Source organism: Demequina sp. (assembly GCA_024707205.1).
In the GTDB taxonomy this organism is placed as follows: domain Bacteria; phylum Actinomycetota; class Actinomycetes; order Actinomycetales; family Demequinaceae; genus Demequina.
Map to the genome: position 1 here is coordinate 1 of JANQAD010000001.1, position 114,011 is coordinate 114,011.

The following is a 114,011-nucleotide window of genomic DNA, read 5'->3' on the forward strand; positions in this document are numbered from 1 at the left end:
GAGTTATGGACAGCTCGAAAGCTGCCAAGTGCTCCTTAGAAAGGAGGTGATCCAGCCGCACCTTCCGGTACGGCTACCTTGTTACGACTTAGTCCCAATCGCCAATCCCACCTTAGACGGCTCCTTCCCAAAAGGGTTAGGCCACCGGCTTCGGGTGTTACCGACTTTCGTGACTTGACGGGCGGTGTGTACAAGGCCCGGGAACGTATTCACCGCAGCGTTGCTGATCTGCGATTACTAGCGACTCCGACTTCATGAGGTCGAGTTGCAGACCTCAATCCGAACTGAGACCGGCTTTTGGGATTCGCTCCACCTTACGGTATTGCAGCCCTTTGTACCGGCCATTGTAGCATGCGTGAAGCCCAAGACATAAGGGGCATGATGATTTGACGTCATCCCCACCTTCCTCCGAGTTGACCCCGGCAGTCTCCTATGAGTCCCCACCATTACGTGCTGGCAACATAGAACGAGGGTTGCGCTCGTTGCGGGACTTAACCCAACATCTCACGACACGAGCTGACGACAACCATGCACCACCTGTATACGGCGCCGAAGCACTCCCTATCTCTAGGGATAGACCGTATATGTCAAGCCTTGGTAAGGTTCTTCGCGTTGCATCGAATTAATCCGCATGCTCCGCCGCTTGTGCGGGCCCCCGTCAATTCCTTTGAGTTTTAGCCTTGCGGCCGTACTCCCCAGGCGGGGCACTTAATGCGTTAGCTGCGACGCGGAACTCATGGAAAGAGCCCCACATCTAGTGCCCACCGTTTACGGCGTGGACTACCAGGGTATCTAATCCTGTTCGCTCCCCACGCTTTCGCTCCTCAGCGTCAGTTGTGGCCCAGAGACCTGCCTTCGCCATTGGTGTTCCTCCTGATATCTGCGCATTCCACCGCTACACCAGGAATTCCAGTCTCCCCTACCACACTCTAGTCTGCCCGTACCCACTGCAGGCCCGAGGTTGAGCCTCGGGTTTTCACAGCAGACGCGACAGACCGCCTACGAGCTCTTTACGCCCAATAATTCCGGACAACGCTTGCGCCCTACGTATTACCGCGGCTGCTGGCACGTAGTTAGCCGGCGCTTCTTCTGTAGGTACCGTCACTTTCGCTTCTTCCCTACTGAAAGGGGTTTACAACCCGAAGGCCTTCATCCCCCACGCGGCGTCGCTGCATCAGGCTTGCGCCCATTGTGCAATATTCCCCACTGCTGCCTCCCGTAGGAGTCTGGACCGTGTCTCAGTTCCAGTGTGGCCGGTCGCCCTCTCAGGCCGGCTACCCGTCGTCGCCTTGGTGGGCCGTTACCTCACCAACTAGCTGATAGGCCGCGAGTCCATCCCAGACCGATAAATCTTTCCAGACGCATCCCATGCAGGAGCGTCTCGTATCCGGTATTAGCACCGGTTTCCCGATGTTATTCCAGAGTCTGGGGCAGGTTACTCACGTGTTACTCACCCGTTCGCCACTGATCGAGGGGAGCAAGCTCCCCTGTCACCGTTCGACTTGCATGTGTTAAGCACGCCGCCAGCGTTCGTCCTGAGCCAGGATCAAACTCTCCGTTAATGTTTGATAGCAATCCGACCGAAGTCGGTTCACATACATACGAAGTGGTTCCGAGGAACCGGTTTAATCTCTAGCAAATGAACAAATGTCACTGACATTTATTTCTTTACCAAAGGAATCTCGCATCGATCGAGCCGAAGCTCTCTCGATGCCAGAGGTTTGGCATCGACATGTGGCACACTGTTGAGTTCTCAAGGTTCGGACGCGCACCTAACTCAACCCTCGCGGGCCTCGTTTGGGGCAACCCTTCTAACTTACTCCCCTTGACCCTTCCTGTCAACTCGCCTTGTCGGCGTGTCTCCAGTCCGGAGGGGCCTCCAATCGTACCTCTGATTGGGCGCGCATGCGACCGCTCGTTGATCCGATGGAGGTGCTGTCTCAGGTGACTCCCGCGGCCTTGTTCAGTCCTGCGGTAAGTGCTTCCTTCGTCGGCAGCAAGAGAAAACATTACGGGCTGTGCGTGCGCCAGTCAAATCGCCTGAATCTCGGGCGTGTCGTGCACATCATGCCTGGTAAGTTGCAGTTTACGGTCGTGGCGCGGCTAGCTCGCGCGCACGAGTCCCACAGACTTTTTCCGCGTCGCAGCACAATCCACCCGCCGTCAAGCGCGTGGCTCGCACCGAGGACCAGCTCCTCGTCGTCGACCCTCACGTTATTGACGTAGGCGCCGCCCTCCGCGATGGCCCTGCGCGCCGCCGCGCGGGACTCGACGAGCCCTGTTTCGACCAGCGCGTCGACCACCGTTGCGCCAGCGCCAAGCGAGGCACTCGGCACCTCTTGAGCGACCCCTTCAAGCGTCACCGAATCGAGCCCACCCAGCTCCCCCCTGCCGAAGATCGCCTGGCTGGCCTCCACAACGGCGGTGGCAGCGTCGGGCCCGTGGACGAGGGAGGTGACCTCCCATGCCAAAGTGCGCTGCGCCTCCCGCTTGAACGGCTCATCGGCGACGGCGCGCTCAAGGCGCTCTATCTCCTCGTGAGAAAGGAATGTGAATACCTTGAGGTAGCCGATGACATCGGCGTCTGCCTGGTTGAGCCAGAACTGGTAGAACGCGTACGGCGACGTGAGTGCGGCGTCGAGCCACACGGTCCCCGATTCCGTCTTGCCGAACTTGGTGCCGTCCGCCTTGGTGATCAGGGGCGTCGCGAGCGCATGCACCGAGGTGCCGGTCGCCTTGCGCACCAGCTCCGTGCCGGCCGTGAGGTTCCCCCACTGGTCGGAGCCGCCCGTCTGCAGCGTGCAGCCATAGCGCCGGAAGAGCTCGAGGTAGTCCATGCCCTGGAGCACCTGGTAGCTGAACTCGGTGTACGAGATCCCCTCTTCGGAGTTGAGGCGGCGAGCGACCGTGTCCTTGGCGATCATCGTGCCGAGCCGGAAGTGCTTTCCGACGTCGCGCAGCAGCTGGATCGCGGTCATGTCCTTGGTCCAGTCGAAGTTGTTGACCATGCGCGCCGCGTTGTCGCCCTCGAACGACATGAACGGCTCGATCTGCGCCCGGATCCGCTCCACCCAGTCATGGACGAGCTCCACGGGGTTGAGGACGCGGTCGCCCGCCTCCTTGGGATCGCCGATGAGCCCGGTTGCGCCGCCGACGAGCAGTAGCGGGAAGTGGCCCGCGTCCTGCAGCCGACGCACGGTGAGGATCTGCACGAGGTTGCCGATGTGCAGGCTCGGCGCGGTGGGATCGAAGCCGCAGTACAGCGTCACCGGCCCCTGGCTGAGGGCCTCGCGGAGCGCGTCGTCGCCGGTCGTCTGCGAAATGAGGCCGCGCCAGGCGAGCTCGTCAAGAATGTGCTCGGTCATGATGCGCCTAGTCTGCCAGCGCGAGGTCCAATCCCATGCACACTCGCCCCTCCGCGAGGTAGTCGCTCGCGGGCTTGAAGCCGATTCCGCGATACAGCGAGATCGCCTCCCTGCGGTTGGGCAGGACCGCAAGGACGATCCGCCGCACCCCGTGCTCACGCGCCCAGATCGTCACCGCGGCGATCAGCGCGCGGGCCACGCCCTGCTCGCGCTCCGCAGGCAGCACGAACATGCGCTCGAGCCGCACTACGCCGTCGGCATGCGGCACCGCGAGCGTTTGGCCGACGACGTCCGTGCTGCGCAGGGCGAGGAACGCCTCCCCAGCCGCCGGCCGCGCGTCATTCGGGTAGTTCGCGAGGTGCTCGACGTACTCCACGGGAAGCTGCGCGGCACGTCCTCCCCAGCCCAAGCGTCGGGCAGGCGAAGGTACCCCTCGAGCAGTGCCCTGCCCGCCTCGAGCAGCTGCGGGTGCTCGCTGAGGCGGACGATCGCCGCGTGCGGCTCAGCGATGGCCATGGGGCGCCTTCATGTGCCCGACGCTAACAAAGGTCACCGTCATTTGTCCGGTATTCGCGCGGTCCCGTCAAGAACCACGTCGGCTGCGGCGGGCAGTCCCGCGGCGGCCAGGTGGCCGGTTTCGATCGCCTGCCAGCGTTGCCATTCGCCGAGCATGCCCTCGCCGTCGCGCGCTATCCCGCGGCGAAGGCGCTCGTCGGCCGGCGCGTCGACGAACACGGTGAGCACGGCGAGCTCACGGGCGCGCGGCATGCCGACGCCGACGCCCTCGATGATCAGGAACGCGCGCTGAGGCACGCGAATCTCGTGGGTTCGGCGGCCCTCCACCCAGTCCCACATGCGGAACGTGCCCTCCCCACCGGCGACCAGCGGCTCCAGGATCTGATCGAGCAGCACCTCGGCGAGCGTCGCGAGCCCGTCCCAGCCCTCGTAGAGGTCGTCTCCGTGAAGTATCTGGACCTCAGCGCCCTCGGCGAGCGGAGCGTCGGGCCGGAAGGTGCCGGCGCCCGCCGACGCCTCTCCCCGAGCGCGACCGCAAGACGGTTCGCGAGGGTGGACTTGCCGGAGCCGGCCGGGCCGTCGATGAGGACGAGGCGCGTCCGACCGCAACCCGGGGCTGCATCCCGCACGCGTTGCGCAATATCGCGGATGCTGGGATTGCCCACGGCGCAAGACTACGGTGAGGCTATGCATCCTTCGAGCGCGCGCATCATGGACCTGTTGGCTGGCTTTGGCCTCGGCACCGAGGTGCGAACGCTCGCCGATTCCACCCGCACCGCGGCGGAGGCGGCGGCCGCCCTGGGCTGCGACGTGGGCGCCATTGCGTCCTCGCTCGTGTTCCTCGCCGACGGCTCCCCCGTCTTGGTGCTGACGTCGGGTTCGCATCGGGTTGACACGGAGTTGCTTGCGGCCCAGATCGGCGCCTCCGAGATCACGCGCGCCTCCGCCGACACAGTGCGCGAGGCCACGGGTCAGCCGATCGGTGGGGTGGCGCCGCTCGGCCACCCGGCACCCGTGCCCACCTATATAGACGTTGAACTCAAGAAGCACGGTGACCTGTGGGCTGCCGCCGGCACACCGCATTCGGTGTTCGACATCTCGTACGACGACCTGAAGCGGGTGACCGGCGCCACCGAGGTGGTTGTGGAGGCGCCGGCCACCTGACGCGATGGGAGGTCAGGCCGACTTCTTGTCGTGGATGACCTCGATCTTGCCGCCCGAGCTGTTGATCAACGACTTGAGTGTCGTCAGTTTCACCTTGTAGCGCTTCGTCTTCTGGTCCCCGCACTGCGCCTCGCTCACGTACACATAACCGCCGATGATGTCGTCGATGTAGGCGACGTGTCCCGCAGACGTGTACGTTCCCGAGGCATCCGGGGCGGCTTCTTCGCACCCGAGTCGAACTGCAGCACGGCACCCTTCGCAGGGGTCTTGTCAACCGTGATCAGGCTGCTCTTGCACTTGCGAGCCCGCTCGTCCCACGAGGCGGCGTTCTTGCCGGTGGCGCACTTCTCCACAAAGTCGTAGCGCCCTGACTTCTGCAGACGGTACGCAACGTAGCGCGTGCAGTTGATGCTCGTGCCACTGCACGTCGGTTGCCCCCACGCCTTGGACTTGGTGGTGAAGCCCGAGTACGACACACACGCGACGCCCTTCTTCCAGCACGTCCACGACGCCGTCGAGATGCCTCCGATAGAGGCGGTCTTCACGGCCGCCTGAACATGGACGACCTCGGCGGCTGGCGCCTTGCTGAGCTGCACCGGCTGAGAGGCCGACGCCGGCCCCACGGCAAGGCCCGCGGCGAGGAGGCCCGCGGCCCCAATGGCGAAAACCTTGGCGATGCGGTGATTGCGCGCACGCGAGCGCGCTGACTTCCAGTTGCTGACATAGGTGAACACGAAGGTCCCCCCTTTCCCCTTGAGTACACCGCCCAGTCGAGACGGTGTTCCCGATGCTGGCAGGAGATCCGCAGCCCCGCAACAACCGGGTGCAGCGTGTGGAGAAATCGTCACGATCTCGCGGAGGCTGACCCCTTGGGGGCGGGTGTGGAGCCAGCCCGTCAGGAGCGCAGCGCGGCGATCTCCGCTCGCGCCGCCGCGAGTTGCTCCGCAACTCGTTCGGGCGCGGTCCCGCCCGCTCCGTTGCGAGCCGCCAACGACCCCGGAACCGTGAGGACCTCGAGCACTCCCGGGTTCAGGTGCTCGGAAATCCCGCTGAGCTCCGCCGGCGTCAGCTCGTGGAGCTGCTTGCCCGCGCCTTCGCAGAAGCGAACACACGCTCCGGCAACCTCGTGAGCGTCGCGGAAGGGAACCCCTTGCCGCACGAGCCACTCGGCGACGTCGGTCGCGAGCGAGAATCCGGCGGGCGCGAGTTCCGCGAGCCTGGCCGTGTTGAAGCGGAGCGTCGCGATCATGCCGGTGAGGGCGGGGAGCAGCACCTCGAGGGTGTCGATGGCATCGAGCGCGGGCTCGTGGGCCTCCTGGATGTCCCTGTTGTACCCAAGCGGGAGGCCCTTGAGCGTCGCGAGCAGCCCGGTGAGGTCGCCGATGAGGCGGCCGGCCTTGCCGCGAGCGAGCTCGGCGATGTCGGGGTTCTTCTTCTGCGGCATGATCGACGATCCGGTGGAGAACGCATCGTCGAGCGCGACGAACCCGAACTCCACGGTCGCCCACATGACGATCTCCTCGGAGATGCGAGAGAGGTCAACACCGATCATGGCCGCGACCCACACGAATTCCGCGATGACATCGCGCGATGCCGTGGCATCGATCGAGTTCTGGGTGGGCCCGCTGAACCCGAGCTCTGCCGCGACCGCGGCTGGATCCAGACCCAGCGTCGACCCGGCGACCGCCCCCGCCCCATACGGAGAGAGTGACGCGCGGGCGTCCCAGTCGCGGAGACGCTGAGCGTCGCGCAGCAGCGGCCACACGTGCGCGAGCAGCGCGTGGCCGAGCGTCACCGGCTGCGCGTGCTGGGAATGCGTGCGGCCGGGCATGGGGGCGTCGAGGTGCGCCTCCGCCTGCACGGCGATCGCCTCGGAGAGATCGAGCAGCAGCCCGGAGATCTCCGCGGCGTGGCGCCGCAGGTACCGACGCTGCAGGGTCGCGATTTGGTCGTTGCGCGAGCGGCCCGCACGCAGGCGACCCCCCAGCTCCGGTCCCACCCGCTCGATGAGCAGCCTCTCGAGCGCGCCGTGAACGTCCTCGTCGGAATCGGCGGGGGTCGCCGCGCCCGCCGCCACCTCAGCGCGCAGGGACTCTAGCCCGGCCACCATGCGAGTCGCCTCGTCGTTCGTCAACAGCCCAGCCACAGCCAGAGCGTGCGCGTGCGCGATCGAGCCAGCCAGGTCGTCGTCCGCATACCGCCAGTCAAACTGAGTGGACTTGCTCAACGCGGCGAGCGCGGCGTCGGGCCCCGAGGCGAACCTGCCGCCCCACAGCGCTCCCTCTACCGTGGTGCCCTCGTTGGTCTCACTCATGACTAGAGGCCCGTCCCGGAAGACGCAGCCCGCGCGGCCGCCTGCTTGGCCGCGAGCCCGTAGATCTCGATGAACCCGCGCGCCGCCGACTGGTCGAACGTGTCGCCCTCGTCGTAGGTGGCGAGGCTGAAGTCGTACAGCCCAACCGAAGACCGGCGGCCCGTGACCGTCGCCTTCCCGCCGTGGAGCTCCATGCGGATCTCGCCCGTGACGTACTCCTGCGTGTCGTCGATGAACGCATCGAGGGACTTCTTCAGCGGCGACGACCACATGCCGTCGTAGACCAGCTCGGTCCACTCGTCCGCGATGCGCTTCTTGAACCGCGCCTGCTCGCGCTCGATCGTGACGTTCTCCATCTCCCGGTGCGCCTCGATGAGTGCGATGGCCCCGGGTGCCTCGTAGATCTCGCGGCTCTTGATGCCCACGAGGCGGTCCTCGACGATGTCGATCCGGCCAACGCCCTGGGCGCCCGCGCGGCGGTTCATCTCCACGATGGCCTCGAGCGGCGAGACGGGCTGCCCGTCGATCGCGACCGGGATTCCCCGCGAGAACTCGATCAGCACCTCGTCCGGAACCGGCGGGAACGCGGGGTCGTCGGTGTAGTCGTAGACGTCCTTGGTCGGCGCGTTCCAGATGTCCTCGAGGAAGCCCGTCTCCACGGCGCGGCCCCACACGTTCTGGTCAATCGAGAACGGGTTCTTCTTGGTGGTCGCGATGGGCAGCGAGTGGCGCTCCGCGTACTCGATCGCGCGGTCGCGGGTGAGCGCGAGGTCGCGCACGGGGGCGATGCACTTGAGCTCGGGCGCGAGCGAGACGATGCCAACCTCAAACCGCACCTGGTCGTTGCCCTTGCCCGTGCAGCCGTGAGCCACCGTTGTGGCGCCGAACTGCTTTGCAGCCGCGACCAGGTGCTTCACGATCACCGGCCGCGACAGGGCAGATACCAGGGGGTACTTGTCGTGATAGAGCGCATTGGCCTTGAGCGCGGGCATGCAGTACTCGTTCGCGAACTCGTCGCGCGCGTCGGCGACGTAGGCCTCCACGGCGCCGCAGTCGAGCGCGCGCTGGCGAATGACGTCAAGGTCCTCGCCCCCCTGACCCACGTCCACGGCGACGGCAATCACCTCGGCTCCCGTGGCGTCGGCGATCCAGCCGATCGCCACCGACGTGTCGAGGCCGCCAGAGTAGGCGAGGACAATCCGTTCAGTCATAACGTGTTTACCTTTCAGTGGCCCGACGCTCGGGCTAGAAATCTCTGGGCGAGGCTCTCCCCGCCATCCGGTAGGCGGGAGATCACGATGATGGTGTCGTCGCCGGCGACGGTGCCGAGGATCTCCTCGTCGTCGTGCGAGTCGATCGCCATGGCGAGGAACTGCGCGGCGCCCTCGGGCGTGCGCAGAACGGCGAGGTTGGCGCTGCCAGCCGCCGAGTGCAGCAGTTCCGCGCACAGCCGGTTGAGGCGCGTGGCGCCGTCCTCAAGCGACTCCATGGTGGCCTGCGTCGCGTAGGTGAGGCGGCCGTCGGCCCCACGAACCTTGACCGCGCCCACCTCGACGAGGTCCCGGGAGAGGGTGGCCTGGGTGACGTGGATTCCCTCGCCGTCGAGGACGCCGGCGAGCTGCGTCTGCGACTCCACGCCGCCCGCCTCGATGAGGTGGCGGACGCGGGCCTGGCGCGCGGCCTTGGTGTGCGGGATGACGTTCATTGCTGCACCAACCAGGTCAACAGCGCCTTCTGCGCGTGCAGGCGGTATTCGGCCTCGAGCCACACGACGGACTGGGGGCCGTCAAGCACCTCTGCGGTGATCTCCTTGCCGCGATACGCGGGGAGGCAGTGCAGCACGTTCGCTCCGGGCGCCGCGAGCTCGAGGGTGCGCGCGTTGACCTGGTACGCGTCGAAGGCGCCCGCGCGGTCGGTGGCGGAGGACTCATCACCCATGGACACCCACGTGTCGGTAGCGATGACGTCCGCGCCGCGCACGGCGTCGTCCACGTCCATCGTGACCGTGACAGAGCCGCCGTTCTCGGCCGCGATGCGCTTGGCGTCGAGGACGACCGCCTCGCTCGGCAGGTAGTCCGACGGCGCGCCCACCCTCACGTGCATTCCCGCCAAGGCGCCGCCAAGGAGGTAGCTGTGGGCCATGTTGTTGGCGCCGTCGCCGACGTACGTGAGCGTGAGGCCGGCGAGCGCGTCGACGCCGCCGCGGGCGTCGGCCACCGCGGCGAGGTCCGCGAGGATCTGGCACGGGTGGAACGAGTCGGTGAGGGCATTGACCACGGGGACGCCGGCGTGCTCGGCCATCTCGTCGATGCGGTCCTGCCCGAACGTGCGCCACACGATCGCGCTCACCTGGCGACCAAGCACCTTAGCGGTGTCCGCGATGGACTCGCCGCGGCCCATCTGGGAGGTCGCGGTGTCGAGCACGAGCGGGTAGCCGCCCAGCTCGGCGACGCCGACGCTGAAACTCACCCTCGTGCGCGTTGACGGCTTGTCGAAGAGGATCGCCACGCCCTTGGGACCGGCGAACGGCTGGTGCAGCTGGCGGTTGGCTCGGAACGCGAGGGCGAGTTCCAAGACCTCGCGCTGCTCGGCCGCCGTGAGGTCGTCGTCGCGGAGGAAATGTCGGGTCATGGCGTGACCTCCGTGGTGTACGCCGCGATGATCGCCGGCGCGGCCTGCGTGAACCACGCGATGAAGGTGTCGATCTCCTTTGCGGAGATCGTGAGCGCGGGGACCAACCGGAGCGAGTCCGCGGTGGGCGCGTTCACGATGAAGCCGGCCTCGAGCGCCGCGGCGGCAACCTCAGCGGCCACCGGCGCGGACAGCGCCGCGCCGAGCATGAGGCCCTCGCCCCGCACCTCGGTGACGAAGGGCAGCTCCGCCAGCGCGGACCGGGTGTGCTCCCCCACGTTCTTGACGTTCGTGAGCACGTCCTCCTCCTCGAGGATGCGCAGCGTGGCGAGCGCGGCGGCCGTGGCGAGCGCGTTGCCTCCGAAGGTGCTGCCGTGCTCGCCCTTGACGAGCAGGGTTCCGGCCCACGGCCCAAACGCGACGACAGCCCCGATCGGCACTCCCCCGCCGAGCCCTTTCGCGAGGGCCATGACGTCGGGAACCACGCCGTGCAGCTGGTGGGCGAACCACGCGCCCGTGCGCGCCACGCCGGTCTGCACCTCGTCGAACGCGAGCAGCGCGCCGTGCTCGGTGCAGAGGTCGCGGGCCAACTGGAGGTATTCGGTGCTCAGGGGGTGCACGCCGCTCTCACCCTGGATGGGCTCGAGGACGATGGCGGCGAGGTCATCGCCCGCGGTTGCGCGCAGCGCCTCGAGGTCCCCGCGCGGCACGAACTGCACGCCTGCGGGCAGCGGCTCGAATGGCGCCCGGATGGACTCCTTGCCGGTGAGCGCGAGCGCGCCCATCGACCGCCCGTGGAACGAGCCTTCGAGCGCGACGATCCTGGTACGGCCCGTCTTCCGGGCCATCTTGAAGACCGCCTCCATGGCTTCCGTACCGCTGTTGGTGAGGAATACGCGAGAGCCAGCCGGAGCGTCGGACAGCTGCAAGAGCCGCTCCGCAAGGGCGATCTGCGGCTCGGTGGCGAAGAAGTTGGAGGCCTGCGCGAGAGTCGCCGCCTGGGACGCAATCGCCTGCACCCAGCCCGGGTGGGCGTGGCCGAGCGCCGTCACCGCGATCCCGCCCAGCAGGTCGAGGTAGCGATTGCCGTCGGCGTCCCACACGTAGGAGCCCTCGCCGCGGGCCAGCACCCGCTGCGGCGTGCCGAAGGTCGCCATGATGGCGTTCTCGTAGCGGGACAGGCCCGCTTGGTCCAACTCGAGACCCGTGCCGCCGCTCATGTCCACAGCTCCCTGTCCGGCATCACCATGGTGCCGATACCGGCCGTGGTGAAGATCTCGGACAGCATCGAGTGCGCCTGGCGGCCGTCGATGACGTGCGCCTGCGGCACTCCCCCGCGGACCGCGCGCAGGCATGCCTCCATCTTGGGCTTCATGCCGCTCTCGAGCGTTGGCAGCAGCTCTTCCAGGGACGATGCGGTGATCTGTCGGACGAGCGAGTCGCGGTCCGGCCAGTTGCGGTACAGGCCCTCGACGTCGGTGAGGACGATGAGCTTTCGCGCGCGCAGGGCCACGGCGAGGGCGGCGGCCGCGGTGTCGGCGTTGACGTTGAGCACCGTGGTGGGGTCGTCGATGTCCGGGGCCACGGTGCTCACCACGGGAATGCGACCCGCCTCGATGATGTCGAGCACGGCCGCCGGGTTCACCTTGATGACGTCGCCGACGAGGCCAACGTCCACGGCCTCGCCGTCAACGGTCGCGTGCTGGCGCTTGGCCTGAAGCAGCCCGGCATCCTCTCCGCTGAGCCCCACCGCGTGGGGCCCGTGGTCGTTGATGAGGCCCACGAGCTCGCGCGAGACCTGACCGGTGAGCACCATGCGCACCACGTCCATCGCCTCCGGCGTGGTGACGCGCAGGCCGCCGCGGAACTCGGACTCGATCCCCAGCCGGGTCAGCATGTCCGAGATCTGCGGGCCGCCGCCGTGCACCACTACGGGGTGCAGGCCCAGCAGCCGCAGGTGAACGATGTCCTGCGCGAACGCGCGCTTGAGCGTGTCGTCGATCATGGCGTTGCCGCCGTACTTGATGACCACCACGGCGCCCTTGAAGCGCTCTATCCACGGCATCGCGTCGATGAGTACGCCCACCTTCTGTTGGGGCGTGAGGTCGGGGATGTCGATGTCGCTCATGTGGAGTACGCGCTGTTCTCGTGGACGTAGTCGTGGGTCAGGTCGTTGGTCCAGATGGTCGCGGTCGCGTCCCCGGCGTGGAGGTTGATCTCCACCTGCACCTCGCGGTCCGCGAGCGAGACTCCCTCACGCGAGTCGCCGACGCCGGCCGCCCTGCATACCTGCACGCCGTTGATGGCGACATCGAGCTCGGCCGCGTCGAAGGGCGCGATGTCCTCGGGCACCGTGCCCGCGGCCGAGATGATTCGGCCCCAGTTCGGGTCTCCGCCGAACACCGCGGCCTTGAAGAGGTTGGAGCGCGCGACCGCGCGCCCCACGGCCTCCGCCGCCTCCTCGGAGCTCGCCTCGACCACGGTGATGGCGATGTCGTGCGTCGCCCCTTCGGCGTCCGCGACAAGTCCGCGCGCGATCTGCACGCAGACCTCCGTGAGCGCCCCCTCGAACTCGTCAATGCCAGGCATGATGCCCGACGCTCCGCTCACCATGAGCAGGACCGTGTCGTTTGTTGACATGCAGCCGTCGGAGTCGACGCGGTTGAGGGTGGTGCGCACGGCCTCCTTGAGCGCGGCGTTCGCCCTGTATGGATCCACCACGGCGTCCGTGGTGATCACGCACAGCATCGTCGCGAGCCCGGGCGCGAGCATGCCCGCGCCCTTCGCCATACCGCCGACCACCCAGCCCTCGCCGTGCGCGACGGCCTGCTTGGTCACGGTGTCGGTGGTGAGAATTGCGTGAGCCGCGTCGTCGCCGCCGTCCGCGCTCAAACTGGCGGCAGCGTCGGACACGCCAGGGAGCAGCGTGTCCATGGGCAGCCGCACGCCGATGAGTCCCGTGGAGCACACGGCGACGTCGCCGCTCGAGACGTCCCTGCCGTCGGCCTGCAGCGCGCTCGCCACATGCTCGGCCGTGCGATGGGTGTCAGCGAAACCCTCGGCGCCGGTGGCCGCGTTCGCGCCACCGGAGTTGAGGATGACCGCGTCGACTCGCGCGTCCGCCAACACCTGCCGCGACCAGGCGACCGGCGCGGCGAACACGCGATTGGACGTGAAGACGCCCGCCGCGACGTGCATGGGGCCCTCGTTCACCACGAGCGCCACGTCTGGGCGACCGGAGGGCTTGAGGCCGGCCGTGACTCCCGCGGCCACAAATCCGGCGGCGGCGGTGACGCTCACGGCGCGATCCCAATCACGTTCAGGCCCAGCGTCTCCGGCAGGCCCAGGGCCAGGTTCATCGACTGGAGCGCGGCCCCGGCAGTCCCCTTGACGAGGTTGTCGATCGCGCACACGACAACGACGCGACCTGCCTTGCCGTCCACGGCAACCTGCATGATCGCCGTATTCGCGCCCACGGTCGCGGCCGTTGACGGCCACTGACCCTCGGGAAGCAGGTGCACGAACGGCTCGTCCGCGTACGTCTCCTCCCACGCGGCCCTGACCGCTTCCACGTTCACGCCGGCCGCGATGGGGGCCGTCACGGTGGCGAGGATGCCGCGGGCCATCGGCACGAGCACCGGAGTGAAGCTCAGTCGAATGCCACTCGCGCCAGCGGACTCGAGGTTCTGGATGATCTCCGGGATGTGGCGGTGCGAGCCGCCAACGGCGTAGGGAACGGCGGCGCCGAGCGCCTCGCTCGCCAGATACGTGGTCTCGAGCTTCTTTCCCGCACCGGAGTAGCCCACGGCGAGGACCGCGACGACGTCGCCGGGGTCAACGACGCCCGACGCCACGCCCGGCTGCAGCGCGAGCGTCACCGCGGTGACGTTGCAGCCGGGCACGGCGATGCGCTTGGTGCCCGCCAGGTTCGCGCGCTGGCGATCGTTGGGGGTGATGAGTTCAGGGAGGCCGTAGGGCCACGAGCCGGCGTGCTCGCCGCCGTAGTACGCCGCCCATGCCGTGGGATCGGTGAGCCGGTGGTCGGCGCCGCAGTCGATGACGAGCGTCTCCGCAGGCAGCTTGGAGGCGATCTCCGCGGACTTGCCGTGCGGGAGCGCCAGGACCACGACGTCGTGTCCGTTGAGGATCTCTGGGGTCGTGTCCTGAAGGAAGCGATCGGCGAGGGGCAGCAGATGCGGCTGGTGCACCCCCAGCTTGTCCCCCACGGACGAATTGGCCGTCAGGGCGCCGATCTCGACGTCGGGATGCTGACTGAAGACACGCAGGACCTCGCCGCCCACATAGCCGGAGGCACCGGCGACAGCAACGGAGATGGCCATATGCATAACCATACATCCACTTGCATAGTCGGGCAACGACACGCGCCGTTCATGTCCACGAGGCACAATGACGCCCATGCAGAACTTCCGCCTGCGGGTGATGCGAGAGACCGACCTTCCGCAGGTGCGCGAACTCAACAACGCGGCTTCGCCTGCCATCAATCCGCTCACCGACGAAGAGCTCGCGAGCCTGTTCTCGATGTGCGACGTTCGCCTTGTCTCCACCGACCGCAACCACAACCTGCTCGCGTTCCTGCTGAGCATGGGCACGGGCCAGCCGTACGCCTCCGAGAACTACCGGTGGTTTGAGGAGCGGGGCGTGAGGCATCAGTACATCGACAGGGTCGTGGTCTCTCCCCTGGCAAAGGGCACGGGAATCGGGCGCGCGCTGTACGAGTCGGTGTTCGAGCGCGCGCGGGAGCGGGGCGCGAGCGAGGTCACGGCGGAGGTCAATGTCCGTCCCCTGAACCCCGGATCCATCGCCTTCCACGAGAGGTTGGGCTTCCGGCAGCTCGCCGAGCAGGAGACTCGCGGCGGCACCGTGAGGGTGTCGCTCTTGGCGAGGCCGGCCTACTAGCCGACCGCGAGAATCACGCAGCCGGCGAGCGCGACGCCGATCCCTGCCAGGTGCTTTGCGGTCAGCCGCTCGTGCAGGAACACCCGGGCAAGGATCGCCGTGGTCACGGGATAGAGGCACAGCACCACGCCCACGATCGCGAGCGGCGCCTCCCGAAGCGCCATCAGCAAAGTGATGTTCGCGACCGCGAGGAAGACACCTGCGGCGAGACCGATCTGGACCGCGCGTCGGGGCGCGGGAGACGTGCCCGTGGTGATGGACAGGGCGTCGCCGAGCCTGCGGACGGCCCTGACGCGCGCGACCGCCCACACCAGCAGCCCCAGCAGCGCGAGGCCGATTGCGACCTCGAATGCGGGCGTGATGAACCCGGAATCGTCCGGCGCGGTATCGAGCGCCCCCACCGAGAATCCGAAGAGCGCGCCCGAGGCAGTGGCGAGCACGAGAGGACCGAGTGCGGCCTTCGCCCCCGCGCCGTCCTCCGCCGTCGCCGACTCGGCCCAGCCGATGATCGCCGCCCCGATGAGCGCGATCGCGATTCCGGACCACGCGAGCACACTCAATGCCTCGTGGTACCAGAAGACGCCAACCACCACGGGGACGATCGCCTCGACTGCCCCCACGATCACCGTCACGACTCCCATGGGGGCCGACGCCAGGGCCGCGTACAGCGTCAGGAAGCCACACAGCCCCAGAACGCCGGCCGCCGCGCCGGCGACGAGCGCCGTTTGCGACCACGTGCCGGGGAAGATCACGATCGCCAGCGCCGAGGCGGCCGTGGCCGCGACGAAAGACCACAGCGTTGCGGAGAGCGCGGTGGCGCGGCGGGAGCTGACGCCACCCGCGAAGTCAGACGCACCCCAAAAGATGCTCGAGACGAACGCGAGCGCCACGCCAAGCATGCGGCCAGCCTATCGACCGCGCTCCGCCCAACAACCGCGCTAGATCACTACGTCTGAACCACTCTCAGCATGTCTTGAGGGTCAAAGTGCGCCGAAACCGCCTCTGGGTGGTTCAGACGGACGTGCGGCGGGGCCACCCAGGTGGCCCACGCCGCACGGTTGCGAGGAAGCGACTACGCCGAGGCGTGAACCTCGTCGGGCGAGGCGGGCTCGCCAGCCGCAACAGCGTCGGGCCGTCCCTGCTCCTCAAGGTGACGCGGCTTCACAAAGAACACCGCGACCATGGCGCCGACGAAGAGCGCGATCCCGGGGATGATCAGCGTCTGCGACATGGCGGTGGCGAACGCATCCTTGAGAGGATCGGGCAGGACGAGGCTCGCGGACTCGCCGCCCATGCCACCGCTGGTGAAGCCGTTCGCGAGGAGGCGGTTCACGATCACCGTGGCAATGGCAGCGGAGCCGAGCACGCCGCCAACCTGGCGGGTGGTGTTGTAGATGCCCGCTCCGGCGCCCGCGGCACTCATCGGAAGGTTGCGCGTGGCCGTAGAGCCGAGCGGCGCCCAGATGAAGGCCGAGCCGAGTCCCAGAAGGAACGGCGGAATGAGCAGCCAGCCGATGGCGATCGTGGGCGAGAGCATCTGCGACCACAGCACGATCGCGAGGAACGAGACCAGCAGCCCGGGCACGATGATCGCGCGCGGGTGCAGCTTGTCCGCGAGCACGCCCGCCAGTCGCGAGAACAGCAGCGTGGCCACGGCGGTGGGGATCGTCATCAACGCCGTCTGCGTGGGGGTGAGCCCGCGAACGCCCTGGAAGAAGTACACGAGCGGGATGAACATCGCGGTGAACGCGAACCCAACCGTGGTGATGGCGCCGTTCGCGACCGAGAAGTTGCGGTCCCTGAACAGCTCGAGCGGGACGAGCGGCTCCTTCTTGTTGGCGCGCTGCCACAGCAGGAAGACGACGAGCACCACCACGCCGCCTGCGATGCAGGCCCAGATGCCGGCGTCCCAGTCGTTGGCGTGGCCCTCCTGCAGGCCGAAAACCAGCAGGAACATGCCGAGCGCGGAGAGCGCGACGCCGAGCCAGTCGAACGAGTGCTGGTGAGTCTCGAGGTGCGGCACCAGGATCTGCGCGGCGATGAACGCCACGACGCCGATGGGCACATTGACGAAGAAGATCCACTCCCAGCCGGGGCCGTCGACGAGCACGCCGCCGAGCAGCGGGCCCACGAGGATCGCGACGCCGGACACCGCGCCCCACAGTGCCATGGCGGTGCCGCGACGAGCGGCGGGGAACGTGCGGGTGATGACGGCCATCGTCTGCGGCGTCATGAGCGCGGCTCCGAGGCCCTGGACGGCGCGGAACGCGATCAGGTTGCCGATGCCGGAACCGGGCAGTGCGTCCGCGAGGCCGCACATGAGCGATGACAGCGTGAAGATCACGAGGCCGATCTGGTAGATGAGCTTGGGCCCAAAGCGGTCACCGAGACGACCCGTGATGAGCAGCGGCACCGCATACGCGAGCAGGTACGCGGAGGTAACCCAGATGACCTGGTCGATGGTCGCGCCGAGCCCTTCCTGGATGGACGGGTTGGCGATCGACACGATCGTGGTGTCGATCAGGATCATGAAGAATCCGATGACGAGCGCCCATAGCGCCGGCCACGGGTTGCGTTCCTGGTTCATAGAGTTTCCTTGTGCTTGTGCGGGTCCGGGGCGTCCCAGGACAGTGAGCCGGACTCGATGTCTTCGATAACGGCGTTGAGCCACGCGACGTCGGCGCGGGCACGATTGAGGGCGAACTCGCCCCCGAGGATGAATCGGCGGGGCAGTTCGCGCTCTGCGACCCGCTCCAGGAGTTGTTCGCCTCGAGCGCGATCCGAGTCGACGACCGCGAGGCGTTCGCGGAGCGCGGCGAGAACCTCATCCTTAGGAAGGTTGTGGGCCTCGCCCATGGCGACGGTGAACTCGGGGAACTCCTCGGCGGGCTCGGTGAGCATCGCCATCACCGTGTGCCGCAGGGCCGTGCGGCCAGCATCCGTCGCGGCGTAGGTGGTGCGCTCTGGGCGATTGCCCTCGCGCTCGGTCCCCGTTGCCACGATGAAGCCCGCGCTCTCGAGCCAATTGATGCCGTGATAGAGGGTCCCAGGCCGCAGCTTCACGGTCTTGTCCTGATTGCGTGCGATCAGGAGCTGGTACATCTCGTAGGGGTGCATGGGTCGCTCAATGAGCATCGCCAGCGCGACTACGCCCAGCGGACGCAACTTTGTCTCGTGAAGTCCCATGACACCCTCCCCAGGTTGTACCGCGTCGATTATTCCAATCGGAATAATCGATGTCAACTATAGAGTTGGGACAGCGCCAAGAGGCCCAACGTTTGCTGGTTTGCGGCTATGCCGCGCGAGAGCGAAGAAGCTCGCGAATGGCGTGTGCGAGATCCCGCTCATCGCACGCGAACCGCCGCGCCGTCAGCCGCAGCAGCTCCGACGTCTCCTCCGGCGCGAGTTTCGGCTCGTCGAGCGTGCGCCGCACAAAGCCATTGAGAGCCGGGTCGGCGCGCAGGCGCACCTGCGAGAGGAACGCAATCCACTCCCACGTCACTCGCCCAAGACCGCGCACGCCGAGTACGGCGCCCTCAATGGCGTCGGGCCTCTCGACGGCAGCGACGCGAAGGTCCTCGCCGGAGCGAACGCCCTCCTCGACCAGGGCGGAGGCGGCGCCGTGGACTACCGCCGCCCGCAGCACGGGCACACCCAAGACGTTCGAGTCGCCGTAAACCGGGCCGAGCATCTGCACCACGCCATCGACGCCCATCGCCGCGAGGTCGCCCAGGTCGTCGAGAAGGGAGTGCGATCGCGAGCGCATGACGAAGTCCACCACTGCGTCGGTGTTGGCCTGCGGCGTCTGCGCGCGGAACACGCCGGCCGTGACCGCGAGCTCCACCTGATGGGGAAAGCCAAAGGGCGCGGCATCCCGCCAGCCGGTGGGAAGGACCTCGCTCAACTTGGCATGGAGCAAGCCTGTGCGAGCGTCGGTCACAGCCTCAACTTACCTGCGCGGACGGGCCCCGCCTACCATGAACGGCATGCGCATCCTCCTCGTTGGCGGAACGGGACTGATTTCGTCCGAAGTGTCCCGATTGGCGCTCGCACAGGGCCACGACGTGACCCTCGTCAACCGCGGACGGTCCCTGCTGCCGAGCGCGCCGGGGGCCCACCTCATCCACGCCGACGCCACCGATGCGGAGGCCCTGCGCTCGGCTCTGCGCGGGCCAAGGCTGCGCGGCGAGCGCTTCGACGCGGTGGTTCAGTTCATCGCCTTCGGCCCCGAGCAGGTGCTCGCCGACCTCGAGACGTTCCGCAGGCTCACCGACCGCTACGTCCTCATCGCGACGGCCGCCGCGTACCGCAAGTTCGATTACCTGCGCCCGCTCACCGAGGACGTCCCCCTCGAGAACCCCTACTGGGAGTACGCGCGCAAGAAGATCGAGTGCGAGGAGGCGCTGCGCGCCTCGAGCGACATTCCGTGGACGATCGTTCGCCCCGCGCACACCTACGGCCCATCAAAGATCCCCGGCTTCACCGGCGTGTCCCGCCACCCATGGACGCTCGTGGATCGCATGCGCCGCGGCGCGGACATCATCCTGCCTGGCGACGGCACGAGCCTGTGGACCATCACGCACGCCCGCGACGTGGCGGCAGGGATTCTTGGCCTCCTTGCGGTGCCCGACGCTGTTGGCGAGGCCGTGCACATCACCAGTTCGGAGGCGCTCACCTGGCGCGGCATCCACGAGGCCATCGGGCACGCGGCGGGTGTCTCGCGTGAGGCGCTCGCGGAGCAGTTCGTGTGCGTGCCCTCGGATGCGCTGGTTGCGGCCGCGCCCTCGCAGGCGGGCTCGATCTACGGAGACAAGATGCATCCCGCGGTCTACGACACGAGCAAGGTGCGCGGTCTCGTGCCCGGGTGGGAGGCGCGCGTGACGTTCGCGGACGGCGTTGCCGAAGCGGTGGAGTTCTTCGAGGCGCACGAGGAGCTTCGCACCATCGACGAGGACTCCAACGCCATGTTCGACGAACTTGGCGAACGATATCGCTCCGCATTGCGCGCCTGACCCCGATACCGTTGGCGCATGAGAGCCGCACTCGCCGCCGCCCTTGCCGTCGCTGCCCTCGCTGGCTGCACGTCGACGCCAGCCGAAACCAGCCCGTCGGCAAGCCCATCCCCCAGCGTCACGCACTCGGCAACGCCCTCCCCCAGCGCCACTCCGTCGGAGACGGCGGCCGCGGCTGCGGAGTGCCCCACGTGGACCGACGACCCCGATGACACGGTTTCCGCGATCGGCCCCATCAGCTTCGCGGGCGTGTGCATCGGCCAGTCCTTCGACGAGGCCATCGCCACGGGAGCTCCGGTCACCGCTCCCGAGCAATGCCCCTGGTACGGCCAGCTCGTGGCCCAGGACGACCCTGGCTTCTATGTCACCGCGCTGAGCGACCCCTCGGATCCTGGGGCGCGGATCAACTTCTTCATCCTGTACTGGTTCGCGGACCCGGCGGACGCGGCGAGCTTCGAGATGCCGAGCACGGCCGAGGGCATCACGATCGGCTCGACGACTGACGAGGTGATGGCGGCGTATCCCACAGCGAGCGAGGTGACGTTCGACGACATAGCGCGCGGCTCCCGCACTCAGCTGGTGGTTCCCACGAGCGCCACCACCACCTATAACTTCGACGTCGTGGATGGCGTCGTGACCGAGATCTCGTGGGGCGAGGGCCTCAGCGAGGGCGGGCCCAACGGAGACCTGTGCGCGCTGTGACCGCGTAGGCTTGGGCCGACCACAGCCTCGGAGGGAATCATGAAGACCGCCAAAATCGCAGTGACCGCACTCGGCGCCATCCTGCTGCTCGCCGGGTGCTCCGGCTCGTCTGGCGACGAGTCAAGCGACGCCCCCAAGCCGTCGACGACGCCAACGGCGATCGCCGAGGGTGACGGCAGCTCTCCCGTGCCCAGCGTCGGAAATCTCGACGACCCGCTGTGCGCCGCCGCTCTGGACAACATCACTGACGCGACCAACCTCGAGTCGCAGACGAGCGACCTGTCCGAGATGATCCAGGACCCCACGTTCCTCACGGGCGATGCCGCCAAGCTCAACCAGTGGGGCGATGACATGCTCGAGCTCACCTCCAGCACGAAGGACTTCTACGTCCTCGCCATCAAGGAGACGCAGGGCGAGGACGTCAACGCTGACTTCGTGGCTTTGAGCGACTTCGTGGAGAAGTACTCGATCGCGATGGCGAAGGCCGCCTCCGCGGCCGGCTCGCCCGCGGAGTTCCTCACCACCATCCAGACGCTCTACAGCGCCGACGACGTGAAGGCGGCGAGCGAGGCCGCCCCGCAGGCGGCGCAGAACGCGGCGGAATACCTCTCCACCCGCTGCGGCATCGAGAGCTGAGTTTGGCCGACGTCGGCGACCTCTCCCCAAGCACGCAGGACTACCTCAAGGCCCTGTGGAGCCTGGGCGAGTGGGACCCCGACGCCGTGACCGTGACCGCGCTGGCCGAGCGCCTCGGCGTGCGCACGTCCACAGCCTCGGACGGCCTCAGGAAGCTCGCCGCGCAGGGCTTCCTCGAGCATGCGCCGTACGGTGCGATCGTCCTCACGGAGTCCGGGACGGCCCACGCGCTCGCGATGGTTCGGCGCCACCGACTCCTCGAGACGTACCTGGCCAGCGAGCTCGGCTACTCGTGGGACGAGGTTCACGACGAGGCCGAGTCTCTCGAGCACGCGGTGAGCGACCTGTTCCTCGAGCGCATCGACCGCCAACTTGGCCACCCGACTCGCGACCCCCACGGCGATCCCATACCGCCCGCTGCAGGTGTTCACTCGACGCCGGACGCCGTGCCCCTGTCCTCGCTGCCCGTTGGCGCGAGTGCCACGGTCGCACGCATCTCCGATTCGTCTCCCGATCGACTTCGCGCGTTCGCGGCGGCCGGCATCCTGCCCGACGCTGTGGTGACGGTCCTCGCGAATGGCGAGGTGGCCGTCGGGCCTGGTATTTACGCACTTTCCGAGGGCGATGGCGACGCCCTGTGGGTCATCCCGCGAGGGTGATCACGATGAGCGCGGCGTTGAGCGCGATGATCAGCGCCGCGATCGCTATAGCGGTGACCGTTGTGCCCCGCCGATTGACGTAGGTGCCCAGCAGCGAGCGCAGCGAGGTGAGCCGCACCAGCGGGATGAGCGCGAACGGGATACCCAGGCTCAGCACCACTTGAGACAGCACGAGCGCCCACGTGGGGTCCGCGCCGGCTCCCAGGATGAGCAGTGCGGGGATGAGCGTCACCGCCCGCCTCACGAGGAGCGGGATGCGCTTCAGGAGCAGGCCATCCATGATGACGGCGCCGGCGTGCGCGCCGACCGAGGTCGCCGCGAGTCCAGAGGCGAGTAGCCCGATGGCGAACACGGTGGCGATCACCGGTCCGAGGTTCGCCGAGATCGCGGCGTGGGCGCCCTCGATGGTCTCCGTGCCGCTCACTCCCTTGAGGCTCGCGGCGGCGAGCAGCAGCATCGCGATGTTGACGCCGCCGGCGGCGAGCATGGACCACGTGACGTCGAGGCGAGTCGCGCGCAGCAGTCGCGGGGTCGCCTCGGAGCCTGGGGTGGCGCGGTGGCGGTCGCGCGCGAGCGCGGAGTGCAGGTAGATCGCATGCGGCATGACGGTGGCGCCGAGCATGCTCGCGGCGAGCAGCACGGTCTCCGGCCCGGCGAAGCGCGGCACTAGGCCCGACGCCGCCTGAGCCCAGTCGACGGGGGCGACGAAAACCCCCGCGGTGAAGCCAATCGCGATGATCGCGAGCAGGCCGATGATCACGAATTCGAACGTGCGCTGGCCGCGCCGCGAGTGGATCGCGAGCAGACCCATCGAGACCGCGCCCACGATGAGCCCGCCCAGAGGCAGGGGCACGCCGAAGAGCAGGTTGAGGGCAAGCGCGCCGCCGATGACCTCCGCGATGTCGGTGGCGGCCGCGATGACCTCGGCCTGCGCCCAGAACGCGAGGCGGGATCGGCGGCCGAGGCGCTCGCCGATGAGCTGCGGGAGCGTCTTTCCCGTGACCAGGCCCAGCTTCGCCGAGAGGTACTGGATGACCACCGCCATCGCGTTTGCTGCGACGAGCACCCACAGCAGCAGGTAGCCGTAGGACGCGCCGGCGGTGAGGTTTGCGGCGACATTGCCGGGATCGACGTACGCGACTGCCGCCACGAACGCGGGACCGAACAGCCTCCACAGGCCGCGCTCCGGGCGCCCACGCGTGTCTGCGAGCTGCGCGGCGTCCTCTCCGGAAACGGCAATGTTCGGCATGCCGAACAATTTACTACCGCAGAGCGAACGCCCTGGTCACCCGGCGGTTACTTGAGGAGCGCGTCGCGCACGATGCCGAGCAGTTCCTCCCACGCCTTGACGAACTTGTCGACACCCTCCTCCTCGAGGACTCGCGTGACATCGTCGAAGTCGATGCCCGTCGCGTCGAGGCGCGCGAACACCGCGCGGGACTCGTCGTAGGTGCTGCGGACGGTGTCCCACGTGGTGGGGTCGCTCGGCACCTCGCCGTGATCTGCGAAGGCGTCGATCGTGGCCTGCGGCATGGTGTTCACGGTGCCGGCCGTGACGAGCTCGTCCACATACATGGTGTCAGGGAACGACGGGTCCTTGGTCGACGTAGACGCCCACAGCGGACGTTGCGGGCGCGCACCCTTGCGCGCAAGAGACAGCCAGCGCTCCCCCGCGCTGACCTCCTCGAAGTGCTCGAACGCGAGGCGCGCGTTCGCGATCGCGGCCGTCCCCTTCAGCGCGCTGCCCGGCGAGACGGCCTCGAGTCGCTTGTCGACCTCGGAGTCCACGCGGCTCACGAAGAAGGACGCGACCGACGCCATGGCGCTGAGGTCGTGACCGTTCGCGTCCGCCTGCTCCATCCCCGCGAGGAACGCGTCGAGCACGGCCGCGTACCTCTCAAGCGAGAAGATGAGCGTGACGTTGACAGAGATGCCCTCGGCGAGCACGGCCGTGATAGCCGGGAGTCCCTCGACGGTCGCGGGAATCTTGATGAAGACGTTCGGGCGGTCGACCGTGTCCCACAGCTCCTTCGCCTGCGCCACGGTGCCCGCCGTGTCGTGCGCAAGCCGAGGGTCCACTTCGATCGAGACGCGGCCGTCCTGGCCGTCCGTGGCGTCCGCGACTCCGCGCAGCACGTCGGCAGCGGCGCGCACGTCGTCCGTGGTGAGCACGCGCAGGGCGTGCTCCGCGTCGAGGCCCTGCGCGCCGAGCTGCGAAAGCTGAGCGTCGTACTGCGTTGCGCCCTTCACTGCAGCGGCGAAGATGCTCGGGTTGGTCGTGACGCCAACGATGTGTCGCTCGGCGACATCGCGCGCGAGCGAGCCCGTCTCGAGGCGCTCGCGGCTCAGGTCGTCGAGCCAAATGGATACTCCTGCGGCGCTCAGCGCGCCAAGACGATCGGTGGACACTCGGCTCCTCCACGGGGTTGTTTGCTCTTCTCCCACCCTACGTCCGGCGTGGTCGGCGTAGGGTGTAAACGGTCACTAATCAGGGAGGTTGAGTGTCCCCTCAGAAGTCAGACGCGCTGGTGTTCTTCGGTGCGAGCGGCGACCTCGCAAAGAAGCAGATCTTCCCCGCGCTGTACGGGATGGTGGCGAACGACGAGCTCAATGTCCCTGTCATCGGTGTCGCGTTCTCGCAGTGGACCCTGGCGGACCTCAAGAAGCGGGCCACCGAGTCGGTGAAGGCCGCAAGGCCCGACGCTGACAAGGCCGTGCTTGATCGCCTCCTTGGCCTGTTGCAGTACGTGGACGGCGACTATGCGAACGACGCCACCTTCTCCCAGCTCAAGGAGGCGCTCGGCGAGGCCCAGCACCCCACCCATTACCTGGCCATCCCGCCGTCGATGTTCGAGACCGTGATCAAGGGGCTCAAAGCCGTCAAGCTCACTCGCGGCGCGCGAGTGGTCGTGGAGAAGCCCTTCGGCCGCGACCTTGAGTCCGCGCAGGCGCTCAACGCGGTGATCTCCAGGGCGTTCCCCGAGGAGTCGGTGTTCCGCATCGACCACTACCTGGGGAAGGAGGAGATCATGAACCTGCTGTACTTCCGGTTCGCGAACGCCTTCCTCGAGCCCGTGTGGAACCGCAACTACATCGAGTCCGTCCAGATCACGGCCGCCGAGGACTTTGGCGTGCAGGGGCGCGGCGCGTTCTACGAGTCCGCCGGGGCCCTGAGGGACGTCATCGAGAATCACCTCTTCCAGATCCTGGCTCTGCTCGCGATGGAGGCGCCCGCGTATCGCGGGTATGCGGCGGTGCAGCAGGCGAAGACCGCCGTGTTCAAGGCGATGCGGCCGTTGGCACAGGACGACCTCGTGCGCGGCCAGTTCGAGGGCTACCGCGACGAGCCTGGGGTGGATGCGAAGTCTGACGTCGAGACGTTCGCCGCGGTGCGCGTGTTCATCGACTCGTGGCGTTGGGCCGACGTGCCGTTCTACCTGCGCGCTGGCAAGGAGCTGCCGGTCACGGCGCACGAGATCTTCGTGAGCTTCAAGCGGCCGCCCCAGGCCCTGTTCGAGGACGCCGTGTCCCGCCATCACCACCCCAATTACCTGCGCATTCGCCTGCAGCCTGACTCGGAGATCGCGTTGGGTGCGCGGGTCAAGACGCCCGGCGAGGAGTTCGTGGGCGCCAAGAGAGAGCTCGTTGTCGACACCGAGCATCCCGACGAGCGGCCGCCCTACGAGCGGCTCCTCACCGATGCCCTCGCGGGCGATAGGGCGCTGTACTCGACGGAGGAGGCGGTCGAGGCGGCGTGGGCCGTCGTGGAGCCCGTCCTCACCGAACACCACCGCGCGATCCCCTACACCCCCGGAACCTGGGGCCCAGAGGAATCCAACGACCTGCTCACCGGCGACGACACGTGGCGCATCCCCACGCTCAAGGAGAAGTAATGCAACTCGGAATGATCGGCCTTGGTCGCATGGGCGCCGGGCTCACCCGGCGTCTCATGCGCGATGGACACGAGGTGGCCGTCAACGACGTGTCGCCCGACGCTATCGCGGCCCTGGCGGCGGAGGGCGCCATCGCGGTGCCCGAGCTCAAGGACTTCCTCACCTCGCTCGAGGCGCCCCGCGCGGTGTGGGTCATGGTGCCCGCGGGCGAGATCACGCAGAAGGTCATCGCATCGCTCGCCGAGGTGCTCGAGCCGGGCGACACGATCATCGACGGGGGCAACTCGTACTACCGCGACGACATCGCGCACGCGGCGATGCTCGCCGAGAAGCAGCTGCACCTCGTTGACTGCGGCACCTCTGGCGGCGTGTGGGGCCTCACGCGCGGCTTCTGCCTCATGATCGGAGGCGAGACCGAGGTGGTCGAGAGGCTGGCACCCATCTGGGTCACGATCGCGCCTGGAATCGACGGCGCACCCCGCACCCCTGGCCGCGAGGGCGACGCGACTCCCGCGGAGCAGGGCTGGTTGCACTGCGGCCCCACCGGCGCGGGCCACTTCGTGAAGATGGTCCACAACGGCATCGAGTACGGCCTCATGGCGGCCTACGCGGAGGGCCTCAACGTCCTCAAGAACGCTGGCGTTGGCCGCGTAACGGCCACCGCCGACGCCGAGACCGCTCCCCTGGCTCACCCGGAGTTCTATCAGTACGACATCGACATCGCCGCCGTCTCCGAGGTGTGGCGCCGAGGATCGGTGATTCAGTCGTGGCTGCTCGACCTCACCGCGGAGGCGCTCCACGCGGACCCGGAGCTTGAGGAGTTCTCCGGGCACGTGTCCGACTCCGGCGAGGGCCGCTGGACCTCCATAGCTGCGATCGACGAGGGCGTGCCGACGCCCGTGCTCACCACCGCGCTCTACTCGCGGTTCGCATCGCGGGACCTGGACATCTTCGCCGAGAAGACGCTGTCCGCAATGCGCAAGGGCTTCGGCGGCCACCAGGAGAAGCCAACTGGCGAGTGAACCGCCTGGCTAGACGTAGCGTCGGGCAACAATCCCGTGTCTCACGGGCGGCGGCGCCGAACGTGGTGGATGTACATGCGGCGCTTCGACGCGCCGCCAGGACTCGATGACGCTCAAGTGGACGGGGTGGTGGCCGTGAAGGCGGCCCTGCGCAGCGCGCACGTGGTCGGCGTTCTCCACCGCGTGGACGATGAGAAGGCCATCGGTGTCATAGACGGTCATGACGTGCTCCGATTGTGGGTTTTTGGGGACTCCGAAAGCGTCTCACTGGGGTCTGACATGGCCCGCCGGCGAGACGGCCGGGACACGGCACGAGCCGTGCCACCCGCTGAAGGGGTGACACGGCTCGCCGCGATCTCAACGGAACGCAGGTGCGACGCGCGCGCCCGAAGGTAGGCGCGGCGCACCGCCGAGTAGTACGCGTTGCTGGCACGGCCTCGCAGCGAACGCGCGGGCCTGGAAGACGCTCGGGTGGCGTCGCGTACCAGGCGCGCGTGCTCCACGTGGTGCAGCGACAGCAGCGACACGGGGTCGTTGGTATACATGGTCCTCTCACCTCCCCTCGCTGTTCGAGGGGATGCGTGCACGCCCTTCAGGGCGCGGATTGACGTGTGAGTGCCGTGGCGCGTGGCGCGCCAAAGGCGAGGGCCGCATGAGCGGCCGGAGTGCGGGCGTTAGGCCCCAGCTACTCCGGCGGTAGCGAGGGGCGAAACGACAGCGACAGTGGCGATGAAATCGTCATTCAACATGTCCGTTTTGCTCCTTTCGCGTAATTCTTGGCCGTGTGGCCAAGGACGAACCTAGCAGTGCCCCACTCGCGGGCCAAGGAACTTTGCCCAATCGTTACCCTGCCCACAGCCACCACAGCGCGACGAGCCCAAGCAGCGCCGCCAGGCCACTCGCCGTGGCGAGCCGCGGTACGGGACTGTTCACGGCGTCGGGCCCGCTGCCGCCGAACTCGCGGGCCGTGTGAATGCTCAGCGCAACGGCCACCATGATGACGAGCAGCGCCACGGCGACGGCCACCCAGCCGAGCACCTCGGAGAAGAGGCGAGCGCCAACCACGGCGACCACCACCCAGTGAAGAGCCGTGCGGCGCCACGCGAGAACGGTGAGTTCGCGGGCGGACGCTTCGGGGTTCACGTGCCGACCAGCAGCCCAACGCCAACGACGACGATCGCGGCGATCACGCCGCCAACGAGGACGGCCCGCAGCGCCGGCGGTGGAACCTGCTCGCCCGCGCGCGTCGCCGCGTCCGTTGCCCGCCAGCCCACCCACGCCTGAATCGCCGCGGCGATCCCGAGCACAATGAAGATGGTCGCAGCGATGCGCCGCCACACGTCGGGAATGGGCACGTCGAATGCCTCGAGCGCCACGCCGGTGGCGACCAGCGCGAGCGACGTGCGGATCCAGGCCAGCAGGGTGCGCTCGTTGGCGAGGATCACCTGGGCGGTGGGCGTGAAGTCATCTGCCACAGGGCCGACGCTACCGCCAGTGAGCGGTCAGCTCCCCTTGGTCTCGCCCTTGTCCGACCATTCTTTGGGGCTCATGTGGCACCTCCGGAGGCTTTTCGATAACGTTATCGGGCACGACCCGACTCGCTCTGACGGCAACCGGTCGATGCGCGCAGTTGTTCCCCACCCCCGGCAGGAGACGACGATGTCACCCGATCAGCTCACCTTCGACAACCCCGTGGAGCGCCACGCGCACCTCGTGCCCCACGCGCAGTGGCAGCCCTTCCCCGGCCTCGACGCGGGGCTCTCGCCCCGGGCGGACCACGGGGAGACCACGTACCGCGGCACCGGGCGGCTCGTGGGGCGCAAGGCGCTGATTACGGGGGCGGACTCCGGCATCGGCGCGGCGGTGGCGATCGCCTTCGCGCGCGAGGGCGCCGACGTCGCCATGACGTACCTGCCGGCGGAGGCGGAGGATGCGGATGCCGTCGCGGAGGTGGTCAGGGCGGAGGGCCGCACGGCCGTGCAGATTCCCGGCGACATCACGGACCGGGAGTTCTGCAGGCGGCTCGTCGCGGAGGCGGTTGAGGGGCTCGGCGGCCTCGACATCCTGGTGAATAACGCTGCTTACCAGGTGTATCACCAGACCTTTGACGAGCTGGACGAAGAGAACCTCGACCAGACCATCCGCACCAATCTGTACGCGTTGTTCTGGATCACGCGTGACGCGCTCCCCCACCTCGGCCCGGGCTCGACGATCATCAACTCGACGTCCGTCCAGGGTTACAACCCGTCGCCGATGATCATCAACTACGCGACCACCAAGTTCGGGATCAACGGCTTCACCAAGGCGCTCGCCCAGGACCTGGCGCCGCGCGGGATTCGCGTCAACGCGGTTGCTCCGGGACCCGTGTGGACCCCGCTCCAGGTGACGGACGGCCAGCCGCCGGAGAAGCTCGAGGGGTTCGGGTCCTCGTCGTGGCTCGGCCGCACCTCTCAACCCGTGGAGCAGGCGCCCGCCTACGTGTTCCTCGCCTCCCCGGAGTCGAGCTTCGTCGTTGGCGAGGTCATCAACGTCAACGGTGGCGCGAACGTGCCGTAAGCCCGGTGCCGTAGGCCCGACGCCGTGGCCGGCTAGAGCTCCAGGCGCATCTGGTCGGCATCCAGCCGGCGCAGCTGGTCTTCGATCGCCGCGGCGCTGAAGGTGCCCAGGTCGCGGATGTCCAGCAGCGCCTCCCTGCTCACCTTCACCAGCGTGAGCCCGGCGACGACCCGGTCTGTGCGCGCGGACTCGAGGTCCGCGCGGAGGTCGGCCGTGGCCTCGCGCAGCACCTCGGCGAGCTGGAGCCGCTCCGCGTCGATCTCCTCTTGGGTTGGCCCCGGAGCGGGCGCAACCCAGCGCATCACGGGGCCCACGGTGCCGCCCTGCAGGAGCAGGGACGCCACGGCGACCAGGAACGCGATAAGCACCAGCAGCGCACGCAACGGCGCCGTATGCGGGAGCGTCTGGGCGGCGGCAATCGTCACCACGCCGCGCATGCCGGCCCAAACGATGATCGTCCCCTCCCGCCAACCGAGCGGCTGCTCGATCATGTGTGAGAGATCCGCGTCTAGGCGAGTGAGCCGCTGCCGCATCTGCTCCCGCGACGGGTTGCGCATGCCGAACCCCCAGGATCGGCGTGGCTGCGGAATCGCCGCGGTTGCGGGGCGGTCTCCACGCGTTCGCGGAATTTCTCGAGTTTGGGCTGGATCCTCTGGGCCTTGAGCGCGCGACGATGGATCTGCCACACCATCGGCGCCACGAAGGCCACGCGGACAATGAGGCCCGCGGCGATCGCAAGCGCGGCGATCCACAGCGCCCTAGAGACGCCCTCGTGCTTATCGCGCACCTCCGTGATGACGCCCACGAGTTCGAGCCCCATGATGAGAAACACCGATCCCTCGAGCACGAGTTCGATCGCCTTCCACGTGGTGCGGTCGGAGATCCGCTGCTGCGGGGCGAGGGCCCGAGCGGCGCCCTGCCCCGTCACGAGGCCGGCCACAACGGCGGCCACCAGCCCAGACGAATGCACCAGCTCCGCCGGGATCGACGCGACGAACGGCACCGTGAAGGAGACGACCGTGGTGACAACCGGGTCCGAGATCTTCGCGCGAACGCGGAGGTTGAGCCACCCGACGCCCCAGCCGATCGCGACCGCGATGCCCATCGAGTAGACGAGGTCAACGGTCACGCCCCACACCGTGACCGCCGCGGCCGCAGCTGCGATCGCGGCCCGCAATAGCACCAGCGCCACCGCGTCATTGAGCATCGACTCGCCCTCGAGGAGGGTCACCACACGGGGATTGATGCCGAGCCTGCGGATGGTTCCCGTTGCGACCGCGTCAGTTGGACTCACGATCGCCCCGAGCGCGAACGCCCACGGCAGCGCCAGCCCTGGTATCACCCAGTGGAAGAGGTATCCCAACGCCACGGTGGAGATGATCACGAGAGCGATCGAGAGCCCGGTGATGGACCGGACTTCGCGGCGGAAGTCCGTCGCGGGGATCGACACCGCCGCCGCATAGAGCAGCGGCGGCAGGATTCCGGCGAGGATCACCTCGGGTTCCACGGCGACGGCGTGCATCCCGGGAATGAGGCTCGCGAGAACTCCAAGGAGCACCAGCAGCAGCGGCGCTGCGATCCCAAGGCGCGGCCCCGCGAGCGTGGCGAACGCGATCGCGATAAGGCCAACCACCGCCACTGCCAACAGCCCCACGCCCCCTCCTTCGTTGCGGCCATGTTATCGGTGCTCCTAGAACAGCGTTACGCCCTCAAGCAGGCCCGACGCTATGGCAGGGCGAGCGCGCCACTCGCCATTCGCGTCTCTTGCATTCGCACGTTCGACCGCTGGCGAGCCGGTGCCCTCCATGACCTCGGTGCGCGCCAGTCCGTGCGCGGCGATGAGCGGCTTGATGCGCTCGGCGAGCGCGCGCCTGTACGACTTGGGCGCGTAGGCGCCGTCTCGATAGAGCGCGCGGTACTTGGGCACGAGCTGGGGCCGGTAGCGGTGCAGCCACTGCGCGAACCACTCCTTCACGCCGGGGCGCAGGTGGAGCGCGGAGTACGTCACCGACGTGGCTCCGGCCGCACGGATCCGCGCGAGCGCCGCATCAAGCTGCTCTACGGAGTCGGTGAGGAATGGCAGCACGGGCATCATGAACACGGCCACCTCAAACCCCGCCTCTGCCGCGGCGGACACGGTCGCGAGCCGTGCCGTCGCCGTGGGCGTGCCCGGCTCCACCGCGTCCTGCAGCTCGTCATCGAACACGGCAATCGACATGGCGAGCGACACGGGGACACTCGAGGCAGCGTCGGTCAGGAGCGGGAGGTCGCGGCGAAGCAGCGTGCCCTTGGTGAGGATAGAGAAGGGCGTTCCCGAATCCGCGAGCGCGGAGATGATGCCCGGCATGAGGCGATAGCGACCCTCCGCGCGCTGATAGGGATCGGTGTTGGTGCCGAGGGCCACGGGCTCCCCCGCCCATGTTGGGCGAGCAAGCTCGCGCCGCAGCTGCTCCGCGACGTTGATCTTGACGATCACCTGGGTGTCGAAGTCGCGGCCGGAATCAAGGTCGAGGTATTGATGGGACGGTCGGGCGAAGCAGTACACGCACGCGTGCGAGCAGCCGCGATACGGGTTCACGGTCCACGTGAAGGGCATCGGCCCGCCGGCAGGAACCTTGTTGAGGGCGCTCTTGGACATCACCTCGTGGAAGGTGATCCCGGCGAACTCGGGAGTGGTGACGGACCGCACCAGTCCATGGAGCTTCGCGAGCCCGGGTAGCGCGGCAGCGTCCGTCGCCTCGAGCTCCTGCGCCTCCCACCTCACCTCTCGATTCGAACACACGTTCGAACGCGTGGCAAGTCCAACACGCGAGAGCGGACCTACGTGGCGCCAGCCACCCCGTCGGGCAGGCAAACTCTGCACCAAGGGTCCACAATGTTTCAGTAACAACCAGGAGGGGAACCATGCTCGAAGACGTCATACTCGCGCCGGAGGTGCGCGCCGCACTCGAGGCCGCGCCGTCCGTGGTCATCCCGGATTCGCGGGACGCGCTCTACGCGCTCGCTCTCGGGCCCGACGGCGGGCCCAGTTTCGAGGTGACGTACGACGTCGCAGGGCGTCAGGTTGCCGAGGCCACCGTGACGCGCTGCCGGAACGGGCTAGCGGTCAACTACCTCGAGGACTACATGCGGCGGCGCGACCCTCGGTGCATGGTGATCGCCGACGAGCGGCCAACGGACAAGACGCGGTGGGCGGACAGGTTCGGGGGCGAGTTCGCGCCCGTGCGTCAGGAAACTCTCGACTGGCTCGCCACGCAACCGCTCGTGGTGGTGCCATTCAAGGCGGGCGGTCCCGTGTACGGGTCCCCGAGTATCGCCATCGTGCCTGCTAACGCGGCCTTCTTCGCGCTCGCGCTCGTTGATCTCCAGGGCTGGGTGACGTTCGACGAGCTGGGAGCCTTCACCCCCCGGGCGATCCTGTACGCCGCTCCCCCGTTCCGGCACACCCACTTCGACGGCAAGCAGGTGGTGGTCCACGACCGCTCCGACACGCTCCACGAGGTGTTCGCGTACAACCTCTACCCGGGACCATCGGCGAAGAAGGGCGTCTTCTCCGTGCTGCTCGACATCGGCGAGCAGGAGGGGTGGATCACGGCGCACGCGTCGTCGGTTCGCGTGACCACCCCCTACGACAACGACACAGTGATCATGCACGAGGGCGCCTCCGGCGGCGGCAAGTCCGAGATGTGCCAGGACATGAAGCGCGAGGACGACGGCCGCATCCTGCTTGGCACCAACGTCATCACCGACGAGCCGTACTTCATCACGCTCTCCGAGGCCAGCGAGCTCTCCCCCGTCACCGACGACATGACGCTGTGCCACCCCTCCATCCAGACCGGCGACGGCCGCATGGTGGTCGCCGACGCCGAGGCCGGCTGGTTCGTGCGCGTGGACAACCTCAAGGAGTACGGGGAGAACGTCGACCTCGAGCGCGCGATCATCCACCCCTCGCGCAAGCTCGTGTTCTTCTCCATCGAGGGGGTGCCGGACGCGACAGCGCTCCCCTGGGAGCACACGCTCGACTCCACCGGGCGGGCCTGCCCCAACCCGCGGGTCGTCATCCCCCGCACGGAACTACCCGGGGTCCTCGCCGCACCGGAGCCCGTTGACGTCCGCACGTTCGGCGTCCGCATGCCCGCTTGTACCAGGGACAACCCCACCTACGGGATCATGGGGCTCGCGCACTTTGTGCCGCCGTCGATCGCGTGGCTGTGGCGGCTCATCGCGCCCCGCGGAGACAAGAACCCGTCGATCGGCGAGTCGGCAGACGCCGTGGCGCGGCTCGAGCACGGGGGGATGGTTGCCGAGGGCGTCGGCTCCTACTGGCCGTTCTCGACCGGCACCAAGGTGGCCGCCGCGAACCTCCTGCTGGACCAGATCCTCAGCTTCCCGCACACGCGGTTCGTGCTGACGCCCAACCAGCACATCGGCGCGTACAACGTGGGCTTCTCCGCCGAGTGGATCACGCGCGAATGGCTCGCCCGTAAGGGCGGAGGCCGCATGCGCGCCGATCAGCTGGAGCCCGCGCGCTGCGCCCTGTTCGGCTACTCGCCGCGCGAGATCACCCTCGATGGCCAGCCGGTGCGCCGCACGCTCCTGCGGCCGGAGATGCAGTCCTGGGTTGGGGAGGAGGCCTACGACGCCGGGTGCGCGATCCTCAGCGGGTTCTTCCGCAGCGAGCTGACCCAGTTCCTCACGCCGGACCTAACGCCGCTCGGCCGGGAGATCATCGAGGCGTGCCTCGCGGATGCCTCCGTCGCTGAGTTTGAGGCGCTCACGCCGATGTATCTGTGACGACGAACGCGTCGTACGCCGCCGCCTCGGCGGCCGTTGGCCGCTCGTAGAGGTGCGAAGAGCCCTCCACCACGTCACGGGCGAGCTCCTCGGCGCCGAGCCCGCCGCGTGCGCGCACGCGCGCCGCGCAGACTGCCACCGGCGCGTCAACGAAGTGCAGTTCAGTCCGCGCGTCCGACGCTGAGGCAAGTTCGCGCAGCCTGTCCCGTTCCTCTCGGGTCCAAGACCCGAACTCGGCGATGACGTCGTGGCCCTCTGAGAGGAGCGTGCCGATGCGCGCCTCGACCTGGGGCTGCAGCGCGAACCGGGCCTCGTAGTCCACGAGGCTCAAGCCCCGCGCCACCACCTCGTCGTCCATCGCGACGTGGAGCGCGCCGGTGCTCGCGGCCAGAGCAGCGGCGTGGGTGGACTTCCCGGAGCCGGGAAGCCCCGTCAGCACAAATAGCGTCACGGCACCGACGCTAACCCAAAGGTCCCCACTTGGGTGAGTCAGCGTCGGGCATGCTGGGTGCCATGACATGGCAAGAACGCAAGCGCGAGCGACCGACAAAGGATCACCGCAGCAACCTCGAGCGCATGCGCGCGGACGAGTGGTTCAACGTGCTCGACGGATTCGAGCTCCTGAGCCTGCAAGACGAGACGCTTGGACCGCTGCGGGAGATCAACGAGCGGTACTGGGACGACCCCGCTGCAGCCGTGCGCGCGGTGGCCGAACTCATCGGCGGGAGCGGGGAGTTCTTCTTCCGTCCGCCGCTCATGTTCGAGTACCGCGAGCGCATTCACATCGGCGACCACACGTTCATCAACGCGGACTTCGAGGCGATCGGGTCGGGGCGGGTGTGGATCGGCGACAACGTGTTGATCGGACCGCACGCGAGGCTCTTCACTCCAAACCACCCGCTGGACCCCGCTGTTCGAGCGGAGGGCTGGGAGTTGGGCCTGCCGATCCGGATTGAGGATCGCGCGTGGCTCGGCGGATCGGTGGTCGTGTGCCCGGGCGTGACGATTGGCGAGGGTGCGATCGTAGGCGCCGGGTCGGTGGTCACCAAGGACGTTCCCGCGGGCGCGATTGTGGGCGGCAACCCGGCGAAGGTGATCGGGAGCGCCCTCGACGCCAGTCGCTAGTGGCGCTCCACCTTGAAGCCGTGGCCGCGGATCCAGCCCTCGAGATGAGCGAGCTGGAGCGGGGGCACGGCCTCGGCGTCCGCGAGGCGGATGCGCGCCTCGCCCTGTTGGGCGAACAGGCCCTGGGTGGAGCCGACGCCCTCGGCCGTGATGACGATGGGGGCGCCCTGCTCGAACCACGTGGACTTGCCGTGTCCGCCGCCCGTGCCGTGGCGCACGCCCAGCCTGTCGCCGCCCACCTCGAGGTAGGTGACGGCCTCCCACCACTGGTTGATCGTCACCACGAACACGCCGAGGCACGCTAGGGCGGTCGCCGCCGGGACCACGAGGTGGCCAACGGAGCCGTTGGTATCGCCCTTCGCCTGCTGCACCGCGTTGATGAACACCGCCACGGCGATGCCGGCAATGATCACCAGGATGATGGCGCGGTTGCGCAGTCTGGGGCGGCGCCCGCCGTGAAGAACAAAGACTTCGTCCGACGCTGGGGCTGGGTTGGTCACCCCTCCACGTTAGCGCGCGGGACGCCCCTGTCCGTTACGGCGACGGCGGCCTCCGGGCTGCTGGCCGGAGTTGCGCTGCTGCGGGTTGCGAGCGTTGGGGTTTCGCGGCGCGTTCCGGTGCTGCGTGGGGCGCGACTCCGCCTTGGGGGTGGGCTTCACGTAGGGCGCTACGTCGCCGACGAGGTCCTTGACCGGGGCCGATACCGAGGAGACCGACTGCGGCCGCACCTGGATATTGGCCTTGCGCAGCAGCTGGTCGGTGTCGCGGCGCTGCTCGGGGAGCACCACCGTCACGACGTCGCCGGAGGAACCCGCGCGCGCCGTGCGGCCGGAGCGGTGCAGGTACGCCTTGTGCTCCATGGGCGGGTCAACGTGGACCACGAGCTCGATGCCGTCGACGTGCACGCCACGGGCAGCAACATCGGTGGCGACCAGGACCTTGGCGCCACCTTGCGCGAACGTGGCGAGGTTGCGGTCACGCGCCGCCTGGGACAGGTTTCCGTGCAGGTCCACCGCGGGGATGCCGTCGCTCGTGAGCTGCAGCGCGAGCTTCTTGGCCTGGTGCTTGGTGCGGGTGAACAGCACCCGGCGACCGGTACCAGAGGCCAAGGCGCGGACGAGGTCCTTCTTGGCCCCAGCGTCGGGCACGTGGAAGACGTGGTGCGTCATGGCGTCTACGTGGCTGTCCGCGCTGTCCACCTCGTGCTTGACGGGGTCGGTCAGGAAGCGATCAACGAGCTTGCCAACGCCGTTGTCGAGCGTGGCGCTGAACAGGAGGCGCTGACCCTGCTTGGGGGTGGCGGCCATGATGCGGGTGACGCCCGGGAGGAAGCCGAGGTCGGCCATGTGGTCGGCCTCGTCGAGCACGGTGATCTGGACGGCGTCCAGGTGGACCACGCCCTGACGCATGAGGTCCTCGAGGCGGCCGGGGCACGCGACGACGATGTCGACGCCGCGGCGCATGGCCTGCTCCTGGCGCTGCTGGCTCACGCCGCCGTAGATGGTGGTGGTCGTGAGGCCGTAGGCCTTGGCGAGCGGCGCGATGACGGCGTCGATCTGGGTGGCGAGCTCTCGCGTGGGGGCCAGGACGAGGGCGCGGGGGCGACCCGGCTTTGCCCTGCCTTGCTTGTTTCCGAGCCTTGCGGCGATCGGCAGGGCGAAGGCGAGCGTCTTGCCGGAACCGGTCTTGCCGCGGCCAAGCACGTCGCGGCCGGCGAGCGTGTCGGGGAGCGTCTGCTCCTGAATGGGGAAGGCGGCGCGCTTGCCCTCGGCGTCGAGGACGTCCGTGAGAGCCGTGGGCACGCCGATTTCGGCGAAGGTAGTCATGGTGAGGTGAGCCTTTCGAGGCATCGTTGCGCGTAGGAGCGCTGGTGGCGAATCGCGAAGGTGTCCGCGTCCGTTCGCCGAAGAGAAGAATCTGCGAGCCTGCGCCCTGCCCGGTGCTGAGTTGCGGTGGGGAGCGCCGGCGAGAAAGAAGCAATCTGCGACGTATCCAGGGCCTTTACCGGGCCCTTGATGCTTCAAGTTTAGCAGACGGCGGTTTCTAGGCCCGACGGTGGGGTTGGGTAGAGCCGGTGGCCCTAGAAGTCACCGCGCGCCACTTGCAGGCAAGTGAGCCCAAGTGACCGCCACATCTCGACCACCTGATCGCGGTCATCGAGGACGCACAACACGTCGTAGTTGGGCTTGATGTCTCTGTCATAGATCTCGCGCTTGATCGTCGCGTCCTTGCGGCCATCGCGGTCGGCGCGCATGAACGGCCCGTCGTATTCGACGCCCAGATGGCGATCGAGCCACCGCTCGGTGTCTTCGCGTGCGAGTTCGCTGCGGCCAGAGACAATCACCAAGGTGTTGCCTTGCGCGGCGAGGGCGCGGGCCACGGCAATCACCGGCTGGTTTGGTTTGTCCTTGAGTACGCCGAGGTGTGAGTACGGGCTGCGGTCGTGGACGAGAGCGAGGGTGCCGTCAACGTCGACGATGACCGCGGAGGGTTTCTTCGTCATGGCCGGTACACCTCGCGTCGGTGGGCGACGCGGATCACTGACACCACCAGCACCTCGTCGAAGATGTCGTAGATCACGCGGTAGTCCCCGACTCGGATGCGCCAGGCGGTGGCCCGGTTCACGAGCTTGGTGCTGGTCGCCGGTCGTGGCTCCTGTGACAGCGACCTGATCGCCACGATCACGCGCTTGCGAACGGCGGCCGGAAGCTTCCTAAGCTCACGCGAGGCTGCGCGAGTGAACTGGACGTCGTACACGCGTTACAAGAGTTCGCGCTCAAGCTCGGCGAGCGACACTCGTGTGCCGTCGTCGGCGGCTTTGGCGGCGTCGTAATCGGCGACGTCCCGCGCCATCTCAAAGGCATCAAGCAACTCAAAGTCCTCGACGCTCACGAGTACCGCGGCGACCTTCCCATGCCGGGTGACGCCGATGCGCTCGCGGCCAAACGCCACGCGGTTGATCACCTTGGAGAGTTCTTCGCGGAGCACCCGTGCGGCGACCTGTGAGTCGAGGGAGTCCATACCCTCAGCGTACCTTGCGTACTTTGCGTACACAATTGACCTCCTCGCCTAGGTCATCTACGCGTCCGCTGGATTCACCAGTAGTGGACGTTGCGGGCGGCACGGACCGCCCGAATTCGGACGTCGACTTCTGGGTCCGCTCCACGAAGCCGATAGGGCTGTTCGCGCTCGCGGAGTAGCGACTACGGGAACTCGGAGCGTTCGGGGAAGATGTCGAGCGCGCCGCCCTCGCGGCACTCGCCCGATATGTAGTCCTCCCTAAGGGTGGGATAGATCTGGATGAAGTAGGCGCGCTGCAGGGCCCGCGCCTGCTTCTCGGTGGCGCCGAGTTCCTCCGCTACCAGGTAGTTGAGCTGGACCGCTCGGCACTCGGCCTCCGCCTCTGACCAATAGCCCTCTGTGTGCTCGGTCTCGTGGGCAATGAGGTGAACGGCGGCAATCTGCGCCAATGATGGATGATCCTTGTTGCTCGATGCGTATGAGGCGAGCGCCCTGCACGAGTGATTCGCGATAGCGGCGACGTCGGAGTTGTCTTGCTTCACGTAGCCGTCGTATTCGCCGAGGCTGAGAAATGATTCCGAGACACGGCGACAATCGGCGCGGGCGTTGGGGTTGTCGGTGACGGCGTGCATCGCTTGTGTGGCGAGTACCTGCTGGCGGTCGTGGCCCACCTCGAAGTAGAGGGCAACGAGCGTGGACGCGATCAGAATGGCCGCCCACCAAACCCGGCCTCTGCTGCCTTCCCAACCCCAACGTCGGGCCGCGCGAATGGTGGCGCGGACAGCGAGCACAAGCAGGGCTACGCAGACAAACGTCAAGAGCCCGATGTCCACGTACCGCTCCCTTCTTGGCGCATTGTCAATCGGCAGACGCGTCACGTTTCACGAGGCCAGCCGCCCGTGGCGCGGGCCGACGTCACCATCGACACGTCCGATAGCCAGCCATCGTCGGCCGCTACGGTGGAGTCTGCAGCACCGGACTTCGCAGGGAGGTGAACCAAGATGAGAGACCCAGTGGACAACCAGCCCCCTGAATCGGCGCCTTCCTTGGAGACGCTCGCACTGCTCGTGTTCCTCGAGAGTCTCCGCCTTGCAGACGATGACCTAGCAGACCCAAAGGTCTCGTCGGCCGCTTGGCGTTGACGTCGAAGGAGGCATGGCGAGCGGAAGCGCCGGCGACCGCTCCCTGGTCACTGCGACGCGATCGGAGAAGGTTCCGCTGTGTTCTACATGCTCCCGCTTAGCCCACTGAAGACTGCTGAGCCGATGAGCATGGACACCAACGCGAACGCCAACGCCGCTGCGACGCCGAGCCCGATCCAGATGAGAAACGCGTAGATCATTCCCTTGGTCACGGCTCTCCTGATACGCACCTCATCCGCGTCGGTCAGCATGTTGATTCCTCTCGTCTGGTCCGTCCACTGCCGCCCATCCCAGTACCTGGTGGCACCGACCACACTGGGGTCGGGTAGCCATCCCGGTGCTGGTAAACGGGCGGGCGGACGGCGCGCGCTGTGCTCGCTCACGCGATCCTCCATGGTGATTGTTCGATCCCCTGCGGTCGAACTGCCCCGACGCTAACGGCACAGGCAGTATTCCCTTCGCCTTTGAGCGCAATTTCGTAGGCGGAAGTGGCGAAGTTCACTCGCCCGGCGTGAGCCGATACACCAGCCCCGCCGCGTCGTCCGTGAGGTACAGCGAGCCGTCTGGACCAGGGACCGGGTCAACGGCGCGGCCCCAACGCTCGCCAGCGTCGGACAGGAAGCCCATGACCAAGGGGACGGGCACGCCCAAGGTCTGTGTGGCGTCGTCCCAAGGCAGGAAGGCGACGTTGGGCTCGCGCGGAGGTTCGCGGTTCCACGAGCCGTGCGAGCCGACGAGGGCGCCGCTGCCGAGGGTGGCTTCGAGTGGGGTGCCGGCGGTGAAGCTCAGGCCGAGCGGGGCGCTGTGCGCGGGCAGGCCGACCATGGTGGGCGGGAGGCTCGCGCAGTCGAGCTGGTCGCCGGTGGGGTTGAGGACGGGGTCGTTGACGAAGGGAACGTTGGTGTTGGTAGGCGTCTCGCGGGTGTCGGGGACGCAGAACGGCCAGCCAAGGTCGATGCCTGGCGTGATGCGGGTGACCTGATCGACGGGGTTCTCGTTGATGTAGTCGGGGACGTTGAGGCCGAGCTGGCCGGTGCTGTCGTCGAAGGGGTAGGGCTGGTTGTCCATCTGATTGACGCCGGCGAAGAGGGTTTTATCAGGGGCGATGGCGAGTGCGAAGCCGTTCCTCACTCCTGTGGCAACGACCTTGTTGGCCTCTCCGTTGAGGCCGACCTGCCAGATCGTGGCGCGTGCCGGGGTCTGTTCGCGGCTCTGGGGGTCGCGATTGTCGGCCGAGCCGAGGCTGTAGTACACGACGTCGCCGCTGATCGCGATGCCCTTGGAGCCGTGGCCGGAAGTGGGCAGGTTGTCGACGAGGGTGGTTGGGTTGGTCACGGTGCCGTCCAGGTAGTCGTAGGTGACGATCTTGTCGCCCTCGCCCACGACGAGGATCTTGCCGTTGAGCGCGAAGCCGAGGCCTTGAGGGTTGTTGAGGCCGTCGAGGACTACTTCTGTCTTTGGTGCCTTGCCGTCTTCGGTTGGGGTGAGGCGGGTGACCGTGCCGTCGCCTCCGCTGCTCACGAGGAGGCTGCCGCTGGGGTCCCACGCGGCGAGGCGCGCGCCGGGGACGTTGGCCCAGACCTCGGCCTGCCAGCCTGGCGGGAGCTTGAGGGACTGGCCTTCCGCTGATCCGGGGTTGGTGCCTTCGGCGACTGTTAGTTGAACCGCGACTAGTTGCCCGACGGTGGGGTTGGGTTGGGTTGGTGACGTTGAGGGGGTGGTGACGGGCGCCTGCGTGGTGTTTGTTGTGAAGCCGGGATCGGGCGTGCAGCCTGCGAGGGCGAGAAGCGCCAGCGCCCCAATCGTGACCAACCCGTACCGCATCTCTCGAGCCTACGACAGGGCGGCGGGCAACTCAGGGGTGCGGCGAGTTCGTTAGCGCCAAGCCACGTCCTTCACTTCAGGACCTGCAAGGTCACCACTGTACGTGCACCGACGCTCGGAGTTCGGCCCGCGGAAGACGCTCACGCCTGCGGCTCGCGCGCGACGGCGGGACTTCTTGAAGATCGCGCGGCTTCGGCGCGGATGCGCTCACGGGAGGGCTCGGTAGATCTCGCGTCTATGCCCCGCAGCAACAACGAGCACGATCAGGCGCCCCTCGTCCACGGTGTAGACGACGCGGTAGTCCCCCACGCGCACGCGTAGATATCCGTGGCGGCCAGTGATCGCTCGGGCGCCCGAGGGTCGCGGATGGCTGCGCAGGAGACCGATCGCCTTCAGCACGCGGGTCTGGGCCACGCGGTCGAGTTTCTTGATGTCACGTGCGGCGCGTTCGGAGATCTCGACCGCGTACTGATCAGTCAAGCTCGATGCCCAGCTCGCGCGCGAGGTCTTCGAGTGCGACAGTGGGCGCGCCCGCGAGCGTGGCCTTCCTCGCCTCGTCTGCGGCGCGAGCGTCTTCAGCATCCTCAAGCGCCTGCAGCGCGCGTCGACTGAGGTCAGCATCCATGATGGTCACGGTCTCGCGTCCGTGATCGGTGACGGTGACCGGCTCACGGCGCGCGGCCTCGACGGTCTCCGCCCACTTCTGGCGGGCGTGCGTTGAACTGATCTGGTTCATGTCAATATTGTACGTTTTTGACATCCTGACGACAACGTACACTCTCAACAGATCTACGAGTTCGCGAAACCTACTGTCGCCACCCACTCTTCACCGAACCGCTGCGCCACCATGCGACAGCGCCGCGGTCCTACGAGGTCCGAAGGTGCTCTGGGCGACCGACTACTGCTTCTCCATCTTGACCGTCATCGTGGTCCCCAGGGCTGACAATTTGTAGCTCAGCACCCCGTCCTCAAAGGTGAAGTCCTTGGTGTCATCAGTCGAAGCAAGCAGCGCAGTGTCGGTCGCTTCCTTGTCGCGCTCAGAGGTCACGACAAAGGAGTCCGCCGCGTCTGTCGGAGCAACGAAAGTGCCAACCCAGTAGATCGAGGTCGTATCCCCATCGTCGGAGACCCAGTCGATCGAGATGGTGTCGTCCGTGATGGTCGCCTGCTGGTAGTCCGTCTCGCTATTGGAGTTCGTCTGCTTCCAGGTGCCTGTGAGGTCGGGGGCGGCCTGCTCCGTCTCTGCAGGGGAGGTCTGCTCCTGCTGCGCCGGGGCTGTGGCCGTGGGCTGCGCGGATTCGCCGGAGGCTTGGGTCGGGTCATCCGAACTGCTGCAGCCGGCAAGAGCGAGCGTGGCGATGATCGCCAGGGGTGCGATGAGCTTCTTCATCGTTCTATGGTCCCTCACTTCCCGCGGATCCTGCAGGACCTCCGGCCTGACAATTCGTAGCGAGTGGCACGAATCACACGACTTCAGTGCCCACACGTAGCCACGATGACCTGGCAGGAACCTAGCTCGTCGCAGCCTCGTGCAGACGCGCGACGGCTGTGGCGAAGTAGGCGATGTCTTGGTCCGCGTGTTCTTGTTGGTGCGCCGCGCGTTCCTTTCGATACGTCCCCAAACGACGTTCCTTGTCCTTTGGCACAACCTCGCGGAACATGGCGTGGGCAACAATTCGCGTGGTGCCGGGCAACTCACCTGTGGACGTCATCCAGTACTCACGGGCGCTGTAGCCCGCGGTCTCGGTGAGCGTCGCCCACGTTGAGGGCGGTTCCGCCTTGAGCACGCGCGTCTTGTACAGATGGTGCAACCCCGTATGGGGATGCTTCACCTCTACGAAGAAGGCGTGCTGCGCCGTCCCTACCTCGCCGCTAGCCGTCACCGCAATCAACACACCAGGTCGCGTCTGCGGCATGTTGGCCGGATCCGCGATGCATTGCCACACGAAGTCAATCGGCGCTGGCACCAGTGCCTCCGCGTCGACGGAGTAGTCAATCCATTCCACGGTCCGCACTCTAGCGGCACCCGGACAGGTGGTTTCGAACGCCAGACTCAGCTCGTCCACAACCTGCTTGACGCCTCAGCTTGAGCAATGACAGTCCGCACCGCCTCGTCCGCCTTGTCGGGTGGGTACCCGTACTTCTTGAGCGTCCGCTTCACTAGAACCCGCATCCGCGCCCGAACGTCCTCGCGCATGGTCCAGTCGATCGTCACCGAGCCCCGCACGGACTCCACCAGCTCGCGCGCGATCACAGCCAACTGCACGTCCCCCATGACCTCGCGCACGCCCGCGTGGTCGTCAAGCGCCTCGTAGAAGGCGTATTCGTCCTCGTTGAGTCCCAGTTCTTCGCCCCGCGCATCGGCCTCGCGCACCTCGCGCGCGATACCGATCAGTTCAGCGATCACAGCCGCCGCCTCAATGGACCGGTTGCGGTACTTGATGAGGGACAACTCGAGCATCTCGGAGAAGCGCCGCCCGGACACGACAGACCGCGCACCATGCCGCCGGATCTCACCATGCAGCAGCTTCTCCAACATCTCCACGGCCAAGTTCCGCTGCGGCATGCCGCGAATCTCGTCGAGGAACCGCACGTCGAGCACCGAGATCTCTGGCCGCTCCAGCCCCGCGGCGGCGAAGATGTCCACCACTCCTCCAGGCACCACCGCGCGCGAGACGATCTGCCGGATCGCCGCATCGGCATCAAACGGCCGCACATCGGGATCGAGCGTGCGCTGGGTCAACTTCGAAGACAGCAGTTCGAAGTAGCCCACCTCGTCGCGCACAGACAGCGCGAACTCGGAAGGAATCGCCAACGAGAACGCTTTCTTGAGGTCGGAGACGGCGGCCGTGAACCGCGCCTTCCCGTCTCGCAGCGCCAACACGTGCTCAAGCCCCTCGGTGACTGCGATCAACTTGTCGCCTTGGCCCCCGGCAAGCCGCGCGCGGTAGTCGTAGGCGGGCACCACAGCATCGGGCCTCGCTTCGCCGGCAAACATGGCGGCGACCACCTCGTACTTCTCCTGCAGAACCGCAATGGCCGACGCTTGGTCCAGTGTCGGCCGCCCCTTGCCTCCGCTCTCGGTGTAGGTGGCGAGGGCCTTCTTGAGTTCGGCGGCAAGGCCGATGTAGTCGACGACCAGGCCGCCCTGCTTGTCGCGGAACACCCGGTTCACGCGCGCTATGGCCTGCATGAGGCCGTGGCCGCGCATGGGCTTGTCCACGTACATCGTGTGGAGCGAGGGTGCATCGAAGCCGGTGAGCCACATGTCGCGCACGATCACGAGCCGGAACGGATCGGCTGGATCGCGGAAGCGCACGGCGAGTTCCTCGCGCTGCTGCTTGGTGCGAATGTGCTTCTGCCAGGCAGGACCGTCCGCAGCGGAGCCGGTCATGACCACGTTGACGAACCCGTCGGCCCACTCGGGCCGCAACGCAACGATCCGGTCGTAGAGCTCCACCGCGATGCGGCGGGACATCACCACGATCATCCCCTTGCCGGCTACGCCGCCCTCGCCGGTGCGGTTCTCGAAGTGCTCCACGATGTCCCGAGCCACCAGATCCAGACGCTTGCCGGAACCCACGATGGCCTCGAGCGCCGCCCACTTGCTCTTGAGCTTCTCGCGTCCGGACTCCTCCTCGGACTCGGTCGCCTCCTCGAAGTCGGGGTCGATGGTGGGACGCTCGGACTCGTCCAGGTTCAGCTCTGCCAGCCGCGATTCGTAGTAGATCGGCACGGTGGCGCCGTCCTCGACGGCGCGCTCGATGTCGTAGACGCTGATGTACTCGCCGAACACGGCCCGCGTGTTCGCGTCCGTGCTCTCAATGGGCGTCCCGGTGAACCCGATGAACGACGCGTTGGGCAACGCGTCCCGCATGTGGCGCGCAAAGCCGTCGATGAAGTCGTACTGGCTACGGTGCGCCTCGTCCGCTATGACCACGATGTTGGAGCGGTCGCTCAGCGCGGGGTAGGTGTCGCCCTTCTCCTCAGGGAAGAACTTCTGGATGGTCGTGAAGACCACCCCTCCGGACTCGCGAGTCAGCAGCTCCCGCAGCTCAGCACGCGTCCCCGCCTGCACCGGGTCCTGGCGCAACAGGTCACGGCACCGCGCGAAGGTGCCGAAGAGCTGCTGGTCCAAGTCGTTGCGGTCGGTGATGACCACGATGGTGGGGTTGCGCATCGCGGGCTCGCGGATCACGGCACCCGCGTAGAACGCCATCGTGAGGGACTTGCCGGAGCCTTGCGTGTGCCACACCACGCCAATCCGACGCTGTTCAGAGTTGAGTGCGGCGGCACCGCCGGGCGCCTCCACGACCTCGAGGAACTCGGCGACCACAGCGATGTCGCCTTCCCCCACGTTCTCGATGACGATCGGCTCAAAGTCCGGGTTCGCCGGCGTGAGCGTCACGCGCGAATGCCGCCACCCGCCGTTCTCGTCCAGCACTTTCTCGGAGGAGTAGCGCTTCACCGTGTACCGAGAGCCCGTCTCGGGGTCCACGGAGTCACGCAACTCCACCACCACGTCGCGACCCTCGCGCGTGCCGTCGTCGCCGGCGCGCGGAACAGACACAGCGAACCATCGGGGATGCGTGGCTCCATCGACTTCCCAGTGACCCGCGCCAGGAACATGCCGGGCTCCACCGAACGGCCCAAGTCAACGGTCGCCCACTCTACGTCGTCTGCGATGAGCGTCTGGCCATCGCCGAACGCACCAGCGGCGAATTCGAGCGGGATCACCGGCACGGGCACCGGCTCGGCACCGGACTCACCAGCGCCAGTCGCGGCCACGGTAGACGCGAGCGCCTCCTGCACCGCGTAGTACTGGTGATACCCGGCAAGCTTCTTGACGGGCGCTCCCCCACCGTCGTCCTCGAACACCGTGAACGTGCGGAGCAGCTCCAGCAGCGCGGCGGGTGTCAGCACACCCTCGATCAGCTCCTTGAGCCCGTTCACCGAGCCACCCGGAGTCCGCCACGTCTTGAACCACTCCGTGCCAGCGGTGAGGCTGCCGATCTTGGCGACCACGCCGTCGGACAGAACGACGGCCGCGTTGGCGGTGAAGAGGGACGGGATCTCCTCCTTGTAGGTGCCGATCTGGTTATGGGCGTGGTGCTCCCACTCGTCGCCGAGGCCGGGCGCCTTGAACTCGATGACGGCGAGTGGCAGCCCGTTGACGAACAGGATGACGTCGGGCCGGCGGTTGTGGGAGTCCTCGATGATGGTGAATTGGTTGACCGCGAGCAGGTGGTTGTTGGCGGGGTTCTCGAAGTCGATGAGCGCAGCCTTGGCGCCGCGGATGGCGCCGCTCGCGTCGCGGTACTCCACGTCCACGCCGTCCACGAGCAGGCGATGCATGGTGCGGTTGCGGGTGGTGAGGTCGGGGCCGGGGACGCGCAGCACCTTGGTGAGGGCCACCTCGAGGGCCGACGCTGGCAACTGGGGATTGAGGCGCTCCAGTGCCTCGCGAAGGCGCTTGGTGAGGATGGTTTCGCCGAGACTTGAGCGTTCGGGATGGGGGCCGTCGGGCTCGATGTCGGGGCCGAAGGCGGTGTCCCAGCCAGCTTCGCCTAGCCAGTCCAGGGCGGCGTACTCAACGGTGTCTTCGTTGAAACCTGACACTACTCCCCCCACTCGCTTACAGGTATCGACAAGAATTCGTCCACTGGGATTCCGCCGCCGCCGACGAGGAGCGGCCTAGCGGGTCCATGGACGTCAAGAAACTCCTGAATACCAGGGAGGCTACCCGCTCGCGTGCCACTCTTGACTTCGATCGCGGTGACTTTTCCGCGAACGGTCAGCACATAGTCCACCTCGTGGTTGCGCTCTCGCCAGTACTCGACGCGGCACTGCCCAGCGGCGGCCGCGTTGACGAGGTGCGCGCCGACCGCGGACTCGACGTATCTTCCCCAGCGTCCATCACCGGGCCTCAAGTCTTCCCACTCCCCGGGCGGTCTCATTGCCGTCATGAGCGCGGTGTTGAACACCTGAAGCTTGGGTATGGAACCGCGCGAACGCACGACGGAACCGGAGTGTTTTTGCAAGCCCGTGGCCATACCCGCACCCTCGAGCAGCCGCAGATAGTGGGCAAGGGTCGTCGTGTTGCCCGCGTCGACTAGCTGGCCCAGCATCTTGGAGAAGCTCAACAGTTCGCCTGAGTACTCGCACGCAAGATTGAAGACACTGCGAAGGAGAGCAGGTTTGTCGACTCGGTTGTTGAGGAGCACATCCCGCGAGATCGTTGTCTCAATAAGAGAGTCGAGCACATACCGCTGCCATCGCGGCGGATTATCTGCGAGGGTGGCGGCGCCGGGGTAGCCACCGAAGCAGATGTAGTGGTCGAGGTCGAACCCAAAGGCGGCATGCATCTCGGGGTAGGACCAATGTGGAACATGAATCTGCTCGAAGCGCCCTGCCAGAGACTCAGTGAGCCCGTTGGTCACGAGGAGCGGAGCGGAACCCAGCACTACAACCTTGACGTCGGTGCCCGTGCGAGTGTCCTCGTCCCACAGCTTCTTCACCGCCTCGGACCAGTTGTGGACTTTTTTGCACCTCGTCGATCACGAGCACCGCACCGCCAACGCGCGCAGCTACGCGCGCGGCCTCCCACTGCTGCTCTAGCCACGTTGGCGTTGCCAGCGAGGTTCCATCGGCACTCGCGAATTGGACCGGCACAGTGAGCCGCCCAGTCGCCTGAGTTACGAGCGTTGTCTTGCCAACTTGCCGTGGGCCAGTCACCGCCTGGATAAACCTGCGAGGCTCGCGCAGGCGTTCTTCGAGCTGAGCGGCGTAGGTACGCTCAAAGCCTCTTGACGAATTACTCAACACACTGAGTATTTTTGCTCAATGTCGCGAGAAGTGCAACGCGAAAGCACGATGATTGCCAAACAAGGACGCGGCCGACCGGCAACTTCCATCGCGATCACCGGCGTTGCAGCTCGGGCCATAAGCTCGGTAGTTTGCCGCAAGCGCACCGACTTGCGCGACAACACCGTTGTGTCGTCAGCGAACGGCACCCGCAGCCCCAGGTGTGCAGAAGGACGCCGATGCCCCAACCAACCATGGCTGAGCTTCGGTTCACAAGCGCCTTCGGTCCAGTCCCGCCTCATGCTCCCTCTGGGCAAGTTCCTCGCCTCAAACTAGGTCTTTGCAACAGCGGGCGAAGATCGACTACCCGGAGCTGGTGCCCGAAACTACTTGCCCAAACGTCGAAGGGTCGCATGCGCCGCCTCGCGCACTTCGTCAGAGGGATCGTTCGCGGCCATCTCTCGGAGGGTCTCCTCTGACGTCGCGGTCGAGCTCGCTCGACCGAGGCGAATCTGGTGGTACTGACGCTCCCACTGATTCACCTTTGATGCATCGACGGCGTTGAATGCACGCGGGTCAACGTGAACTCCGGCTGCTCTACCAGCGTCCATGCGGCGTCCACGTAGTTCTGCGAGGAACGCCTCAGGCGAGCTGGTTTCGGGGTTTTTCGCGTATTCGTCGCGGAGATCTTCGATCCTCTTCGGCAGACTGAAATAGAGAACAAGACAGCCAACCGACGCGATTGGAGGACCCCAGACGACATAGGGGATGTACCAGGACTTGTCTAGCCAGATGTCGCCAGTCCATAGGGGAGGCAGAACGAGCAAGCACCAAGATCCGGCAAGGAGCCCACCGATGGCCGCGATCGTCCCCGACTTCGGCCCTGAAGTGCGGTATCCCATGGTATAAATGCGCCGACCATACTTCGAGATGTGCAGCCTCAACTCGTCAACGGGATGAGTTTCCTTCTCACCTTCAACAACATCCGACGTCGGAGCGCTCGGCTCTAGCGCCCAAGAATTCCGACTTCGTTTGCAGCGTCGACCAGGGGCTGGACGACCGTCTCGCCGAGAGCGCCAGTCAACTCTTCGATGAACTCCCGCATCTCGTACATCGAGAGATGATCCAGGGAACGTGAGTTGCGCAATCGCTCAGAGAAGAAAGCGACTAGGGTCGCGCCGTGCTCAGCGAGTACCGCAGCGTCCACGTCTGGAGCGTGAAAGCGCGCCGCGAGGCCGATGCCTCGGTTTCCGAACAAAGCAGCGGCAGCTGGGATCTGAGATCCCATCCATGGCACCACGTCTGCCCAGTGCGCGAGTTCTGTCCCCTCAGCCTCGCGAGGGCGTCCGTCGAGCCTCGCCCCGAGGTGCCGCCTTAGCCAGTGGCTCCAAAGCTGTTCGCCGTCGACCGACTCGTCTGAAACGAAACGAACCACCGCTTCCGCGAACGCGATCGCGTGGGCGCCGCCTCCGCTGGTGACCGTCGCCGTCAGTAACGAGTTGCGATCCTTTTCCGCGATTCCCGCGTACGACACCACAGCTACGACAAGTCCGAGAAACTGCGCTCGTAGGTCATCCTCTCGCAGGTCGCCAAGCCGATTGAACTCGCGCAAGACACACTCCAAGAACCCTGCGGCAAGAAGCCGATCGTCATAGCGCGGATGGTACAAGTACGAGGTCCACGCAAGCCGAGCTGAAGCGTCGTCACTAAACAGCGGAAGGATCCGCGCCCGCGCGAATACCTCGTCCGCCGCGAACAAGAAGAACAGATGCGCCGCCGCTGCAGGTTCAACAGCATCAAGTACGGAGCGCGACCCTGCAAACAGCGCTTCGAGCGCATCGCGCTCTTCGGAATTCAACCCGCTCCAGTCGCCACGATGCTTGCGCCAGCGCCGATCAATCTCTGAAATCCAGTACTGCGCCAGGTCGCCAGGCCATGAGTTGAGCCAAAGCGGTGCGGTTGATACTGGATCGTCAACGTACTGCGAGTCAAATGCCGGGCCCTGTTCTCTCCAAAGCTGGCGCGCGGTGTCGCGCATGGCCGCGAGCGCGACAGTTTCGTCCGAGTCCACTCGCCGTTTCACCTGCGCCAGGAGAAACCTGCTTACCGACCTCGCGCTCTCGGGGAACCGAGTCTGGCTCGCGACCCGCTCAACGAGACTGCGGCCGAGACCGGCGACGTCGGCTACCGCCCAACCATCAATCGTGGCTCGGAACACGTGCTCGCTGCGGCCAGAGAGGCTCGGAGCGGACTCAACCAGATCCCACAAGACCTCTCCCGAGCCCGGATCCCGAGACACGAAGTCCGTGACTAGACGCAGTGCATCATGCCAGGTCGGTTCCCCGAAGTTGCGCTCGGAGTATTCGCGGCCTATCAATTCCGTCAGCGCACCGTAGGGGTCGTCGCGGAACAGTCGCGCGAAAGTCTCGAGTTCCATCGGCGGCACTCCACCCCAAGTCCCTCCAGACTTCCAACGGTCGAGATCGGGGTGATCTCGTGCTTCAAAGTGGGGGTATGCCTCTTGGATCTCTGCGAGGGCCTTGACCGCTTCGGGCCACTCGGGACGTGCGGTCACCAGCCAAACGAGCAAGTTGTACTTTGAGTACGCGATATGTCGCTCTCTGTCGGCGATGTCGTCCGGCAGTTCTGGACCCCTCAGCGCGGTCTCGACTAGCCGCCGTCGCACCTCAGCCGAAGCGGCGCCGACCGATTGCGCCAGCACCCCATACGCCTCATGCTTCAGATCAGTTTCATAGAGAGTTTCCCTGGCCAACAGCCACTCGACCTTCGCGTCACCGTCGCGCTTGTCATCGCACGCGACCAAGTGCACAGCCAGGCGACGGAACAACGGCTTGTCGAACGACCACCATCGTTCGGGGAGTCCAGCGTTACTTGAGAGAGCCTTCTCGCCGTAGTCGCGCAGCGCGTCGACTATGGCGTCTATCGGGTCTCTGAAATCGTCTTGCGCATGAGGCTCAATCGCCGACCTTCCAAAGCTCAGCGCGTCCCAGTGCCGATCTCCGTGATAAGCGGTTTGGAGGTCATACGCAGCGTCGAGCGCGTCCTCAAGCGCTGCGCCCAGTGTTGGCTCGCCGTTGGGGCGCTCCTCCAGAATCTTTGCCAGATTTGCAGTGAGTTCGTGCTCGTCGCTGCCCCAGACGACTTCGGCATTTGGAGGGTCGAACGGACTTGGCTCGCCCGTAAGAGTCCAGCGACGCTTCAGCGCCAGAGACGGACGCATTGCGGCGCGAAGCAATGGAAGCTCCTCTGCATCTGCCGATGGCTCATAGGGGAGCAAGCTTTCCAAGTCGCCGAGCGCAGAGTGCCCGTAAATCGAACTGGCAAGTAGCGCCTTCCATCGGCCCGCGGCCGTCGGATCATCCTTGGCTAGGTTTCGCACCGCCCAGGATGCGCTTCGAACTAGTGCACGGTTCCATACCTGGCCAAGCCGCTGCACCGTCTGCAACGCAGCACCATTGAGTTCGGGCGACCTCACGAACTCGTCGCAGAACCAATCTCCTAGAAGCAGGCCAGCCTCTGACGCTGCGCCTCCCGAAAAGTTGGATCGAAAGTCGGGGAAATCGTCGAGCCACTGTAACCAGGCGATCTTCGAAGCCGGTTCCTGGTCGCTCACAGCTTTGACAAAGTCTCGAACGCCGTCGATAACCCTCAGCCGTCCAAGGAGGTAATCGCGCTCAACGGGTTGGATTGTCGTACCCGATCCAACTATCTCGCGCGCGCGGGCCTCGTGCTCCGTCTGACCCATCGTGGCACGAAGACTCCAGGCGTCGAGCGCCGCGTTCAGGTCGCGATGATCGCGTCCTCTTGCGCTGTATCCGATTGGAGTAATACCCAGGTACTGCCACTTCGGATCGGCAGGCTCGCTCGTGAACGCGAATCGACGCGGCCGACCGTTCGCGTCGTGGGATGGGAGCCCCAATGCGAGGTACCGCATCACGGGATCGTCGTGACCGTATCCGATGAAGAGGACGGTATACCTGTCGAACATGGGCAAGAGGAACCGCGGCGCCCATGCTTGGGTCAAGTACGCCCTGCCAAAGTCGCGATCTGTAAGCACCATCTCGTCTGGCGGACGTGTGATCGACCCGTGCAAGTGTACGAGTCCGCTGAAGTTATGCCCGAGCGGCACGGCGGGCGCGCACCAGGTTTCCAGTTCCCCAAGGCCGTCGTCGCGCGCTGCAGTTGCAAGGTGGTCGTCATAGTTGGTCGTCACGATGCGCGGGGCGCCACTCGAGCGCGCTAGAGCAACGACGACCTGGTGCATTGTGTTGAAACGTGACTTAGGGTTCGAGATGATCGCGTGTGCGTGCCTGTGCGCGTCAAAACCACCTGGCAAGGATTCAAGCGAACCAACGAAGTAGTCGAGCCCACCACGGCGAGAGAATTTGTGAGCCGCAAGCTTTGCGAGCTGGCGTGCCAAGCCGTCATACAGCGGCAGACTCGACGGTCTCGCGCGCGACGCCCCCGCCCCAACGAAGAAAACTAACTCCCCCTCGCGTGAGCTTCCACGACTTCGTCGGGAAGGTCGACGCCGCCGGTAATCCACATGGATCACTGCCTCCTCCGCGCCAATCTCAATCGAGCCACGCGCCGGGTCCCGCTCGGTTGCTGCGCCACGCGAACAGCCAGTGCTACCACCCGACGGGCCTAGCTAATGAGTTCTTCGAGGAGCGTATCGCGGGCACCGCGGAGTACGGCGCTTTCGCGGGTCGCCGCCGACACAAGGTTAAGCAGCGGCGATACGGCGCGAGCGAACTCGCGGCGCAAGTGTTCCGGGGGGACAACCACCGGCAAGTCAGAGACAGCTTGCGGGCGCACGGCGGGATAGGCACCCCCGTCCGCGAGCGCCTCGAGCTGGTCAATCTGCCGCGGCGCGGTCGCCGCCAGGTACACGAAATCGCGGTCGCTGTCCGACTTCGGAGTTAGCACGGCGAAACCTGTCGAGCCGATGAGTCCATCTTCTTCGATTCGCGCGTACGAGCCATTGCCCGGCCGCACGGTCCCAATCACAGTGTCGCCCCTGCGCAAATCGCGTCGCGCACGGCTCGGTATCGCCTCACCGCCAAGTCGTTGCACCTCGAGGATCGAGCCCCACTTGGCGCCCCCCAGATCCAGGTAGCGTACGGTCGCCGGAAGCTGACTAGCGCCGAGCGTGTGAGCGTTGCACCACACAACGTCACCGACTTTGCCCGCGGCCCAGCCCGCCGGGGTTTCACCGTGTTCGGAGTCATCGAATCGGTCTGGGAAGAGGTCTGCTACGAGCAGTGGGAGGCCAGTGTCGCGACCCTCGGCCTTGGCCCGGACTGGGTCGAAGTCGACGAACCAGGACTTGAAGAGAGCTCGAGCCATCTCCTCGAGCGTGGCGCTCGTGCGGCGATTGAGTTCGATCTTGTCGTCGAGGGTCCCGAGGATGTGGGCGATGCGGCGCTGCTCGTCGACTCCCGGCACATCGACAATTGCCTCGTGAAGGTGGTTGCGGTTCACGCCAGGCACAGCCGCTTTGTCCGAGTACTTCAGGAAGTCGAGCGTTCGCAAGAAGTAACTCACGAACCGCGGGTCGTTACCCTTGAAGTCCGACACATACAACGCAGTGTTTAGGGGCCAGAAGTCCCCCTCGACGTAAAAGACCTCGCCGATCGTCCCATACCGTCCTGTGACGACGCCTGGACCACAGACCTTGGCCTCCACGTGGAAGTCCGTAACGCCTCCAGAAGAAACCACGGGGATGTTGCCCGGGCTGCGCCGTTGCTTCGGTAGGTCGTACCCACGCTTGAGTTCGACGAAGTCGCCGAGACGCATGCGCGTGAGGTCAGCCGCCATGGCCGAGCTCCGCGAGGTTCTTGTTGATCTCGGCGTCGAGGCGGGCGGCTTCGGCCCGCTGCTCTCGCAGTTGCGCGACGAGGCGCCTCATCTTCTCGTCGAACGGTTCGTCGTCCTCGTCGGCCGCGGCGGCACCGACGTAGCGGCCGGGCGTGAGGACGTGCCCGTGCTTGCGCACCTCGTCAAGGCTCGCAGCCTTCGTGAAGCCGGGAACGTCCTCGAACTCCCCCGCCCCCACTTCGCCGCGCCACGCGTGGTAGGTGTCAGCGATCTTGGCGATGTCAGCGTCGGACAGGTTCTTGAGTGTGCGCGACTCCATGTGACCGAGGTTGCGGGCGTCGATGAAGAGAATCTCGTCACGCCGGTCGCGCAGGTCGTTCTTGCCTGAACGGTCGCGAGCGAGGAACCAAAGGCAAACGGGGATCTGAGTCGAGTAGAACAACTGACCTGGTAGTGCCACCATGCAGTCGACCAAGCCAGCCTCGACGAGGTTCTTGCGAATCTCGCCCTCGCCCGACTGGTTGGAAGACATGCTGCCGTTGGCGAGGACAAAGCCAGCCACACCGTCGGGCGATAGCTTGCTCACCATGTGCTGAACCCAGCCGAAGTTCGCATTGCCCTTTGGCGGGGTGCCGTACTGCCAGCGCTTGTCGTCGGCAAGGCGCTCGCCGCCCCAGTCCGAGATGTTGAAGGGCGGGTTGGCGAGGATGAAGTCAGCCTTGAGGTCGGGGTGCTTGTCGTTGTGGAACGTGTCGCCCCAGGCGATCTGGCCGTCGATGCCGCGGATCGCGAGGTTCATCTTGGCGAGGCGCCACGTGGTGTGGTTGGACTCTTGTCCGTAGACGGAGATGTCCGCCGGCGAGTGGCCGCCGTTGCCGTTGCCGTTCGCGTGCGCCTTGATGAAGTCGACCGACTGGACGAACATGCCCGAGCTACCACAGCAGGGGTCATAGACGCGGCCCTTGTAAGGCTCGATCATCTCTACGAGGAGGCGGACGATGCTGCGGGGCGTGTAGAACTCGCCGCCCTTCTTGCCTTCTGCGGAGGCGAACTGGCTGAGGAAGTATTCGTAGACCCTTCCGAGCACATCTCGACTCTGGGCTTCCTTGTCGCCGATCGTGATGTTGCTCAGGAGGTCGATGAGGTCGCCGAGGCGCCGCTTGTCTAGTCGCTCGCGGGCGTAGTTCTTGCTGAGAACGTCCTTGAGCGAGGTGTTCGTGCGCTCGATGGCGTCCATCGCACTGTCGATGAGCTGGCCGATGTTTGGCTGCCGGGCGTTGTCTCGTAGGTGGTCCCAGCGGGCTTCTGGGGGGACGAAGAAGACGCCGTCCTTGGTGTACTCGTCCTTGTCTTCTGGATCTGCGCCTGTCTCTGCTTCCTCGGCCATGAGCTTGGCGTGCTGGTCCTCGAACGCGTCAGAGATGTACTTGAGGAAGATCAGGCCCAGGACTACGTGCTTGTACTCGGCGGCGTCCATGTTGTTGCGGAGGGCGTCGGCGGCCTTCCAGAGAGTGGACTCGAGGGGCTGGTCCTTGGCGGGTGGCTTGTTGGCCGCTGCGGTGCGGGGCATGGAGACATTGTGGTGCACGGTCCGCGGGCGATACGAACCTGAACGCCTGACGGGTCTCACGCGATGCCCTTTGCCATCAAGAACGACGGCGCTTGAGCGGTAGAGTCCGGAGAGAGCGGAGCGCAATACCCGGGAAAGGAGAGGTCTGATGGGACTTTGGGGCGCGTTCAAAGACTTCGCCGGCGAGAACCTGACACAGCAGTTGCGTCAGGGGCTGAATCCGGTGCTCCTCGAGTTCGTCGACGCAGCGCTCTTGCTGATAGACGAAGGAGAGTTGGACGCCGACAACGTGGAAGTCCTGTGCGACTTGAGCGGGTACAACTACGACCTGCTGATTGACGTCACGCGTATGCCGCCGGGGGCGATTTCGTTCGACACTCAGGTCGAACAGAGCCTGCGCCGCTACGCGAAGTCCGCCGCTGCGATCGCACTAACAGGCAGCGGAAGAACAACGCGTAAGCGCGAAAAGAGCGGTGCAGGCGCCACTTCGCATGGTCCGGATTTCAAGACCTGGGGCGACTTTGACGGTCTCGTTCGTGACTGGGCCGAGCAGGCTTCTACCGGCTCCGCATTTGTCCTGGAATTCGGGAAGCGGGGTGCCTACGTGCAATGCCGAAGAGAGGAGGGCCGCTTCCTCGTGGAAGCCTCGAACGATAAGTCGCACGGGGGATCCGCAACGTTGACAGTGCAGGAGTACAAGGGACTGCTCGCGCTGGGCTGGCGGCAGCCTCTAGCGGATGCTGACTACCCGAACCTCTGGTACTCGATCGACTTCGGCCGCCTCGGACCCGCAGAACGGAATTTCGACGAGCTGCGAATCGTGTTGAAGAAGACACTCATGGACGGTTTCGGGGTCCTAGACGCACGCAAGATCCGATCCAAGTAGCCGACCCGCGCGCCAAGTCGTGGCGAACGCGCGCGCCCTATGGCATCCACTCTTGGAAGTCGAGGGTCAGAGTTGGCGCGACCGAAAGTGGCGCGATCGACTGCTCAAATCGCGTACCGGAGCCCCACCAATCGTTGATGAACATGCGCACGCGTCCACCGTAGGTGAAGTGGTAGCCATCCGGGACACGCTCCTCAGAATTCTCTTCCGCGAAGACCACGCAAGCAAGAAGGCCCCAGACGAGCCGGTTGCTCAGCATCAAGGTGCCCTCAGCGACACGGAACGTCGTGCCCTCTGGGTTGGAACGAACGTCTTCGTTGAGGCCGAAACCCTCGTCAAACTCATCGCCATGCGCGACATTGCACCTGTAGAACTTGTAGACGGTGTATGCGAGGTCGCGGTTCCGGACCTTAGGGTCCAAGAGCGCGATGGGGAATTGCTGGACAAGTATGTCGACGCCAGGCAGCGCCATCGGCCCCAGAATCCCGGCGCTGTCACGTAGGAAGCAGCAATATCGCTCAGTTACTCCGAGGTCGGGATACCGCTTGGCTGCGGTACCGTCGACAGCGATGCACGCATTAGCAGCGCGTGCTCATCTTCTCCGCGATCGAACGCGTCGACGGCAAGCCGAACATAGTCGCCGACCCTCACAACGAGGAGCCGTCTGGTTGACGCCGGGCGCTCAGCGGAGCACCGCCCCAAATTCCTGCGCGGCCGCAGCGATGAGCGCCGTCCTCACCGCGAGCACGTCCTCGGCGGAAAGCGTTCGATCAGCTGCACGCATCACCACGTTCACAGCCACAGACTTGCGGCCCTCGCCCACCTGCGGCCCTTCGTAGACGTCGAACACGCGGACGTCCTCGACGAACTCGTGACCCGCGCGCAGCGCGGCGACCAGGTCACCAGCCGCCACGGACGAAGACACCACAAACGCGAAGTCCTCCTTCGCGAGCGGGTGACCGGCCACGGGCGTGGCCGCAGCAATCACACCAGCAGTCAGCGCCACCAAAGGGTTCAGCACCAGTTCGAACGCCACCGTCCGCGCCGGCAGACCCAGCGTCTCCAGCACCTTGGGGTGCAATTCCCCCGCCACGCCAATGAGGTCCTCGCCCACGTACAGCGACGCGCAGCGGCCAGGGTGGAACGGCGCCACGCGATCGGCGACCACGGAAAGCGAAACCCCCACAACGGAGGCCACACGCTCAACCGCGGCCACAGCGTCGGCCCATCCCCAGGGCACGGCGGGACCGGACCAATCAGCCGCCTCGCGCGCACCCGTCATGATGCCGGCGACGCGGCGCGGTTGCTCGCCGAGGGCATCGTCGAGCCGCTCCACCTCGTCGGGCGTGATCGCGACCCCATCAACGTGCGCCGGGATCTCGCCCATGCGGGAGGCGCGATAGACGCGTCCCACCTCGTAGATGGCCACATCCTGCGCACCACGCGAGAGGTTCACACGCACGGCATCAACCAAAGTCGCCATCAGAGACGTCCGCAGCAGCGGCAGGTCCGCAGACAGCGGATTGGCGAGCCGCACCACATCGCGTCGGATGTCGCCCTCGGGAATCTGCAGCTCGTCCAAGCGGGCAGCGGACATGAACGGGTACGTGAGCACCTCGGTCAGGCCCCATTCCGCGAGCGTGCGCGCCACCGTGGACCGCACGTGCTGGTCGTGCGTGTAGCCGCGCCCAGGCGGCGCCACCGGCAGCACCGACGGCACGTTCGCGTACCCGTGCAGCCGCCCCACCTCCTCCACCAGGTTGATGGGCGCCACCAGGTCCGGCCGCCACGTGGGCGGCGTCACGAGCAGGCTCTCGGTGCCGTTTCCAACACCACTGTCCCGATCCACGCTGCAGCCGACCTTTACCAGGGACGCAACCACCTCGTCGGGCGAATACTCCACGCCCACGATCTCGCCGGGGAAGCTCACGTCCATGGGGATCGCGGCCGGCGGCACGGTGTTGTCGATGTCCGTGTAGACGTCCTCGATCGTGCCGCCGCCGAACTCCTGCATCAGCGTGAGCGCGCGCTCGATCGCGATGGGCGCGAGGGCCGTGTCCACGCCCCGCTCATACCGCCGCGACGCCTCCGACCCCAGCTTGTGCCGCCGCGCCGTCCGCGCAATCGTCACCGGGTCCCAGTGCGCCGCCTCAAGCAGAATGTCGGTTGTCGTCTCCGAAACCTCGGTCTCGAGGCCGCCCATCACGCCGCCAAGCCCCACGGCCCGCGCGCCGCGCCCGCCCTCGGAGTCGCAGACCAGGATGTCCTCGAGGTCCAGGTATCGCTCCGCGCCATCGAGGGTCGTCAGCTTCTCCCCGCCCGACGCTCTACGCACCACCAGCGGCGCCGTCACCTTGGCAAGGTCGTAGGCGTGCAGGGGGTGGCCCAGCTCGAGCATCACGTAGTTGGTGACGTCGACTGCGAGGGAGACCGAGCGCATGCCGGACTGCTCGAGGCGGCGCTTGATCTCCTGCGGGGACGGTGCCGTGGGGTCGAAGCCGCGCAGGATGCGCGCCGCGAAGCGGTCGCAGCCCACGTTGCCGCGGATGGGGGCTTGGTCTTCCAGCGCGATCTCGAAGCCGCCTGTGGGAGTGCCGGTGAGCTCGATGGCCGCAGGGTCCCTGAACTCCTGGCCCGTGGCGTGGGAGTACTCACGGGCGACCCCGCGGATGGAGAAGGAGTAGCCGCGGTCGGGGGTGACGTTGATCTCGATCGTGGACTCGTCGAGGCCGAGGAGCTTGATCGCGTCTTGGCCTTCGGTGAGATCCGCAGCGTCGAAACCGAGCTCTGTGAGCACGATGATGCCCGCGTGATCCTCGCCCAAGCCGAGCTCTCGCGCAGAGCAGATCATGCCGTCGGACCAGTGGCCATAAGTCTTGCGCCCACTGATGGGGAACGGACCTGGCAGCGTCGCGCCTGGCAGAACCACCACTACCCAATCGCCCGCAACGAAGTTGTGGGCACCACAGACGATGCCGCGGCTCGTGGGGTACTCAACCTTGTCGTCGGGCGCGTGGCCGGGCCCTGCGGGATCGTTGAACTCGCCGACGTCAACGCGGCAGTAGTTGATGGTCTTGCCGTTTGACTGCGGCTCGGAGACGACGGACAGGACGCGGCCAACGACGAGTGGGCCAACGACGCCGCCGCCCTCGATGCCTTCCTCCTCGAGGCCGACGGAGGCGAGCGCCGTGGCGACGTCCTCGGGGGTCGAGCCGGGGACGAGGTCCACGGACTCGGCGAGCCATTTCAGCGGAATCTTGGGCATGTCAGACCTCCAGGCCAAACTGCTGGGAGAAGCGGACGTCGCCCTCGACCATGTCCCGCATGTCACGCACGCCGTGGCGGAACATGAGGGTGCGTTCGATGCCCATTCCGAACGCAAAGGCGGTGTACACCTCAGGATCGATTCCAGCTGCTTTCAATACGTTGGGGTGCGTCATGCCGCAGCCGCCCCACTCAATCCACCCGGTTCCCCGGCAGGTGCGGCAGTCGGGATCGCTTCCGCCGCAGACGAAGCAGCGCAGGTCCATCTCTGCGCTCGGCTCGGTGAAGGGGAAGAAGCTGGGGCGGAGGCGCGTCACGGCGTCGGGGCCGAACAGGCTGCGCGCGAAGGCGTCCAAGGTGCCCTTGAGGTGCGCCATCGTGAGGCCCTTGTCCACGGCCAGGCCCTCGATCTGGTGGAAGACGGGCGTGTGGGTGGCGTCGAGCTCATCGGTGCGGAAGGTCTTGCCCGGGCAGATGACGTAGATGCCGCGGCCCTCGTTGACCAGTGCCTCGCGGCGGGCCAGGGCGGCGCGCACCTGCACGGGGCTGGTGTGCGTGCGCAGCACCACGCCGGACTTGGGCGGGTCGATGAAGAACGTGTCCTGCATCTCGCGCGCGGGGTGGTCGGGGTCAAAGTTGAGGGCGTCGAAGTTGAACCACTCGGCCTCCATCTCGGGGCCGTCGGCGACCTCCCAGCCCATGGCCACGAAGGTGTCGCACATGCGCTCTTGGAGCGCCTCGAGGGGTGCCGGGCGCCGAGCTTGGCACGGCGCGTCACGGGAAGGGTGACGTCAACCGCCTCCTCGACGAGCACGCGCTCGTCGCGCTCGGCCTCGAGTTCGGCCTGACGGGCTGCCAACGCACGCCCGATCTCGGCGCGGGCGGCGCCCATGGTTTTGCCAGCGTCGGCCTTCTGTGCAGCGTCAAGCGAGCCGATCACGCGGTTTGCGAGCGTCAACGGCGCCTTGTCGCCCGTGTGGGCAAGGCGCGCATCCTTGAGCTGGTCAAGGGTGACGGCCGCGGCGAAGGCGGCCACAGCGTCGGACACCGCGGCGGCGATAGCGGCGCTGTCCAGGGGATTTAGGTCAGTCATGTGGGGGGCTCTCCGGCTGGGAATCGGTTGGATTCTATCGGCCGCCCGGGGGCCTTTTGGGGCCCGACGCTGGCGCGGCTCGTCCTGTCAGGCCAGCAGGTGCTCTGCTGGCCTAGATAAAGGGCGAAAGTGCCTTGCGCGTCACGGGGTAAGCCTAACCCCAGATGCCGATGTGGCCGGTCAGGAGCGTGAGGATGATCGCGCCGGCCGCGAAGTTGACGATGGGGACGGCGATGCGCATTGGGCGTGGAACCTGCAGGTTCTTGACCAGCGGAAGCCCCAAGAAGAACAGCAATAGGCCGAGTACCAGGCCGAACGGCACCCAGATCACCAGCAGAATCGGTGCGAACATGGTGATGCGCTCGAGCTTGCCGACGCCTTCGCCCATGTCGAAGAGGGTCTCATCCTCAAGTTTGAGGACTTGAAAACCTGGAATCAAGCCCTTGGCCTTAAGCCGTGCGGTGTTGCCGTTCCGCAGCGGGATCGCCCAACCGCCCCTGCCGCGCTTGATGACCTCGCCGCCCAGCCGGACTTTGTACAGAACGCCGTGCGGGTTCTCGAGCTCCACGGTCTGGCGGGCGCCGGGGATGTCCAGGGGCACTAGGTCCATGAGTGGCGAGGGTACCAGGGGCGCCTCGCCCCTCCGGACCCGATGGCTCAACCCGCGTCCCCCGCCCGGCTCACCGTGAGCGTTATCCACAGATTTGTCCTGGTATGTGGCCTCTGTCGGAGGCCGATGATTGGCTTGTCTCATGCGGATTTCGCTTGAGGTGCTTCGTTCTCAGGTCGCCGGTCTTGCCGGGCTTGAGGGCGTGGAACCGCGCGCGTTGACGGGTGACGAGGCGGTCGAGTGGATTCGCGCGAGCGGCGAGGCAATGCAGTCCCTGCAGGCGATCATGGCGGCGCTCAGCGCGCGCGTCACGGAACTGTCGTCCGGCGAGGACCGGACCAAGCGGTACGCGCGCGCCAAAGGGTTCTCCGACGTCGGCTCACTGGTGTCCGAGGTGGCGCAGGTCTCACGCGGTGCAGCCGGGCAACTCGTGACCCTCGGCGGCGCCATGTCCGACGCTGACGCCGGGTCCAGCGCTCCCCTCGTCGTGGGCGCGGCGCCGGTTGAGGATGGGCCCTTGCCGCTCTATGCGCACCTGTCTCAGCAGGTAGGAGCTCGCAACTTCTCCGCGGAGAAGGCCTCTCTTATCCGCGCGACGCTGGTGAAGATGGCGGGGGCCACCCCGGAGCTGGAGAGGTCCCTAGTGGATCGTGCAAAGACGCGCACCGTCCAACGGGTCAAGGCGATGTGCCGCGAGGAGTTTGAGCGGGTTGACCACGACGGCTACCTCCGGCACTTGCGGTCGCTGCGAGACAAGGCATACGTGAAGTTCTGGCAGACCGACGAGGGCATGATCGGCATCCACGGAGAGCTCGACCCCATACGCGGGATCGCCCTTCGCCAGTGGGTGGAAGACAAGACCCGCGACGCCATGCGCACCGAGCGCAGGATCCGCCCGTCCGAGCGGCGCGAACCCGGCGAACTTGCGGCCGACGCGCTCGCGGACCTCGCGGTACACCGGATGGGCTGCCAAGAGGGCCCCAAGTCGGCGCAAACCACGGTGGTTGTACACGCGGCAGCGGAGGATGTGACCAAGGGCAAAGGGCCGATGTTCTGCCACGGCTACGCCGGACCGCTGTGCCTGGAGATGCTGTCCCAGATCGCTTTCGGACTGGAAGTGGCGCCCGCCGTCACCGGCAAGGGCGGCTTGGCGCTGTTCCTGGGGAACTCGACCCGGTTCTTCACCCCTGCTCAGAAGCTTGCGATCGCGCTACGAGACCAGGGCTGTGCGCGCTGCGGCGCGCCCGTCGCACACTGCGACGTGCACCACATCAAGTTCTGGTCCCATGAAGGACCCACAGACATCGATAACGGCGTTCTGCTGTGCTCCGGCTGCCACCACCGCCTGCACGACTTCGGGTGGGAAATCGAAATCATCGCGGGAGAAGTGTGGTTCATCCCGCCCGTCTCCGTCGATCCACTGCGACAACGAATACCAGCCTGCGCCACCCGCTCCCCCGCACCCGTGGGATGAGCGGGGCGGAGCCTGCGCGGAGTTCGGCTTGTCAGGAGCCTGCGCGAAGCGTCGCTAGGCGGAGCGTGCGAGGTCTCAGGAACGGTGCGCCCACGCCGAGGCGTACAGGCACACCGCGGCGGCGGTGGCGAGGTTGAGACTCTCGGCCTTGCCCGAGATCGGGATGCGCACCGTGTGGTCCGCGGACTCGAGGTCCTCGGAGCTCAAACCGTGGGCCTCGTTCCCGAACACCCAGGCTATGGAGCCCGCGAGCACGGCGTGGTCGGGCCGGAGCTCGATCTCGCCCGTGCCGTCGGTGCCGAGCACAGTGAGTCCGGCCGCGCGCAGCGCGGCGACCGTCTCGGCGAGCGAGCCCCCGCGCACCACGGGAAGATGAAAGAGCGACCCGGCCGTGGCTCGGACCACCTTGGGGTTGAACACGTCGACGCTCTCGCCTGCCAGGACCACGGCCGCGGCCCCCGCAGCATCCGCAGCACGGATGACGGTGCCGGCGTTCCCGGGGTCACGCACGTCGGCGAGCACGGCAACGAGGCGGGGCGAGCCGGCCAAGGCCTCATCGAGTGACACCCCCGCCGTCTCCACCACAGCGAGAATGCCCTGGCAGTCTGCGCTCATCGCCCGCAGCACCTCATCGGTGCCGAAGTGCACGTACAGCCCCGCATCCGAGGCGGCGGTGACGATGGAGCGATACCGGGCGGCAGCGTCGGGCGTCACATAGAGGTCACGCACGCGCGGGGCGGCGAACAACACAGCCTCGCGGACCCCCTGCGGCCCCTCGACCAGGAACAGACCGGCCCGGGAACGCGCAGAACGCCCCGCAAGGGCGGCGACCCTCTTGACCCGCTCGGCCCGCGGATTCGCGAGCTGAGCCGAGTCCAGGTCGTCCCCTGCGGGGCGTTCTGGCATGTGCGATTACGCCGCGGCGGGCGCGTTGACGTCGGCCGGAAGGGCCTTCTTCGCCACCTCGACGAGCGAGGCAAAGGCGGCCTCGTCGTTCACGGCAAGCTCGGCGAGCATGCGGCGGTCCACCTCAACACCAGCGGCCTTGAGGCCCTGGATGAGACGGTTGTAGGTGAGGCCGTTCGCGCGGGACGCAGCGTTGATGCGCTGAATCCAGAGCTTGCGGAAGTCACCCTTGCGCTTACGACGGTCGCCGTACGCGTACACCATGGAGTGAGTGACCTGCTCCTTGGCCTTGCGGTAAAGGCGCGAACGCTGACCGCGGTAGCCGTGAGCCCGCTCAAGGGTGCTCCGGCGCTTCTTCTGGGCGTTGACCGCCCGCTTAACGCGTGCCATTACATATCTCCCTTACTTGCCCAGCAGCTTCTTGATCTTCTTGGAGTCAGCATCCGAGAGGATGTTGTCGACGGCCACGCGACGCTTGCGCGCGTTCGTCTTCTCCTGGAACTTGTGCACGTTCATCGCGGACGCGTGCTTCACCTTGCCCGTGCCAGTCAGCTTGAAGCGCTTCTTGGCACCGGAGTGCGTCTTGTTCTTGGGGCTCATTGGCTCCACCTTTCGCTTAGTCCCACCGGGGTGGGCACACTTTCTAGTTGGCCGACGTTGCGGCCGGCTTGGGCTTGGGCGCCGCCTTGGGCTTGGGGGCGGGCTTTGGCTTCTCAGCCACTGCCTCCTCAACCTCCTCGACCACGGCCTCAGCCGGAGCCTCGACGACTTCCTCAACCGCAGCGTCGGGCTCCACAACCGCCTCAGCGGCCTTGGGCACCCGACGTGCCTCGCGCTCGGCGTCCGCGGCGGCCTTCTGGGCCTCGCGAGCCTTGCGCTGCTCCTCCTTGGCTTCCGCCTTCTTCTTCAGCGGGCCAAGCACGAGCGACATGTTGCGACCCTCCTGGTTCGGCGCGTTCTCCACCACGGCGTATTCCGCGACCTCGTCCGCAAGCTTCATGAGGAGCCGGCGACCCATCTCGGGCCGGGACTGCTCACGTCCGCGGAACATGATCGTGACCTTGACCTTGTCGCCGCCCTTGAGGAAGCGGACAACGTGACCCTTCTTGGTCTCGTAGTCGTGCTCATCGATCTTGAGACGGAACCGCATCTCCTTGATCTCGGTGTTCGCCTGGTTGCGACGCGCCTCACGCGCCTTGACTGCGGCTTCGTACTTGAACTTGCCGTAGTCCATGAGCTTGGCTACCGGCGGACGCGCGTCGGGCGCGACCTCGACGAGGTCGAGATCCGATTCCTGCGCGAGCCGGAGAGCGTCCTCAATGCGGACGATGCCAACCTGCTCCCCTGCGGGGCCGACGAGTCGGACCTCGGGGACCCGGATGCGCTCGTTGATGCGAGGCTCGTTGATGGTTGCTCCTTCTGCTCGGGTACTCACCGCAGGGCAAAAAAAGAGCCCCTGCACGCGCAGAGGCCACCATCGAATTCAACGCCGGGCGCCTAAATTCAAGCGCGCCAGCGCCGAAACCGAGACCCTGGCCCATGTGCTGGCCCGAGGGTGGGAGGTGAACTCCACTTGCGCGTCGCGAAAGCCGCGACCGGTCGATGAACCAGAATAGCACCATGAGCCCAGAAACTGAAGGCGTGGACTCCCTCACACGCGACCTCGCCGACGTATCCGCCGTGGAACTTATCACCACCGTAAGCGTTCATCTACTGAGCGCGGCCGCGTTGCGGTGTGGGCTCGCCGAGGACGGCGAGGAGTTTAAAGACCTCGACGAGGCACGCGCGATCATCAACGCCCTTGCAGGGCTCGTGACCGCGGCGGCGCCCGATCTTGGCGACATGCACGCGCGCTCGCTGCGCGACGGCCTGCGGAGCGTGCAGTTGGCATTCAGGGAGGCGTCGGTTGTCCCCGACGCCCCGGGCGACGGTCCGGGTGAGAAGTACACGGGAGCGGTGAGTTAGGTATGGCACGTAGGGGGAAGTCTCAGGCTGGCACGCCTTTGCCTGCCGGCTCGCTTTCCCCTGCCGACGGGCCGGAGCCCCAGACCATCACCATCCCGGTGCTGCTGCCACTCAACCAGCACGCGCGCATGTGGATGGCCCTTTCTGGCGTGCTCGCGATCATGCTCATCGCCGCGATCGTCATCGCTGGCTACCTGTGGAACGTCAACGGCAAGTGGCAGGCCCAGGTCGAGAGTCTCACCGCAACGGGGTACTCGCTCGGCGATCGGATCGCCCAGCATCAGCAGGAGATCAAGCAACTTGAGTCCGCGAACGACCTCCTGAGCGACCAGCTCGGCTCGGCGAAGGACAAGGTGTTGGCGCTGTCCAACGAGAAGGCGCAGTGGAGCGACCAGACGGCGTTCGCTCAGCAGCAAGTGGACCTGCTGAGCGATCAGGTCACGGCCGCGCAGAGCGTCATCAGCCAGCTCGGCCGCTGCGTCGAGGGCGAGCAGCAGCTGGTGGTCTACATCGGCGCCGTCGATCAGTACACGCCGCAGCAGATCGAGCAGTATCGGGCCAGCGTGGACAGCCTCTGCCAGGCCGCCACCGTCGCGACGACGAACTTCCAGAAGTCCCCTCACCGAATGACACGCGCACGCGCCATCGGCCTCGCCTGCATCGCTTCCGTCGCGCTCGCCGGCTGCGGGATCCTGCCCGCCGCACCCAGCGCCGAGCCAACCGACTGGGTGCCGTCGATCTCCGCCTCGCCCGGCGCCATGACGGGCGCCCTGTCCCCCGACGGCTTCACCGCGGCGCAGCGCATGGCCGTGCGCGTGCGCAACATCGGCTGCGGCTTCCTGGCGACGGGATCCGGCTTCGCGCTCGACGAGCACACCCTGGTGACCAATCGCCACGTGGTGGAGAACGCCAAGACCATCGAAGTCTCTACGTACGACGGCCGCGTGGTGCAGGCCACGGCGGCGTCCACGACCACCGTCGCCGACATCGCGATCGTCACCACCAAGGAGTCGCTTGGGAAGACGTACGCCGACCGTGCGATCGCCGATCCCGTTGAGGGCGATGTCGTCACCGTCGTGGGCTACCCGAACGGCGGACAGCTCACGACCACGTCCGGGGTGGTGCTTGGCATGACGTCGGACCCCCTGGAGGTCGCCGCCGGCCAGGTGCTCGCATCCACTGCGCAGATCGAGCCGGGCTCGTCCGGCTCCGCCGTGTTCAACGCGTCGGGCCAGGTGGTGGGCGTTATCTACGCAAAGAACAAGTCCGAGCAGAGCTTCATCGTGCCGATCTCCACCCTCAACGCCCTGCTCAAGGAGCCATCGCTGCTTGTGCCGGATACGGAGGGCTGCACCACGTGACCCAGGACCTGCCGCCTCTTACCCCGGAGCCGCAGCCGGTGGAACCCAAGCCAGCCACCCCGTCGGGCAGAAAGGGCCTGGTAATCGCCCTAATCGTGGCACTGGTTGCCGTGGTGGGGCTCGGCGCTCTCAGCGCGTATCTGTGGTCCGTGCACTCGCAGTACGTGGCGCAGAACGAGCAGTTGCGGGACACGGCTCAGGAGTTAGGCGGCGACGTCGCTGACGCGCGAGCGCAGGCCGAGCAGCTGCAGGCAGACGTGGATGAGACGCTCGCGCAGCTGCAGGAGGCCAAGGACACGATCAACGGCCTCGCGAACTCCGAGGCGCAGGCGGGCGACGACCGCCAGGCACTCATCGACGTGGTGGACAGCCTTCAGGAGTGCGCGGACCTGCGTCAGGACCTCATCGACCATCTGCACGAGTCCTATAAGTGGACCGCCTCGAGCCTCGCGGAGCGCGAGGACTCGATCACCTCGTACTGCAAGAAGGTGACCAAGGCGTACAACGAGATCATCGATGACTAGGCGCGCGCTCGGCGCCCTCGCGATCACACTCGCACTCGCCGGCTGCTCCGCACTGCCGCAGGGCCCGGAGCCCCTGCCATCGACGTTCATCCCCCAGGTGACCGCGAGCGCGAGCGCCAGCCCGGGCCTCGTTGGCGGCTTCACCGCGCTAGAGCGGGATGCCCTGCGCGTCCGCGTGCGCACATGCGACGCCTACGCCACCGGATCCGCGTTCGCGATCGACGACACGCACGCCATCACCAACCGTCACGTCGCCGAGGGCGGCACGGACATCACCGTCACGGGCTACGACGGCGCGAGCTACCGCGTCACCTCATCGGTGCTCTCGCGAGACTCGGACTTGGCGCTGCTCACCATCAAGGGCACGTTCCCCAATCTGGTGAGCCTGGCCGACGCTGAGCCCACCGCGGGCGACCAGCTCGCCATCGCGGGTTATCCCCGGGGCGAGGCGCTCGCCGTGCGCACGGGCCCGTACCTGGGCGACGTTCCCGACACCGTGGGAACGGCACCTGATCCGGTCTACGAGATCGGCGCAGAGACTCACCCCGGAAGCTCGGGGTCTCAGGTGGTCAACGACGCGGGCGACGTGGTTGGGGTGGTCTACGCGTCGGACGACATCCACACGACCTTCGCCGTGAGCCTGCCGACCCTCAAGCGCTTCCTCGACAACCTCGACGACGCCAAGCGCAACTCGGCCAAGTGCGAGTCGCAGGGCTGATCGCCCCGCTAGTACTGGTTGGCCTCTGACAGGCGCAGTTCCACGCTGTCGAGGCGCTGCGCCACAATCTCGTTGTAGGCGAGCTCGCGCTGCACGCGGCCCACGATCGCGTCGAGTTCCGTCTTGCTCAGCCCCGGCACGAGCCGCAGCACGATCGCCACTTCCGCTCCTCTACCAGGGGTGACATCCACGTGTTTGAGGAGATGGTCCAGGGTCACGGCTTGCTCCACGGCGTCGCGAACCTCATCGTCCACGCGGCCCTCGACCACCGCCGGCCGCCAATGAGCTCCCTGGCCGAGCGCCCACACCGCCGGCCGCGGGATCAGCACCGTCTCCATGCCCGGGTTGATGACCATCGAGCTCCACTCCTCGCTCACGGCCGCGAGTGCGGCGCGCGGCCCTTCCGCGGGAATGGGGCGAGCCTCTGGATTCCAGAGCTTCATGGCGTCAACGTCGGTGAATACGGGGAGAGCCGCGCGGCCGTCGGGCATCTGCACGGCGACCACCCCCGTGGAGGCGACAGCGTCCTGCTCAAGCCCGTGCGCGCCCACGTGACGCTCCTCGCCGTGCGCGAAGACAGGGATGAGCACGCGCGCGTACGCGAGCGCGTCCACGACGTCGGTGAGGGGGCCCTTGCCGCGCGAATAGCGGATGAGCGCCTGGGCGAGCTTGGCGTCGGCGGAGCCGTCGTCGTCCGCGAAGATCGACTCCGGGATCTCCTTCAGCTCGTCGTCACCCATGGGCTCAAGACTACGGCGGGCCGCCCACAGGGGCGCCCAAAGTGTGGCGAACTCCCTATGCGGGAAGGCTAGCCAGCGATATGGAGCGCCTGGGGCAGCGTGAAGTTCCCGTTGTAGAGGGCCTTGCCCACGATGGCGCCCTCGATTCCGTTCGCGGTGAGCGTGCGGAGGGCGGCGATGTCGTCGAGCGAACTGATTCCGCCCGACGCCACAACGGGGGCGTCTGTTGCGCCGGCGACGTCTGTGAGGAGTTGGAGATTGGGACCGGAGAGCATGCCGTCCTTGTTGACGTCCGTGACCACGTAGCGAGCGCAGCCCTCGCGGTCGAGGCGTGCGAGCACCTCCCACAGGTCGCCGCCCTCCTTGGTCCAGCCGCGTGCCGCCAGCGTGGTGCCGCGCACGTCGAGTCCCACAGCGACGCGGTCGCCGTACTGGGCGATTGCGCGCGCCGTCCAGGCGGGGTTCTCCAGGGCGGCCGTGCCGAGGTTCACGCGCGTGCAGCCGGTGGCCATTGCGCGTGTCAGCGATTCGTCGTCGCGGATGCCGCCGCTGAGCTCTACCTTGACGCGGTCCTTGACCTGGTCAATGACGTCATTGAGCAGGTCCGCGTTGGACCCGCGGCCGAACGCGGCGTCGAGGTCCACGAGGTGGATCCACTCCGCTCCCCCGCTGACCCAGTCGAGGGCAGCGCTCAGGGGGTCGCCGTAGCTCGTCTCTGAGCCGGCCTCGCCCTGGGTGAGGCGGACGGCCTGGCCGTCGGCAACGTCGACGGCGGGCAGGAGTTCGAGGCGGGGGTCTCATTCACGGGGACAACCCTAGAGGCTCGCGACCCAGTTCTTGAGCAGCTGCAGCCCGGCCTCTCCCGACTTCTCCGGGTGGAACTGCGTGGCGCTCAAGGGGCCGTTCTCCACGGCGGCGACGAAGGCGTCGGACCTGTCGGCGGTTCCGGCGCGCGACCACGTGACGAGCGGCGCGGCGAAGCGGCCCGTGTCCTCGGTGGTGCCGAGCGGGAACTCGCGCGCGCCGTAGGAGTGGACAAAGTAGAAGCGCTCGTCCTCCACACCCTTGAAGAGCGTGGTGCCTGGTGCGGCCTCGACCGGCGCCCAGCCCATGTTCGGGACAACGGGCGCCTGGAGCAGCTCTACGGTGCCGGGCCACTGGTGGAGTCCCTCGGATTCGATGCCGTGCTCCACGCCGCGCTCGAACATCACCTGCATGCCTACGCAGATGCCGAGCACGGGGCGGCCTCCCGCGAGGCGTCGGCCCACAATCTGGTCACCACGTGCGGCCTTGAGGCCCTCCATGACGGCCGCGAAGGCCCCAACACCAGGCACGACGAGGCCGTCGGCGTTCTCCGCCGTGGCGCGGTCGCTCGTCAGGGTCACGTTCGCGCCCACGTGCTCCAGGGCGCGAGTCGCGGAGCGGACGTTGCCGAAGCCGTAGTCGAAGACGCAGACGGTGGGGGTGGTCACTTCTCCTCCTTGAGCTGCTGCTTCGCCTGCTTGGCGAACTTGCGGAGCTCGCGGAAGGCCGCGACGCGGCTCATGCGCGCGTCGAACACCTTCTCCGGGTGCACCGCAGCGAGGTCGTCCATGGTCTGCGCGCCGCTCATCAGGGACACGACCGCGCCAGGAGCGGCATCGAGCGCGAAACCAGGCGCGAGCTTCTCGCGCGCCTCCCCGTTCTCCCACCGCGTCACCGTGATCTGTCCGCTTCGGCGTTCCATCGCGAGGATGGGCTGGCCGGCGGTGAATCCGGAGATCACCTGGCCAGCCTTTTCCGTGGCGCCATCGCTCGTGTCATCGAGCACCGCAAAGGCGCCGGCAGCCGTCTCGAGCACGCGGCCCTTGAGCCCGTTCACCGCGCAGACCGACGCCAACACGGCGCCGTTGGGAATGGGGGTGAAGAGGGCGACCGTGTCGGACTCGGCCGGATCAAAGCCCACTACTGTGCCCTACCCACTACAGCGCGCCCTTGGTGGACGGGACGCCCGTGACCCGAGCGTCGGGCTCTACGGCGAAGCGAAGCGCCCGAGCGAGAGCCTTGAACTGCGCCTCCACGATGTGGTGAGGATCGCGTCCAGCCAGCACCCGCATGTGGACGCAGATCCCCGCGTGGTGCGCGATCGACTCGAGCGCGTGGCCCGTGAGCGAGCCCGCGAAGTTGCCGCCGATGAGGTGCGTGGCCTGGCCAACCGGCTCGCCGGTGTGCACAAAGTAGGGACGCCCGGACACGTCGACGACGCACTGCGCGAGCGCCTCGTCGAGGGGTACCAAGGCGTCCCCAAAGCGGGAAATACCAGCCTTGTCGCCGAGCGCCTCGCGGATCGCCTCGCCGATGCAGATCGCGACGTCCTCCACCGTGTGGTGCGAATCGATCTCCACGTCACCGGAAGCCTGCACCGTGAGGTTCATGAGCGAGTGCTTGCCGAGCGCCGTGAGCATGTGGTCGTAGAACGGCACGCCAGTGTCGATCGACGTCTCGCCCGAGCCGTCCAGATCCAGCTCCACGAGCACCCGCGACTCGCTCGTCTCCCGCTCCACGCGGCCAGTGCGGCTCATTGAGTGACCTCCGTGCTCGTGACTTCCAACAGTGCGCTGCGGAACAGCGCCATCTCCTGCGGCGTGCCGATCGACACCCGCAACCATCCTTCCGGACCCGTGACGCGAATCAGGACGCCGCGCGCGAGGAGCGCCTCAAAGACCGCGGTTCGGTTGTCGAACGGCCCAAAGAGCGCGAAGTTCGCGTCGGTGTCGGCGACCGTGTACCCCTGCTCGCGCAGCCAGCCGACGGTGTCGTCCCGTTCCGCTCGGATCTCGGCTACCTGCGCCTGCAGTTCGGCGTGGTGGGCAAGGGCGGCGCGGGCCGTCGCCTGCGTCACGGCGCTCAGGTGGTATGGGAGGCGCACCACGCGGAGCGCGTCGACGATCGCGGTACTCGCCGCGAGATAGCCCAAACGGCCGCCTGCCAGGGCGAACGCCTTGGACATGGTGCGGCTGACGGCGAGGTTGGGGAGTTCTTCGAGCAGGGCGACAGCGCTCGGCACTCCCCTGCGTCGGAACTCGGCGTATGCCTCGTCGATGACGAGCACCGAGCCTCCGGGCACCTCGAGCGTTGCCTCGTGAAGGGCGATCGTCGCGTCGAGCGGCAGCGCCGTGCCCGTGGGGTTGTTCGGGCTCGCGAGGATGGTCATCGCCGGCCGAATCTCGCGAATGGCGGCGGCCGCGGCATCCACGTCGACGCTGAAGTCTTCACGCCGCGGCAGGGTCACGAAGTCGGTGATGGTGTCGCGTGCGTACTCCGGGTACATGCTGTACGTGGGCGCGAAGCTGAGCACCCGTCGGCCGGGCCCGCCGAACGCCTGGTGCAGGTGCAGCATGACCTCGTTGGAGCCGTTCGCGGCCCAGATCTGGTCCACGGTGAGCTGGGCGCCCGACTCCGCCTGCAGGTAGTGCGCGAGGTCCGCGCGCAGCGCGGTGAAATCGCGGTCCGGGTAGCGGTTGAGGCCCTCCGCGGCCTTGTGCACCGCGGCCGCGATCGCGTCCACCACTCCCGCGGGCGGCGGGTACGGGTTCTCGTTGACGTTGAGGCGCGCCGCAACGTCGAGCTGGGGTGCGCCGTACGGCTCGAGCCCAACGAGTTCGTCGCGGAGCGGGAGGGTCATGGGCGCGAGTCTATCGGCGCTCGGCCCCCACATGAACGGGGCCGCGACGTCCGTCAGGAACACGCGCCGTAGACGTATCCCTTCTGGCCCTTGGCCACGAGATCGCGGTCGCGGAAGACGGTCGAGGCCGGGCGCTGGGAGCTCGCGCACACCTGGTCGAGGCTGAGCGAGTTGTCGCTGTACTCGACGTCGAAGACCTTGCTCCCATAGACCTTGGTGTAGTCCGCGCACTCGCCGTACTCCACGCACTCCTCGGAGATCGCGAAGTCGAAACCCGCCTCCGTGCGCAGGCGCTGGCTCAGCTCGCCGGTGTTTTTCTGCGCGGCCAGCAGCCCGCGCGAGTGGGCGTGGTCCACGAGCAGCTTCGCCATCGCGATGTTGTTGTCGGCCGTCAGCAGCTTGCCGGATCGGGTGTAGGAGTCGAGGTTGTCGAACTCAACGGCGTTGAACCCCTTGCTCGCGCACGTGTCCACGACCCTGTTGAGCACGGTGGCGATCCCGGATCGCTTTGCGGACGTTGACGTGTCCAGCAGGTACTCGCCCTCCCAGCCTTCGTCCTCCACCGCCTGTCCCGACGAGTTGTGCAGCACGAGCGTGGACGACCAACTCGCCCCCCGGTTGCGTCTGGAAGCCGTTGATGTAGCAGACGTTCCACAGCCCGGCCGCGGGAGAGTCGGAGTTGTCTCGCGTCACGATCCCCACCCCTGCGGGAGGCGCGTACGCGCCGCCGAGCTGGTAGTCGACCTTCGCCCCGGCGGGGAACGTTCCCGCGGCAGGTGGCACCACGGCGGCGGGCGCGGCAGCGACGGTCGCGGTCGCGGCGGACGTCTTGGACGTCGTCAGATACCCGCTCTTGCGGCCGGTGATCTTCACCGTGATCTTCTTGCCCTGGTCGGAAGACGTCAGGGTGCGCGTCGATGAGGTGGCGCCGGAGATTGCCACGCCGTTGCGGTACCACTGGTACGAGAATGTGGGCGTGGGCGACCATGCGGCCGTCTTGGCCGTCAGCTTGCTGCCGACCCTCGCGGTGCCCGAGATCGCGGCCGAGTGCGACGTGAACCGCTTGACCACGGTGGCGGTGGCCGCCGACGTCTTGGTGAGCGTCGTATAGCCGCCGCGCTTGCTCGTCACCGACACAGTGAGCTTCTTGCCCAGGTCTGCCGTGGCCACCTTGTATGTGGACTTGGTGGCACCGGAGATCGCCGCGCCGTTCCGCTTCCACTTATACGAGAGGGTACTGCCGCTCGGCTTGCCCGTGATCGTGAGCGTGAGGCCCACGGCGGCGGAGCCGGAGATCTTGGGAGTGAAGCTCTTCTGTGTCGCAGTCGTCAGCGCCCCGGTCGCCGCGTAGGGCGCGGCGCCGATGCTGGCCGGTGCTGCCTCGGCCCCCGCAAACACCAGTGCGGCGGTGACGAGCACCACCAGGGCATTGCGGCTGAGAGTCTTGGCTCGCGGCATCGTGATCTCCAAACGTAGCTATCGGTGTGCAACCCGATGCTCCGTCAGAAATTACGTGTCAAGGAACCACGCTAGCCAGCAATAAGCGGCAAATGTGAAAAATACGACAGACTACAACCGTTATCGGTCCAGGCGCGCGCTGATCGCCTCTCCGTGCGCGGGGAGGTCCTCGGCGTTCGCGAGCGCGATGACTTTGTCCGCCACCGCCGCGAGCGCAGCCTCGTCATACTCGATCAATGACACAGCCTTGAGAAAGGCCGTCACGCCCAGCCCTGAAGCGAAGCGCGCCGTGCCACCCGTCGGGAGCACGTGATTGGATCCCGCCAGGTAATCGCCGAGTGGTACCGGACTGAACTCGCCGATGAAGATGGCACCGGCCGATGTGATGCGGCGAGCCACAGCCCCCGCGTCCTCGGTGTGAATCTCGAGGTGCTCCGCCCCATACGCATTGGCCACAATCACCGACTGGTCAATGCCGCCCGTGAGGATGACCGCGCTCTGGCGACCGGTGAGGGCCTCCTTGGCGCGCGCAAGGTGTCGCGTCGCGTCCGTGCGCCGCACGAGGGCGGCCTCCACGGCGTCGGCCAGCTCCTCGCTGTCGGTGATGAGGATCGAACCCGCCATCGGGTCGTGCTCCGCCTGGCTGAGGAGGTCGGCGGCGACGAGCTCCGCGCGCGCCGTGCGGTCCGCGATCACCGCAATCTCGGTGGGCCCCGCCTCCGCGTCGATGCCGACCGTGCCGTTGACGGCTCGCTTCGCCGCCGCGACGTAGACGTTGCCAGGGCCGGTGATGACGTCCACCGGGTCGATGCCGTCGCTCCCATACGCGAGCAGCCCGATCGCCTGCGCTCCCCCGGCCGCGTAGACCTCGGTGACGCCGAGCAGCGCGCACGCCGCGAGAATCGTCGGGTGCACCTGTCCCCCGTAGGCACGCTGGGGCGGGCTCGTGACCGCGATGGAGCGCACGCCCGCCGCCTGCGCCGCGACCACGTTCATGACCACGGAGCTGGGATAGACCGCCAAACCGCCTGGTACATACAGGCCAACGCGCTCAACCGGCACCCAGCGCTGGCTCACCACGGCGCCCGACGCCACCTCCACTCGCGTATCCGGCGGCACCGTGGCCTCGTGGAAGGTACGCACTCGAGAAATGGCCTCTTGGAGGGCGTCGGCGACCGTGGGATCCAAGCCGGCGACAGCGTCGGACAGTGCCTGGGGCGCCACGCGCAGACTCGGCGGCCGCACCCCGTCCAGCCGCTCCCCGTGCTCAAGCACGGCGTCGGCGCCGCGGGCGCGCACGTCTTCGAGGATGGGCGTGACCACGGCGAGGGCGTCCGCCACGTCCACCTCGGCGCGCGGCATCGCGTCGCGCAGCTCCTTTGGCGACAGCTCGCGGCCGCGAAGATCAATCCTGCTCAGCACGCGGAACAGCCTACTGGGGCGAGGCTTCGCGCTTGCCGATCCAGCCGAGGTGCGTGTGTTGGAAGTGGTCGGGATGCTTAAGGCCGTAGCCGAGCGCGCGGTCCGCCGCTACGTGGAATGCCCACGAGAGCGCAACCACGCCCACCCAGGGCGTGGCCGTGGCGGCCGCGATGACGCCGACGATCGCGGCTCCCGCGTAGTTGTGGACCAGGTTGTAGCCCCACGCGCCAACACGAGGGTTGAAGAGATACCCCAGGGCAGAGAGGTCGAACGCAAGGAACAGCGCAAACGGCAGCCAGAACGGGAAGTCGAGGAGCAGCACGCCAACAAAGGCCGCGGCCGCGATCACGGTGCCCTCGACCCGTTGCCATATGACGGGAGTCATGGGCCAACCCTAACTACGAGGCGAGGCAGCTGGGCCCGAACGCGGCCTTCAGGTCGCCATACAGCGCGGACGAGCGCGCCACCCGGAACTCGTCGCCGAGGCGCATCGTCACGGGGTCGCCGGAGCCGGTCAGCACCATGCGGACCTCGATGCCGCCCGGATGCGAGCGCAGGATCCCCTTGACCTGTTCGACGAGAGGCGGAGTGACCCGCGACGCGGGCAGGGTGATGGCAACCGGCGAGGCATCGACCACGTTGATGTTGGGCACCTTGACCTCGACGGCGGAGAACTGAACCCCGCCGTCGGCCCGCTCCCTGGCCCTGACGGTGATGGCGAGCACAGCGTCTTCGGCGAGCTCACGCGCGTAGGTGTCGAAAGTCTTTCCGAAGAACGAGATCTCCACCTCGCCGCTCATGTCCTCGAGCCCCACGATCGCGTAGGCGTTTCCGGACTTCGCGATTCGCCTATCGACCCTGGTAACGAGCCCTGCGAGCGTGAGCTGGGTGCCGTCGCCCACCCCGTGCGCCGGGTTCGCCGTGAGGATCTGGTGGCTCGCCTCGTTGCGGATGACGTGCTCGAGGCCGCTGAGGGGGTGGTCGCTGACGTAAAGGCCCAGCATGTCGCGCTCAAACGCGAGCAGGGTCTTCTTGTCCCACTCGTCGAGCTTGGGCACCTCCACGACCACGCCGCCGCCAAGGTCGGGGTCGTCGCCGAAGAGGTCGAACTGGCCGGTGGCCTCCTGGCGCTTCACGCCGACCACGGAGTCGATCGCCTGCTCGTGAATGGCGTTGAGGGCCCTGCGCGTGTGGCCAAGCGAGTCGAACGCGCCCGCCTTGACGAGGGAGTCGATGGTCCGCTTGTTGCACACGGACGCGGGGACCTTGGACAGGAAGTCCGCGAACGAGGTGAACGCGCCCTGCTCCTCGCGGGCCCTCACGATCTCCGCAACCACGTTCGCGCCCACGTTGCGCACGGCGGTGAGGCCAAAGCGCACGTCGTCGCCAACGGCGGAGAAGAACGCCACCGAGTCGTTGACGTCCGGCGGCAGCACGCGAATGCCCATGCGGCGGCACTCGGCGAGGTACAGGGCCGACTTGTCCTTGTCCGTGCCCACCGAGGTGAGCAGCGCGGCCATGAACTCCGTTGGGTAGTGAGCCTTGAGGTAGGCGGTCCAGAAGCTGAGGACTCCGTACGCAGCGGTGTGGGCCTTATTGAAGGCGTAGTCCGCGAACGGAAGCAGGGTGTCCCACAGCGCCTTGATCGCGGCCGCAGAGTAGCCGCGCTCCACCATGCCGGCGCTGAAGGGCTCGAACTCCTTGTCGAGGATCTCCTTCTTCTTCTTGCCCATCGCGCGGCGGAGCAGGTCGGCCGCACCCAGCGTGTACCCGGCGACGATCTGCGCGATGCGCTGCACCTGCTCCTGGTAGACGATGAGCCCGTAGGTGATGTCGAGGACCTCTTTGAGCGGCTCCTCCAGCTCCGGGTGAGGGTATTCCACGGGCTGGCGGCCGTTCTTGCGCTCCGCGTACTTGGTGTGCGACCCCATGCCCATGGGGCCTGGCCGGTACAGCGCGAGCACGGCTGAGATGTCCTCGAACGAGTCCGGCCGCATCTGGCGCAGCAGCGAGCGCATGGCAACGCCATCAAGCTGGAAGACGCCGAGGGTGTCTCCGCGGCCAAGGAGCGCGAAGGTCTCGTCGTCCTCGAGCGCGAGGTCTTCGAGCACGAGCGGCTGCTTGCCGTTGTTGACGATGTTCTCGAGCGTGTCGTCGAGGATCGTGAGGTTGCGCAGCCCCAGGAAGTCCATCTTGATGAGGCCCAGCGACTCGCACGTCGGGTACTCGAACTGGGTGATGATCTTGCCGTCCTGCTCGCGGCGCATGATCGGCACGATGTCGATGAGGGCTCGCTCGACATGATGACACCGGCGGCGTGGACTCCCCATTGGCGCTTGAGGTTCTCGATGCCCTGGGCGGTCGCCATCACCTCCTGCGCGTCCGGATCGGACTCGAGCAGCGCGCGGAAGTCCGCGCCCTCGTTGTACCGCTCGTGCGTCGGGTCCAGCACCCCGCCGAGGCCCATGTCGCGACCCTGCTGCGGCTCGGGGAACGCCTTGGTGAGCTGCTCGCCGAGCGAGAACGGCTTTCCCAGCACGCGGGTTGCATCCTTGAGCGCCTGCTTGGCCTTGATGGTGCCGAACGTGGCGATCTGGGCCACGCGGTCGGCGCCGTACTTGTCCGTCACGTAGGTGATGACCTCGTCGCGCCGACGCTCGTCGAAGTCGATATCGAAGTCCGGCTTGGACTCGCGCTCGGGGTTGAGGAAGCGCTCAAAGTACAGCTGGTGGACGATCGGATCCAGGTCCGTGATGCCCATCGCGTATGCGGCCATCGAGCCCGCTCCTGAGCCGCGGCCCGGGCCCACGCGGATGCCGTTGGACTTGGACCACTGGACAAAGTCCGCGACCACAAGGAAGTAGCCGGAGTAGCCCTTGTCCGAGATGACCCCGATCTCGTATTCGGCGCGCTCTTGCACATCGGCGGGGATCACGGCGCCGTAACGCCGGTGCAGGCCCGCCTGGACCTCCTTGGCGAACCACGAGTGCTCGTCCTCGCCCGGAGGGCAGTCGAATCGCGGCATGAAGTCGGCCGCGGTGTTGAACTCGACCTCGCACTGCTCCGCGATGAGGAGCGTGTTGTCGAGCGCCTCCGGGTGGCGATCGCCCCAGATCGCCCACATCTCGTCTGCGGACTTCACGTAGTAGCCGTCGCCGCTCAGCGCGAACCGCTTGCCGCCCTGCTCGTAGGTGGGCTCGTCGAGCGTCGAGCCGGACTGTACGCACAGCAGGGTCTCGTGCGCGTGGGCATCTTCCTTGCGCGTGTAGTGGAGGTCGTTCGTCGCGACGAGCGGCGCCCCAATCGCCTTCGAGATCTTGATGAGCCCGTCGTAGACCCGCTTCTCGATCTCGAGACCGTGATCCATGAGCTCCACAAAGTAGGAGTCCTTGCCAAAGATGTCCTGGAACTCCGCGGCCGCCTTGAGCGCCTCGTCGTACTGCCCAAGCCGCAGCCGCGTCTGCACCTCGCCTGACGGGCACCCGGTGGTCGCGATGATCCCCTTGGCGTAGTGCTGCAGCAACTCGCGGTCCATGCGGGCCTTGTAGAAGTGCCCCTCGAGGCTCGCGTACGAGCCGAGCCGGAACAGGTTGTGCATTCCCTCGGTGTTGCGCGCCCACATCGTGGCGTGGGTGTACGCGCCGCCCGAGGAGACGTCGTCGCCTTCCTGGCCGCGATCGCCCCAGCGCACACGGGTCCGATCGCCGCGCGCGGTCCCCGGCGTGAGGTACGCCTCAAGGCCGATAATGGGATTTATACCAGCGGCTTTGGCCTTGGACCAGAACTCGTAGGCGCCGAACAGGTAGCCGTGGTCCGTGGTGGCGATCGCGGTCTGGCCAAGGCGCTGGACCTCGGTCATGAGCTCGCTGATCCGCGCCGCGCCGTCGAGCATGGAGTACTCCGTGTGGACGTGAAGATGCACGAAGTCCTTGCCAGGCATGCCCTGATTCTAGGCACCGGCAACCCGCGCGATAACCGCGGCGCGCGGCCGCCGGCGAGACCCCTGGGAGAATGCCTCCATGTCCACCATCACCTTCCCCCGGAGCTGCCCGTCAGCGCCCGCAGGGAAGACATCGCGGCCGCGATTCGCGAAAACCAGGTGGTCATCGTGTCCGGCGAGACGGGCTCGGGCAAGACCACCCAGCTGCCCAAGATCGCGCTGCAGCTGGGCCGCGAGCGCATCGGCCACACCCAGCCCCGGCGAATCGCCGCGCGCGCCGTGGCGGAGCGCATCGCGGAGGAGCTCGGCTCGGAGCTCGGCACCACGGTCGGCTACCAGGTGCGATTCACCGATCGCTCGAGCCGCGCCACCAAGATCAAGGTGATGACGGACGGCATTCTGCTGGCGCAGATCGAGCGCGATCCCCTCCTCAAGGCCTACGACACCCTCATCATCGACGAGGCGCACGAGCGCTCGCTCAACATCGACTTCCTGCTCGGCTACCTCACGAACCTGCTCCCCCGCCGCCCGGACCTCAAGGTCATCATCACGTCCGCGACCATCGACAGCGAGCGCTTCAGCGAGCACTTCAACGCACCCGTGATCGAGGTCACGGGCCGCACCTTCCCCGTGGAGCACCGCTATCGCGAGCTCACCGATGGCGACATGATGGCCGGCATCGTCTCCGCCTGCGAGGAGCTCATGCGCGAAGGCCAAGGCGACATTCTCGTGTTCCTCAGCGGCGAGCGTGAGATCCGCGACGCGGCCGACGCCGTGGCCGGGTTGGGCGCGGAGGTGGTGCCGCTCTACTCGCGCCTAAGCAGCGCAGAGCAGCACCGCGTCTTTGAGAGGCATGCCCGACGCCGCATCGTGTTGGCAACGAACGTCGCCGAGACCTCGCTCACCGTTCCCGGCATTCACTACGTCGTCGATCCTGGTACGGCCCGCATTTCGCGTTACTCGAAGTCCACGAAGGTGCAGCGTCTGCCGATCGAGCCGATCTCGCGCGCGAGCGCCAATCAGCGCGCGGGCCGCGCCGGCCGCCTCGCGGACGGCATCGCGATCCGCCTGTACTCGCAAGAGGACTTCGAGGGCCGCCCCGAGTTCACCGAGCCCGAGATCCTGCGCACGTCCCTGGCAAGCGTGCTGCTGCGCATGATCTCTGTCGGCGTCGCGTCCTCCCCTGACGATGTCGCAACCTTCCCGTTCGTCGAGCCACCAGACACGCGATCCATCCGCGACGGCGTGAACCTGCTTTCCGAACTGGGCGCGATCGAAAGCCGAGGCGGCAAGACCACCCTCACCAGAACCGGGCGGGCGCTTGCCCAACTGCCCATGGACCCTCGCGAGGCGCGCATGGTCGTGGAGGGCGGCAGGCTTGGCGTGGCGCGCGAGGTGGCGATCATCGCCGCCGCGATCACGATTCAGGACCCGCGCGAGCGACCCCAGGAGCGGCGCGAGGAGGCCGACCTGCTGCATCGGCGCTTCGCCGACCCCACGTCCGACCTCCTCAGCTACCTCAACCTGTGGCGCTACCTGAGCGAGAAGCAGGCCGAGCTCAGCGGCAGCGCCTTCCGGCGCCTGTGCCGGTCCGAGTTCCTCAACTACCTGCGCATTCGCGAATGGCAGGACGTGGTGGAGCAGATCCGGCGGGCCGCGAAAGGCCTTGGGATCGCGATGCCGCGCCTGGGCGAGTCCCTGGACGAGGACGCGATCCATCGCGCGGTCCTCGCCGGGCTGCTGTCCCAGATAGGCGCGCAGGACGCGGGCGAGATCCGCGCGTCGTCCTTCAGCCACCTGCGGGGCGAGGCGCGCGCCACGGCGATGCGGCGCGCCCGCAAGCAGGCCACCAACGAGTACGTCGGCGCGCGCGGGCTGCGCTTCGCGATCAACCCGGGCAGCGCGCTGGCGAAGAAGCCGCCAGCGTTCGTCATGGCCGCAGAGCTCGTGGAGACCAACCGGCTGTGGGCGCGCGATGTCGCTGCGATCAAGCCCGAGTGGGCGGAGGAGCTCGCCGGGCCGCTCGCCAAGCGCTCGTACTCGGAGCCGCACTGGTCCAAGCGGCGCGGCGCCGCCGTCGCCACCGAGAAGGTGCTGGTCTACGGGGTGCCGATCGTCGCCGACCGAACCGTGCTGTGGGGCCGCATCAACCCCGCGGATGCGCGAGACATCTTCATTCGCAGCGCGCTCGTGGAGGGCGACTGGGAGACGCATCACGCGTTCTGGCGCGAGAACCGCCGCGCGATCGCCGAGGCCGAGGAACTCGCGGCGCGCACGCGCAACCCGGGCGCCCTCGCGGACGACGAGACCCTCTTCGCCTTCTATGACGACCGCATCCCCGCCGATGTCATCTCAAGCAGGCACTTTGACCAGTGGTGGAAGGGCGCGCGCCGCAGCACGCCTGACCTGCTCACGCTCACAATGGACGAGCTTCTCCCCGGCTCCCACGACACGGAGGGCTTCCCCGACACGTGGACCGTGCGTGGGGCGGAGCTGCCGCTCACGTACCAGTTCGAGCCCGGCACCGCGGCCGACGGGGTCACCGTTCACGTCCCCTTGGCGCTCCTGCCGTCACTCTCGCCCGACGGCTTCGATTGGCTCGTCCCCGGCCTTCGGCTTGACCTCGTCACGGCGACCATCCGCGCGCTTCCCAAGCCCGTCCGGGTTCAGTTGGTTCCGGCGCCCGACGCTGCGAGGGCCATCGATGCCGTGTTGACTCCCGGTGGGGCTGGCTTCCATGAGGCGTTCGCTGCGGCGGCCCTCGCGGTGCGCGGTGTCACCATTCCTCCGGAGGCGTGGGAGGGAGTGGACGACCGCTTGCCTGCGCACCTGCGCTTGACGTTCCGCGTCGAGGACGGCGATCGAGTCGTGGGCGAGGGTCCCGATCTCGAGTACCTGCAGAGGTCGCTCGCGCCCAAGGCTCAGGTTGCGGTGGCCAGGGCGGTGGCGCCCACTCCCCCACGCCCGGCAAGGCCACAAGCCCGGCGGTCGCCACGGGCGAGGTCATCTCGGAGTTCCCCGCAGAGCTGGCGGACGTGATCGAGGGATCGGGCGGGGTGCGGGGGTACCCGGCTATCGTCGACCGTGATGGCAAGGCCGTGCTGACGGTGCTCGCCGTCCCGGATTCGGAGGCGCATGCCGCAGGCGTGCGCCGGCTGCTGCTCGCCGAGCTCGCGCTTCCGGTGAAGCGCGTCACCACGCGCTGGACCGGCGCCGAGGCGCTCGCGCTTGCAGCCTCTCCGTATCGCTCCACCGAGGCGCTCGTGGCCGACCTGCAACTCGCGGCCGTCTCTGCCTTGGTTCCGGAGGCCGGCGACATCCGCACCGCCGGCGCCTACGCGGAGGCGCGCGAGCGCGTGCGCGCGGAACTCGAAACGCAGGTCCACCGCATCGCCGGGCTCGCGGTCACGATTCTCACCGCCAACCGCGAGCTCGACGCCGAGGTGCGCGCCGCCACCTCCATGGCGCTCCTGGCGACCATCCAGGAGATCCGAACCCAAGCGTCGGCCCTCGTATACGACGGGTTCCTGTCACGCACGCCCAGCGACAGGCTGCCCCACCTGCCCCGCTACCTGGCCGCGCTGCGGCGACGACTGGAGGCGGCGTCGGGCAACGTGGCGCGCGACCAGACGCTCGCGTGGCAAGTGCGGGAGGTCGAAGACGAGTGGCACGCTTCCGGCGAGCCCGACGGCGTGCGGTGGCTGATCGAGGAGCTGCGCGTGTCGCTGTTCGCGCAGACGCTCGGCACGGATGGGTCCGTCAGTCCGCAGCGGATCCGGAAGGCGCTCGCGGCGCTGATCTAGCCCAGGTCCTTGAAGGCGTCGTGGTGCGGGATGCCCTCGTCGAGGTAGCCGCCGCCGTGCACGGTGTAGCCGAGTCGCTCATAGAACGGCATGGCGTGGTCCTGCGCGCTGAGCTCCACGCGGACCGTGCCGCTCGCGCCGTGGCGCGCGAGGGCGGACTGCTCGAGGAAGTCCATCGCCTTGCGTCCCGCCCCGCTCCCGCGGGCGTGTGCCAAGACGGCGACCCGCCCGATGTGCGGGTTAGCGGGGTCCATGAGGCTGCCCTCGCCGTGGACCACGTCCGTGTTGGGGGCGATGAGGCGGCCGGTCGCGAGCACCGTTCCCGGCGGCGGACCTGCGGCAATACCAGGCACAACGCCGGGCGCAACGGTACCGCCGTAGAAGTCGTCGTCATCGGTGACCACCAAACAATGCAGGGTGCGGGGGTCGTCGTCGAGGTGATCGCGCTCCGAGTCCGGGGAGACACCCTGCTCGTCTACGAAGACCTCAAAGCGAACCTCGAGGGCGGCGGCGAGCTCTTCTGGGGTGGTGACGGGGATGACCTTCATGAGGACAGGTTCTCACGTGGGCGCGAGGTGGGTGCGGAGCATGCCTGGCGCCGAGCGCAGCTCCCCTCCTCCGTGAAATGGATGCTGAGGGTCACCAAGCTCGAGTTTCGTGACACTGAGAGCCCATTCGGGAGGGTGGGAGTGCGGGCTCAGCCGCGGAGGATCTCCAGCGCCGCGGCGAGGTCATCCGGGTACTCGGACACGACCCGCACCTCTCCCCCGCGCGTGGGGTGCTCGAAGGCGAGCTCGCGCGCGTGCAGCCACTGGCGCGTGAGACCCAAGCGCTGCGCGAGCACCGGGTCCGCCCCGTACGTGAGGTCGCCGGCCAGCACGTGTCGCATCGCGGCCATGTGGACGCGAATCTGGTGGGTGCGGCCCGTCTCCAGGTGGATCTCGACGAGAGACGCCGCGGGGAACATCTCCAGCACCTCGTAGTGCGTGACGGACGGTCGCCCGCCCTCGACCACCGCGAACTTATAGTCGGACGACGGATGCCGCCCAATCGGCGCGTCGATCGTCCCCGCAGTGGGGTCCAGGTGGCCCTGCGCCACCGCGTGGTAGATCTTCTCCACCGTGCGCTCCTTGAAGGCGCGCTTGAGCACCGAGTACGCGGCCTCGGACTTCGCGACCACCATCAGCCCCGAAGTCCCCACGTCCAGCCGGTGCACGATCCCCTGCCGCTCGGCAGCCCCCGACGAGGCAAGCGTGACTCCCGCGGCGGCAAGCGCCCCCACCACGGTTGGCCCCGTCCAGCCCGGGGACGCATGCGCCGCCACGCCAACTGGCTTGTCCACCACGGCCACGTCGGCGTCCTCGTAGACCACCCGCAACCCGCCGGGAACGGGAGGCTCGGGCACTGCCGCGCGAGCGTCGGGCAGCTCAACGGTGACGATGCCATCCGCGAGCCGGTCGCCCTTGCCAAGTGAAGAGAGCCCCTGCGTGACCAGCCCAAGGTCCGCGAGCTCGGCCGCGCGCGTGCGCGAGAGGCCAAGCATGCGCGCCAAGGCGACGTCCGCGCGCTCCCCAACCAGAGCGTCGGGCACGGGAAGGTGACGGGTGTCAGGCACCGTCGCCCGACGCTGTTGCCGGCTCAGCTGGCTGCGGCGCCTCGTCCTTGGGTTCCAGCAGCCTCACGCCAAGGGCCGCGAGCACGGCGAACGCCACGGCCGCGCCGACGATCGCGATGTCCGCGATGTTGCCGACGAACCAGCCGTTGTAGTTGATCATGTCCACCACGTGGCCCTGGCCAAAGCCGGGGGCGCGGAAGAGGCGGTCGATGAGGTTCGAGAGCGCGCCGCCAAGGCCGATGCCGAAGAGCCACACGGCGAGCGTGGTCTGGGCGCGCCGGGCGTAGACGATGATGCCGACGCTTACGGCGATGCCGATGGCCGTGATGAGCCACGTGTGCGCGTCGCCGAGCGACAGCGCGGCACCGGGGTTGCGGACCAACTCGATCGAGAGCCAGCGGCCAAGGAGCTCGTGCACCTGACCGGGCTCAAGCGAATTGATGGCCCATTGCTTCGAGACTTGGTCTACGACCACAACGCCAAGAGCGACCAACCACAGGGCTGGTCGCCAGGTCAACGGCGCTCCTCGCGCTGCTTGCAGGTGACGCAGTGCGTGGCGCGCGGGAACGCCTGCAGGCGAGCCTTGCCGATGCCGTTGCCGCACACCTGGCACGCCCCGAACGTGCCCGCCTTGATGCGGCGCAGCGCGTCCACGGACTGCTCGAGCATCTCGCGCGTGTTGTTGACGATCGACATCTCCTGCTCGCGCTCGAGCGCGGTGGCCCCGGCGTCGGCCTGGTCGTCGCCGGCCCCGTCGGATGTGTGGAGGAGGTCATCGAGCTCATTCTCGGTGGCCTGGAACTCGGCCACGAGGCGCTCGACGTCGGAGTTGAGGGTCTTCACGATGTCGCGCAGCTCCGCGACCTTCCACGGCTCGTCGCCGTCGCGGACGGCCAGCTTCTTCACGTCCGCCGCCTTGAGGTCGGCGGGGTCCACCACAATGGTGGTCACATCGGTGCTGGTCATGAGTCGTCCTTCTCTCGGCAGCCGTTAGTGCGACTAGTGGAGTGAGACTAGTCCGGTTTGTGGGGGCAAAGCAAAGCGCCGCGCCCATCGGGACGCGGCGCTTCACTACTAGCGGAAAGTCACTGACCCTGCTCCGGGCGCTGCTGGCCGTACAGGTCGTTGAACATGCGGCTCGACGGCGGCGTGTAGGGGGCGGGGTTCTCCTCCTCGGGCGCGACGTCGGGCTGGCCCTCGGCGCCTTCAGTGCCCTCCTGCGACTCCCAGGGCTGCGTGACCGGCGCGAACGGGTTCGCGGCGGGTGCTGCCTCTGCGCCATCGGTCTGGGGAGCGAGCTGCGACTCCCACGACTGGCTTGCGTCGTACGCCGGAACGGCCGGGGTCGCGTCGGCGGCGGCCTCCGGACCCGGCTCGAACGTCGCGGGCTGCTGCCCCGCCTGCTCGGCTCCGCCTTCGGCCTGCTCTGCGGCCTCGACCGCGGGCTCGCCGGCCGACTGGTTCTCGGAGTAGCCGTTGATCGCGTCTTCGAAAGATACGGGCGTCGCGGTCTCGTACTCCTCGACCACCACGATCTCGCTCTCGCCGTCCTCGCTCTCGTAGACGTCGGCGACGACGACATCCTCGACGAGGTAGCCGTCGGGCGTCGACTCTCCGGCCGGAGCGTCCTCGGCGGGAAGGTCAGCGGCCGCGAAGCCTGCCGCCGCGCCCGCGGCACCGGGAACGCCGCTGTGGTCGAGGTCTCCCAGCAGATTTTCCAGGTACGCCTTGAGCCGGGCGCGGTAGTCACGCTCGAACCGGCGAAGGTCGTCGATGCGCGCCTCAAGGTCGGCGCGCTCGCCTGCGAGAGCGTCCATGCGGGCCTTGGCGTCGCCGTCGGCACGCTCGCGGATCTCGTCGGCCGCGGTGTTGGCCGCGTCGATGATGCGGTCGCGCTCGGCCTCGCCGGCCTGCACGTACTCGTCGTGAAGCTTCTGTGCCATCGCGAGCATTCCGGTGGGGTTGGCCCCACCTGGCTCCGTCGCCGCCGCGAGCAGACCCGTAGTGCCGGGAACGCCGCCTGCGGACGTGACGGGAGGAGTCTCGACGACGGGCGCGGCGACTCCGCCGCCATTGGCCACGCGAGCGGCAAGTTCGTCACGCTCGGCGGTGAGCTGCGCGATCGTGTTCGCGACCTCGTCGAGGAAGTCGTCGACCTCGTCCTGGTCGAAGCCTTCGCGGTACTTCGTCTTGGAGAACGCCTTGTTGAGAACGTCTTCCGCTGAGAGCAGAGCCATTTCCTACCTCTTTCCGCTTGCACCGCCTCCGCGGCCTTGCGACCACGTGCCAATCTCTGGTTTCACTTTACCTACATCCCTATCGGCACGCACTTGAGGCGTTCAGCCCACGTACGGGAGCATCTGCCACAGGAACGACACCGCGAAAAAAAGGATGATGAACGCGAGGTCAAGCCGAATCTGTCCGATGGTGATGGGAGGGATGAGCCGCCGCAGCAGTTTGAGGGGCGGATCCGTGACGGTGAACACCCCTTCGGTGACCACTAGGCCGGCTCCCTTCGGATGCCAGTCTCGCGACACCGCGATCACGAGCGACAGCACAACGCGCGCCAACAGCAGCAGCATGAAGATGAAGAGCACGGTGCGCGCCAAATCGATCACCAAGGACACCCCGCGAGCCTACCGGGATGCGACGGGGGCGCAGACGCGCCGGGTCACGCCTGGTTGTAGAACGCGTGGTCGGGGCGCTGAGGCTCCTCGTCCACGCCAATCTCCACGTGGGCGGGCGACAGGAGGAAGACGGACGTGGTGACACGCTCGATGGATCCCTTAAGCCCAAAGGAGAGGCCGGCTGAGAAGTCGACGAGGCGCTTGGCGTCGGCGTCGCTCATCTCGGTGAGGTTCATGATCACGGGCACGCCCACGCGGAACGCCTCGCCGATGAGGCGGGCGTCGTTGTAGCTGCGCGGCTTGATCGTCTGAATGCGACGCAGGTCCGGGGTCGCGGACGGCGACGTGGCGCCGTGCGAGTGCCTGCTCTTCGCGCGCACCTCCGAGACGTCATGGATGTTCGTCACGGGCGCGAGCTCGTCCTGTTCGTACCCGTAGTCCTCGCTGTCGGCGACGTCGAATCCCAGGTACTGGGCCGCCTTGCGAATCGCGCTCATGTTGTCCCCAATCACGTACCACGGCGCCTGTGCGCCGCTGTCACCGTCAACGCTACGGCGCGGGTTGCGCCCCACCCAGGAGCGACACGCCGTTCTCGCCGCTCCGTGGCACTCCGCAGACCACGACTCCCCCTTGCCTGCCCGTCACGCCGTCCCTCCGGTGCGAGAAGAAGCGCTCGTCCTCAAAGGTGCACGAGCGTTGACGCACCACCTCGCCCGCGCCCAGCTCGTCGAGTCGCGTCTCAACCGCCCTCGGGATATCGAGCGCGGGCGTAGCCCAGGTCGTCGTGCTCAGCGCCACGGGGTGGCGGGCTGCGACCTCGCGCCGCATGTCGAGCGGCACCTCATAGCATTTTCCGCAGATAGCAGGCCCGACGCTTCCCCAGATCAGCGCTCGGCTCGCCCTCGCGGGGCGAAGGTCGAGCAGGGCGGCAAAGGCGGCGTCGACTGCGCCGGACCACAGTCCCCTGCGGCCCACATGGGCCGCAGCGACGGCGCCGGTGGCGCCGTCGTGAAGAAGCAGCGGGACACAGTCGGCCGCGAGGGTCGCGAGGGCGACGCCGGGGATGTCGGTGACCAGAACGTCGGCCACCGGAACCGGCGCGGTGGCGTCGGAAACGAAGTGCACGCGCACGCCGTGCTCGGGCACGATGAAGGCAACCGGTGCGCCCGCCGCCTCCGCCACCGCGGCGCGGTTGGCGGCGACTCGACCCGGCTCGTCACCGACGTGGGTGGCGAGGTTCAGGGACTCGTACGGCGCCGGACTCGTGCCGCCGTCGCGAGCGGTGAAGAACGCCCGGACGGGCAGCCCGGCGTCGATCACCGCCCGCTGTCAATCAGCGGAGGAACTCAGGAACGTCGAGCGTGTCGCGCGTGGTGCGGGTCTGGGAGATGTCGATCGCGTCGGTGTCGACGTCCGCCTCGACCGCCTGCGGAACCGTGCCGGCCTGCGGCACCGTGCTGGTCTCGGTGGGAGCCACAACGGGCTCCAGCTCGTCCGCCGAGGGGGCGGGGCCCGCTCCCTCGAACGTGCCGAGCGCGCCCTCGTGCTTGCGCGTGGTGGGCGCCCCGCCGTCGAAGCCGGCCGCGATGACCGTGATCCGCAGCTCGTCGCCGAGAGCGTCGTCGATGACGGTGCCGAAGATGATGTTCGCCTCCGGGTGCGCGGCCTCGCGCACGAGCCGCGCGGCGTTCTCGACCTCCTTGATACCAAGGTTCGAGCCACCGGCGATCGACAGCAGCACGCCGTGAGCGCCCTCGATCGAGGCCTCGAGCAGCGGCGATGCGATCGCGCCCTCAGCGGCCTCGAGCGCACGCGACTCTCCACGAGCGGAGCTGACGCCCATGAGCGCGGTGCCCGCGCCCTTCATGACGGACTTCACGTCGTTGAAGTCGACGTTGATGAGTCCGGGGGTGGTGATGAGGTCGGTGATGCCCTGGACGCCGCCCTGAAGCACCTGGTCCGCGGCCGCGAAGGCGCCCAGCACGGAGAGCTTCGCGTCCGCGATCGACAGCAGGCGATCGTTCGGGATCACGATGAGCGTGTCGACCTCTTCGCGCAGCTTCTCGATGCCGGCCTGCGCCTGGTCTGCGCGGCGTCGGCCCTCGAAGCCGAACGGGCGGGTGACCACGCCAACCGTGAGCGCGCCGAGCGCGCGGGCGATTCGAGCCACGACGGGCGCACCGCCGGTGCCGGTGCCGCCGCCCTCTCCCGCGGTCACGAAGACCATGTCGGCGCCGCGCAGAGCGTCGGCGATCTCGTCCTCGTGGTCCTCTGCGGCCTTGCGGCCCACCTCTGGGTCCGCTCCCGCGCCGAGGCCGCGAGTGAGCTCGCGGCCGATGTCGAGCTTGACGTCGGCATCCGACATCAGCAGCGCCTGGGCGTCGGTGTTGATCGCGATGAACTCCGCGCCCTTGAGGCCGACGTCGATCATGCGGTTGACGGCGTTCACGCCGCCCCCGCCCACGCCGACGACCTTGATCGCGGTGATGTAGTTCTGCGGTGCGGCCATGGTGGGTTCCCTTTCAACCTTAACGTTCAACTTGAGCGTTATAGTTATGTCAAGCTGTCCTGCGATGACGGTACGGCCGCGCGGCGAGTTATCGGCGTATTCGGCGGGCGTGTCGCGGCGATCCCCTGGCTGCGGGCCAGCCGCCCTCCGGCTGAGACCCCCGTGAGACTGACACCGCGCGTCCGCGCGCCTAGCGTGCGTAGGGCAACCGATATCCGAGCCGCCCGAAGGGGGCCATCATGCGGAGCTTCCAGCGCGGCACAGTGGCCGCAACACTGCTCGCCATCACGGCGTCGACCATCGCCGTGGCGACCCCCGCGATCGCAGATGTGGACCCCATCTATGACGCCACGCTGACGGTCCAGGACGCTCACGTGCGGTGCCTGGACTGGCCGGTGCTCGAGGACGGCGACTGGGTTCTTGGCGAACAGGCCGGCCCGACCTCGGGAGACTTCGTCTTCAAAACCACCGTCGCCTCGATCGATGACAACTACGACATCGGCGACTACCGCGTGATCCTCACGTACGGCAACCCGGCGACGGATGGCGTGGGCTACAGCGTCGGCGGCTCCGGAGCCGGCCCGCACAACGACGGTGTGGAGAACGAAGACGGCTCCGTCACCTCCTCCTGGACGCTCGGCGTCGGTGATGGAACGGAGAGCGCCCCCGTGACCAGCGTGGGGATCGAGTTGATCGGCTACACGGCCGCGGATGGATGGGTGCTCGTCCACACCGGCAGCATCCCGGTGGTCAACGAGTGCATCCCACCCACGCAGCAGGTCGGCGGCCCCGAGTGGCTGAGCCTCACCGAAGGCGGAACTCCCGTTGCGGGCCGCGACGCCTACCTCGACGCCGGCCAGCGCCTCTCCGTGGTCGCAACGCGCTGGGGCACCCTCGCAGGTCGCTGGATCTGCGACTGCACCCTCAACCTCGATGTGACCCTGAAGATCGACGGCGAGGTGGCATACGAGGGCGGATGGCCCTCCTTGTGGTACCTCCACATGCCCTCTGACAGCGCGGGAAAGACCGCCGTGGTCACGGTCACCGCGACGCCAGACGGGAACGGCCCCTTCGATAGCTACTGGACCCCAGTCACGGTCACATCGGACCCGGTGGTGATAGGCGCTGCCCCAGCGCTCACGGGAAACCTGCACGTCTTCTCGGCGGATCCGGGCTGGAACGTGGGCTGGGGCAGCCAAGTCCTGTGCTCTCCCCCTGACCCCGATGGTGGGATATCAGCTGTGGGCGAGCCCCTGGCACGGCAAGTACGCGAAGAACGGACCGGAGGTCGACTGCATGCCCATGCTCGACCTGTCCTCCGACATCGAAAGCACGGCCCAAAGCGACGTGACCTGGTACGACGGCGACGGCCACGTGATCGGCGCCGGCAACCCCCTCACGGTCACCGCCGACATGTGCGGGGACACCATCACCGCCAAGCAGAGCTGGGGCCACCCCGCCTTCTCCACCGCGGAGATCACGGGCACCGCGGACTACCCCGTGTTCTGCATCCAGCACATGACCCCCGTGGCGCCTACTGTCACGGGAACGCCCAAGGTGGGCTCCCCGCTTTCGGTTGACCTCGCGGGTTGGCTCCCCGCCAGCACCAGTTTCGCGTACCAGTGGTACTGGGAACTCGACTCCTCCGGCACCAACGCGCCCATCCCAGGTGCGACGGGCGCCACCTTCACCCCCACCCCTGCCCAGGCGGGCCATCGGATCTGGGTGGGCATCGAAGCAAGCGCTTCCGGATACTACGGCGAGTCACTCCTCAGCGACCCCGTCACGATCCCGGTGTCGGCGCCGTCGGCCCCTCGCAGTCTCAAGGCGACCCCAGCGAACAAGGCCGTCAAGCTGACCTGGACCGCGCCGTCGGGTGATGGCGGGAAGGCGATCACCGGATACCGGGTGCAGCGCTCAACCAACGGCACTGCGTGGACCACCGTCAAGACCACCACGGCGCGCTCGTACACCGCCACGGGCCTTACGAACGGCAAGAAGTACTGGTTCCGGGTGGTCGCGCTCAACAGCGTCGGCTCCTCCGCCGCGTCCGTGGTCACCGCGATTCCGTGCACCAAGGCGAGTGCCCCGCGATCGCTGAAGGCGACGGCAAAGACCAAGAGCGTCGCGCTCTCGTGGGCCGCACCCTCCTCGAACGGTGGCGGCGTTATCAGCGGGTATCGGGTCTATCGCTCGACAAACGGAAAGACCTTCACCCTCGTCAAGACGGTGACCACTCGCGCGACCACGGTGACGGGCCTGACAAAGGGCAAGAAATACTGGTTCAAGGTGGTTGCGGTGAACAAGGCCGGCAGCTCCCCCGCGAGCAACACGGTGACCGCGCGCCCCAAGTGAGCGAGGCGGCCGCCCTCAGTTGTTCTTGGTGATGGGGAGTGTGGGGGCCGAGACGTCAATGACGTCGGCCTTGCTCGCGGCCTTCGACTCTAGGAGCGCCATCAGCACCTTGCCCTTGAGCTTCGAATCCTCCGCGCTCCCCCATTCGACCAGCGGCCCCTTGCTCAGGCGGAAGCTCACCGAGTCCTCCGTGGCCGCCGAGATCGCGGTGACCCGTGCGCTGAGCTCGGCCGGCAGCGAGTTGATGACGCCAAGGGCAGACTGCAGCACTCGCTCGTCTCCCGCCGGGACGTCGAGCGTCGGCAGCCCCTGGGAGGCCGTGAGGCGCGTCCCACCTGAATCCCCTGGTCATCGACGAGGTCGTACCCGCCGGTCGCCGACGGCACCGCCGCCACCGGCTCCCGAGACACGAGGGTGATGACGAGCCCGTCCGGCCACGAGCGCTCAACGTGCGCCTCCCGCACGCCAGGAATGTCCTTGAGCGCGCTCGCCACGTGTCCCACGGAGAGCATCGCGAGCGATGTGCCGGACTCGCCCTCGATCACGGCCTCGACCGCCTTGGGGTCCACGACGGTGCCGTAGCCGGAGACCTTGACGTTGGCCGGGTCGAGCGCGAACAGCGGCGACAGCAGCACGAGCCACACCGCGACCGCCGCGGCGACAACGTACGCCGCGCGCCTGCCCCACACGATCGCGCGGCGCCTGCGCTTCGCCTTGCGGCGCTCGGCCTCCCGTTCGTCACGCCGAACGGACACTGGGGGCACCGCGCTTGGCTTCGCCTTCGTGAGCACGGCCTGAAGAGCGGAGACGGTTGACTTCGCGGCGTCCGTAATCGCCATCTCTGCCCGACGCTCAGTCGGCTCGGGCGCTCGCGTGCCCTCCTGCGGTGGTCGGGCCTCGACCCGCTTCCACTGTGGGGCGGACGGTGGCCGCGTTGGCGTGCTCATTCGCGCCCCAAGCGCTCGAGAATCCAGTCTGGAGCCTTGGTCACGGTGCCCGAGCCGACGGTCAGCACCGTCGACCCTGGCGTCGCGAGATCGGCGGCCATGCGCGCGGCGTCCTCGAGCGACGCCGCCACGGACGCAGGCACAGTCATGCGCGAGGCGATGAGCTCGGAATCGACGCCGGGAATGGGGTCCTCGCGGTCCCCGTGAACGGGAGCGAGCACCACATCGGCGTCGTCGACGGACAGCGCGGCCGCGAAGTTCGCGAAGTGGTCTCGCGTCCGCGTGAACAGCGCAGGCTGGAACAGGATCACGAGGTGACCGGCGCCCGCCGCTCGCGCGGCGGACACGACGGCCGCGACCTCCGTTGGGTGATGCGCATAGTCGTCGATGACGCGCACTCCCCCGACCTCGCCGCGCAGCTGGAAGCGCCTCCCGGTTCCCCCAAAGGTCGCGAGAGCCTCTGCGGCCCGCGCCGGGTCAGCCCCCATCTCCACCGCCGCGGCCCACGCCGCCGCCGCGTTGAGCCGGTTGTGCGCCCCCGGCAAGGGAACCGCGAGCGGATGCTCGGCGCCAAAGCCGACCACGGCGTCGGGCGTCACGAGAACGTCAGCGCCCTCGTCCGAGCCGTAGGTGAGCACGCGCACGTCCGACTCCCCCGCCAGGCGTGCGACCCGCAGCGCAACGGGATCGCCCGCGTGCACGATCACCGCGTCGCACGAGCGCGCGAACGCGAGGAACGCGTCGTGGAGGGCGTCGACCGTGCCGTAGTGATCGAGGTGGTCGGGCTCGATGCTCGTGATGATGCCAACGTGGGGGCGGTAGCGAAGGAACGAGCCGTCGGACTCGTCGGCCTCGACCACGCCCACCCCCGAGGTGCCGGCGTAGCCCCCAGCCACGGCGCCGGGCACGCCGAACACCCGCGCGCCAACGGCGAAGCTCGCGTCGATTCCCGCGCCGTGAAGAGCGCGCGCCGTCATGGCCGAGGTGGTCGTCTTGCCGTGGGAGCCCGCGACGGCAACGAGCGACAGCCCCTCGAGCGCCCACACAAGCGCCTCGGAGCGGTGCAGGACCTCGACGCCCAGCTCACGCGCCCGTGCGAGCTCCGGATTGGTCTCGCGCACCGCGCTCGAGATCACCACCGCGTCGGCGCCGTCCACGCGAGACGCGTCATCCCCCACGCGCACGTCCATTCCCGCGTCGTGGAGCGCAAGGAAGTACAGGCTCTCTCCGCGATCGTTCCCCGTGACGTCGACGCCCTTCGCGGCGACGAGCCGCGCCACCGCGGACATTCCCGAGCCGCCGACGCCGATGAAGTGCCACCTCATGAGACGGCCCCCTCAATGAGGTCCGCGAGCCGAGACGCGCCGTCGGGGATGCCGACGCTCGCTGCCGCCGCTGCCATGGCCGTCGCCGTCGCGTGGTCCAGGATCATGCGCTCGGCCTCGAGCTCCACTCGCGCCGGGGTCAGGTCCGCGTCCGCGATGAGGATCGCGGCTCCAGCCTCCACCGCCGAGCGCGCGTTGAGCGCCTGCTCGCCATTGCCGATGGGCAGCGGCACGTACAGCGCCGGCAGCCGCAGCGCGCTCACCTCGCTCACCGTGTTCGCTCCCGCCCTGCACACCACGGACGACGCTGCCGCGAGGGCGGCGCCCATGTCATGGGCGTATTCGGAGACCTGGTACGCGTCGCGGAGCTTCGCGGGAAGGTCGCCCTTAGCCCGCAAGGCGGCCTCGTCCTTCCCAATTCCGGTCAGGTGGATCACGTGGATCCCGTGGCGCACGAGCGTGGGGATGGCCTCGGTCACGGCGGCGTTGAGGCTCGCCGCGCCGAGCGAGCCTCCCGTAACGAGCAGCACGGGGGCGTCGGGGGCCCACCTGCGAGCCTCGCGCGCCTCGCGGGCGGCGGTCTCCCCGCCTCAAGGGGTCGGCCATCGCGGCCGCGAGATCGGAGATCTCCCGGCGCAGGGGCAGCCCGGTCACCACCGCGCCCGGAAGCGGCGTGCCGGCGAACGTAGTGGCGACCGCGGCGGCGAATCGGGCGCCGTACTTGTTCGCGAACCCGGGCCGGGCGTTCGCCTCGTGGACCACGACCGGCACGCCTGCCTTACGTGCGGCCTTGTACACGGGAGTGGACACGTATCCGCCAAAGCCGACGACGGCGTCGGCCCGTGTGTCTTTGATGATCTCCGCGGCCTGCGCGGTGGCGCGCGAGAAGTCGCGGGGGAACGTCAGGGCCGCACCGTTGGGGCGCCGCGGGAGCGGGACGCGGTCCACGAACCGCAGCTCGACGCCCGCGCGAGGGACGAGTTCGGTCTCGAGACCCTCGGCCGTGCCGACGGCGACGACAGAGTGTCCGCGCGCGGTCAGTTCCGCCGCGGTGGCGAGGAGCGGGTTCACGTGGCCTCCGCTGCCGCCTCCGGCGAGCACGAAGCTACCCACGCCGCCCCCTGGACAGCACTGCGAGCGAGCGGCGAACCACGGTGGGCCGCGCCGCGAACGCGTCCGGTGCTCCCGGCTCGGCTCTCGCAAAGGCCATGAGGACGCCTATCGCCGTCATCGACGCGATGAGCGAGGAGCCGCCCGAGGAGACCAGCGGCAGCGGCAGACCGGTGACGGGAAGTAGCCCAAGGACAACCGCGATGTTGATGCACGCCTGCGCGACGATCCACGTGCCGATAGCGCCACCCGCGATCTGCACGAACGGGTCCACGGAGCGGTGCACGATGCGGTTGATCGCGACGATCATCATCGCGAACGCGAACAGCACGAGGAGCGTGCCGATGAGGCCGAACTCCTCGCCGATGATCGCGAAGATGAAGTCGGAATCCGGCACCGGCAGGCCGCCGCCCCACTTCTCGCGGCTCATGCCTGGCCCCAGGCCCCACAGTCCGCCGGACGCGAGCGCCCACATGCCGTGGATGGTCTGCATGCATGCGTCGTTGGCGGCACCGCAGTTCTCAGGGTGGAGCCACAGGTCGATCCGGCCCGTGCGCGTGGTGCCCTGGGTCAGCAGCGCGAACGCCACGCTGAGTCCGACGAAGCCGATCATCGCGAAGAAGCGAATGGGCAGGCCCGCGATCCAGTACGCCGCTCCCACGATCACCGCGAGCACGATCGCGGTGCCCATGTCGCGGCCGTAGAGGACCAGACCGATCACGATGAGCGACATGAACCCGCCGGGAACCATGATCTGCTTCCACGTGGTGAGGTGCTTCCGGAAACGGGACAGCACCACTCCCAGATACAGCGCGAGACCCAACTTGGCCATCTCGGAGGGCTGGAACGTCACGAGACCAACGCGAATCCAGTTCTTGTTGCCTCCCGAGGACACACCGGCGACGCCGACGAGCACGAGCAGGACGATCGACGTGTAGAGCACGCCCGGCGCGAGTCGCTTCCATGCGATCACGGGAAGTCGCGAGCCCAGAGCCATCGCTACGAGGCCCACGCAGAAGGCCGCGAGCTGCACGACGAACAGCGCATACGGGTTGCCACCGGTCGCCTTGAGCGACTCGATCGAGGAGCTCGAGAGGACCGACGCGAGGCCGACGATGAGCAGGATTCCCGCCGACGCTGCCAGCAGATAGTAGGTGGCGGCTGGGGACCTCCACGCGGACGCCATGGTGCGAGGCCTGGCGCCGGTCGTGGCCGTCATCAACCCTCCAAGCGCCCCACCTCTTCGGCGAAAGCGGTCCCTCTGTCCGCGTAATCGCGGAACTGATCCATCGATGCGCACGCGGGCGAGAGGAGGACGGTGTCGCCCTCCCTTGCCAGCGAGCGAGCGGCCACCACGGCGCGCTCCATGACAGTGTCTCCCGGGGGTATTGCGAGCACGGGGATATCGGCGGCGTGTTCCGTGAGAGCCCTGGAAAGCGGCTCCTGATCCACCCCGATGAGCACCACGGCATGGAGCCGGCCCCTAATGGAGGCCACGAGCTCGCCGAATTCCTGACCCTTGGCGAGGCCGCCCGCGATCCAGACCACAGCGTCGGGCCCAAAGCCGCCGAAGGCGGCCCTGACCGCGTGCGCATTCGTGGCCTTGGAGTCGTCGACATAGGTCACGCCGTCCAGCTCCCTGACGAATGCGGTGCGGTGGTGGTCGAGGGCGAAACCCGCGAACCCCTCGTGGACGGCCGCGGGAGCCACGCCGACCGCGCGGGCCAGCGCGGCCGCGCTGAGGGCGTTGATTGCGAGATACGGGGGGATCGCGCCCGCCACGAGATGCTTGAGGTCGTCGAGGTGGCCAAGCTCGATCGCGTGGGTGCGGCGCTCGTCGTGGAACGCGCGGTCGACTAGGTGACCGTCGACGACCCCGAGCTGCGATACGGCGGGCACCCCCAGCGTGACGCCGATCGCTCGGCAGCCGTCGACGACGTCGGCCTCCTCGACCATCTGCTCGATCGCGCGATCGGCGGCCGGATACACGCACGCGACCTGAACATGCTGGTAGACCCTCGCTTTGTCCGCGTGATACGCCTCAAGGGACCCATGCCAGTCGGTGTGGTCGTCGTCGGCGTTGAGGCACACCGCCGCGTGCGGCGAGAGCGTGTGGGTGAAGTGCAGCTGCAGGCTCGCGATCTCCACGGCCACGAGGTCGCACTGCGCGCGCGCCGCCTCAATCACGGGGATGCCCATGTTGCCGCACACGCGCACGTCCAGCCCGCCGGCCGACGCTATGGCGCCCACCATCTGCGTGGTGGTGGTCTTGCCGTTGGTTCCGGTGACGAGCACCCACGGGATGCCCTCGCGGCGCACGCGCCACGCGAACTCCATCTCCGACCAGATCTCGAGACCCGCGGCCTCGCACGCGCGGATGGCCTCGCTGTGGGGGGCGAAGGCCGCGGAGGCCATCACCACGTCAAACTGCGTCAGGTCGAGTTCATCGACGGTCAGGTGATCCGCCTCGCCGTTGGCGTCCACGCTCACGGCGGTGGCACCGAGCTCGCGGCACGCGGCCACGGTGCTCGTCCCGGCGACGCCTACGCCCAGAACGAGCACTCGCAGGCCAGAGATCATGAGAACTGCGCGACGAACTCTTGGTAGAAGATCGCCATGCCGAAGCCTGCACACAGGCCCGCGATGATCCAGAAGCGCGTCACGATCGTGACCTGGCCCCAGCCCAGGAGTTCGAAGTGGTGATGGATGGGCGCCATCTTGAAGACGCGTTTGCCGCCGCTGATCTTGAAGTAGCCGATCTGAATCACCGAGCTCGCGACGACCATGACGAAGAGGCCGCCGATGATCACGCCGAGCAGCTCGGTGCGGGTGACCATCGTGATGCCCGCGATGGCGCCGCCGAGGGCGAGCGAGCCGGTGTCTCCCATGAAGATCTTTGCGGGGCTCGTATTCCACCAGAGGAACCCGACGCATGCGCCGGCGATCGCCGAGCACAGGATGGCGAGGTCCCGCGGATCTCTGACCTCGTAGCACTGCGCCACGTTGTCCGTGAAGCCGCACTTCTGGTTGAGCTGCCACAGGCACACGAGTACGTAGGCACCGAAGAAGATCACGGCGGCACCGGTGGCGAGCCCGTCGAGACCGTCGGTGAGGTTGACGGCGTTCGACCACGCGGTCACGAGGAAGTTGGTCCAGATGATGAAGATGATCAGGCCGATCGCCCCGCCAAGCGCCCCGAAGTCGACCACCGTGTCACGCAGGAAGGAGATCGCCGTGGACGCGGGCGTGATCCCGTGTTCATCGGGGAACTGCAGCACGAGCACGGCGAACGTGATTCCCACCACCGCTTGGCCGAGGATCTTGTATCGCGCTCTGAGGCCCAGCGAACGCTCCTTGGAGATCTTGCGGAAGTCGTCGAGGAACCCGACGAGCCCAAGGCCGCACATGAGGAACACCACCAGGAGCGACGAGATGTCCGGCCTTCTATCGCCGGTAGTGAGGTTGGCTCCGATCCACCCGACGATCGTCGCGGCGATGATGACGAGCCCGCCCATCTGCGGGGTGCCGCGCTTGACGTGGTGAGACTCGGGGCCATCCTGGCGAATGAACTGACCGAGCCCGCGCTTGCGCTGGAAGCGGATGAACAGGGGGGTCACGAAGAGCGAGACGATCAGCGCGAAGGCCCCCGCGAACACCACCGCCTTCATGCGTCCTCCCTCACCAACGCGTCCGCAAGTTCGTACAGACCGGAGCCATGCGAGCCCTTCACGAGAACAGTGTCACCCGCCGTGAGCCTCTGAGAGAGGTACGCGCGAGCCTCGCCAATGCTACCGACGAAAGCCGCCTCGTCGCCCCACGAACCCTCGCGCACGGCGGCGTCGAACGCGGGCTTGGCGCCCTCCCCGACCACCAGCAGGTAGTCGATTCCCAGGCGCACCGCGTTGTGGCCAACGTCCCAGTGGGCGTCGCGCGACGCCTCACCCATCTCGAGCATCTCCCCCACGACGGCGATGGTGCGGCCGCCGTCCGCGACGTCCATGAGCGCGCGCATGGCGGCGCGCATCGACTCAGGACTCGCGTTGTAACTGTCGTCGATCACGGTCACGCCGTCTGCGCGCTCGACGACAGCCATGCGGTGCTCGCTCACCGGACCCGCCGCGGCGATCTTGGCCGCGGCCACGGCCGGATCGAGGCCGCACTCGACGGCCGTCGCGAGAGCGGCGAGCGCGTTGGTGACGTGGTGCTCGCCAACGAGGGTGAGCGTCACGCGCTCGCCCGACGCTCCCCTCACCACCGGCACAAAGCTCGCCCTCCCGTGGTCGAGGGTGACGTCAGCCGCCCGCACGTCAGCGTCGGACCTCGTGCCGAAGGTGACCACCCGCTCGGCGAAGCGCGCCATGTCCGCGACAGCGGCGTCGTCCGCGTTCAGGATGGCCACACCACCGGGCGCAAGCCCCTGCACGAGCTCGGCCTTTGCGCGCGCGATGCCGTCCGGGCCGTCATACCCGCCCGAGTGCGCGGTGCCCACGATGAGCTCCACCGCGATGTCAGGCGGCGCGATGGACGTGAGGTAGGCGATGTGCCCCGGGCCGCTCGCGCCCATCTCGAGCACGAGGAAGCGAGTCGCGGAATCGGCCGCGAGCACCGTGACGGGCATGCCGATCTCGTTGTTGTAGCTCCCCACCGGAGCGACCGCGTTGGGCAGGGTCCGGGCGAGGATGTCCTTGGTGGTGGTCTTGCCGTTGGAGCCCGTGATGCCGATGACCGTGATCTCGCCCTCGACGCGCAGGAGGGCGAGGTACGCGCGGGCTAGTGCGCCGAGGGCGGCCTCGACGTCGTCCACGAGCACGTGCGGGGCGTCGACGTGCTGGGACACGAGGCACAGCGTGGCGCCGGCCGCGAGCGCGGCGCCCGTGAAGTCATGGCCGTCTACGCGCTCGCCCACGAACGCGACGTACAGTGAGCCGGGCGCGACGTCCCGCGAGTCCTTGACCACCGAAGTGACCACCGCGTCGACGTCGGCCGCGAGAGTGCCGCCAACCGCGTTCGCCACCCACTGGGCGGTGACGGGCCTCACGCCGAGTCTCCCGAGCGCGGCGCATTCCCTGAACGCTCAGCGAGAATGCTCCGCTGTGCCGCCAGATAGGCGTCGCGGTCGTTGTAGCGGTGGAACACCCCTGCTATCTCCTGGGTTGGCTCGTGACCCTTGCCGGTCACGATCACGGTATCGTCCGGGCCACCAAGTCGCAGGCCAAACTCGACCGCGGCCACGCGCGGCTCCACCTCGTGCACGTCGCGAAGGTCGGGCCGGACGCGCTCGATCCCCTCGCGGATGGCCGCACGGATCTCCGCCGGCACCTCGGAGCGCGGGTTCTCGTCTGTCAGCACGATGACATCGGCGAGGCGGGCAGCGATCTCCCCCATGACGGGCCGCTTCTCGCGGTCCCTATCGCCGTCTGAGCCGAAGATGAGGATCAGCCTGCCGGGCGTGATGGGGCGGACGCCGTTGAGCGCGAGCTCCAGCGCGTCAGGGGTGTGCGCGTAGTCGACGATCGCGAGCGGATCCTCCACGGAGCGCTCGATGACCCGCTCCATGCGGCCGGGAACCGCGTGCGCGGTCGCGACCCCGGAGATCGCCTGGGCGAGCGGCACTCCCGCCGCGTGAGCCGCCGCGATCGCGACCATCGCGTTGGACACGTTGACGAGGCCCGGCAGGGGGCTCTCCGCCGCGTGCTCGCTGCCATCGGGACCGCGGAAGGTGAACGTGGAGCCCACGCCGTCCAGGCCGATGTCGGCGGAGGTGACGACCCAATCCGCGTCTCGCTGGGCGTGGGTAAGCGTGGACACGGTCTCGACGGGGATCTGGACCCGGGACGCGAGCTTTCGGCCCCACTCGTCGTCGATGTTGATGACCCCCCTGCGCGCGCGGCCGGGCTCGAACAGCCGGGCCTTGGCCGCGAGGTAGCCCTCCATGGTCTTGTGGAAGTCGAGGTGATCCCACTGCAGGTTGGTGAACACGGCAACGGAGAAGTCGACGCCGCTGATGCGGTCCAGAGCGGCGGCGTGCGAGCTCACCTCGGTCACCGCTGCCGTGACGCCCTCCTCGAGCATGCGCGCCAGGAGGCCGTGGAGCACGGGGGCCTCGACCGTCGTGCGCGGAGACTCGATGGCCTCGTCGAGAACGCGCAGCTCGACGGTGCCGAGGATTCCCCTCTTTGGATGCACCTGAGCGAGCGCGTTGTCGATGAAATAGCTCGTCGTCGTCTTGCCATTTGTTCCCGTGACTCCCACGAACACCAGGCGCTTCGAGGGGTGTCCGTAGACCAACGCGGCCGCCTCGCCGATCGCGTGCCGCGGGTGCTGCGCCACGAGAACCGGCACCCCGAGGTGCGCAACGAGTTCGGCGCCCTCGGCGTCCGTGAGGATGGCCGACGCCCCGCTCGCAACCGCGGCGGCGCCGAACGTCGCGCCGTGTACCTGCAGGCCCGGCAGGGCCCCGAACAGGTCCCCGGGCGCCACGGCGCGCGAGTCAACGGTGACTCCGGAGATCAGGGCGCCCACTGCGTCGGGCATGGACAGGACAGCGCCAGCGCGGGCGGCAAGTTCGCCAAGAGCCACCGGCGAGACCCTCGCCGGCCGCAGCGACATGTCGGCTGACAGCTGGGGCATCGTCACTTCCAGGTAAGGGGGTACAGCGTGGCCTTCGAGTCCGACGGCGGAACGCGCAGCTCCTGCAGCGCGAAGGTCGCCACGTCCTTGAAGACGGGGGCGGCGACGTCGCCGCCGTAGATGGAGCTCTTGGGGTCGTAGAGGATCACTGTGACGACGATACGCGGGTCATCGGCCGGGGCCACGCCCACGAACGACGCGACGATGCAGTCGAATGTGCCGTCGCTCGCGCACTTCGCCTGTGCGGTGCCGGTCTTGCCTGCGATGCGGTACCCGTGGATCTTGGCGAGGGTTCCCGTGCCGTCGGTGGTGACGGACTCGAGCATCCTCATGACTTGCTTGGCGGTCTTCTCCGAGACCACGCGCTTTGACTTCTCCATCTCGCGAGGGGTGAAGTTGCCGTCGGCGTCCACGAAGCCCTTGACGATGGTCGGCTGAACCTGGACGCCGCCGTTCGCGATGGTCTGGTACACCTGCGAGGTCTGGATCGCGGTCACCGAGAGCGCCTGGCCGAAGAGCACGGCGTACTTGGAGCGGCCGTCCCAGTCCTGGTAGTTCGCGAGCAGACCCTTCTGCTCACCGGGCATCCCCACATTGGTCTTGGATCCGAACCCGAAGGCCGTCAGGTACTGGTAGCGCTGCTTGGAGGTAAGCAGCGAGCCGATCTGCACGGTGCCGGTGTTCGAGGACTCCGCGAGCACGCCCGCGACCGTGAGCTTCTGCGTGGAGTGCTTGTGGGAGTCGTGGAAGGTCTGGCCGTTCTCGGTGGTGAAGGCGTACGCCGCCTTGATGTGGCTCGTCGGCGTCACGAGGCCCTCTTCGATCGCCGCCGCCATGGTGATGGTCTTCGCGGTGGAGCCGGGCTCGAACATGGAAGAGACGGCGCGCGAGCCGCGGTCGTCCTCCGCGCTCGCCCCTGGATCGTTCGGGTCAACGGAGTGCGAGTCCGCGAGCGCGTAGATCTCACCGGTCTTGACGTCCTCGATGATGACCGTTGCGCGCGACGCCCCCGTCTCGGAGATGGCCTGCGCGACGCGCTGCTGCGCGTAGTACTGGATGTCGCGGCTGAAGGTCGTCATCACCGTCTTGCCTGGTACCGCGGCCGTCTCCTGGTGCACCCCGGTGGGGATCAGCGTTCCGCTGCCGCCGCTCTCGTAGGTGATCGAACCGGGCTTGCCGGTGAGTTCCTTGTTGTACGCGAGCTCGAGCCCGGCGAGACCCGTGGTTCCCGGCCCCGACTTCTCGCCGCCGACGAAGCCGACGATATTTCCCGCAATGCTGCCGTTGGGGTAGATGCGCTCGCTCACGGCCTCGGGCTGAACTCCGGCGATCTCCTCGGCGTTCACGAGGTCCCACGTCTCCGGGGTGACGTTCTTCGCGATGTAGACCCACGTGGAGTCGCCGACGAGCTTCGCCGCGAGCTCGGACTCATCGAGCCCGAGGATGGGCGCGAGGATCGCGGCCGCCCCGATCGGCCCCTCCGCGCTGACCTTGTTGTCGTCCGTGCGCTTCCAGGTGGCGAGCTCCTTCTGGTTCACGCCGATGTTGTACCTGTCGACCGTGGTGGCGAGCACCACGCCGTCGCGATCGACGATGTCGGCGCGAGGGGTCGTCACCTCTTTGGTGACGAGCCGCTGTGCGAGCGCCTGCTCCGACAGCGCTGCAGACTCGACGCCCTGGATCATCACGAGACGGCCCGCGAAGATCAGGAGGAAGAGAATCGCGAGGAGCGAGACCGCGCGCTGCCGCACCACGGGATTGCCGACGCGCATCTGCGGCGATGACGCCATTAGTTGCTCCTCGACTCGATGACGAGACTGTCCGCCAAGGATATGAAGCCAAAGCGCGCGGCCGGCTGCATTCCGAGTTCCCGCGCGTCGCCTCCCAACTGGTCCGGAGCGGACTTCTGCTCAAGCTGAGTGACGAGAGACGCCTTCTGTTCGTGGAGGTTCGCGATCTCGATCTTGATGTCACGGCGCTCGTACGCACCGCGGGCCATCGAGGTGTTGATGAACAGCACGGCGGTCAGCGCGCCGACGATGATGAGTGCGCACGTCCAGGCAAAGGGAACGAGGGAGCGGGCCTGCTCCGGCGCCGCAACCGCCCGCAGATGCCGTTCCTGCGGCGCCCGACGCTGTGGTTGAGATTGGCGCTGCGGTTGGGCCCGACGCTGCGGCTGGGTGCGCGTGCTCGGACGCGGACCGTGTGGGGCTGGCTGGATCGGGCGCGGGTGGCGCGCGGGGGCGGCGCTCATGCGGCCCTCCTCGCGGCGGGCGTCTCGCGCACGCGCTCCACGGCGCGCAAGCGCACGGGCTTTGAGCGGGGGTTGCGCTCGGCCTCCTCGGGGCTCGCGGTCTCCGCTCCCCTCGTGATGAGCCGCAGGTAGGGCTTGTCGTCGTCGGGAACCACAGGAAGGCCGACGGGAGCGGTGCTCTCGGCCCCGGCGGCGAACGCGCGCTTGACGATGCGGTCCTCGAGCGAGTGGTACGACATCACCACGATTCGCCCACCGACCGCAGTCGCGTCGATGGCGCGGGGCATGGCGCGCTCGAGCACCTCGAGCTCGCGGTTCACCGCGATGCGCAGGCCCTGGAAGGTTCGCTTGGCCGGATTCGACCCGGGCGTGCGGGTCGCCGCGGGAATGCAGGCGCGAACGAGGTCAACGAGCTCCGCGCTGCGCGTGATGGGCGCGGTCTCGCGGATGCGCACGATCGACTCGGCGATGCGCGCGGCGTAGCGCTCCTCTCCGTAGTCCCTGAGGATGTGCGTGAGTTCGGCCACGTCTGCGTCGCGGAGGATGTCCGCGGCCGTGACGGGGTCCTCGGAGTTCATGCGCATGTCGAGCGGCGCGTCCTGCGCGTACGAGAAGCCGCGCTCCGCCTCATCGATCTGCAGCGAGCTCACGCCAAGGTCCAAGAGAATCCCGGCCGCAGCGTCGGCCCGTGCCACGGCAAGGGCGCCCGCAATGTCGTCGTATTCGGCGTGATGGGCGCGGAAGCGGTCGCCGAACGCGGCGAGCCGCTCGCTCGCGAGCGCGATGGCCTGGGGGTCGCGATCGATGCCGACGACGGTGGCCTGCGGACAGCGCGTGAGCAGCGCCTCCGTGTGGCCCCCCATCCCGAGCGTGCCGTCGATGGCGACGGCGCCCGGGCTCTGGAGTGCCGGAGCAAGCAGTTCAACGCAGCGGTCGAGCATCACGGGCGTGTGCCGGTGGTGCTGCTGTGCTGCGTCCATGCTCACTCCTCCCTCGTGTCGTGTGCCCCGGTCTCCCTCCGGCTCTCTGACGGGGGGAAGTCCGTCAGAGCCGCGCGGGAGGAGGCCGCGGAACACGTCACATGTCTTGAAAGACCTCTGCTGCCGTTGCTGCGTAGTCGTCTTCGCCGCGAGCGAGGTAGTCCTCCCACGCGGCCTGGTCCCAGATCTCGACGCGGGAGCCGAGGCCGACGACGGCCACCTCCCTGTCGATTCCCGCATAGGTGCGCAGGGGGCGCTCAGCAGCACCCGCCCCTGCTTGTCCGGAAGCTCGTCGCTTGCGAAGCCGAGGAAGTTGCGCAGGTAGTCGCGCGCGTTCTTGTTCTCGAGCGGCGCACGGCGCAGGCGATCGTGAATGGCGTTGAACTCGTCGATGGGGAACACGAAGATGCAGCGGTCCAGGCCGCGCGTCATGACGAGGCCAGACGCGAGCCGGCCGCGGAACTTCGCGGGCAGGATCAGCCGCCCCTTTTCGTCGAGCCTGGGCGTGAACGTGCCAAGGAAGACCCCTGTGGGTCCCAGTCCGTGCTCAGCCACCACGGACCCCCTTTCAGCGCCACGACTCGCCAGTTCCCTCCACTTTACTCCACTTCCCTCCACTTGGGTGCCCATTTCACAACGATTCCTCCACCTGTTTCGTTCTTCATGCCGACGGCCACGCCACGCTCTCCCCTGCCCGTTGGGAGGTCGGGGGTCGGGTCGCATAGGCTCGACCCGACAGCGAAGGAGCGTCATGACTAATCCGGTCCCGACCGCGGACGACCTCAACCACGTCGCGAGCCTCACGACGCGAGTGCGCGACTCGATCTCGACGGTGCTCTCCGGCCTCGACGGCGCCATCACGGCGACGCTCGCCACCGTGCTCGCCGAGGGTCACGTGCTCGTCGAGGATGTGCCGGGGGTCGGGAAGACGACGCTCGCGAGGGCGCTCGCCGCGAGCGTCGGCGGCTCCGTTGGCCGCATCCAGTTCACTCCGGACCTGCTCCCGAGCGACGTCACCGGCGTCTCGATCTTCCGCAGCGACGACCACCGCTTCGAGTTCCGGCCGGGCCCCGTGTTCGCGAACGTCGTCATCGCCGACGAGATCAACCGCGCCTCGCCGAAGACGCAGGCGGCGCTGCTCGAGTCCATGCAGGAGGGAGCCGTGACTGTCGACGGCGTCACGCGCAAGCTGCCTACGCCGTTCGTCGTCCTCGCGACGCAGAACCCGATCGAGATGGAGGGCACGTACCCCCTTCCGGAGGCGCAGCGCGACCGCTTCATGACCCAGGTCTCCGTTGGCTACCCAAGCCCGCGCGACGAGATGGCAATGCTGGCAAGCCACGACGGGGCCGATCCGCTCGCCGCGATCACCCCCGTCGCGACTCTCGAGGACCTCGCGAGCGCCATCGAGGTTGCGCGCCGCGTCTACGCTGCGCCCGCGATCAAGCAGTACATCGTCGACATCGTCACGGCCACCCGCTCCGACTCTGCCCTGCGCCTCGGCGCCTCGCCCCGCGCGGCGCTCCAATTGCTCGCCGCGTCCAAGGCGCGCGCGGCCATGGCGGGCCGCAACCACGTGCTGCCCGACGACGTGAAGGCCCTCGCGGTCGCGGTGCTTTCGCACCGCCTTATCGCGAGCACGGAGTCCCGCCTCGCCGGTCGCTCCACCCAGCAGATCATGCGCGAGATCGTCGGCCGCACCGCGGTCCCCACCGAGGCGCGCGACGCCCCCCATGCCCGCGAGCGCGCCGTGGAGCACACGACGGTTTCCCGCTAGGCCCAGCCCGTGAGCACCCCCGACGGCTCCCCACGCACCGCCACCGCGTTCAGCGCGCGCGGCGTTGGGCTGGGCAGTGCCGGCCTCGTCTTCGGGGGCCTTGGGATCGGCCTCGCGACCCCGATCCTCGTCTATTGCGGGATCTTCATGCTCGCGGTGTTCATGGTCTCGTGCATCTGGATGCTGCTGTCCGTGAACACCTTCGTGACGCGCTTCCCCTATGCGCGGCGCGAGGTGGTCCCCCACCCCCTCACCGCCGGCGTGCCTGGCCTCGTGACCGTGACGATCAAGTCCGACGGGTCCCGCGCCTCTCGCTGGCGGCGCGCGGTCACGCAGTCCCTCGACATTCGTGAGCAGGCGGCGGCTGAGCTCACGGGCGGCATGGCGACAAAGGCATCGGTGTCCCGCGACGAGACGACGCTCATTCTCACCTATTCGCTCTTGCCGTCACGGCGCGGTCGCTGGCCGCTAGGGCCGGCGCTGGTGCACTCCGCGGACCCCTTCGGCGTCCTGTGGGCGGATACCGCAGTTGGCGACGCCGAGCTCATCCCGGTGTGGCCCGCTGTCGTTGACCTCAGCGGCACGGCGGGCGCGCTCATGGGACTCGCCGACCGCATCGTGCTCGGCGCCCGCACCCCGTCCCCAGACGACGCCTCGCTGCGCGACTACCGAGAGGGCGACGACCTGCGTCGCGTGCACTGGGCGTCGTCTGCGCGTCGGGGCACGATGCTGGTTCGCTCCGACGAGCGCGCGGGCCGGCGCCCTGCAACGGTGCTCATGGATCTCCCCCGCGAGCCGCAGGCGCTCGAGTGGGCCGTCTCCGCGTCGGCCTCGATCGCGCTGTCGGTGCTGAACTCAGGGCACCCCGTGCGAATCCTCGGAGCCGGACTCAACCCCGACGTCTCTCGCCACCTCGGCGAGCACGGCTCCGAGGCCGGAAGGGCGGCGCTGCTTGACCAGACCGTCGACCTTGCCGCCCCGGTGTCACAGGCAGCCGCAACGCACCATCTGGTCAGGGCCGCGCGCCAGGCGCAGCATGACGCCCTTCACGGCGAGGTCATCGTCGCGATCGTCGAGCCGCTCGAAGCCGAGGCCCTCGACGCGCTCGTTCCGATTGGCGACGCCCGCCGTGCGTGGGCGCTCGTGCGCACCACAGCGGCAACGCAGGAAGCCGGTCGCGACACTGCCCGCGCGCTGAGGCGCGCGGGGTGGCGCGTCGCCACGATCTCCGCCACGAGCGACCTCGCCTCCGTCTGGACCGCCCTGATCGCGGCGGGTGATATTGAATGACTGAGGCGATCGAATGAACACTAGCCGGGCGCCGTGGAGCGTCACCGTGCTCATGGCGGTTGGCACGCTGGTCGCGATGCTCGCCCTCAGCACGCTCCTGGAGGGCGGAGGCTGGCTGCGCACGGTTGCCTTCGTGATCGCGATCTCGTGCGCCGCCGACCTTGTGGTCCGCGCGGCGTCCCGCTCGCGCTTCTTGCCGTCGATCGCGGCGCTTGCCGCCGCCGTCATCGCGATGATCCCCCTCTTCGCCGTCAGGGAGGACGGCAGCAAGCACCTGCTGCCAACGCCGTCGGCCCTCGGGGCCCTGTGGGATGCCATCGCCGAAGGCGCCTCCTACGCCGCGAGCACCCCGGCGCCGGCAACGGTCACCGTGGAACTGTCCGCGCTCGTAACCGGATTCGCCGTGGCCATCTTCGTCGTCGCCGATCACCTCGCGGCGTCGTGGAGGGCCGTCGCGCTGTCCGGCATCGTGCTGATACTGCCCTGGACCCCGGCGATCTTCCTGCAGTACCAGGTGCCCATGTGGGCGCTGTTCGCCACGGCTGCGTGCTGGATGATCGCGATGGGTGCGGCGCGATCCTCGTCGGCATCCAACCGGTCCACGCCCATCACGGGAGCGGTCCTCGCGAGTACGGCGGCCCTCCTCGTCGCCGTGATCATCGCCCCCGCGGCCGTCGGCGGAAACGGCTGGGGAGCGATACCGCGCTTCAACGCGCCGTCGTCGCTCGAGACGTCGACTCGACTCGACCTCGCGCTCGACCTGCGCAAGTCCCTGACGGTGAACTCGGCGCAAGTCGTGTTCAGTTACGTCTCGTCCGGCCAGCACCCTCCCACGCTCAGGCTGTACACGCTGCGCGACTTCGACGGGGTCACCTGGACGCGCGAGAAGGACGACGCGACCGACCTTGTCCCCGCGGCGTCCGGTGTGCTGTGGCCGCAGGAGGTCACGGGTTGGGACGACCTTGATCACGTGATCCTGTCCATCGATCTCGTCAACAGTGCCGAGCGCAACCTGCCGCTGCCCACCTTCCCGCGCAGCGTCGACGTTCCCCAGAACTGGCAGTACTCGCCGTCTCGCGACGAGGTCATTACGGCGAAGGGTAGCTCCAAGGGGCTGCAGTACTCGGTGGTGACCGCGCTCGACTACTTCACCGAGGACAGCCTCAAGGAGAGCCAGTCCGCGATAGACGCCGGCACGGACTCGGTGAGCGCCAGCTACACGGAGATCCCCACGTCCGTGGACATCGGCCGCATCACCAACCTCGCGCGAGACATCACCGAGGACGCCGGCACGCAGTTCGATGAGGCAGTCGCGCTGCAGAACTATCTGCGCAACAGCGACAACTTCACTTACGACACCTCTGTGGAGCCCGTGCGCAGCGGTGACGCCGTATCGCAGTTCCTCGACTCCAAGCACGGCTACTGCGTGCACTTCGCGACGACGATGGTGATGCTCGCGCGATCGCTCGGCATCCCCGCACGGCTCGGTCTTGGCTACCTCGGCGGCCAGCTCTCGGATGACGACGTCTGGCAGGTGCTCGGCGGAGACGCGCACACCTGGCCCGAGCTCTACTTCCCCGGCCAGGGCTGGGTTCGCTTCGAGCCCACGCCTGCGGTCCAGACCGGTGTCGCGCCCTCGTACACCTTGGAGAACAGCGGCACGGGCAACGCGCCCATCCCCTCCAACGTGCCGATCCCCACGACGGTGCCGAGCAACAACCCGCAGACGGCCCTCCCCACCTCCTCGTCGGCGATCTCGGACGGCTCCGCGGACGCCGGGGTCCCGTGGTGGGCGCTCGCCGCGGTGGTGCTGCTTCTGCTCGGCGCGGCCTACGCGGTCTGGATGCTGCGCCGCCGCTCGGTGGCGCACGCCGCCGCGCACGGCCCCGAGGCCGCGTGGGAGTCGCTGCGGGAGCATCTCCCGGAGCCGCTGCGGTGGTCGCGCAGCCTCACGCCGATTGAGGCGGCTTCGCGCCTTGAGCACGAGCTAGCAGCGTCGGACAGCGCCCTGGATGAGCATGGGGCGACGGCGCTGCACGAGTTGCGCGATGCGGTGAGTGATCACCGGTACGCGCCACCGAGCGAAGCGGACGTGCCGGGCCAGGAATGGCTCACGGAGAGGGTGAACGCGGTTGCCGCGCAGACGAGCGAGGCGCTCAGAAGTCGTTCTGATCGCGTCGACGCTCGAAGCGCTCCTCGACGCGATTCATGAAACCCTGACGCTTGGCCTTGCGCGGCGCGGCCCCAGAGGCGCCGCCGGCCTTGGCCGCGGACTTCGTGGGAGCGAGCATGCCCCACAGCGCGGACGCCAGCATGATCGCGAAACCGAGCACGCCCACGACCGTCAGCTGGGCCATCACGCCCGCGACAAGAACGCCGAGACCAGCAACGATGCCGATGAAGGCGAACGTCCAGCGGCCGCGTGGGCGCACCGACTTGGACATGGCGGAGTTGAGCTTCGGGTCCGCGCCGAGATCGCGCTCCATCTGATCAAGAACGCGCTGCTCGTATTCCGACAGTGGCATGCGGACCTCCCTTCGCGCCAAGTACCCTCAGTCTAGATTGTCGGGTGCCAGTGGTGCCACCCCTCAACGCGGCGCCTGCCCAACCTCGCTATGGTCAACGGGTGGCCTCCGCTCGACGTTCCCCTGCGCGCCCCGTGCTCGCTGAGGGCGTACCGCGTGGGGAACCCCTCACCGTGGCCACGGGCATGGTGGAGCTTCGAGACGAGGCGGACGGCAGCGTCACCGTCTATGTGAACGGCGTGCCCTCATCCACCCTGCGCAGCGACTTCGAGCTCGACTTCGAGTACATGCAGCACGAGGCCGCCGCGATCGCCGCGTGGGACGGCGCCCGCGACGATCACGCCTGGCTCGCACTCCACGTTGGCGCGGCGGCGTGTACGCTGCCGCGCCACCTCGCACACACGCATCCCCAGTCCCGCCACATCGCGGTTGACGTTGACGTCACCCTTGCCGAGATGGCCCGACGCTGGTGGGACCTTCCGCGCGCCCCTCGCCTCAGGGTGCGGGCACAGGACGGGTTGGCCGCGCTCGCCGAGCGTGGAGACGCCAGTCTCGATCTCATCGTGCGTGACGCCTTCGCGGGCGACGCGGTGCCCGAGCATCTCACGGGAGCCGAATGGTGGGATCACGCGAGGCGGGTGCTGCGGCCCGGCGGGATGGTGGTGGCGAACCTCGCGGTGGTTCCCGGCGTGGCCGAGCGCGAGGCGCCCGCCGGCTTCGCGGGCACGGTCGCGGTCGGCGAGCACGCGGTGCTGAAGCGCAAGAGGCGTGGGAACGTGGTGCTCGTCGCGCGAACGGAACCGGACGCGGAGCTGACGCGGGCGCTCACGAGGTATGCAGCGTCGGCCCCGTTGCCGACGGGAGTGACTCCCAACTGGCCCTAGGCGCTGCAACAACAACGGCAGCAACGACAACGGCCGCCCCTCCACGAAGGAGGGGACGGCCGTCGAGTCTCGTGAGACTAGATGATGTGGACGGACTCCGCCTGGGGACCCTTCGGTCCCTGCGTCACCTCGAACTCGACGCGCTGCGCCTCTTCGAGCGACTTGTAGCCGTCGGACTGAATTGCCGAGTAGTGCACGAAGACGTCGGCGCCGCCGCCGTCCTGCGCAATGAAGCCGTAGCCCTTCTCAGCGTTGAACCACTTCACAGAACCCTGTGCCATGAACTTTCCTTAATCTGTACTGCCCGGGACGGGAAGCAGGCACACTGCGTGCCCGCTCGTTTCAGCAATGCCGCGTCCCAAGTCACAGACCGGTTCTTGCACACTACGTTCAACCAGGTATAAGCATGGCATGGATTACGCGTTTGGGGGTTGATCCCAACGCTGCTGTGCGAGGAACTTCTCAAATTCTGCGCCAAGTTCGTCCGCTGAGGGCAGCTCTCCGTCCACCGGCAACCCCTCCCCGCGGGCCTCGACGAAGGCGTCGTACTGCTCCTCAAGCACGCCGACGAGCTGCTGAATCTCTTCCGATTCGCCCATCTGACGGTCGATCTCCACTTGGGCGCGAGCGGCGGCCTCGTCGAGATCCTCCGGCTGCAGCTCGAGGCCGGAGATGTCCTCGAGGCCAAGGATCGCGCGCTGCGCGGCCTGGGGGTACGCGGACTGCGCGAGGTAGTGCGGGACGTGAACGGCCACATTCAGCGCGGCCAGATCCCACTGGCCGAACCGGTATTCCATGAGGTTCTGTGCGGACGCAGGGACGGTCACCGTGCCGAACAGCGTGGGGGTGTCCGGCAAGAGCTCCTGCCGCGTGCCGTGGACCGTCACCGAGATGGGGCGCGTGTGCGGCGCGGCCATGGGGATCCCGTGGGTGCCGAGGGTGAGCCCAACGCCCAACCGGTCGACGATGCCGCGCACCGCGCGGATATAGCGCTCCCACTTCACGTCCGGCTCAAAGCCGTGCAGCAGCAGGAAGGGCGTTCCTGCGCCGTCACGCACCATGTCGAGGTCGAGATACGGCTCGTCGTACGCCGTCCACTCGTTGATCGAGAACGTCATCTCCGGACGTCGGCTGCGATAGTCCAGCAGGTTGTCGATATCGAAGCTCGCGATGTTGATGGTCTCGAAGCTCCGCAGGTGCTCGGCGACGATCGCGCCCGCCTTGCCCGCGTCGAGGAAGCCGCGCAGGGAGTGCACAAGGACGGCCCCCTCCGTAGGTGCCTCTGCGGCCCACTGGGCCACACCGTCGGCGTTCCACGTCACCAGCTTGCTCATGACACCTCCAAGGCCAGTGTGTCACGGCATATTCCTGGCAACCGCAGTTCTCGCGGCGCGCGAACACGTGGTGCACACGAGCCCCCAACTACTGCGATAATTGACAACTGCCTTTTCGGCGCGGGGAGCGCCGAGGCAGCGCAAGAGGGATAGGTATATGCAGGACGATCGCGGCGCCACGGCGCAGCAAGCAGGACTCGAGGCCGAGCAGCGCGTGGTCGACGTGCTCTACGCACGTCTCGATACCTTGCGCGACGAAGCCGGCGAGAGACTCGCCGACGTTCGCCGCGGCGGCCCCTCCGGCTCACCCCAGAACCGCTCAGAGCGCGATGCGTTCGCGACGCTGTACGAGGACCGCATCGCTCAGCTCGACGCCGTCGAGGACCGGCTGTGCTTCGGCCGCCTGGATCTGGTGGCGGGCGACACTCTCTACGTTGGCCGCATCGGGCTGTCCGACGCTGAACACGCCCCCCTGCTCACCGACTGGCGCGCCCCCGCCGCCCGCGCTTTCTA

109 protein-coding genes, 1 rRNA gene and 6 pseudogenes (1 of these 116 running past the window's edge) are annotated in these 114,011 nt (G+C 67.6%); 26 read left to right on the plus strand and 90 right to left on the minus strand.

Features of this window, described 5'->3' with window-relative positions:
- Positions 1 to 39: 39 nt before the first annotated feature.
- From NVV57_00005 to NVV57_00020, 4 genes are all read right to left on the minus strand, one after another.
- Positions 40 to 1,562, minus strand: a 16S ribosomal RNA gene (locus tag NVV57_00005).
- A gap of 447 nt (positions 1,563 to 2,009) precedes the next feature.
- Positions 2,010 to 3,365 (minus strand): tyrosine--tRNA ligase, encoded by a 1,356-nt coding sequence (gene tyrS, locus NVV57_00010; GenBank protein ID MCR6711148.1) that lies wholly within the window; start codon positions 3,363 to 3,365, stop codon positions 2,010 to 2,012.
- 7 nt (positions 3,366 to 3,372) lie between these two features.
- Complete coding sequence (locus NVV57_00015; protein ID MCR6711149.1) at positions 3,373 to 3,774, minus strand: GNAT family N-acetyltransferase; 402 nt, start codon at positions 3,772 to 3,774, stop codon at positions 3,373 to 3,375.
- A gap of 146 nt (positions 3,775 to 3,920) precedes the next feature.
- On the minus strand, positions 3,921 to 4,490 hold the full coding sequence (locus tag NVV57_00020) for a hypothetical protein (GenBank protein MCR6711150.1): 570 nt from the start codon (positions 4,488 to 4,490) through the stop codon (positions 3,921 to 3,923).
- 78 nt (positions 4,491 to 4,568) lie between these two features.
- Between NVV57_00020 and NVV57_00025 the strand changes: the two genes are divergently transcribed.
- Complete coding sequence (locus NVV57_00025) at positions 4,569 to 5,045, plus strand: YbaK/EbsC family protein (protein ID MCR6711151.1); 477 nt, start codon at positions 4,569 to 4,571, stop codon at positions 5,043 to 5,045.
- Positions 5,046 to 5,057: 12 nt separating this feature from the next.
- On the opposite strand, the gene NVV57_00030 is transcribed toward NVV57_00025, so the two are convergent.
- The 10 genes from NVV57_00030 to argC all read right to left on the minus strand — a co-directional run bounded on the left by NVV57_00030 (position 5,058) and on the right by argC (position 14,336).
- Positions 5,058 to 5,183, minus strand: coding sequence for a hypothetical protein (locus NVV57_00030; GenBank protein MCR6711152.1), 126 nt, complete (start codon positions 5,181 to 5,183; stop codon positions 5,058 to 5,060).
- Entirely contained in the window at positions 5,180 to 5,779 is a 600-nt protein-coding gene (locus NVV57_00035; GenBank protein MCR6711153.1) for a CHAP domain-containing protein, read from the minus strand. Before NVV57_00035 ends, NVV57_00030 begins: the two co-directional genes overlap by 4 nt.
- Positions 5,780 to 5,940: 161 nt before the next feature.
- Positions 5,941 to 7,359: an argininosuccinate lyase gene (argH, locus tag NVV57_00040; GenBank protein MCR6711154.1), complete on the minus strand. Its 1,419-nt coding sequence runs from the start codon at positions 7,357 to 7,359 to the stop codon at positions 5,941 to 5,943.
- 2 nt (positions 7,360 to 7,361) lie between these two features.
- On the minus strand, positions 7,362 to 8,570 hold the full coding sequence (locus NVV57_00045; GenBank protein ID MCR6711155.1) for an argininosuccinate synthase: 1,209 nt from the start codon (positions 8,568 to 8,570) through the stop codon (positions 7,362 to 7,364).
- 14 nt (positions 8,571 to 8,584) lie between these two features.
- Positions 8,585 to 9,064 carry an arginine repressor gene (gene argR, locus NVV57_00050; protein ID MCR6711156.1) on the minus strand — a complete coding sequence of 160 codons (480 nt, stop codon included), beginning with the start codon at positions 9,062 to 9,064 and terminating at the stop codon, positions 8,585 to 8,587.
- A complete protein-coding gene (gene argF / locus NVV57_00055) occupies positions 9,061 to 9,990 on the minus strand; it encodes an ornithine carbamoyltransferase (protein MCR6711157.1) in 930 nt (309 codons plus the stop codon). Before argF ends, argR begins: the two co-directional genes overlap by 4 nt.
- Positions 9,987 to 11,210, minus strand: a complete 1,224-nt coding sequence (locus NVV57_00060) for an acetylornithine transaminase (GenBank protein ID MCR6711158.1) — start codon at positions 11,208 to 11,210, stop codon at positions 9,987 to 9,989. The genes argF and NVV57_00060 overlap by 4 nt, the downstream gene beginning before the upstream one ends.
- Positions 11,207 to 12,118, minus strand: a complete 912-nt coding sequence (gene argB / locus NVV57_00065; GenBank protein ID MCR6711159.1) for an acetylglutamate kinase — start codon at positions 12,116 to 12,118, stop codon at positions 11,207 to 11,209. The genes NVV57_00060 and argB overlap by 4 nt, the downstream gene beginning before the upstream one ends.
- Entirely contained in the window at positions 12,115 to 13,290 is a 1,176-nt protein-coding gene (argJ, locus tag NVV57_00070; GenBank protein MCR6711160.1) for a bifunctional glutamate N-acetyltransferase/amino-acid acetyltransferase ArgJ, read from the minus strand. The genes argB and argJ overlap by 4 nt, the downstream gene beginning before the upstream one ends.
- Positions 13,287 to 14,336, minus strand: a complete 1,050-nt coding sequence (argC, locus tag NVV57_00075) for an N-acetyl-gamma-glutamyl-phosphate reductase (GenBank protein ID MCR6711161.1) — start codon at positions 14,334 to 14,336, stop codon at positions 13,287 to 13,289. Before argC ends, argJ begins: the two co-directional genes overlap by 4 nt.
- A gap of 70 nt (positions 14,337 to 14,406) precedes the next feature.
- Here argC and NVV57_00080 point away from each other — a divergent pair, with 70 nt between their 5' ends.
- On the plus strand, positions 14,407 to 14,907 hold the full coding sequence (locus NVV57_00080) for a GNAT family N-acetyltransferase (GenBank protein ID MCR6711162.1): 501 nt from the start codon (positions 14,407 to 14,409) through the stop codon (positions 14,905 to 14,907).
- Here the strand turns inward: NVV57_00080 and NVV57_00085 are convergent.
- The 4 genes from NVV57_00085 to NVV57_00100 all read right to left on the minus strand — a co-directional run bounded on the left by NVV57_00085 (position 14,904) and on the right by NVV57_00100 (position 18,847).
- Positions 14,904 to 15,806: a DMT family transporter gene (locus tag NVV57_00085; GenBank protein MCR6711163.1), complete on the minus strand. Its 903-nt coding sequence runs from the start codon at positions 15,804 to 15,806 to the stop codon at positions 14,904 to 14,906. The two genes, NVV57_00080 and NVV57_00085, sit on opposite strands and share 4 nt — an antisense overlap.
- A gap of 173 nt (positions 15,807 to 15,979) precedes the next feature.
- On the minus strand, positions 15,980 to 17,494 hold the full coding sequence (locus NVV57_00090) for an MFS transporter (GenBank protein ID MCR6711164.1): 1,515 nt from the start codon (positions 17,492 to 17,494) through the stop codon (positions 15,980 to 15,982).
- Positions 17,491 to 18,093, minus strand: coding sequence for a PadR family transcriptional regulator (locus NVV57_00095; GenBank protein MCR6711165.1), 603 nt, complete (start codon positions 18,091 to 18,093; stop codon positions 17,491 to 17,493). The genes NVV57_00090 and NVV57_00095 overlap by 4 nt, the downstream gene beginning before the upstream one ends.
- 106 nt (positions 18,094 to 18,199) lie before the next feature.
- A complete protein-coding gene (locus tag NVV57_00100) occupies positions 18,200 to 18,847 on the minus strand; it encodes a hypothetical protein (protein ID MCR6711166.1) in 648 nt (215 codons plus the stop codon).
- A 46-nt stretch (positions 18,848 to 18,893) separates the two neighbouring features.
- Here NVV57_00100 and NVV57_00105 point away from each other — a divergent pair, with 46 nt between their 5' ends.
- Genes NVV57_00105 through NVV57_00120 form a run of 4 tightly spaced genes read left to right on the plus strand, consistent with a single transcriptional unit; the run spans position 18,894 to position 21,916 of the window.
- Positions 18,894 to 19,919 carry an NAD-dependent epimerase/dehydratase family protein gene (locus tag NVV57_00105; protein ID MCR6711167.1) on the plus strand — a complete coding sequence of 342 codons (1,026 nt, stop codon included), beginning with the start codon at positions 18,894 to 18,896 and terminating at the stop codon, positions 19,917 to 19,919.
- 18 nt (positions 19,920 to 19,937) lie between these two features.
- On the plus strand, positions 19,938 to 20,621 hold the full coding sequence (locus tag NVV57_00110) for a hypothetical protein (protein ID MCR6711168.1): 684 nt from the start codon (positions 19,938 to 19,940) through the stop codon (positions 20,619 to 20,621).
- Between the two features lie 39 nt (positions 20,622 to 20,660).
- Positions 20,661 to 21,257 carry a hypothetical protein gene (locus tag NVV57_00115; GenBank protein MCR6711169.1) on the plus strand — a complete coding sequence of 199 codons (597 nt, stop codon included), beginning with the start codon at positions 20,661 to 20,663 and terminating at the stop codon, positions 21,255 to 21,257.
- A gap of 2 nt (positions 21,258 to 21,259) precedes the next feature.
- Positions 21,260 to 21,916 (plus strand): metal-dependent transcriptional regulator, encoded by a 657-nt coding sequence (locus tag NVV57_00120; protein ID MCR6711170.1) that lies wholly within the window; start codon positions 21,260 to 21,262, stop codon positions 21,914 to 21,916.
- On the opposite strand, the gene NVV57_00125 is transcribed toward NVV57_00120, so the two are convergent.
- The gene (locus tag NVV57_00125; GenBank protein MCR6711171.1) at positions 21,900 to 23,165 is read right to left on the minus strand and encodes an Nramp family divalent metal transporter; all 1,266 of its coding nucleotides are present in this window, start codon (positions 23,163 to 23,165) and stop codon (positions 21,900 to 21,902) included. The genes NVV57_00120 and NVV57_00125 overlap by 17 nt on opposite strands.
- Positions 23,166 to 23,212: 47 nt before the next feature.
- The gene (gene tal / locus NVV57_00130; GenBank protein ID MCR6711172.1) at positions 23,213 to 24,325 is read right to left on the minus strand and encodes a transaldolase; all 1,113 of its coding nucleotides are present in this window, start codon (positions 24,323 to 24,325) and stop codon (positions 23,213 to 23,215) included.
- 92 nt (positions 24,326 to 24,417) lie between these two features.
- On the opposite strand from tal, the gene zwf reads away from it, so the two are divergent.
- Complete coding sequence (gene zwf, locus NVV57_00135; GenBank protein ID MCR6711173.1) at positions 24,418 to 25,809, plus strand: glucose-6-phosphate dehydrogenase; 1,392 nt, start codon at positions 24,418 to 24,420, stop codon at positions 25,807 to 25,809.
- Entirely contained in the window at positions 25,809 to 26,831 is a 1,023-nt protein-coding gene (gene gnd / locus NVV57_00140) for a decarboxylating 6-phosphogluconate dehydrogenase (protein ID MCR6711174.1), read from the plus strand. Before zwf ends, gnd begins: the two co-directional genes overlap by 1 nt.
- Before the next feature lie 9 nt (positions 26,832 to 26,840).
- Here the strand turns inward: gnd and NVV57_00145 are convergent, their stop codons facing one another.
- The 3 genes from NVV57_00145 to NVV57_00155 all read right to left on the minus strand — a co-directional run bounded on the left by NVV57_00145 (position 26,841) and on the right by NVV57_00155 (position 28,306).
- Positions 26,841 to 27,053: a hypothetical protein gene (locus NVV57_00145; GenBank protein MCR6711175.1), complete on the minus strand. Its 213-nt coding sequence runs from the start codon at positions 27,051 to 27,053 to the stop codon at positions 26,841 to 26,843.
- Positions 27,054 to 27,674: 621 nt separating this feature from the next.
- Positions 27,675 to 27,974: a hypothetical protein gene (locus NVV57_00150; protein MCR6711176.1), complete on the minus strand. Its 300-nt coding sequence runs from the start codon at positions 27,972 to 27,974 to the stop codon at positions 27,675 to 27,677.
- The gene (locus NVV57_00155) at positions 27,971 to 28,306 is read right to left on the minus strand and encodes a DUF202 domain-containing protein (GenBank protein MCR6711177.1); all 336 of its coding nucleotides are present in this window, start codon (positions 28,304 to 28,306) and stop codon (positions 27,971 to 27,973) included. Before NVV57_00155 ends, NVV57_00150 begins: the two co-directional genes overlap by 4 nt.
- 184 nt (positions 28,307 to 28,490) lie before the next feature.
- Here NVV57_00155 and NVV57_00160 point away from each other — a divergent pair, with 184 nt between their 5' ends.
- Positions 28,491 to 29,387 (plus strand): SDR family oxidoreductase, encoded by an 897-nt coding sequence (locus tag NVV57_00160; protein ID MCR6711178.1) that lies wholly within the window; start codon positions 28,491 to 28,493, stop codon positions 29,385 to 29,387.
- A 32-nt stretch (positions 29,388 to 29,419) separates the two neighbouring features.
- On the opposite strand, the gene NVV57_00165 is transcribed toward NVV57_00160, so the two are convergent.
- From NVV57_00165 to NVV57_00175, 3 genes are read right to left on the minus strand one after another with little or no spacing between them, the layout of a single operon-like run.
- Positions 29,420 to 29,944, minus strand: a complete 525-nt coding sequence (locus NVV57_00165) for a cation:proton antiporter (protein MCR6711179.1) — start codon at positions 29,942 to 29,944, stop codon at positions 29,420 to 29,422.
- The gene (locus tag NVV57_00170) at positions 29,896 to 31,041 is read right to left on the minus strand and encodes a cation:proton antiporter (protein MCR6711180.1); all 1,146 of its coding nucleotides are present in this window, start codon (positions 31,039 to 31,041) and stop codon (positions 29,896 to 29,898) included. The genes NVV57_00165 and NVV57_00170 overlap by 49 nt, the downstream gene beginning before the upstream one ends.
- A 36-nt stretch (positions 31,042 to 31,077) precedes the next feature.
- Positions 31,078 to 32,151 carry an Rv2578c family radical SAM protein gene (locus NVV57_00175; GenBank protein MCR6711181.1) on the minus strand — a complete coding sequence of 358 codons (1,074 nt, stop codon included), beginning with the start codon at positions 32,149 to 32,151 and terminating at the stop codon, positions 31,078 to 31,080.
- A 140-nt stretch (positions 32,152 to 32,291) separates the two neighbouring features.
- Between NVV57_00175 and NVV57_00180 the strand changes: the two genes are divergently transcribed.
- Positions 32,292 to 34,181, plus strand: a complete 1,890-nt coding sequence (locus tag NVV57_00180) for a DUF4914 family protein (GenBank protein ID MCR6711182.1) — start codon at positions 32,292 to 32,294, stop codon at positions 34,179 to 34,181.
- Here the strand turns inward: NVV57_00180 and NVV57_00185 are convergent.
- Complete coding sequence (locus NVV57_00185) at positions 34,162 to 34,632, minus strand: ATP-binding protein (GenBank protein ID MCR6711183.1); 471 nt, start codon at positions 34,630 to 34,632, stop codon at positions 34,162 to 34,164. The two genes, NVV57_00180 and NVV57_00185, sit on opposite strands and share 20 nt — an antisense overlap.
- A 305-nt stretch (positions 34,633 to 34,937) precedes the next feature.
- On the opposite strand from NVV57_00185, the gene NVV57_00190 reads away from it, so the two are divergent.
- Entirely contained in the window at positions 34,938 to 35,306 is a 369-nt protein-coding gene (locus tag NVV57_00190) for a hypothetical protein (protein ID MCR6711184.1), read from the plus strand.
- Here NVV57_00190 and NVV57_00195 read toward each other — a convergent pair.
- The 19 genes and pseudogenes from NVV57_00195 to NVV57_00285 form a co-directional block, all read right to left on the minus strand.
- Positions 35,303 to 35,806 carry a hypothetical protein gene (locus tag NVV57_00195; GenBank protein ID MCR6711185.1) on the minus strand — a complete coding sequence of 168 codons (504 nt, stop codon included), beginning with the start codon at positions 35,804 to 35,806 and terminating at the stop codon, positions 35,303 to 35,305. The genes NVV57_00190 and NVV57_00195 overlap by 4 nt on opposite strands.
- A 9-nt stretch (positions 35,807 to 35,815) precedes the next feature.
- Positions 35,816 to 37,132 carry a DEAD/DEAH box helicase gene (locus NVV57_00200; GenBank protein MCR6711186.1) on the minus strand — a complete coding sequence of 439 codons (1,317 nt, stop codon included), beginning with the start codon at positions 37,130 to 37,132 and terminating at the stop codon, positions 35,816 to 35,818.
- A gap of 254 nt (positions 37,133 to 37,386) precedes the next feature.
- Positions 37,387 to 37,809 carry a polynucleotide kinase gene (locus NVV57_00205; protein MCR6711187.1) on the minus strand — a complete coding sequence of 141 codons (423 nt, stop codon included), beginning with the start codon at positions 37,807 to 37,809 and terminating at the stop codon, positions 37,387 to 37,389.
- Positions 37,806 to 38,063, minus strand: a complete 258-nt coding sequence (locus NVV57_00210; GenBank protein MCR6711188.1) for a type II toxin-antitoxin system RelE/ParE family toxin — start codon at positions 38,061 to 38,063, stop codon at positions 37,806 to 37,808. Before NVV57_00210 ends, NVV57_00205 begins: the two co-directional genes overlap by 4 nt.
- Positions 38,064 to 38,066: 3 nt before the next feature.
- Positions 38,067 to 38,327 carry a type II toxin-antitoxin system Phd/YefM family antitoxin gene (locus NVV57_00215; protein MCR6711189.1) on the minus strand — a complete coding sequence of 87 codons (261 nt, stop codon included), beginning with the start codon at positions 38,325 to 38,327 and terminating at the stop codon, positions 38,067 to 38,069.
- 182 nt (positions 38,328 to 38,509) lie between these two features.
- On the minus strand, positions 38,510 to 39,160 hold the full coding sequence (locus tag NVV57_00220; GenBank protein ID MCR6711190.1) for a hypothetical protein: 651 nt from the start codon (positions 39,158 to 39,160) through the stop codon (positions 38,510 to 38,512).
- A gap of 392 nt (positions 39,161 to 39,552) precedes the next feature.
- Positions 39,553 to 39,852, minus strand: coding sequence for a DUF2510 domain-containing protein (locus tag NVV57_00225; GenBank protein ID MCR6711191.1), 300 nt, complete (start codon positions 39,850 to 39,852; stop codon positions 39,553 to 39,555).
- A 115-nt stretch (positions 39,853 to 39,967) separates the two neighbouring features.
- Positions 39,968 to 41,293 carry a hypothetical protein gene (locus NVV57_00230; protein ID MCR6711192.1) on the minus strand — a complete coding sequence of 442 codons (1,326 nt, stop codon included), beginning with the start codon at positions 41,291 to 41,293 and terminating at the stop codon, positions 39,968 to 39,970.
- A gap of 207 nt (positions 41,294 to 41,500) precedes the next feature.
- Complete coding sequence (locus NVV57_00235) at positions 41,501 to 41,773, minus strand: type II toxin-antitoxin system RelE/ParE family toxin (GenBank protein MCR6711193.1); 273 nt, start codon at positions 41,771 to 41,773, stop codon at positions 41,501 to 41,503.
- Complete coding sequence (locus NVV57_00240) at positions 41,766 to 42,029, minus strand: type II toxin-antitoxin system prevent-host-death family antitoxin (protein ID MCR6711194.1); 264 nt, start codon at positions 42,027 to 42,029, stop codon at positions 41,766 to 41,768. Before NVV57_00240 ends, NVV57_00235 begins: the two co-directional genes overlap by 8 nt.
- 162 nt (positions 42,030 to 42,191) lie before the next feature.
- Entirely contained in the window at positions 42,192 to 42,683 is a 492-nt protein-coding gene (locus NVV57_00245; protein ID MCR6711195.1) for a hypothetical protein, read from the minus strand.
- Between the two features lie 121 nt (positions 42,684 to 42,804).
- Positions 42,805 to 43,299: an SRPBCC family protein gene (locus tag NVV57_00250; protein MCR6711196.1), complete on the minus strand. Its 495-nt coding sequence runs from the start codon at positions 43,297 to 43,299 to the stop codon at positions 42,805 to 42,807.
- Between the two features lie 47 nt (positions 43,300 to 43,346).
- A complete protein-coding gene (locus NVV57_00255; GenBank protein ID MCR6711197.1) occupies positions 43,347 to 45,863 on the minus strand; it encodes a type I restriction endonuclease subunit R in 2,517 nt (838 codons plus the stop codon).
- Positions 45,758 to 46,912 (minus strand): type I restriction endonuclease, encoded by a 1,155-nt coding sequence (locus NVV57_00260; protein ID MCR6711198.1) that lies wholly within the window; start codon positions 46,910 to 46,912, stop codon positions 45,758 to 45,760. Before NVV57_00260 ends, NVV57_00255 begins: the two co-directional genes overlap by 106 nt.
- Entirely contained in the window at positions 46,912 to 47,346 is a 435-nt protein-coding gene (locus NVV57_00265) for a DUF4143 domain-containing protein (protein ID MCR6711199.1), read from the minus strand. The genes NVV57_00260 and NVV57_00265 overlap by 1 nt, the downstream gene beginning before the upstream one ends.
- 321 nt (positions 47,347 to 47,667) lie before the next feature.
- A pseudogene (locus NVV57_00270) lies at positions 47,668 to 47,823 on the minus strand (hypothetical protein).
- Between the two features lie 1,280 nt (positions 47,824 to 49,103).
- Complete coding sequence (locus NVV57_00275) at positions 49,104 to 52,331, minus strand: SIR2 family protein (protein MCR6711200.1); 3,228 nt, start codon at positions 52,329 to 52,331, stop codon at positions 49,104 to 49,106.
- Positions 52,332 to 52,765: 434 nt separating this feature from the next.
- Positions 52,766 to 53,938: a restriction endonuclease subunit S gene (locus NVV57_00280; GenBank protein MCR6711201.1), complete on the minus strand. Its 1,173-nt coding sequence runs from the start codon at positions 53,936 to 53,938 to the stop codon at positions 52,766 to 52,768.
- Positions 53,928 to 55,508: a type I restriction-modification system subunit M gene (locus NVV57_00285; protein ID MCR6711202.1), complete on the minus strand. Its 1,581-nt coding sequence runs from the start codon at positions 55,506 to 55,508 to the stop codon at positions 53,928 to 53,930. The genes NVV57_00280 and NVV57_00285 overlap by 11 nt, the downstream gene beginning before the upstream one ends.
- A gap of 148 nt (positions 55,509 to 55,656) precedes the next feature.
- Between NVV57_00285 and NVV57_00290 the strand changes: the two genes are divergently transcribed.
- Positions 55,657 to 56,394, plus strand: a complete 738-nt coding sequence (locus NVV57_00290) for a hypothetical protein (protein ID MCR6711203.1) — start codon at positions 55,657 to 55,659, stop codon at positions 56,392 to 56,394.
- A gap of 37 nt (positions 56,395 to 56,431) precedes the next feature.
- On the opposite strand, the gene NVV57_00295 is transcribed toward NVV57_00290, so the two are convergent.
- The 4 genes and pseudogenes from NVV57_00295 to NVV57_00310 form a co-directional block, all read right to left on the minus strand.
- Complete coding sequence (locus NVV57_00295) at positions 56,432 to 56,866, minus strand: hypothetical protein (protein ID MCR6711204.1); 435 nt, start codon at positions 56,864 to 56,866, stop codon at positions 56,432 to 56,434.
- A 210-nt stretch (positions 56,867 to 57,076) separates the two neighbouring features.
- On the minus strand, positions 57,077 to 59,659 hold the full coding sequence (pheT, locus tag NVV57_00300) for a phenylalanine--tRNA ligase subunit beta (GenBank protein ID MCR6711205.1): 2,583 nt from the start codon (positions 59,657 to 59,659) through the stop codon (positions 57,077 to 57,079).
- Between the two features lies 1 nt (position 59,660).
- Positions 59,661 to 60,751: pseudogene (gene pheS, locus NVV57_00305) on the minus strand (phenylalanine--tRNA ligase subunit alpha).
- Between the two features lie 154 nt (positions 60,752 to 60,905).
- Complete coding sequence (locus NVV57_00310) at positions 60,906 to 61,361, minus strand: hypothetical protein (GenBank protein ID MCR6711206.1); 456 nt, start codon at positions 61,359 to 61,361, stop codon at positions 60,906 to 60,908.
- A 142-nt stretch (positions 61,362 to 61,503) separates the two neighbouring features.
- On the opposite strand from NVV57_00310, the gene NVV57_00315 reads away from it, so the two are divergent.
- Complete coding sequence (locus NVV57_00315; GenBank protein ID MCR6711207.1) at positions 61,504 to 62,835, plus strand: HNH endonuclease; 1,332 nt, start codon at positions 61,504 to 61,506, stop codon at positions 62,833 to 62,835.
- 75 nt (positions 62,836 to 62,910) lie between these two features.
- Here NVV57_00315 and NVV57_00320 read toward each other — a convergent pair whose 3' ends face one another.
- From NVV57_00320 to infC, 4 genes and pseudogenes are all read right to left on the minus strand, one after another.
- Positions 62,911 to 63,741, minus strand: a complete 831-nt coding sequence (locus tag NVV57_00320; GenBank protein MCR6711208.1) for an RNA methyltransferase — start codon at positions 63,739 to 63,741, stop codon at positions 62,911 to 62,913.
- A gap of 6 nt (positions 63,742 to 63,747) precedes the next feature.
- Entirely contained in the window at positions 63,748 to 64,131 is a 384-nt protein-coding gene (gene rplT, locus NVV57_00325; protein ID MCR6711209.1) for a 50S ribosomal protein L20, read from the minus strand.
- Between the two features lie 12 nt (positions 64,132 to 64,143).
- Positions 64,144 to 64,341, minus strand: coding sequence for a 50S ribosomal protein L35 (gene rpmI / locus NVV57_00330; GenBank protein MCR6711210.1), 198 nt, complete (start codon positions 64,339 to 64,341; stop codon positions 64,144 to 64,146).
- A gap of 250 nt (positions 64,342 to 64,591) precedes the next feature.
- Positions 64,592 to 65,149: pseudogene (infC, locus tag NVV57_00335) on the minus strand (translation initiation factor IF-3).
- A 212-nt stretch (positions 65,150 to 65,361) separates the two neighbouring features.
- On the opposite strand from infC, the gene NVV57_00340 reads away from it, so the two are divergent.
- The 4 genes from NVV57_00340 to NVV57_00355 all read left to right on the plus strand — a co-directional run bounded on the left by NVV57_00340 (position 65,362) and on the right by NVV57_00355 (position 68,309).
- Positions 65,362 to 65,706: a DUF1844 domain-containing protein gene (locus NVV57_00340; protein ID MCR6711211.1), complete on the plus strand. Its 345-nt coding sequence runs from the start codon at positions 65,362 to 65,364 to the stop codon at positions 65,704 to 65,706.
- A gap of 626 nt (positions 65,707 to 66,332) precedes the next feature.
- The gene (locus NVV57_00345) at positions 66,333 to 67,067 is read left to right on the plus strand and encodes a serine protease (protein ID MCR6711212.1); all 735 of its coding nucleotides are present in this window, start codon (positions 66,333 to 66,335) and stop codon (positions 67,065 to 67,067) included.
- Positions 67,064 to 67,591, plus strand: coding sequence for a hypothetical protein (locus tag NVV57_00350; GenBank protein MCR6711213.1), 528 nt, complete (start codon positions 67,064 to 67,066; stop codon positions 67,589 to 67,591). The genes NVV57_00345 and NVV57_00350 overlap by 4 nt, the downstream gene beginning before the upstream one ends.
- Entirely contained in the window at positions 67,584 to 68,309 is a 726-nt protein-coding gene (locus NVV57_00355) for a serine protease (GenBank protein ID MCR6711214.1), read from the plus strand. Before NVV57_00350 ends, NVV57_00355 begins: the two co-directional genes overlap by 8 nt.
- Positions 68,310 to 68,317: 8 nt before the next feature.
- On the opposite strand, the gene NVV57_00360 is transcribed toward NVV57_00355, so the two are convergent.
- From NVV57_00360 to dnaE, 10 genes and pseudogenes are all read right to left on the minus strand, one after another.
- Positions 68,318 to 69,049 carry an SseB family protein gene (locus tag NVV57_00360; protein MCR6711215.1) on the minus strand — a complete coding sequence of 244 codons (732 nt, stop codon included), beginning with the start codon at positions 69,047 to 69,049 and terminating at the stop codon, positions 68,318 to 68,320.
- Between the two features lie 68 nt (positions 69,050 to 69,117).
- Positions 69,118 to 69,828 carry a bifunctional 1-(5-phosphoribosyl)-5-((5-phosphoribosylamino)methylideneamino)imidazole-4-carboxamide isomerase/phosphoribosylanthranilate isomerase PriA gene (gene priA, locus NVV57_00365; GenBank protein ID MCR6711216.1) on the minus strand — a complete coding sequence of 237 codons (711 nt, stop codon included), beginning with the start codon at positions 69,826 to 69,828 and terminating at the stop codon, positions 69,118 to 69,120.
- Positions 69,829 to 69,864: 36 nt separating this feature from the next.
- Positions 69,865 to 70,521, minus strand: coding sequence for an imidazole glycerol phosphate synthase subunit HisH (gene hisH / locus NVV57_00370; protein MCR6711217.1), 657 nt, complete (start codon positions 70,519 to 70,521; stop codon positions 69,865 to 69,867).
- Positions 70,518 to 70,994 (minus strand): hypothetical protein, encoded by a 477-nt coding sequence (locus NVV57_00375; protein ID MCR6711218.1) that lies wholly within the window; start codon positions 70,992 to 70,994, stop codon positions 70,518 to 70,520. The genes hisH and NVV57_00375 overlap by 4 nt, the downstream gene beginning before the upstream one ends.
- Before the next feature lie 16 nt (positions 70,995 to 71,010).
- Positions 71,011 to 71,610, minus strand: coding sequence for an imidazoleglycerol-phosphate dehydratase HisB (hisB, locus tag NVV57_00380; protein MCR6711219.1), 600 nt, complete (start codon positions 71,608 to 71,610; stop codon positions 71,011 to 71,013).
- A complete protein-coding gene (locus NVV57_00385; GenBank protein MCR6711220.1) occupies positions 71,607 to 72,713 on the minus strand; it encodes a histidinol-phosphate transaminase in 1,107 nt (368 codons plus the stop codon). The genes hisB and NVV57_00385 overlap by 4 nt, the downstream gene beginning before the upstream one ends.
- A 53-nt stretch (positions 72,714 to 72,766) precedes the next feature.
- Complete coding sequence (locus NVV57_00390) at positions 72,767 to 73,303, minus strand: endo alpha-1,4 polygalactosaminidase (protein ID MCR6711221.1); 537 nt, start codon at positions 73,301 to 73,303, stop codon at positions 72,767 to 72,769.
- Between the two features lie 988 nt (positions 73,304 to 74,291).
- A complete protein-coding gene (gene hisD / locus NVV57_00395) occupies positions 74,292 to 75,593 on the minus strand; it encodes a histidinol dehydrogenase (GenBank protein ID MCR6711222.1) in 1,302 nt (433 codons plus the stop codon).
- A gap of 10 nt (positions 75,594 to 75,603) precedes the next feature.
- A complete protein-coding gene (locus NVV57_00400; GenBank protein MCR6711223.1) occupies positions 75,604 to 75,978 on the minus strand; it encodes a DUF4260 domain-containing protein in 375 nt (124 codons plus the stop codon).
- Between the two features lie 13 nt (positions 75,979 to 75,991).
- Positions 75,992 to 79,533: pseudogene (gene dnaE / locus NVV57_00405) on the minus strand (DNA polymerase III subunit alpha).
- Here dnaE and hrpA point away from each other — a divergent pair.
- Together hrpA and NVV57_00415 are read left to right on the plus strand one after the other, a co-directional pair.
- Positions 79,510 to 82,572, plus strand: coding sequence for an ATP-dependent RNA helicase HrpA (gene hrpA, locus NVV57_00410; protein ID MCR6711224.1), 3,063 nt, complete (start codon positions 79,510 to 79,512; stop codon positions 82,570 to 82,572). The pseudogene dnaE and the gene hrpA overlap by 24 nt on opposite strands.
- Positions 82,569 to 83,336 carry a DUF3418 domain-containing protein gene (locus tag NVV57_00415; GenBank protein MCR6711225.1) on the plus strand — a complete coding sequence of 256 codons (768 nt, stop codon included), beginning with the start codon at positions 82,569 to 82,571 and terminating at the stop codon, positions 83,334 to 83,336. Before hrpA ends, NVV57_00415 begins: the two co-directional genes overlap by 4 nt.
- Here the strand turns inward: NVV57_00415 and NVV57_00420 are convergent.
- From NVV57_00420 to ftsZ, 9 genes are all read right to left on the minus strand, one after another.
- Entirely contained in the window at positions 83,333 to 83,884 is a 552-nt protein-coding gene (locus tag NVV57_00420) for a GNAT family N-acetyltransferase (protein ID MCR6711226.1), read from the minus strand. The genes NVV57_00415 and NVV57_00420 overlap by 4 nt on opposite strands.
- A 149-nt stretch (positions 83,885 to 84,033) precedes the next feature.
- Positions 84,034 to 84,951, minus strand: coding sequence for an RluA family pseudouridine synthase (locus tag NVV57_00425; GenBank protein ID MCR6711227.1), 918 nt, complete (start codon positions 84,949 to 84,951; stop codon positions 84,034 to 84,036).
- Positions 84,944 to 85,468, minus strand: coding sequence for a signal peptidase II (lspA, locus tag NVV57_00430; GenBank protein ID MCR6711228.1), 525 nt, complete (start codon positions 85,466 to 85,468; stop codon positions 84,944 to 84,946). The genes NVV57_00425 and lspA overlap by 8 nt, the downstream gene beginning before the upstream one ends.
- Positions 85,465 to 85,917, minus strand: coding sequence for a TraR/DksA C4-type zinc finger protein (locus NVV57_00435; protein MCR6711229.1), 453 nt, complete (start codon positions 85,915 to 85,917; stop codon positions 85,465 to 85,467). Before NVV57_00435 ends, lspA begins: the two co-directional genes overlap by 4 nt.
- A 119-nt stretch (positions 85,918 to 86,036) precedes the next feature.
- Entirely contained in the window at positions 86,037 to 87,188 is a 1,152-nt protein-coding gene (locus NVV57_00440) for a DivIVA domain-containing protein (GenBank protein ID MCR6711230.1), read from the minus strand.
- A gap of 102 nt (positions 87,189 to 87,290) precedes the next feature.
- Positions 87,291 to 87,578 carry a YggT family protein gene (locus NVV57_00445; protein ID MCR6711231.1) on the minus strand — a complete coding sequence of 96 codons (288 nt, stop codon included), beginning with the start codon at positions 87,576 to 87,578 and terminating at the stop codon, positions 87,291 to 87,293.
- Between the two features lie 44 nt (positions 87,579 to 87,622).
- A complete protein-coding gene (locus tag NVV57_00450; protein ID MCR6711232.1) occupies positions 87,623 to 88,075 on the minus strand; it encodes a cell division protein SepF in 453 nt (150 codons plus the stop codon).
- A 52-nt stretch (positions 88,076 to 88,127) separates the two neighbouring features.
- Positions 88,128 to 88,898, minus strand: a complete 771-nt coding sequence (locus tag NVV57_00455; protein MCR6711233.1) for a polyphenol oxidase family protein — start codon at positions 88,896 to 88,898, stop codon at positions 88,128 to 88,130.
- Between the two features lie 13 nt (positions 88,899 to 88,911).
- On the minus strand, positions 88,912 to 90,087 hold the full coding sequence (ftsZ, locus tag NVV57_00460; GenBank protein ID MCR6711234.1) for a cell division protein FtsZ: 1,176 nt from the start codon (positions 90,085 to 90,087) through the stop codon (positions 88,912 to 88,914).
- A gap of 239 nt (positions 90,088 to 90,326) precedes the next feature.
- On the opposite strand from ftsZ, the gene NVV57_00465 reads away from it, so the two are divergent.
- Positions 90,327 to 91,667 (plus strand): hypothetical protein, encoded by a 1,341-nt coding sequence (locus NVV57_00465; GenBank protein ID MCR6711235.1) that lies wholly within the window; start codon positions 90,327 to 90,329, stop codon positions 91,665 to 91,667.
- Positions 91,606 to 92,442: a fibronectin type III domain-containing protein gene (locus tag NVV57_00470; protein MCR6711236.1), complete on the plus strand. Its 837-nt coding sequence runs from the start codon at positions 91,606 to 91,608 to the stop codon at positions 92,440 to 92,442. Before NVV57_00465 ends, NVV57_00470 begins: the two co-directional genes overlap by 62 nt.
- Positions 92,443 to 92,457: 15 nt before the next feature.
- Here the strand turns inward: NVV57_00470 and NVV57_00475 are convergent, their stop codons facing one another.
- The 14 genes and pseudogenes from NVV57_00475 to mraZ form a co-directional block, all read right to left on the minus strand.
- Entirely contained in the window at positions 92,458 to 92,748 is a 291-nt protein-coding gene (locus NVV57_00475; protein ID MCR6711237.1) for a cell division protein FtsQ/DivIB, read from the minus strand.
- 113 nt (positions 92,749 to 92,861) lie between these two features.
- Positions 92,862 to 93,281 (minus strand): annotated as a pseudogene (locus NVV57_00480) (FtsQ-type POTRA domain-containing protein).
- Positions 93,282 to 93,385: 104 nt separating this feature from the next.
- Positions 93,386 to 94,714: a UDP-N-acetylmuramate--L-alanine ligase gene (gene murC / locus NVV57_00485; GenBank protein MCR6711238.1), complete on the minus strand. Its 1,329-nt coding sequence runs from the start codon at positions 94,712 to 94,714 to the stop codon at positions 93,386 to 93,388.
- Complete coding sequence (locus NVV57_00490) at positions 94,711 to 95,193, minus strand: hypothetical protein (GenBank protein MCR6711239.1); 483 nt, start codon at positions 95,191 to 95,193, stop codon at positions 94,711 to 94,713. Before NVV57_00490 ends, murC begins: the two co-directional genes overlap by 4 nt.
- Complete coding sequence (locus NVV57_00495; GenBank protein MCR6711240.1) at positions 95,102 to 95,827, minus strand: glycosyltransferase; 726 nt, start codon at positions 95,825 to 95,827, stop codon at positions 95,102 to 95,104. The genes NVV57_00490 and NVV57_00495 overlap by 92 nt, the downstream gene beginning before the upstream one ends.
- Positions 95,820 to 97,043 carry a putative lipid II flippase FtsW gene (locus NVV57_00500; protein ID MCR6711241.1) on the minus strand — a complete coding sequence of 408 codons (1,224 nt, stop codon included), beginning with the start codon at positions 97,041 to 97,043 and terminating at the stop codon, positions 95,820 to 95,822. Before NVV57_00500 ends, NVV57_00495 begins: the two co-directional genes overlap by 8 nt.
- Positions 97,043 to 98,404 (minus strand): UDP-N-acetylmuramoyl-L-alanine--D-glutamate ligase, encoded by a 1,362-nt coding sequence (gene murD, locus NVV57_00505; GenBank protein ID MCR6711242.1) that lies wholly within the window; start codon positions 98,402 to 98,404, stop codon positions 97,043 to 97,045. The genes NVV57_00500 and murD overlap by 1 nt, the downstream gene beginning before the upstream one ends.
- Positions 98,401 to 99,492, minus strand: coding sequence for a phospho-N-acetylmuramoyl-pentapeptide-transferase (gene mraY, locus NVV57_00510; GenBank protein ID MCR6711243.1), 1,092 nt, complete (start codon positions 99,490 to 99,492; stop codon positions 98,401 to 98,403). The genes murD and mraY overlap by 4 nt, the downstream gene beginning before the upstream one ends.
- On the minus strand, positions 99,489 to 100,862 hold the full coding sequence (locus NVV57_00515) for a UDP-N-acetylmuramoyl-tripeptide--D-alanyl-D-alanine ligase (GenBank protein MCR6711244.1): 1,374 nt from the start codon (positions 100,860 to 100,862) through the stop codon (positions 99,489 to 99,491). Before NVV57_00515 ends, mraY begins: the two co-directional genes overlap by 4 nt.
- Positions 100,859 to 102,454, minus strand: coding sequence for a UDP-N-acetylmuramoyl-L-alanyl-D-glutamate--2,6-diaminopimelate ligase (locus NVV57_00520; protein ID MCR6711245.1), 1,596 nt, complete (start codon positions 102,452 to 102,454; stop codon positions 100,859 to 100,861). The genes NVV57_00515 and NVV57_00520 overlap by 4 nt, the downstream gene beginning before the upstream one ends.
- 2 nt (positions 102,455 to 102,456) lie before the next feature.
- Positions 102,457 to 104,244 (minus strand): penicillin-binding protein 2, encoded by a 1,788-nt coding sequence (locus NVV57_00525; GenBank protein ID MCR6711246.1) that lies wholly within the window; start codon positions 104,242 to 104,244, stop codon positions 102,457 to 102,459.
- Entirely contained in the window at positions 104,244 to 104,708 is a 465-nt protein-coding gene (locus NVV57_00530; GenBank protein ID MCR6711247.1) for a hypothetical protein, read from the minus strand. The genes NVV57_00525 and NVV57_00530 overlap by 1 nt, the downstream gene beginning before the upstream one ends.
- Entirely contained in the window at positions 104,705 to 105,688 is a 984-nt protein-coding gene (gene rsmH, locus NVV57_00535; GenBank protein MCR6711248.1) for a 16S rRNA (cytosine(1402)-N(4))-methyltransferase RsmH, read from the minus strand. Before rsmH ends, NVV57_00530 begins: the two co-directional genes overlap by 4 nt.
- 97 nt (positions 105,689 to 105,785) lie before the next feature.
- A pseudogene (gene mraZ, locus NVV57_00540) lies at positions 105,786 to 106,228 on the minus strand (division/cell wall cluster transcriptional repressor MraZ).
- Positions 106,229 to 106,439: 211 nt separating this feature from the next.
- On the opposite strand from mraZ, the gene NVV57_00545 reads away from it, so the two are divergent.
- The 3 genes from NVV57_00545 to NVV57_00555 are packed head-to-tail and all read left to right on the plus strand — an operon-like array spanning position 106,440 to position 110,967.
- Positions 106,440 to 107,465: an AAA family ATPase gene (locus NVV57_00545; GenBank protein MCR6711249.1), complete on the plus strand. Its 1,026-nt coding sequence runs from the start codon at positions 106,440 to 106,442 to the stop codon at positions 107,463 to 107,465.
- 9 nt (positions 107,466 to 107,474) lie between these two features.
- The gene (locus NVV57_00550) at positions 107,475 to 108,755 is read left to right on the plus strand and encodes a DUF58 domain-containing protein (GenBank protein MCR6711250.1); all 1,281 of its coding nucleotides are present in this window, start codon (positions 107,475 to 107,477) and stop codon (positions 108,753 to 108,755) included.
- Positions 108,756 to 108,768: 13 nt separating this feature from the next.
- The gene (locus NVV57_00555; protein ID MCR6711251.1) at positions 108,769 to 110,967 is read left to right on the plus strand and encodes a DUF3488 and transglutaminase-like domain-containing protein; all 2,199 of its coding nucleotides are present in this window, start codon (positions 108,769 to 108,771) and stop codon (positions 110,965 to 110,967) included.
- On the opposite strand, the gene NVV57_00560 is transcribed toward NVV57_00555, so the two are convergent.
- Entirely contained in the window at positions 110,912 to 111,280 is a 369-nt protein-coding gene (locus NVV57_00560; protein ID MCR6711252.1) for a DUF3040 domain-containing protein, read from the minus strand. The two genes, NVV57_00555 and NVV57_00560, sit on opposite strands and share 56 nt — an antisense overlap.
- 101 nt (positions 111,281 to 111,381) lie before the next feature.
- On the opposite strand from NVV57_00560, the gene NVV57_00565 reads away from it, so the two are divergent.
- Positions 111,382 to 112,164 carry a fused MFS/spermidine synthase gene (locus NVV57_00565; protein MCR6711253.1) on the plus strand — a complete coding sequence of 261 codons (783 nt, stop codon included), beginning with the start codon at positions 111,382 to 111,384 and terminating at the stop codon, positions 112,162 to 112,164.
- A 77-nt stretch (positions 112,165 to 112,241) separates the two neighbouring features.
- On the opposite strand, the gene NVV57_00570 is transcribed toward NVV57_00565, so the two are convergent.
- Complete coding sequence (locus tag NVV57_00570) at positions 112,242 to 112,445, minus strand: cold-shock protein (GenBank protein MCR6711254.1); 204 nt, start codon at positions 112,443 to 112,445, stop codon at positions 112,242 to 112,244.
- Positions 112,446 to 112,580: 135 nt separating this feature from the next.
- The gene (locus NVV57_00575) at positions 112,581 to 113,498 is read right to left on the minus strand and encodes a PAC2 family protein (protein MCR6711255.1); all 918 of its coding nucleotides are present in this window, start codon (positions 113,496 to 113,498) and stop codon (positions 112,581 to 112,583) included.
- Positions 113,499 to 113,655: 157 nt separating this feature from the next.
- On the opposite strand from NVV57_00575, the gene NVV57_00580 reads away from it, so the two are divergent.
- A protein-coding gene (locus NVV57_00580; GenBank protein ID MCR6711256.1) for an AAA family ATPase crosses the window boundary here: on the plus strand, positions 113,656 to 114,011 show its beginning. The gene runs 1,834 nt beyond the window's last position; 356 of the gene's 2,190 nt are visible here — the first part of the coding sequence; it begins with the start codon at positions 113,656 to 113,658; its stop codon lies off the right edge, out of view.

Excerpts from the sequence above, each read along its gene's own strand:
- NVV57_00340 (MCR6711211.1), top strand. The coding sequence starts at position 65,362 with ATGAGCCCAGAAACTGAAGGCGTGGACTCCCTCACACGCGACCTCGCC.
- NVV57_00385 (MCR6711220.1), bottom strand. The coding sequence starts at position 72,713 with ATGACCCTCCCGCTCCGCGACGAACTCGTTGGGCTCGAGCCGTACGGC.
- NVV57_00530 (MCR6711247.1), bottom strand. The coding sequence starts at position 104,708 with ATGAGCGCCGCCCCCGCGCGCCACCCGCGCCCGATCCAGCCAGCCCCA.
- hrpA (MCR6711224.1), top strand. The coding sequence starts at position 79,510 with ATGCACGAAGTCCTTGCCAGGCATGCCCTGATTCTAGGCACCGGCAAC.
- NVV57_00450 (MCR6711232.1), bottom strand. The coding sequence starts at position 88,075 with ATGAGCGCGATTCGCAAGGCGGCCCAGTACCTGGGATTCGACGTCGCC.
- argB (MCR6711159.1), bottom strand. The coding sequence starts at position 12,118 with ATGAGCGACATCGACATCCCCGACCTCACGCCCCAACAGAAGGTGGGC.
- NVV57_00060 (MCR6711158.1), bottom strand. The coding sequence starts at position 11,210 with ATGAGCGGCGGCACGGGTCTCGAGTTGGACCAAGCGGGCCTGTCCCGC.
- murC (MCR6711238.1), bottom strand. The coding sequence starts at position 94,714 with ATGAGGTGGCACTTCATCGGCGTCGGCGGCTCGGGAATGTCCGCGGTG.
- pheT (MCR6711205.1), bottom strand. The coding sequence starts at position 59,659 with ATGCCCAAGATTCCGCTGAAATGGCTCGCCGAGTCCGTGGACCTCGTC.
- NVV57_00205 (MCR6711187.1), bottom strand. The coding sequence starts at position 37,809 with ATGACGAAGAAACCCTCCGCGGTCATCGTCGACGTTGACGGCACCCTC.
- NVV57_00555 (MCR6711251.1), top strand. The coding sequence starts at position 108,769 with ATGAACACTAGCCGGGCGCCGTGGAGCGTCACCGTGCTCATGGCGGTT.
- NVV57_00440 (MCR6711230.1), bottom strand. The coding sequence starts at position 87,188 with ATGGCTCTGCTCTCAGCGGAAGACGTTCTCAACAAGGCGTTCTCCAAG.
- NVV57_00525 (MCR6711246.1), bottom strand. The coding sequence starts at position 104,244 with ATGGCGTCATCGCCGCAGATGCGCGTCGGCAATCCCGTGGTGCGGCAG.
- tyrS (MCR6711148.1), bottom strand. The coding sequence starts at position 3,365 with ATGACCGAGCACATTCTTGACGAGCTCGCCTGGCGCGGCCTCATTTCG.
- NVV57_00045 (MCR6711155.1), bottom strand. The coding sequence starts at position 8,570 with ATGACTGAACGGATTGTCCTCGCCTACTCTGGCGGCCTCGACACGTCG.
- hisB (MCR6711219.1), bottom strand. The coding sequence starts at position 71,610 with ATGAGCCGCACTGGCCGCGTGGAGCGGGAGACGAGCGAGTCGCGGGTG.
- NVV57_00115 (MCR6711169.1), top strand. The coding sequence starts at position 20,661 with ATGAAGACCGCCAAAATCGCAGTGACCGCACTCGGCGCCATCCTGCTG.
- NVV57_00400 (MCR6711223.1), bottom strand. The coding sequence starts at position 75,978 with ATGACTCCCGTCATATGGCAACGGGTCGAGGGCACCGTGATCGCGGCC.
- NVV57_00575 (MCR6711255.1), bottom strand. The coding sequence starts at position 113,498 with ATGAGCAAGCTGGTGACGTGGAACGCCGACGGTGTGGCCCAGTGGGCC.
- NVV57_00160 (MCR6711178.1), top strand. The coding sequence starts at position 28,491 with ATGTCACCCGATCAGCTCACCTTCGACAACCCCGTGGAGCGCCACGCG.
- murD (MCR6711242.1), bottom strand. The coding sequence starts at position 98,404 with ATGATCTCTGGCCTGCGAGTGCTCGTTCTGGGCGTAGGCGTCGCCGGG.
- NVV57_00470 (MCR6711236.1), top strand. The coding sequence starts at position 91,606 with ATGACCCCCGTGGCGCCTACTGTCACGGGAACGCCCAAGGTGGGCTCC.
- NVV57_00320 (MCR6711208.1), bottom strand. The coding sequence starts at position 63,741 with ATGCCAGAACGCCCCGCAGGGGACGACCTGGACTCGGCTCAGCTCGCG.
- NVV57_00360 (MCR6711215.1), bottom strand. The coding sequence starts at position 69,049 with ATGGGTGACGACGAGCTGAAGGAGATCCCGGAGTCGATCTTCGCGGAC.
- NVV57_00280 (MCR6711201.1), bottom strand. The coding sequence starts at position 53,938 with ATGGCGGCTGACCTCACGCGCATGCGTCTCGGCGACTTCGTCGAACTC.
- NVV57_00105 (MCR6711167.1), top strand. The coding sequence starts at position 18,894 with ATGCGCATCCTCCTCGTTGGCGGAACGGGACTGATTTCGTCCGAAGTG.
- NVV57_00465 (MCR6711235.1), top strand. The coding sequence starts at position 90,327 with ATGCGGAGCTTCCAGCGCGGCACAGTGGCCGCAACACTGCTCGCCATC.
- NVV57_00245 (MCR6711195.1), bottom strand. The coding sequence starts at position 42,683 with ATGAAGAAGCTCATCGCACCCCTGGCGATCATCGCCACGCTCGCTCTT.
- NVV57_00355 (MCR6711214.1), top strand. The coding sequence starts at position 67,584 with ATGACTAGGCGCGCGCTCGGCGCCCTCGCGATCACACTCGCACTCGCC.
- rpmI (MCR6711210.1), bottom strand. The coding sequence starts at position 64,341 with ATGAGCCCCAAGAACAAGACGCACTCCGGTGCCAAGAAGCGCTTCAAG.
- NVV57_00180 (MCR6711182.1), top strand. The coding sequence starts at position 32,292 with ATGCTCGAAGACGTCATACTCGCGCCGGAGGTGCGCGCCGCACTCGAG.
- NVV57_00420 (MCR6711226.1), bottom strand. The coding sequence starts at position 83,884 with ATGAAGGTCATCCCCGTCACCACCCCAGAAGAGCTCGCCGCCGCCCTC.
- NVV57_00285 (MCR6711202.1), bottom strand. The coding sequence starts at position 55,508 with ATGCCCCGCACCGCAGCGGCCAACAAGCCACCCGCCAAGGACCAGCCC.
- NVV57_00520 (MCR6711245.1), bottom strand. The coding sequence starts at position 102,454 with ATGCCCCAGCTGTCAGCCGACATGTCGCTGCGGCCGGCGAGGGTCTCG.
- NVV57_00295 (MCR6711204.1), bottom strand. The coding sequence starts at position 56,866 with ATGGCGCTGCCTGGCGTCGACATACTTGTCCAGCAATTCCCCATCGCG.
- argF (MCR6711157.1), bottom strand. The coding sequence starts at position 9,990 with ATGACCCGACATTTCCTCCGCGACGACGACCTCACGGCGGCCGAGCAG.
- NVV57_00560 (MCR6711252.1), bottom strand. The coding sequence starts at position 111,280 with ATGCCACTGTCGGAATACGAGCAGCGCGTTCTTGATCAGATGGAGCGC.
- NVV57_00265 (MCR6711199.1), bottom strand. The coding sequence starts at position 47,346 with ATGGCCACGGGCTTGCAAAAACACTCCGGTTCCGTCGTGCGTTCGCGC.
- NVV57_00080 (MCR6711162.1), top strand. The coding sequence starts at position 14,407 with ATGCAGAACTTCCGCCTGCGGGTGATGCGAGAGACCGACCTTCCGCAG.
- argC (MCR6711161.1), bottom strand. The coding sequence starts at position 14,336 with ATGCATATGGCCATCTCCGTTGCTGTCGCCGGTGCCTCCGGCTATGTG.
- gnd (MCR6711174.1), top strand. The coding sequence starts at position 25,809 with ATGCAACTCGGAATGATCGGCCTTGGTCGCATGGGCGCCGGGCTCACC.
- NVV57_00190 (MCR6711184.1), top strand. The coding sequence starts at position 34,938 with ATGTTCGAGTACCGCGAGCGCATTCACATCGGCGACCACACGTTCATC.
- NVV57_00315 (MCR6711207.1), top strand. The coding sequence starts at position 61,504 with ATGCGGATTTCGCTTGAGGTGCTTCGTTCTCAGGTCGCCGGTCTTGCC.
- NVV57_00110 (MCR6711168.1), top strand. The coding sequence starts at position 19,938 with ATGAGAGCCGCACTCGCCGCCGCCCTTGCCGTCGCTGCCCTCGCTGGC.
- NVV57_00165 (MCR6711179.1), bottom strand. The coding sequence starts at position 29,944 with ATGCGCAACCCGTCGCGGGAGCAGATGCGGCAGCGGCTCACTCGCCTA.
- ftsZ (MCR6711234.1), bottom strand. The coding sequence starts at position 90,087 with ATGGCCGCACCGCAGAACTACATCACCGCGATCAAGGTCGTCGGCGTG.
- rplT (MCR6711209.1), bottom strand. The coding sequence starts at position 64,131 with ATGGCACGCGTTAAGCGGGCGGTCAACGCCCAGAAGAAGCGCCGGAGC.
- NVV57_00345 (MCR6711212.1), top strand. The coding sequence starts at position 66,333 with ATGACACGCGCACGCGCCATCGGCCTCGCCTGCATCGCTTCCGTCGCG.
- NVV57_00290 (MCR6711203.1), top strand. The coding sequence starts at position 55,657 with ATGGGACTTTGGGGCGCGTTCAAAGACTTCGCCGGCGAGAACCTGACA.
- NVV57_00025 (MCR6711151.1), top strand. The coding sequence starts at position 4,569 with ATGCATCCTTCGAGCGCGCGCATCATGGACCTGTTGGCTGGCTTTGGC.
- argH (MCR6711154.1), bottom strand. The coding sequence starts at position 7,359 with ATGAGTGAGACCAACGAGGGCACCACGGTAGAGGGAGCGCTGTGGGGC.
- NVV57_00145 (MCR6711175.1), bottom strand. The coding sequence starts at position 27,053 with ATGACCGTCTATGACACCGATGGCCTTCTCATCGTCCACGCGGTGGAG.
- NVV57_00095 (MCR6711165.1), bottom strand. The coding sequence starts at position 18,093 with ATGGGACTTCACGAGACAAAGTTGCGTCCGCTGGGCGTAGTCGCGCTG.
- argR (MCR6711156.1), bottom strand. The coding sequence starts at position 9,064 with ATGAACGTCATCCCGCACACCAAGGCCGCGCGCCAGGCCCGCGTCCGC.
- mraY (MCR6711243.1), bottom strand. The coding sequence starts at position 99,492 with ATGAAGGCGGTGGTGTTCGCGGGGGCCTTCGCGCTGATCGTCTCGCTC.
- rsmH (MCR6711248.1), bottom strand. The coding sequence starts at position 105,688 with ATGGACGCAGCACAGCAGCACCACCGGCACACGCCCGTGATGCTCGAC.
- NVV57_00085 (MCR6711163.1), bottom strand. The coding sequence starts at position 15,806 with ATGCTTGGCGTGGCGCTCGCGTTCGTCTCGAGCATCTTTTGGGGTGCG.
- NVV57_00545 (MCR6711249.1), top strand. The coding sequence starts at position 106,440 with ATGACTAATCCGGTCCCGACCGCGGACGACCTCAACCACGTCGCGAGC.
- NVV57_00090 (MCR6711164.1), bottom strand. The coding sequence starts at position 17,494 with ATGAACCAGGAACGCAACCCGTGGCCGGCGCTATGGGCGCTCGTCATC.
- NVV57_00200 (MCR6711186.1), bottom strand. The coding sequence starts at position 37,132 with ATGACTACCTTCGCCGAAATCGGCGTGCCCACGGCTCTCACGGACGTC.
- NVV57_00230 (MCR6711192.1), bottom strand. The coding sequence starts at position 41,293 with ATGCGGTACGGGTTGGTCACGATTGGGGCGCTGGCGCTTCTCGCCCTC.
- NVV57_00570 (MCR6711254.1), bottom strand. The coding sequence starts at position 112,445 with ATGGCACAGGGTTCTGTGAAGTGGTTCAACGCTGAGAAGGGCTACGGC.
- NVV57_00310 (MCR6711206.1), bottom strand. The coding sequence starts at position 61,361 with ATGGACCTAGTGCCCCTGGACATCCCCGGCGCCCGCCAGACCGTGGAG.
- NVV57_00240 (MCR6711194.1), bottom strand. The coding sequence starts at position 42,029 with ATGAACCAGATCAGTTCAACGCACGCCCGCCAGAAGTGGGCGGAGACC.
- NVV57_00435 (MCR6711229.1), bottom strand. The coding sequence starts at position 85,917 with ATGACCAGCACCGATGTGACCACCATTGTGGTGGACCCCGCCGACCTC.
- NVV57_00500 (MCR6711241.1), bottom strand. The coding sequence starts at position 97,043 with ATGACGGCCACGACCGGCGCCAGGCCTCGCACCATGGCGTCCGCGTGG.
- NVV57_00125 (MCR6711171.1), bottom strand. The coding sequence starts at position 23,165 with ATGCCGAACATTGCCGTTTCCGGAGAGGACGCCGCGCAGCTCGCAGAC.
- NVV57_00215 (MCR6711189.1), bottom strand. The coding sequence starts at position 38,327 with ATGGACTCCCTCGACTCACAGGTCGCCGCACGGGTGCTCCGCGAAGAA.